The sequence below is a fragment of the Paenibacillus sp. FSL M7-0420 genome (genome assembly GCF_038002345.1).
In the GTDB taxonomy this organism is placed as follows: domain Bacteria; phylum Bacillota; class Bacilli; order Paenibacillales; family Paenibacillaceae; genus Paenibacillus_AQ.
Window position 1 is genome coordinate 2,479,488 of sequence record NZ_JBBOCJ010000001.1, and the last position, 115,343, is coordinate 2,594,830.

Annotated in this window: 74 protein-coding genes and 1 pseudogene (1 of these 75 only partly in view); 67 read left to right on the forward strand and 8 right to left on the reverse strand. The window is 50.8% G+C overall.

What is annotated here, in order from left to right; all coding sequences use genetic code 11:
• From MKX51_RS10450 to MKX51_RS10580, 27 genes are all read left to right on the forward strand, one after another.
• Nucleotides 1–42 carry the final stretch of a carboxylesterase/lipase family protein gene (locus tag MKX51_RS10450; protein ID WP_340992283.1) on the forward strand. It extends 1,491 nt beyond the left edge of the window, so 42 of the gene's 1,533 nt are visible here — the last part of the coding sequence; its start codon lies off the left edge, out of view; its stop codon occupies nucleotides 40–42.
• 278 nt (nucleotides 43–320) lie between these two features.
• Nucleotides 321–1,688, forward strand: coding sequence for a cytochrome ubiquinol oxidase subunit I (locus MKX51_RS10455; RefSeq protein ID WP_340992284.1), 1,368 nt, complete (start codon nucleotides 321–323; stop codon nucleotides 1,686–1,688).
• Nucleotides 1,685–2,698 carry a cytochrome d ubiquinol oxidase subunit II gene (locus MKX51_RS10460; protein WP_340941831.1) on the forward strand — a complete coding sequence of 338 codons (1,014 nt, stop codon included), beginning with the start codon at nucleotides 1,685–1,687 and terminating at the stop codon, nucleotides 2,696–2,698. Before MKX51_RS10455 ends, MKX51_RS10460 begins: the two co-directional genes overlap by 4 nt.
• Nucleotides 2,699–4,459, forward strand: coding sequence for a thiol reductant ABC exporter subunit CydD (cydD, locus tag MKX51_RS10465; protein ID WP_340992285.1), 1,761 nt, complete (start codon nucleotides 2,699–2,701; stop codon nucleotides 4,457–4,459).
• Nucleotides 4,456–6,177 carry a thiol reductant ABC exporter subunit CydC gene (gene cydC / locus MKX51_RS10470; RefSeq protein WP_340992286.1) on the forward strand — a complete coding sequence of 574 codons (1,722 nt, stop codon included), beginning with the start codon at nucleotides 4,456–4,458 and terminating at the stop codon, nucleotides 6,175–6,177. The genes cydD and cydC overlap by 4 nt, the downstream gene beginning before the upstream one ends.
• A gap of 355 nt (nucleotides 6,178–6,532) precedes the next feature.
• The gene (locus MKX51_RS10475; protein WP_340992287.1) at nucleotides 6,533–12,007 is read left to right on the forward strand and encodes a type I polyketide synthase; all 5,475 of its coding nucleotides are present in this window, start codon (nucleotides 6,533–6,535) and stop codon (nucleotides 12,005–12,007) included.
• Between the two features lie 24 nt (nucleotides 12,008–12,031).
• A complete protein-coding gene (locus MKX51_RS10480; RefSeq protein ID WP_340992288.1) occupies nucleotides 12,032–15,067 on the forward strand; it encodes a type I polyketide synthase in 3,036 nt (1,011 codons plus the stop codon).
• Nucleotides 15,068–15,093: 26 nt separating this feature from the next.
• Nucleotides 15,094–19,728 (forward strand): amino acid adenylation domain-containing protein, encoded by a 4,635-nt coding sequence (locus tag MKX51_RS10485; protein ID WP_340992289.1) that lies wholly within the window; start codon nucleotides 15,094–15,096, stop codon nucleotides 19,726–19,728.
• Between the two features lie 31 nt (nucleotides 19,729–19,759).
• Nucleotides 19,760–30,004: an amino acid adenylation domain-containing protein gene (locus MKX51_RS10490; RefSeq protein WP_340992290.1), complete on the forward strand. Its 10,245-nt coding sequence runs from the start codon at nucleotides 19,760–19,762 to the stop codon at nucleotides 30,002–30,004.
• A 15-nt stretch (nucleotides 30,005–30,019) separates the two neighbouring features.
• Nucleotides 30,020–32,050, forward strand: coding sequence for a condensation domain-containing protein (locus MKX51_RS10495; RefSeq protein ID WP_340992291.1), 2,031 nt, complete (start codon nucleotides 30,020–30,022; stop codon nucleotides 32,048–32,050).
• Between the two features lie 22 nt (nucleotides 32,051–32,072).
• Nucleotides 32,073–32,315 carry an acyl carrier protein gene (locus MKX51_RS10500; protein ID WP_076073529.1) on the forward strand — a complete coding sequence of 81 codons (243 nt, stop codon included), beginning with the start codon at nucleotides 32,073–32,075 and terminating at the stop codon, nucleotides 32,313–32,315.
• Nucleotides 32,299–33,252, forward strand: coding sequence for a thiamine pyrophosphate-dependent dehydrogenase E1 component subunit alpha (locus MKX51_RS10505; protein WP_340992292.1), 954 nt, complete (start codon nucleotides 32,299–32,301; stop codon nucleotides 33,250–33,252). The genes MKX51_RS10500 and MKX51_RS10505 overlap by 17 nt, the downstream gene beginning before the upstream one ends.
• Nucleotides 33,230–34,255, forward strand: coding sequence for an alpha-ketoacid dehydrogenase subunit beta (locus MKX51_RS10510; RefSeq protein WP_340941813.1), 1,026 nt, complete (start codon nucleotides 33,230–33,232; stop codon nucleotides 34,253–34,255). The genes MKX51_RS10505 and MKX51_RS10510 overlap by 23 nt, the downstream gene beginning before the upstream one ends.
• 11 nt (nucleotides 34,256–34,266) lie before the next feature.
• Nucleotides 34,267–35,373 carry a 2-oxo acid dehydrogenase subunit E2 gene (locus tag MKX51_RS10515; protein WP_340992293.1) on the forward strand — a complete coding sequence of 369 codons (1,107 nt, stop codon included), beginning with the start codon at nucleotides 34,267–34,269 and terminating at the stop codon, nucleotides 35,371–35,373.
• Between the two features lie 49 nt (nucleotides 35,374–35,422).
• Complete coding sequence (locus MKX51_RS10520) at nucleotides 35,423–38,764, forward strand: thioester reductase domain-containing protein (protein ID WP_340995586.1); 3,342 nt, start codon at nucleotides 35,423–35,425, stop codon at nucleotides 38,762–38,764.
• A 48-nt stretch (nucleotides 38,765–38,812) separates the two neighbouring features.
• On the forward strand, nucleotides 38,813–39,583 hold the full coding sequence (locus MKX51_RS10525; RefSeq protein WP_076073539.1) for a hypothetical protein: 771 nt from the start codon (nucleotides 38,813–38,815) through the stop codon (nucleotides 39,581–39,583).
• 3 nt (nucleotides 39,584–39,586) lie between these two features.
• Nucleotides 39,587–40,072 carry a hypothetical protein gene (locus tag MKX51_RS10530; RefSeq protein ID WP_340992294.1) on the forward strand — a complete coding sequence of 162 codons (486 nt, stop codon included), beginning with the start codon at nucleotides 39,587–39,589 and terminating at the stop codon, nucleotides 40,070–40,072.
• Between the two features lie 20 nt (nucleotides 40,073–40,092).
• A complete protein-coding gene (locus MKX51_RS10535; protein ID WP_340992295.1) occupies nucleotides 40,093–40,914 on the forward strand; it encodes a thioesterase II family protein in 822 nt (273 codons plus the stop codon).
• Nucleotides 40,915–40,951: 37 nt separating this feature from the next.
• Nucleotides 40,952–41,875, forward strand: coding sequence for an ABC transporter ATP-binding protein (locus MKX51_RS10540; protein WP_340992296.1), 924 nt, complete (start codon nucleotides 40,952–40,954; stop codon nucleotides 41,873–41,875).
• Nucleotides 41,876–41,904: 29 nt separating this feature from the next.
• The gene (locus MKX51_RS10545; RefSeq protein ID WP_340941805.1) at nucleotides 41,905–43,038 is read left to right on the forward strand and encodes an ABC transporter permease; all 1,134 of its coding nucleotides are present in this window, start codon (nucleotides 41,905–41,907) and stop codon (nucleotides 43,036–43,038) included.
• Nucleotides 42,948–44,183 carry an ABC transporter permease gene (locus tag MKX51_RS10550; protein ID WP_340992297.1) on the forward strand — a complete coding sequence of 412 codons (1,236 nt, stop codon included), beginning with the start codon at nucleotides 42,948–42,950 and terminating at the stop codon, nucleotides 44,181–44,183. The genes MKX51_RS10545 and MKX51_RS10550 overlap by 91 nt, the downstream gene beginning before the upstream one ends.
• 41 nt (nucleotides 44,184–44,224) lie before the next feature.
• A complete protein-coding gene (locus MKX51_RS10555) occupies nucleotides 44,225–44,914 on the forward strand; it encodes a 4'-phosphopantetheinyl transferase family protein (RefSeq protein WP_340992298.1) in 690 nt (229 codons plus the stop codon).
• 29 nt (nucleotides 44,915–44,943) lie between these two features.
• Complete coding sequence (locus tag MKX51_RS10560; RefSeq protein WP_340992299.1) at nucleotides 44,944–45,480, forward strand: hypothetical protein; 537 nt, start codon at nucleotides 44,944–44,946, stop codon at nucleotides 45,478–45,480.
• A gap of 52 nt (nucleotides 45,481–45,532) precedes the next feature.
• A complete protein-coding gene (locus MKX51_RS10565; RefSeq protein ID WP_340992300.1) occupies nucleotides 45,533–47,188 on the forward strand; it encodes an FAD-dependent oxidoreductase in 1,656 nt (551 codons plus the stop codon).
• A gap of 16 nt (nucleotides 47,189–47,204) precedes the next feature.
• Nucleotides 47,205–47,915, forward strand: a complete 711-nt coding sequence (locus MKX51_RS10570) for a 2Fe-2S iron-sulfur cluster-binding protein (protein WP_340992301.1) — start codon at nucleotides 47,205–47,207, stop codon at nucleotides 47,913–47,915.
• 50 nt (nucleotides 47,916–47,965) lie between these two features.
• Nucleotides 47,966–48,454, forward strand: coding sequence for an LURP-one-related/scramblase family protein (locus MKX51_RS10575; RefSeq protein WP_340992302.1), 489 nt, complete (start codon nucleotides 47,966–47,968; stop codon nucleotides 48,452–48,454).
• A 52-nt stretch (nucleotides 48,455–48,506) separates the two neighbouring features.
• Nucleotides 48,507–48,674, forward strand: coding sequence for a hypothetical protein (locus tag MKX51_RS10580; protein ID WP_340992303.1), 168 nt, complete (start codon nucleotides 48,507–48,509; stop codon nucleotides 48,672–48,674).
• Here the strand turns inward: MKX51_RS10580 and MKX51_RS10585 are convergent.
• Nucleotides 48,635–49,414 carry a helix-turn-helix domain-containing protein gene (locus MKX51_RS10585; protein WP_340992304.1) on the reverse strand — a complete coding sequence of 260 codons (780 nt, stop codon included), beginning with the start codon at nucleotides 49,412–49,414 and terminating at the stop codon, nucleotides 48,635–48,637. The genes MKX51_RS10580 and MKX51_RS10585 overlap by 40 nt on opposite strands.
• 169 nt (nucleotides 49,415–49,583) lie before the next feature.
• Between MKX51_RS10585 and MKX51_RS10590 the strand changes: the two genes are divergently transcribed.
• The 6 genes from MKX51_RS10590 (at nucleotide 49,584) to MKX51_RS10615 (ending at nucleotide 56,938) form a co-directional block, all read left to right on the forward strand.
• Nucleotides 49,584–51,311, forward strand: coding sequence for an extracellular solute-binding protein (locus MKX51_RS10590; protein WP_340992305.1), 1,728 nt, complete (start codon nucleotides 49,584–49,586; stop codon nucleotides 51,309–51,311).
• Between the two features lie 72 nt (nucleotides 51,312–51,383).
• The gene (locus MKX51_RS10595; protein ID WP_340941791.1) at nucleotides 51,384–52,283 is read left to right on the forward strand and encodes an ABC transporter permease; all 900 of its coding nucleotides are present in this window, start codon (nucleotides 51,384–51,386) and stop codon (nucleotides 52,281–52,283) included.
• 47 nt (nucleotides 52,284–52,330) lie between these two features.
• Nucleotides 52,331–53,218: a carbohydrate ABC transporter permease gene (locus MKX51_RS10600; RefSeq protein WP_051478002.1), complete on the forward strand. Its 888-nt coding sequence runs from the start codon at nucleotides 52,331–52,333 to the stop codon at nucleotides 53,216–53,218.
• An 81-nt stretch (nucleotides 53,219–53,299) separates the two neighbouring features.
• Complete coding sequence (locus MKX51_RS10605) at nucleotides 53,300–55,066, forward strand: sensor histidine kinase (RefSeq protein ID WP_340992306.1); 1,767 nt, start codon at nucleotides 53,300–53,302, stop codon at nucleotides 55,064–55,066.
• Entirely contained in the window at nucleotides 55,044–56,672 is a 1,629-nt protein-coding gene (locus tag MKX51_RS10610) for a response regulator transcription factor (protein ID WP_340992307.1), read from the forward strand. The genes MKX51_RS10605 and MKX51_RS10610 overlap by 23 nt, the downstream gene beginning before the upstream one ends.
• A gap of 89 nt (nucleotides 56,673–56,761) precedes the next feature.
• Nucleotides 56,762–56,938: a hypothetical protein gene (locus MKX51_RS10615; RefSeq protein WP_340992308.1), complete on the forward strand. Its 177-nt coding sequence runs from the start codon at nucleotides 56,762–56,764 to the stop codon at nucleotides 56,936–56,938.
• Nucleotides 56,939–57,251: 313 nt separating this feature from the next.
• Here the strand turns inward: MKX51_RS10615 and MKX51_RS10620 are convergent, their stop codons facing one another.
• Nucleotides 57,252–58,394, reverse strand: coding sequence for a glycosyl hydrolase family 8 (locus tag MKX51_RS10620; RefSeq protein ID WP_340992309.1), 1,143 nt, complete (start codon nucleotides 58,392–58,394; stop codon nucleotides 57,252–57,254).
• 225 nt (nucleotides 58,395–58,619) lie between these two features.
• Between MKX51_RS10620 and MKX51_RS10625 the strand changes: the two genes are divergently transcribed.
• On the forward strand, nucleotides 58,620–60,437 hold the full coding sequence (locus tag MKX51_RS10625) for a family 43 glycosylhydrolase (RefSeq protein ID WP_340992310.1): 1,818 nt from the start codon (nucleotides 58,620–58,622) through the stop codon (nucleotides 60,435–60,437).
• Nucleotides 60,438–60,487: 50 nt separating this feature from the next.
• Nucleotides 60,488–61,915 (forward strand): family 43 glycosylhydrolase, encoded by a 1,428-nt coding sequence (locus tag MKX51_RS10630; protein ID WP_340992311.1) that lies wholly within the window; start codon nucleotides 60,488–60,490, stop codon nucleotides 61,913–61,915.
• A gap of 109 nt (nucleotides 61,916–62,024) precedes the next feature.
• Here MKX51_RS10630 and MKX51_RS10635 read toward each other — a convergent pair whose 3' ends face one another.
• A complete protein-coding gene (locus MKX51_RS10635; RefSeq protein WP_340992312.1) occupies nucleotides 62,025–62,918 on the reverse strand; it encodes a helix-turn-helix transcriptional regulator in 894 nt (297 codons plus the stop codon).
• Nucleotides 62,919–63,037: 119 nt separating this feature from the next.
• Between MKX51_RS10635 and MKX51_RS10640 the strand changes: the two genes are divergently transcribed.
• A complete protein-coding gene (locus tag MKX51_RS10640) occupies nucleotides 63,038–65,464 on the forward strand; it encodes a glycoside hydrolase family 31 protein (RefSeq protein ID WP_340992313.1) in 2,427 nt (808 codons plus the stop codon).
• A 63-nt stretch (nucleotides 65,465–65,527) separates the two neighbouring features.
• Here the strand turns inward: MKX51_RS10640 and MKX51_RS10645 are convergent, their stop codons facing one another.
• The gene (locus MKX51_RS10645) at nucleotides 65,528–66,397 is read right to left on the reverse strand and encodes an AraC family transcriptional regulator (RefSeq protein ID WP_340992314.1); all 870 of its coding nucleotides are present in this window, start codon (nucleotides 66,395–66,397) and stop codon (nucleotides 65,528–65,530) included.
• Nucleotides 66,398–66,529: 132 nt separating this feature from the next.
• Between MKX51_RS10645 and MKX51_RS10650 the strand changes: the two genes are divergently transcribed.
• From MKX51_RS10650 to MKX51_RS10665, 4 genes are read left to right on the forward strand one after another with little or no spacing between them, the layout of a single operon-like run.
• Complete coding sequence (locus tag MKX51_RS10650; protein ID WP_340992315.1) at nucleotides 66,530–67,366, forward strand: amidohydrolase family protein; 837 nt, start codon at nucleotides 66,530–66,532, stop codon at nucleotides 67,364–67,366.
• A 20-nt stretch (nucleotides 67,367–67,386) separates the two neighbouring features.
• Entirely contained in the window at nucleotides 67,387–68,346 is a 960-nt protein-coding gene (locus MKX51_RS10655; RefSeq protein WP_340992316.1) for an aldo/keto reductase, read from the forward strand.
• The gene (locus tag MKX51_RS10660; protein WP_340992317.1) at nucleotides 68,346–69,365 is read left to right on the forward strand and encodes a zinc-binding alcohol dehydrogenase family protein; all 1,020 of its coding nucleotides are present in this window, start codon (nucleotides 68,346–68,348) and stop codon (nucleotides 69,363–69,365) included. The genes MKX51_RS10655 and MKX51_RS10660 overlap by 1 nt, the downstream gene beginning before the upstream one ends.
• Before the next feature lie 21 nt (nucleotides 69,366–69,386).
• The gene (locus MKX51_RS10665; RefSeq protein WP_340992318.1) at nucleotides 69,387–71,633 is read left to right on the forward strand and encodes a glycoside hydrolase family 95 protein; all 2,247 of its coding nucleotides are present in this window, start codon (nucleotides 69,387–69,389) and stop codon (nucleotides 71,631–71,633) included.
• Nucleotides 71,634–71,763: 130 nt separating this feature from the next.
• Here the strand turns inward: MKX51_RS10665 and MKX51_RS10670 are convergent, their stop codons facing one another.
• Complete coding sequence (locus MKX51_RS10670) at nucleotides 71,764–72,237, reverse strand: hypothetical protein (RefSeq protein WP_340992319.1); 474 nt, start codon at nucleotides 72,235–72,237, stop codon at nucleotides 71,764–71,766.
• A gap of 355 nt (nucleotides 72,238–72,592) precedes the next feature.
• On the opposite strand from MKX51_RS10670, the gene MKX51_RS10675 reads away from it, so the two are divergent.
• The 9 genes from MKX51_RS10675 to MKX51_RS10715 all read left to right on the forward strand — a co-directional run bounded on the left by MKX51_RS10675 (nucleotide 72,593) and on the right by MKX51_RS10715 (nucleotide 85,455).
• On the forward strand, nucleotides 72,593–74,275 hold the full coding sequence (locus MKX51_RS10675) for an extracellular solute-binding protein (protein WP_340992320.1): 1,683 nt from the start codon (nucleotides 72,593–72,595) through the stop codon (nucleotides 74,273–74,275).
• Nucleotides 74,276–74,386: 111 nt separating this feature from the next.
• The gene (locus MKX51_RS10680; protein ID WP_036693453.1) at nucleotides 74,387–75,373 is read left to right on the forward strand and encodes an ABC transporter permease; all 987 of its coding nucleotides are present in this window, start codon (nucleotides 74,387–74,389) and stop codon (nucleotides 75,371–75,373) included.
• Between the two features lie 14 nt (nucleotides 75,374–75,387).
• Entirely contained in the window at nucleotides 75,388–76,299 is a 912-nt protein-coding gene (locus MKX51_RS10685) for a carbohydrate ABC transporter permease (RefSeq protein ID WP_036724944.1), read from the forward strand.
• A 130-nt stretch (nucleotides 76,300–76,429) separates the two neighbouring features.
• Nucleotides 76,430–77,962, forward strand: a complete 1,533-nt coding sequence (locus MKX51_RS10690) for a response regulator transcription factor (protein ID WP_340992321.1) — start codon at nucleotides 76,430–76,432, stop codon at nucleotides 77,960–77,962.
• A gap of 24 nt (nucleotides 77,963–77,986) precedes the next feature.
• Complete coding sequence (locus tag MKX51_RS10695) at nucleotides 77,987–79,795, forward strand: sensor histidine kinase (RefSeq protein WP_340941766.1); 1,809 nt, start codon at nucleotides 77,987–77,989, stop codon at nucleotides 79,793–79,795.
• On the forward strand, nucleotides 79,788–81,308 hold the full coding sequence (locus tag MKX51_RS10700) for a response regulator (RefSeq protein WP_340992322.1): 1,521 nt from the start codon (nucleotides 79,788–79,790) through the stop codon (nucleotides 81,306–81,308). Before MKX51_RS10695 ends, MKX51_RS10700 begins: the two co-directional genes overlap by 8 nt.
• A 118-nt stretch (nucleotides 81,309–81,426) precedes the next feature.
• Entirely contained in the window at nucleotides 81,427–82,446 is a 1,020-nt protein-coding gene (locus tag MKX51_RS10705; protein WP_340992323.1) for an endo-1,4-beta-xylanase, read from the forward strand.
• 44 nt (nucleotides 82,447–82,490) lie between these two features.
• A complete protein-coding gene (locus MKX51_RS10710; RefSeq protein ID WP_340992324.1) occupies nucleotides 82,491–83,924 on the forward strand; it encodes a glycoside hydrolase family 43 protein in 1,434 nt (477 codons plus the stop codon).
• Between the two features lie 19 nt (nucleotides 83,925–83,943).
• On the forward strand, nucleotides 83,944–85,455 hold the full coding sequence (locus tag MKX51_RS10715) for a glycoside hydrolase family 43 protein (RefSeq protein WP_340992325.1): 1,512 nt from the start codon (nucleotides 83,944–83,946) through the stop codon (nucleotides 85,453–85,455).
• On the opposite strand, the gene MKX51_RS10720 is transcribed toward MKX51_RS10715, so the two are convergent.
• Entirely contained in the window at nucleotides 85,452–86,342 is an 891-nt protein-coding gene (locus MKX51_RS10720; RefSeq protein WP_340992326.1) for a helix-turn-helix transcriptional regulator, read from the reverse strand. The genes MKX51_RS10715 and MKX51_RS10720 overlap by 4 nt on opposite strands.
• A 125-nt stretch (nucleotides 86,343–86,467) precedes the next feature.
• Between MKX51_RS10720 and MKX51_RS10725 the strand changes: the two genes are divergently transcribed.
• A complete protein-coding gene (locus MKX51_RS10725) occupies nucleotides 86,468–88,450 on the forward strand; it encodes a glycoside hydrolase family 31 protein (protein ID WP_340992327.1) in 1,983 nt (660 codons plus the stop codon).
• A gap of 597 nt (nucleotides 88,451–89,047) precedes the next feature.
• On the opposite strand, the gene MKX51_RS10730 is transcribed toward MKX51_RS10725, so the two are convergent.
• Nucleotides 89,048–89,839 (reverse strand): helix-turn-helix transcriptional regulator, encoded by a 792-nt coding sequence (locus MKX51_RS10730; protein ID WP_340941755.1) that lies wholly within the window; start codon nucleotides 89,837–89,839, stop codon nucleotides 89,048–89,050.
• A gap of 240 nt (nucleotides 89,840–90,079) precedes the next feature.
• Here MKX51_RS10730 and MKX51_RS10735 point away from each other — a divergent pair, with 240 nt between their 5' ends.
• The 7 genes from MKX51_RS10735 to MKX51_RS10765 all read left to right on the forward strand — a co-directional run bounded on the left by MKX51_RS10735 (nucleotide 90,080) and on the right by MKX51_RS10765 (nucleotide 101,315).
• Entirely contained in the window at nucleotides 90,080–91,825 is a 1,746-nt protein-coding gene (locus MKX51_RS10735; protein ID WP_340992328.1) for a family 43 glycosylhydrolase, read from the forward strand.
• 79 nt (nucleotides 91,826–91,904) lie between these two features.
• Nucleotides 91,905–93,506 carry a response regulator transcription factor gene (locus tag MKX51_RS10740; protein ID WP_340992329.1) on the forward strand — a complete coding sequence of 534 codons (1,602 nt, stop codon included), beginning with the start codon at nucleotides 91,905–91,907 and terminating at the stop codon, nucleotides 93,504–93,506.
• Nucleotides 93,507–93,525: 19 nt separating this feature from the next.
• Nucleotides 93,526–95,268, forward strand: a complete 1,743-nt coding sequence (locus tag MKX51_RS10745; RefSeq protein WP_340992330.1) for a sensor histidine kinase — start codon at nucleotides 93,526–93,528, stop codon at nucleotides 95,266–95,268.
• A 102-nt stretch (nucleotides 95,269–95,370) separates the two neighbouring features.
• Nucleotides 95,371–97,083 (forward strand): ABC transporter substrate-binding protein, encoded by a 1,713-nt coding sequence (locus MKX51_RS10750; protein ID WP_340992331.1) that lies wholly within the window; start codon nucleotides 95,371–95,373, stop codon nucleotides 97,081–97,083.
• Nucleotides 97,084–97,181: 98 nt separating this feature from the next.
• Nucleotides 97,182–98,156, forward strand: a complete 975-nt coding sequence (locus tag MKX51_RS10755) for an ABC transporter permease (protein WP_036693425.1) — start codon at nucleotides 97,182–97,184, stop codon at nucleotides 98,154–98,156.
• Nucleotides 98,157–98,172: 16 nt separating this feature from the next.
• Nucleotides 98,173–99,114 (forward strand): carbohydrate ABC transporter permease, encoded by a 942-nt coding sequence (locus MKX51_RS10760; protein ID WP_340941747.1) that lies wholly within the window; start codon nucleotides 98,173–98,175, stop codon nucleotides 99,112–99,114.
• Nucleotides 99,115–99,290: 176 nt separating this feature from the next.
• Entirely contained in the window at nucleotides 99,291–101,315 is a 2,025-nt protein-coding gene (locus MKX51_RS10765) for a right-handed parallel beta-helix repeat-containing protein (protein WP_340992332.1), read from the forward strand.
• Nucleotides 101,316–101,391: 76 nt separating this feature from the next.
• Here the strand turns inward: MKX51_RS10765 and MKX51_RS10770 are convergent, their stop codons facing one another.
• Nucleotides 101,392–102,252, reverse strand: coding sequence for an AraC family transcriptional regulator (locus MKX51_RS10770; protein WP_340992333.1), 861 nt, complete (start codon nucleotides 102,250–102,252; stop codon nucleotides 101,392–101,394).
• 235 nt (nucleotides 102,253–102,487) lie between these two features.
• On the opposite strand from MKX51_RS10770, the gene MKX51_RS10775 reads away from it, so the two are divergent.
• The 10 genes and pseudogenes from MKX51_RS10775 to MKX51_RS10820 all read left to right on the forward strand — a co-directional run.
• Nucleotides 102,488–105,316, forward strand: coding sequence for a glycosyl hydrolase 115 family protein (locus tag MKX51_RS10775; protein WP_340992334.1), 2,829 nt, complete (start codon nucleotides 102,488–102,490; stop codon nucleotides 105,314–105,316).
• Nucleotides 105,317–105,434: 118 nt separating this feature from the next.
• Entirely contained in the window at nucleotides 105,435–106,991 is a 1,557-nt protein-coding gene (locus MKX51_RS10780) for a response regulator (protein WP_340992335.1), read from the forward strand.
• A gap of 12 nt (nucleotides 106,992–107,003) precedes the next feature.
• On the forward strand, nucleotides 107,004–108,728 hold the full coding sequence (locus tag MKX51_RS10785; RefSeq protein WP_340992336.1) for a sensor histidine kinase: 1,725 nt from the start codon (nucleotides 107,004–107,006) through the stop codon (nucleotides 108,726–108,728).
• Between the two features lie 135 nt (nucleotides 108,729–108,863).
• Nucleotides 108,864–110,552: an ABC transporter substrate-binding protein gene (locus tag MKX51_RS10790; protein ID WP_340992337.1), complete on the forward strand. Its 1,689-nt coding sequence runs from the start codon at nucleotides 108,864–108,866 to the stop codon at nucleotides 110,550–110,552.
• Nucleotides 110,553–110,694: 142 nt separating this feature from the next.
• Nucleotides 110,695–111,618, forward strand: a complete 924-nt coding sequence (locus tag MKX51_RS10795; RefSeq protein ID WP_340995587.1) for an ABC transporter permease — start codon at nucleotides 110,695–110,697, stop codon at nucleotides 111,616–111,618.
• Nucleotides 111,619–111,633: 15 nt separating this feature from the next.
• The gene (locus MKX51_RS10800; protein WP_340992338.1) at nucleotides 111,634–112,551 is read left to right on the forward strand and encodes a carbohydrate ABC transporter permease; all 918 of its coding nucleotides are present in this window, start codon (nucleotides 111,634–111,636) and stop codon (nucleotides 112,549–112,551) included.
• A 450-nt stretch (nucleotides 112,552–113,001) separates the two neighbouring features.
• Complete coding sequence (locus MKX51_RS10805) at nucleotides 113,002–113,226, forward strand: Ig-like domain-containing protein (RefSeq protein WP_340992339.1); 225 nt, start codon at nucleotides 113,002–113,004, stop codon at nucleotides 113,224–113,226.
• A 109-nt stretch (nucleotides 113,227–113,335) separates the two neighbouring features.
• Nucleotides 113,336–113,704: a hypothetical protein gene (locus tag MKX51_RS10810; protein WP_340992340.1), complete on the forward strand. Its 369-nt coding sequence runs from the start codon at nucleotides 113,336–113,338 to the stop codon at nucleotides 113,702–113,704.
• Nucleotides 113,676–114,137 carry a family 43 glycosylhydrolase gene (locus tag MKX51_RS10815; RefSeq protein ID WP_340992341.1) on the forward strand — a complete coding sequence of 154 codons (462 nt, stop codon included), beginning with the start codon at nucleotides 113,676–113,678 and terminating at the stop codon, nucleotides 114,135–114,137. Before MKX51_RS10810 ends, MKX51_RS10815 begins: the two co-directional genes overlap by 29 nt.
• 59 nt (nucleotides 114,138–114,196) lie before the next feature.
• Nucleotides 114,197–115,269, forward strand: a pseudogene (locus MKX51_RS10820) (family 43 glycosylhydrolase); the annotation flags it as partial.
• Nucleotides 115,270–115,343 lie beyond the last annotated feature (74 nt).

Below are 115,343 nucleotides of genomic sequence, written 5' to 3' on the forward strand. Positions count from 1 at the left end.
CTGGTGCAGCAGTACTTCAAGAAGAGTGGCAGTCCGGTCTGAGGGGATTCTGCTCTTGATAGGATCAGCGGCAGTTTAAGACTTTATGTATTGAGTCTTAGATTGCCGCTGTTTTTATTGCCGGACCATCCCTTACCATGTTATTCCCTATCTAACAATAGCCCGATAGAGTAGTTTCGGCGGTATTCACTAAGATGTAAGAAAGAGTTGATGCTTCCATGAACGTTTGAAGGCAAAAAGGTGACCGGAGCCGATTTACTTAAAATTAAAGATATAATAATTCAAAATATCTACGATTTTTATAAGGAGGCACTAACGTAATGGGCATCGATACCGTGCTGTGGAGCAGACTGGTGACAGGCTTGACACTGGGATTCCACGTTATATTCGCAACAATTGGCGTTGGGGTTCCGCTGATGATCGCTATTGCAGAATTCATGGGCATACGCAAAAAAGACCCTCACTACACGCTGATGGCGAAGAGATGGGCCCGTGGGTTTGTCATTTCTGTAGCGGTGGGTGTGGTGACAGGTACAGCGATTTCATTGCAGCTGGCCTTGGTCTGGCCGAATTTCATGAAGCTGGCCGGTAACGTGATTGCGCTCCCGTTATTTATGGAAGTGTTTGCTTTCTTTTTTGAGGCCATCTTCCTGGGCATTTACCTCTATACCTGGGACCGGTTCAAAAAACCGTATATCCACTGGCTCCTTACGATTCCGATTGTTGCCGGTGCCGGGATGTCCGCTGTTTTTATCACGACCGTAAACGGGTTCATGAATCAGCCCGAGGGCTTTGCTATGGCGGGAGGGCAATTCATCGCAGTGAATCCGGTGGAGGCGATGCTGAATACAGCGACGTTCTCCAAGGTGTTCCATGTCTTAAGCTCAGCCTATCTGACCGGAGCTGCACTGCTGGCAGGCATTGCCGCGTTCGCACTCCTGAAGAAGGGTGCCTCCGAATACCATAAAAAAGCGCTGAAGCTGATGATGGCCGTGGTGATGGTGTTTGGACTGCTGAATGCACTTGCTGGAGATACGTCTGCAAAATTTTTGGCGGAGCATCAGCCGGAGAAGCTGGCTGCGGCAGAGTGGCATTTTGAAACGGAAAGCGGGGCAGATCTGATTCTGTTAGGGTGGCTTAACGCAGAGCATGAGGTTCTGGGCGCACTTCACATTCCCAAATTTCTCAGCTTCCTCGCCTTTGGAGATTTTAATGCAGAAGTGACAGGTCTGAATGAATTCCCTGCGGATGAGCGGCCGCCGCTCCTGGTTCACTATTTGTTTGATCTGATGGTCGGTGTAGGGTTCGCACTACTAGGCATTTCGTTCCTGTATTTCCTGTTTGTCTTCTGGAAAAAACGCAATGAGCATAACAAATGGCTGCTTCGCGCGATCGCGTTAGGCGCGCCGCTTGCTTTTCTGGGAGTCGAGCTGGGCTGGTTCTACGCTGAAATCGGTCGGCAGCCCTGGATCTTAAGGGGCTACATGCGTGTAGAAGAGGGGGCTACGACCTCACCGAGCGTAAGAATCCTGTTTTTTGTATTCCTGTTGCTGTACATCCTGTTAGGTACTGTCTGTGTGCTTGTGCTGCGGCGTATGTTCAAGGACAATCCGGCGGAAACCGAGATGGAGAAGTGGAACCAGCCTCCCGGTGACAAATCAACAGGAAAGGGTGAGCACGCAAAATGAGTTATGAGCTGATTGGAATTTCAGTGCTCTGGCTGTTTTTATACGGCTATTTAATTGTGGCCTCCATTGATTTTGGAGCCGGGTTCTTTGCCTTTTATGCCCGGCTGACGAAGCAGGATCATCTGATTAACCGTTTGATCTCCCGCTACTTATCGCCTGTCTGGGAGATTACGAATGTATTTTTCGTCTTTTTTTACATTGGACTTGTCGGCTTCTTCCCGGATACCGCTTATTATTACGGCTCGGCGTTGCTTGTTCCTGGAAGCATTGCGCTTATCCTCATCGCGATCCGTGGTTCGTTCTATGCGTTCGAGAATTACGGCTCCAAAAATAACATCGTATATCTGTTCCTGTACGGCGCTTCGGGCCTGCTGATTCCCGCGTCCTTGTCGGTGGCACTTACCCTGTCGGAAGGCGGCTTTATCTTTAAGCAGGGAGAGACCGTGTCTCTGGATTACTGGGCATTGTTCACTAACCCGTTATCCTGGAGCATTGTGGGCTTGGCGATTGTATCTGTGCTGTTCATCAGCGCCTCCTTTTTGGCCTTTTATGCTTCCCGGGCAGAGGATCAGCCCGCACTGAAGCTTATGCGTACTTATGCGCTGTTCTGGAGCACGCCGACGATTGTTATCGCGCTGACGGCCTTTATTTATCTGGGCCAGCACAATGAGCGGCATTTTCAAAATATGATGGATCTATGGTGGCTGCTTGCGCTGTCCGTTGCTTTCTTCATGCTTGCCATGTGGCTGCTGTACAGCGGACGCCGTTACGGGTTGGCGTTCATAAGCATCATGCTGCAATTTCTCTGCGCCTTCTTCGCATACGGCATCGGGCAGTATCCTTATATTCTGGACCCGTTCATTACGCTGGAGAACAGCATTACTTCACCGGCCATGGGCCTGGCGCTGGTCATTGTGTTCATCGGCGGGATGTGCCTGCTCATTCCTTCCCTGATTCTGGTGTTCAAGCTGTTCCTCTTTGACGCAGATTATGTGAAAGGAAAGAAATAAATGGACAAGACAACAAGCCTGATCGCTGAGCAAATGTCACGGCAACGCAAACGATTGGTTATGCTTGCCATCCTGTCGCTCCTGCTCGGCATTGCGATTGTAAGTCAGGCCGGGCTGCTGGCGGAAGCGGTCCAGCGGGTGTTCGTGGAGAAGGCTTCGTTATCTTCGGTTGCTCTGCTGCTCGCGCTTCTGCTGTCAGTGATGGCGATCCGCACGTTGCTGTTATATGCAAATGGGAAAATAGGCCTAACTATGGCGGCCGCCGCTAAGGCCAATATGCGTTCAGCCGTGCTGCAAAAGCTTACCCGTGCCTCTATGCCTTCAACGCTGCGGGGACAGACGGGGGGAAAGGTCAGTGTGGCGCTGGATGCAGTGGACGAGGCGGACAGCTATTTCAGTCAATACATGCCGCGGATGGTCGAAGCAGCTATTATCCCGGTTCTAATATTGGTGGTTACGTTCATCTTACATGCGAATACGGGCTTCATTCTGCTGTTTACGGCACCATTCATCCCGCTGTTCATGATTCTGGTGGGGCTGCAGACGAAGAATAAATCCGAAGAAAAATATGCGCAGCTTGCCGAATTCTCCGGCACCTTCCTGGATTCGCTCCAGGGGCTTGTGACCTTGAAAATATTCGGACAATCCCGCCGCCAGCAGCAGCAGATTGAGCGCAGCAGCCTGGGGTACCGTGACGCGACCATGGATATTCTGAAGGTTGCCTTTACGAATACCTTTATGCTGGAATCCATCGTTATGCTGAGTATCGGGATTGTTGCCCTTGAATTGGCTATTCAACTGCTCGTATTTAAATCGATGCCGTTCCACACTGCCTTTCTTGTGCTGCTGCTCGTTCCCGAGTTCTTCAACCTGCTCAAGAATACAGGCACTGCTTTTCACAGCGGGCGGACCAGTATGGGGGCGGTCCGTAAGGTGGAGCAGATGCTTGCGGAAATAGGCGGCGGCTCCGGCACACAGCCGGAAGAGGGCCAGCACTCATCAGACAAGCTGCTCCGGATGCCGCCATCCATTGCGCTGGATCAGGTACAGTTCCATTATGCACCCGGTTCATTTGAGCTTAAGGCCGGACCCGTCTCCATAGGATCGGGAGAGCATGTTGCGATTGTCGGTAAAAGCGGCTCTGGCAAAACAACGTTGCTCCATCTCATTGCCGGGCTGCTGAAGCCGGTATCCGGGACCGTGCTGGTGAACGGAAGCCCGCTGACGGAGTGGGAGGAAGACTCATGGTTTGAGCAGGTCAGCTACATTACGCAGCACCCCTATATTTTTGCCGGTACCTTTGCTGAGAATATCGCCATCGGCGCCGGACGTAACGTCTCCAGGGAAGAAATCAGGCAGGCCGCAGAGGAAGCGGGACTTGCAACGCTGGTTGCCGGGCTGGAGCAGGGATTAGATACCTATGTCGGGGAAGGCGGCAGGGGACTGTCGGGAGGAGAAAAGCAGCGGCTTGCTTTAGCGAGGGCATTTCTGAAACGTCCGGCTCTGATCCTGTTCGATGAGCCTACGGTGGGCCTCGACTTGCAGACCGAACAAATCCTGCAAAGCTCCATAACCAAGCTGGCCCAAAAGGCAACGATGATCACAGTCGCGCACCGGTTATATACGATCCGGCAAGCGGATCACATTTTGTTTATGGACCATGGAGTATTGGCGGCGGCAGGACCTCACGAGGAACTCCTTGAACGTGTGCCTCAATATGCCCAGATGGTTGATATGCAGCGAAAAGGAGGATCAGCATGAACGAGCTGGCGATTTTGTCCAAGGCCATGATAGCAGAGCGTAAGGATATTCTCCTGTCGATCCTGGGAGGGTTTATTGCCGGCGCAGCCGGTGTGGCCCTCTTCTCCGCGAGCGGGTATCTGATTTCACAGACGGTTTTTATGCCTCCGCTCTATACCTTGATCGTTCTTACCGCGCTGGTCAAGCTGCTGGGTCTGCTCCGGGCGGCAAGCCGTTACGGAGAACGCCTGTATTCGCACAGAGCAACCTTTTCCATGCTTAGCCGTTTGCGCACAGGCTTTTTTGCCAGGCTGATTCCGTTAACGCCTGGTATCTTGAACAAGAACCGCAGCGGAGATCTGCTGGCGAGGATTGTTGGGGATGTAGAGAGCCTGCAGAATTATTTTTTGCGTGTCGCTTATCCGCCGGTGATCGTCATCACGGTGTTTCTGGCCACCATGGTGTTCAGTGCTTCTTATTCATTCTGGATCGCCTGCTTGTTTGTAACAGGAATGCTGCTAACCGCGTTGGTTGTACCGGGAATCGTATTACTGGGCCAGCGGGCGATTAATGGCCGTGTCCGCAAGCAGCGGGCGCTGCTGTCAACGGAAGTGACCGAGGTCTTGTATGGCTTCCGCGATCTGAAGGTGTACGGGCAATTGCCGCAGCGGGAGCAGCAGCTCCAGGCGGCTTCGGCAGCACTGGCAGCAGAGCAGCAGCGTGCGGCAGGACATTTGCTGCGCGGACAGGCGATGCACACCTTTGTCACCTTTTTTATTTCCTGGGGTGTACTGACGTTAGGAGCCTATCTAATTATGGAAGGTGCGCTGGCCGGCGTATTTCTGGCGATGCTTGTCATGGCCTCACAGACGGTGTTCGAAGAAGCCGCAGCCATGGCTACTATGCCAGCCTATAAGCAAGACAGCGAGCACGCGGCCAAAAGGCTGACTGAAACTGTAGGCACTGCCGGTGACTTACCTGTGCAGCCGGGCCTCATTCTGCCAGCAGACGATGCTGTTTCGGTGGAGCTGTCCTGCGTTACGTTCCAATATGAAGACGAGTGGCGGCCCGCACTGAAGGAAGTATCGCTGCACCTCCCGGCAGGCTCCCGAACGGCCGTGGTCGGACCAAGCGGGTCCGGCAAATCCACGCTGATTGATCTGCTGCTCAAGCTGCGCACACCTGCATCCGGAGAGATACGTTTGGGCGGCATTCCGGTACAAGAGCTGGATGAGTCAGGCATTTGGGAAGCCTCGAATGTCGTCTTACAGCAAGGTCATTTTTTCCGTGGAACAGTCCGTGACAACCTGCTGCTGAATGGAGAAGAACCATCTGACGAAGTATTGTTAGAAGCTCTCGCTAAGGCCCAATTGCCGGATGTGGCTTTAACCGATGTGGTATTCGAGAAAGGAGAGAACCTGTCTGACGGTGAGAAGCAGCGTCTGGCGCTGGCCCGGGTCATGCTCCGCAAAGGGCGGTTGTGGCTGCTGGATGAACCGACCTCTTCGCTGGATTATGTAACGGAAGAGCGCGTATTAACCCGTCTCTACGAGCAGTCTGCCGGAGATACATTACTGCTCATTTGCCACCGGCTTACCGGCCTGGATGGTATGGACAGGATTATCGTCATGGAGCAAGGCAGGGTCATCGAAACAGGTTCATATGCGGAGCTAATGGAGCAAGGGGGCTACTTGTACCGGATGAAGCAGATTGAGCTGCAAATGATTGGAGAGCTATAGACAGAAGGTCTCTATCGCGGGGCGATTATTCATAAATTGATTAACAATGCGACCATCGATAGGGGTTATGCTGCTCACCTTAAGGTGAGCTTTTTTTGGTGAAGAAAGTCACATTTTAATTATGGGATATATGCTATTTTTATCTTGTTAAATGTAAATATTGCCTCTTATACTAATTCTCCCTACTTTATACCTATTCAACCCCGTAAATGGTAATAGTTAATTTTCACCACTTTGAAGTCTACCAATCCCTTGTAAAATGCATGTTTATTCAAAAAAATACATATATAGTTTAATGGAATTTTTTTGTGATTGACAGTCGTAAATGATAAGCATAGTAAAAGGAGCGATAGGTATGAATAAGCAGACAGACAAGCTAGTGGCGATTGTGGGGATGGGCTGCAGGTTCCCGGGAAGCGCAAATAATGTTGAACAGTTCTGGGACATCTTGAAGTCAGGCAAGGATACGATTACGGATATTCCCGAGGATAGATGGAGTATTGAAGAATATTATCATCCCAACAAACAGGTAAAAGGAAAAAGCCACGCCAGGCGCGGAGGATTTATCGATAAGTTTGATCAATTTGATGCAAAGTTCTTTGGAATTAATGCCAGAGAGGCCGATCAGATCGATCCGCAGCAGAGACAAATGCTGGAAATTGTCTGGGAGGCGTTAGAAGACGCAGGAATTAAGCCCGGCAGTCTGAGCGGTTCCCATACCGGTGTGTTTATCGGCGGATTTACTCTCGATTATAAAATCCTGCAATTTGCTGACGCTGCACAAATTGGAACCCATGCTGCAGTAGGAAGCATGATGACGATGTTATCGAATAGAATCTCGTACATATACAATTTAATGGGTCCCTCTCTATCCATAGATACAGCCTGCTCGTCCTCTGTGGTTTCTGTTCATGAAGCCTGCAAAAGCCTGCACAACGGTGAATGCGATCTGGCCTTGGCAGGCGGCATGGAACTGATCTATGCCCCGGAATATTTCATAGCCGAATCCAAAGGCGGATTCTTATCGGTGGACGGAAGCTGCAAGACCTTCGACGCTGCTGCGAACGGTTATGTCAGGGGGGAAGGGGGCGGAATCCTTGTCCTTAAAAGTCTGGAAAAAGCGCTCGAAGACGGCGACTATGTGTATGCCGTGATCAGAGAGAGCCTTGTGAACCAGGATGGAAAAACGAATGGTATTACGGTTCCTAACGGCGAATCACAAAAGATGCTGCTGCAGGATGTATATGCGAGAGCAGGAATTGCCTCCGATGAAGTTCAGTATGTCGAATTGCACGGAACCGGAACAGCACTGGGTGATCCCATTGAAGTCAATGCGGTCGGTGAGTTCTTTGGTGAGCACAGGACTGAAGATAACAGATGTATCATGGCCTCGGTCAAACCGAACATCGGTCATCTGGAGGCAGCCTCCGGCGTAGCATCGGTAATCAAGGCGGCGTGCATTCTTGATCATCGACAGATTGTGCCGCATATCGGGATGAAAGAGCTTAACCCTGAGCTTGATCTGGACAAGCTGAGGCTAAGAATTCCCTTAACCAATGAAAGCTGGCCGCAGGATGGTAAAGATGCCATCGTCGGTGTCAATTCGTTCGGATTTGGCGGAACCAATGCGCACGTGATTTTACAGGGAATAACGGGTGACAGAAAGTACGATGGAACAGTCAACGAAGAACTGCCTCAAGTATTAACCATCTCCGCAAAAACAGAGCAATCCTTAAAGGCTCTTGCCGCAGAATACACTGAATTTCTGAATCATACAGAAGAAAGTTTACCGGATATTTGTTATTCCGCCCTTACCAAACGTGAGAAATTCCCGAAATCCCTTGTGTTATTCGGAGGGAATACACAGGAGATCATTCAGGGTCTGACAGATTATCAGCAGGATACTCTGCCGCAGAATGTGGTTGCGGGCAATGAGGGCAAAGACAAGAGACTGGTGTTTATTTTCACCGGCATGGGTCCTCAATGGTACGCGATGGGACGCGAGCTCTATCATGCGAATACGGTATTCCGCCATACGGTCGAGAAGTGTCACACTGAGTTCTCCCGATACTTGTCCTGGTCATTGCTGGATGAATTCCTGATTCCTGAGGAACAATCCAGCATGCAGTTCACCGAAGTCTCCCAGCCGTTGAATTTTACGGTGCAGGTGGCCTTGGTGGAGATGTGGAAGAGCATGGGGGTCGTCCCGGATCTGATTATCGGACATAGTGTGGGTGAAGTGGCAGGATTGTATGCTGCCGGTGTCTACAGTTTTGAAGATGCGGTCCGGATTTCGTATTACCGCAGTATGCTCCAGCAGCGGCTGACGGGTAAAGGCGGTATGCTTGCGGTTGGCTTGAATGAAGAACAGGCCGCAGAGCTGATTGCTGACAATAACGACAAAGTATCCATTGCGGCAATCAACAGCAACACAAGCGTAACCCTGTCCGGAGATATGGCTTGTCTTACAGAGATCAGCAGCAAGCTTGAAGCTGACGGTGTTTTTAACAAGTTCTTAAGAGTAACGGTACCTTATCATAGTGTGTTTATGAATGAGATTAAATCGGAGCTGCTGGAAGCCCTGCGCGATATTCATCCGCAACCAACCAAAATCAGAACGTATACCACCGGAAATGGCCAGCTGGCGGAAGGGCCGGAGCTGGATAATGAATACTGGTGGCTGAATGTATCCGGTTCCGTGTACTTTGCCAAGGCCATGGAACAGATTTTGGAGGAAGGCTATTCCTGTTTTGTTGAGGTTGGCCCTCATCCGGTACTGGCGAATTCAGTAAGTGAGCTTGCGGGTGAGATGGATCTGGAAGTTCTGATCTCGCCCTCCCTCCGCAGAAATGATCCGGAAATCCCAAGAATGCTTAGAACCTTGTCTGAGCTATTCTGTGCAGGCTATGAAATTGACTGGTCCCGGATCTACAGAGGAACCTTTAAGTATGTGAAGCTGCCACATTATCAGTGGGAGCATGAGAGGTTCTGGAAAGAATCCAAAGAGCATATGAAGAGACGCCTTGGCCAGAAAGAGCATCCTTTTATCGGATACCGCAAGAATAGCGTAGTTCCGGTATGGGAAGCGGAAATCAATGATTATATTATGCCGTTCGTCTCAGACCATTGTGTAAATGGCAGTGTACTGCTGGCCGGGGCCCATTTCATTGAAGCCGCGTTCCAAATGCTCCGTGATTATAGCAAATTAAGCATGGATGAGGTGTATGGTTTATATCATATCCACTTTAAAAGAGCGCTGTTCCTTGATGAGAATAATGCCGGCCACATGTCTATTAACTATGATCCGCAGTATGGTGTGGTGAAGATCGGAAGCCTGGCAGATGGTGATGTATCCAGAACTACCGAGAATTTCCGTGGGGAATTTGTCAGAAAACAGACCTTCCCGGTCAACCGGACAGCCGATCTGGAGGCTCTTAAGCACAGTGCCAAGGAAATTCTGAATCAGGAGGAATGCTACGAGCTGCTGGAGAAAATGAATTTCACCTACGGTCCTATGTTCCAGGGGCTTAAGAAGGTATGGATTAATCATAATGAAGTCCTGGCTGAGATCTGCATGCTGGAGGAGTTAGGCATCCAGGACATGGATAATATCCTGCATCCGGTTATTCTTGATGCTGCCTTTCAGTCGCTACTCGCTAATCAATTTGATGAGCTGAGAGATCACGGGCAAGTTGATATTAAGCTGCCGGATACGGTGGACTCGGTCGTTGTATACGGTAAGACATCCGGTCCATTGCGGGTCCGTTCTATAGTGAAGGAATCCAATAAGGAGTTCATTGCCGGGGATATTGAAATCTATGATGAGCAAGGAAATATTGTTGTCATTGTAGACAACTTTGTGGCCAGATCAGTAGATAAAAGTCCGGAAGATGCCGTGCTTAGCGAGAAGAATCTGAAAGAATGGTTCTATGCCATTGAATGGAAGGCTCAGGAGGCAGAGAACGATGAGCAGCTGATCGCGGCCCGTAATTCGTATACGAACTGGGTTGTGCTGTGTGATGCTTCCGGCATGGGTGACAGGATTGCCGACAACTTAAGCGGCAGAGGCTATAACTGCAAACGGTTCTACGCGGATTATCAGAATCCCGCCAATCACGATGCAGGCAGTGTTATCGTCAGCAATAATCAAGAGGATTATATCAAGCTGATTCAGCACATGGATCAACAGCAGGAATACGGCATTATCCACCTGTGGGGTCTGGACATTTCAAGTCATGACCAGATGGATACGGATGATATTGAGGCTTCCAAGCAGAAGGCGGTCAACAGTATCCGCCATGTTATGAATACTTTGAATGAGCACTCCGTGAAATATCGTACTTGGGCAGTTACCCAAGGGGCAGTCAGTGTTGACGGCAAAGAGCCAGTTGATGTCCTGCAGGGAGCGGCTATCGGTATGTGCAGAGTAATCAGCCACTCCGAGTGCATTGGAAGCTGGGGAGCAAGTATGGATATCGATCATCACCCCGCCTCAGTCGAACTTTTGATCAACGATCTGGAGAACTATACACGTGAAGATCAGCTGGCGTATAGAAACGGTGTCCGTTATGTTGCCAGACTGGAGCATATCTACGATCTGGACGGGAACATCCCGGTAACGATGGCGGACAATAAGATTTATCTGGTCACGGGTGCAATGGGCTCACTCGGGCAAATCACTGTGAATTGGATGTACGAGAAGGGAGCCAGACATTTTGTATTGGTGGGCCGTACTCCGTTCCCTGGTAAAAAAGAAAGAAAAGGGATGGCTTCATCCCATAAGCTGTACAGCCAGGTGCAATTTATCAATGAGCTTGAACGGAAAGGCTGTACCGTTGAAGTAGCCGCGCTGGACATCGCGGATGAAGCAGCAGTCGGGGAGCTTACGCATAGATTGATTCATGAAGAAACCATGCCGGTCGGCGGTGTGATCCATATTGCCGGTGTAGTCAAAGACAAATTAATGATGCAGATGGAGCAACATGAGTTTGATGAGGTCTATGACACCAAAGTTAAAGGCGCCTGGTTATTGAATAAATATCTTGAAGAGGTTGAACTGGACTTTTTCATCATGTATTCATCCACCGGATCGGTTGTCACGGCGGTTGGACAAGTGAATTATGCCGCAGCGAATTCCTTTATGGATTCACTGGCCTGCTACCGCCGCAGTAAAGGCAAAACTGCCTTGAGTCTGGGCTGGGGACCATGGGGTGTAGGGATGGTTAAAGAAAAGAATTTGATTGATCATTATAAATATCAAAGAGGCATGAACCCGATCTACGCAGTGAATGGCATGCAGGCCCTGGAAAGAGTGTTCGGACAACAGCTATGCCATGCGGTAATCGGTGAAGCGGACTGGCCGCTTGCGCTTAATAATTATCCGGGCAAGCCTGCATTGTACAATCACCTCGCCGTGCAAAACGAAGATACTGCCGGGGACATGCAGGAGACCGACTTGTTCAGCATTCTGGCCAAAGCCTCCGGCATGGAAGAAAAATGTGCGGTTATCATGGATTTCTTCGCTGAGATCATCGCTGAGACCATTCATGCCAAGAAGGAAGCACTTGTTCTTGATGAGCCGATCAGTTCAGTTGGAGTGGACTCCATTATAGCTGCGGAGATCAGAAATAAAATAAATAAGAAATGCAGTATAAACATTTCCATTGTTGACCTTCTGGGTGGAATCAGCATTGCTGACTTGGCCGGAAAACACTTCAGTGACATCAACGACCTGATTATTGAAGACGAATCCGAAGCGGACCTGGAGGCTTTATTAAACCAGTTAGAGAATCTGACAGAAGAAGAGGCTGCGCTTCTACTATCTAAATAAAAACGGAAAGGAGGATACAGAAGCATGGAAATATCCGCTCATAATGATGATCTTAGAGACCTCGATATTGCTATTATCGGGATGGACTGCCAGGTTCCGGGAGCAGATAACGTGATGCAGTATTGGGAGAATCTGTGCAACGGAACGGAGTCGCTTACCTTCTTCACCGATGAGGAGCTTCGGGCAGCAGGGATACCGGAAGAACTGCTCACCAATCCGGAGTACAGAAAGTGCGGCTTCAAAATAAATGATATTGAGCAATTTGATGCGGCGTTCTTTGGCTTCACGCCCAGGGAAGCGGCCCTGATGGACCCGCAGCAAAGAATTCTGCTTGAGAGCTCATGGCGGCTGATGGAAAGTGCCGGGTACCAATCGGACCAGTATGCAGGGAAGGTTGGCGTATTCGTCGGGACGGGAACCAGCAAGTATTTATTGAAGAATATTATGTCCAGTATGGATCTGGATTCCACTCCAGAGATCAGACAAATATGGATTGGGAACGATGTTCATTATGCTTCGACCATGATTTCCTACAAGCTGAATCTGAAGGGACCGAGCGTGAACGTGCAGACTGCATGTTCCACTTCCCTGACCGCCGTGGTTCTGGGCTGTCAGGCTCTGCTGAATTATCAATGCGATATGGCCATTGCCGGAGGGAGCTCCCTGTCGCTTCCTCAGGATAGCGGTTATCTCTACATCAAAGGAGAGGTTCTTGCGGAGGACGGACATTGCCGGCCGTTTGATAAAGATTGCAGCGGTTCATTAAGCGGCAGCGGAGTAGGAACCGTGCTGCTGAAAAGATTGGAAGATGCTGTAAACGACCGGGATCATATCATCACTGTCATTAAGGGAGCCGCCTTTAATAATGACGGTTCGGCAAAGGTTGGTTATTCGGCACCAAGCATTGAAGGCGAACGCAATGCGATTAAGAGCGCCCAGATCCTAAGCGAGATCGATGAAGAAACGATTACTTATATTGAGACTCATGGAACAGCGACTCCCATGGGGGACCCCATAGAGATACAAGCACTTACAGAAGCCTTCTCAGAAGCCACGGACAAGCTGAATTTCTGCGCCCTGGGTGCAGTGAAAGCCAATATTGGACATCTGGATTCTGCAGCAGGTACGGCCGGGTTAATCAAAACCAGTCTGATGCTCCAGAAGCAGAAGCTTGTACCCTGCATTAATTATAAAGAAACGAATCCCAACATTGATTTGAAGAACTCCCCTTTCTATGTCAATACCCGTCTGAGAGACTGGAACCCGGATTGCCGGGTAAGAAGAGCGGGCGTCAGCTCGTTTGGCATTGGCGGTACCAATGTTCATGTAGTCCTGGAAGAAGCGATCGACACCCGCAAAGTCGAGAGCCATGAGGAATTCCAATTGCTGCTGCTATCCGCAAAGACAAAGACCGCCTATGAAGAGGTGGCCGGACAATTGCTGGATTTTGTGCAAAATAATAAAGATATTGATTACCGGAATATCCTGTATACGATGAATATTGGAAGAAAGAGACTGCCCTATCGAGGCGGTCTGGTCTGTAACAGCAGAGAAGATCTGATTCATAAATTGGGCGCCAGCCTTCCTGCGGTGAAATCTCCAAATGGGAACGAAAAGGAAATTGTGTTCCTGTTCCCGGGACAAGGCGTGCAGTATGTGAATATGACAAAACAACTGTACGATACGAAGCCTATATTCCGGCATGAGCTGGATAAGTGTTTCGAGATTCTTCAGAAGCAGTTGAACTATGATTTAAGACAGCTTATCTTTGCAGATCAAGCGGATGCTAAGGGTGAGGAGACGCTCACCGAAACCCGGAATACACAGGTTGCTCTATTTGCCGTTGAGTACTGCTTGGCCAAGACTTTGATGCATTGGGGAATTACTCCCAAAGCTCTGCTGGGGCATAGTGTTGGGGAGTACGTAGCCGCTTGTCTGGCCGGGGTATTCTCACTCGAGGATGGTCTTAGATTAATGGTCATGCGGGGCCGGATCATCCAAAGTCTGCCGGCGGGCGAAATGCTGTATGTGAATATGAACGAGCAGGAAGCGCAGGCCTATATTAACGGGAAGGTCTCACTGGCCTTGATTAATTCCGAGAACCGGGTGGTATTGGCCGGGGATAGCGCAGCGCTGCAGGAAGTGGTCGAACAGATTACAGAGCAGCGGGAGTACAGAATTCTTCACACCTCCCATGCTTTTCATTCCTATATGATGCAGGGTGCAGTGGAGGACATGCTGAAGGTGCTTCAGACGGTGACGTTCAACAAGCCGATGATCCCGATCATGTCCAATGTCACGGGAGAGTGGCTGAAGCCGGAAGAGGCGATGAGTGCCGACTATTGGATACAGCATATGCTGGGCACCGTCAGATTTAAAGATGCTGCACTTCATTTGGCACAGAAAAATTATAAATACTTCATCGAAGTGGGTCCGGGAAAAACGCTCTCTGTCTTCATGCAGGATAATTTGAAAGACTACGCGGAGTGCCTATTGTTCCAAACGGTCCGCGGCATTAAGAATACGATGAATGATAATAAATTTCTGGCGGAGTTCGTAAAGAAGGCCTGGATCAGCGGACTAACCATTGATTTTGCAAAATATTACGGAGATGAAATCTTATTCAGAACCCCTTTGCCGACGTATCCTTTTGAAAGGAAGAGACATTGGATTGAAGCTGGCAAGCAGAAGGCTTATGAAGCGGCTGTAAGCAACGGCTGGGATAGGGAGCTTTCAGCAGACAGTGCTGTAGAAGCGGACACGATAGAGTATAACCGGCCGGATATATCGGTGGAATATGAACAGCCTGACAATGCGATTGAAGAGAGTATAGTGGAAATCCTCCAGGATATTATGGGGATCACGCCGATTGGAATCAACGATAACTTCTTTGAGCTTGGCGGACATTCTCTGATGATCACACAAGTCGTCCTGAGAATAAAGGAACTCTATGGGATTGAATTGCAGTTGAAACTGTTTATCGAAGCACCGACTGTCAAGAATGTAGCTGACCTTGTATTGGAAGAGTTGTCAGAAAGCCTCGATTTGGATGCAGTCTAAATATGGACAGATAGAGGTGTGGAGAGATGCAGAACAACGAAAGCGGAAGTGTGAAAAACAGAGTGAATGCCTTATCGGACGCCAAGAGACTGCTGCTGGAGAGTCTCTTGGAGGAACAAAGAAAAAAGAAAAGACAGATCATCCTGCAAGAGAAAGGGCTGCATAGGGTCATCAAGAGAGCACCGGAGTTGACCGTGTTGCCTTCCAACTATATGCAAAAGAAAATTTGGTATGTCGAACAACTCTTCAATGAATCGGTTACGTATAATGTTTCAGGTTATGTGACATTCCATGGCAAGCTTCAAGTGGAGCTTTTGCACAAGGCCTTCAGAACGGTGGTTAAGCAGCAGGAGGTGCTGCGTTCTAAATTCAAGGGAGGACAAGGACAGCTTGAGGTTGAGCTCAGCGAAGATACCGAAGAGCCGGTCTTCAAAAGTTATGATTGCTCCCAGGCAGGGATGGAACTGTCTCCTGATGATATCAGGCAAAGGATGTACACGGAAGGAATACAGCCGTTCCGGTTAGCTGAGGGCAAGCTTATTCGCCTGATCTGTTACAAGCTTAGTGAGACCGAATGGATTGGACAAATTGTTTGGCATCATATTGTATCGGACGGCTATTCAAGCGGCATTTTTATTAGAGAATTGCTTCAACTGTATGAAGCCTATACAGGCGCAAGCATGGCACCTGTAGAGGAACACGCTGTGCAATATTATGATTATGTCATCCACATGAATGACCGGATTGCCAAAGGCGAGTTCGATCATCAGCTTAAGTTCTGGAGGGAACAATTGTCGGGCAGCAGCATGACCTGTATGCTTCCAACGGATTACACGGCCGGTCATGGGCTTACCTATCATGGCGAACGGGTAGCTTTTTCAATCCGCAAGGAGCTGAAAATAAAACTGGAAGCTGCTGCAAAAAAACACGGGGTTACACTGTTTGTATTGTTAATGAGCGCACTCAAAATCATGCTGCATAAATACGTACACCAAAACGATATTATTGTCGGGGTCCCGGTTACCGGCAGAAATGAAGAGGAATGCCAGAGCATCATCGGGTGCTTCCTGAACATGCTGCCGATCCGCAGTACTATTGGTGAAGAGCAACAATTATTCGATTATATCCAGGCGGAGAACGCCCAGGTGATGCAGGCCTTGAAGCATCAGGATTTGCCGTTTGATTTCATAGTAGAGGACTTGAAGGTAGAAAGAGATTTGCTGTCTACCCCGATCTATCAGGTGGTGTTCAGTTATGAGACCCATGCGTTAAAGGATATTACAACAAAGGATTTCTACCTAGAGTTCGAAGAACTGGATTTAAAAACGGCCAAGGTTGATCTGGCGCTGGAAGTCAATGATGACAAGGATGGGTTAAGCGCCTGGTTTGAGTATAAATCGGATAAATTCTCCCGGGAGCGGATTGAAAAGATTAAGGATTATTATCTGAATATTCTGCAATTCATTGCTGAATATGACAATCGGGCCATTGCAAATATTGAAATGATCTCGGAAGAAGAAAAGGATGAGATCCTCTACTCTTTTAACGAAAAGGTTACCGACTATAAGCCACAGACCATCAAGCAGTTATTCGAGACCCAGGCGGCGCTCCGGAAAGAGGCAGTAGCCGTAGTATGCGGCAATGAGAAGATTACCTATAAGGAACTGAATAACCGCAGCAATCAACTGGCACATCATCTGCGGAAAACCGGTGTGGGCTGCGAGAGTCTGGTTGCCATTATGCTGGATAAATCCATTGAGGCCATCATTGCCATACTGGGGGTAACCAAGGCTGGCGGTGCTTATATGCCGGTGGATTTGACTTATCCCCGGGAACGGATGGAGTACATTCTGGAAGACAGCAAAGTCCGGTATATGATAACTTCCGGCATCCATCAGGATTATGCAGGCGTTGAGCAGATTTCAATGGGTGATAAGCGCATTGAGACCGAGTCCACGGACAATCTTGCGGACCACAGTAATCCGGATAATCTTGCTTATGTAATCTATACCTCGGGAACTACAGGTCAGCCCAAAGGCGTGATGGTGGAACACAGCGGCATTGTTAACCTGAGAGATTATTTTTGGAATAAATACAAAGTGACCACGGATGATACGATCCTGCAATTTGCCAATCTTGTTTTTGATGCCTCTGTCTGGGAAATAATTATGGGAATTCTCACAGGTGCAAGACTATGCATCATTACCAAAGAAGTTGCGCTGGATGTGAATCTGCTGGAACTGGAGCTGAAAAGGCATAACGTAACCGTTGCCACCTTGCCTCCGCCATACTGGAATGTAATAGCGGATAGACCCATCGGAATCCGTCTGTTGATCACAGCGGGATCAGCAACAAGCGTCAATCTGGTCGAAAAATTGGCAGAGCCGATTGAATATTTCAATGCGTATGGACCTACCGAGACTACGGTCTGTGCATCGGACTGGCAATACGAAAGGACTGTTCAAATTCCGAATCGAATTCCGATTGGCAAGCCAATCGCCAATATGCAAATCTATATTATGAATTATACTTCCTTATGTGGAAAAGGAATTATCGGAGAATTATGTATAGCAGGAGCAGGCATTGCCCGGGGGTATTTGAACAGGCCGGAACTGACAGCGGAGAAATTTATTGATAATCCCTATGGTCCCGGTAAATTGTACCGGACGGGGGATTATGCTAGCTGGCTGAACGACGGAAATATTGCTTTTACCGGAAGAATAGATAATCAGGTCAAGATCAGGGGACACCGGATCGAAATCGGAGAGATTGAGAGTAAGCTTTCTTCTCATAACAAGGTGATTGAAGCGGTCGTTATCCCGGAGAGTGACCACCAGAGCAATCTTTATCTGGCAGCTTATTTAGTTGTGGATGCAGCAGTGACTCTGACAGAAATCAGAAGCTTTTTGAACGATGGATTACCTTCGTATATGATTCCATCAGCATTTTATACACTTGAGGCCATTCCGCTTAATATGAACGGTAAGCCGGATAACAGCAGATTAGCGTCCTTAGGCCAGCCTATGGAAGCGGAGAACGATTTCGCTGAACCGTCCACAGAGATTGAAAGAACGCTGGAACGAATCTGGTGTGAGGTCTTAGGGGTCCGGCGGGTTAGTATCCGCGATCATTTCTTCGAAATTGGCGGAGACTCCATTATCAGCATGCAGGTTATCGCCAAGGCGGCAGAGGCAGGAATTAAGCTCGAATTAAAGTCTTTTTACGATGATAAATGTATTGAACAAATGGCATTAAAGGCTGAGGCAGTTGAACAAATCTGCTGTGATCAGGGAGAGGTTACAGGTACTTACCAGTTGACACCTATCCAGCAGTGGTTCTTCACCCATAATTTCCCGGAAAATAACCATTGGAATCAGTCTGTAAGCTTTGAATTGAAGGAGACTGTAGATGCCGGGCGATTGAATGAAGCGCTCAATGAAGTGTGCCGGCAGCATGATTTGTTAAGAACCCGCGTACTTCCCGGAACGGCTCCAAGGTATGCGGATATTCTGCCGTTTGCCTACAGTGAACGCTTGAAGACAGTAGAGATTCCAGCTCATGATGACTATGATCAGCGGATGCAGCAGGAATTGGAGGCTTTTCAGCAATCTCTTAATTTGCAAGCGGGAGAAGTATTTAAAGGGCTGCTTATTGTATCCCATACGTTGTCAAGCAGCAGGCTGGTATTGACAGCACATCATCTGGTATGCGACGCGGTGTCCTTCAGGTTCATCGTCGAGGATCTATTGAATGGCTATCAGGCCTTAGCAGATAAGCGGGAAGTCAGACTTCCGCAGAAAACCTCATCCTTCATAAGCTGGAGCAACGCGGCAGAAGCATACGCCGGCAGCCATGAAGCAGTGAGCAAAAAAAAGGAGTGGACAAAAGAAATTGCGGCTCATTCAAGAAAAACCAAAAGAGGCCGCTCCAGCATAGACAATCTTGAAGGAGAAGCAGAGCAATGCCTGTTCTCCTTATCGGAAGAAGATACCGCCAAGCTAATGATTGAAGTGCCTAAGCATTACAGCATTCAGCCTATTGAGGTCATGATTGCCGCCCTGGAAACGATGCTGCATGAATGGGATGGCGCAGACCATACCTTATATCTGGAAAGTCACGGAAGAGATATGCTTGCCGGTCAGGTGGATCTGTCAAGAACGGTAGGCTGGTTTACCAACCTGTATCCTTTGTACTTCTCTGCAGATGATATTTCAACTACTGGAGCTACGTTAAGAAAAGTGAAAGACAGATTAGCTGCCGTGCAGAAGCGTAAGTTCGAGTTCTTGCTTAGTGATGGCCCCCGTGAAGCTATTGATATTGTTTTTAATTACATGGGGCATTTGGATAACAAAACCTTGGAGCATGCACCTTTCCGGCTGATTACCGGCGAACCGCTGTACCCTAGGGGATTGAAGAATACAAGAGTTAGTCTGCTTGAAGTCAACGCGTATATCCGGCAGGACCGCTTAACCTTCGAGTGGGGATATAACCCGAATATCCATTCCGGGGAGCACATCGTGCAGCAGGCAAATGCTTTCACGGATACGCTTAAGGGGATGATCAGCTACTGTATTGAATCTGAGGATGATGGAGTTTCCGCTGCAGATTTTGACGATGTGGATATGGAAGATTTAGATTTCATCCTGGCAAAGTTCAATTAAGGTCACTCAGGGACAAGAAAGAGGAGAATAAATGAACAAGAGGAACGTTGCAGATATCTATGGATTATCCACCATGCAGGAAGGCATGCTGTTCCACAGCTTGAAAAGTGAAAGCAGCAGCATGTATTTGGAGCAATTCTCGTGCAAATTACACGGGCAGATTAATTTCGAATATTTTTGGGATGCCTGGCAAAAGGTCATTAACGATCATTCCGCTTTAAGAACCGCCTTTGTCTGGGAAGGTGTGAAAAAACCTGTTCAGGTAGTTCTGAAGCAATGCGAATGCAGCTACATTCAGTATGACTGGAGCAATCTGCCGAGGGAAGAAATCGAGCATGATTATAGCATGTTTCTTGAAAATGACCGAATGATGGGTTTTGAACTGGACAAGGCTCCGCTGATGAGATTTGCTCTAATTCAAATTACAGAAGACAGCTATTATTTTGTCTGGAGCTTTCACCACATTATAATGGATGGCTGGTCACTGCCTCTGGTACTGGAGGAAATGTTCGGGAATTATAAAGCGTTCAAGACAGGGGAGGCACCGGCGAAGCACAAATCCGCATCATTTAAGGACTATATCCATTGGCTGCATAAACAGGATGCCGGGGTCTCCAGACAGTACTGGAAAGAAAAGCTGAAGGGCTTTGAGGAAGCTTTGCCTCTGTATACTGAACCTGCAGTGGAAGAGCAGAAGGGTGAGACCCGTAAACTCTCCTTACGGCTTTCAGAGGATATACATAATTCTATCGAGCAGATCACTAAAAATAACGGTTTCAGCGCCTACCAATTGTATAATCTTGCCTTTGCCATCTTGTTGAGTAAATACAGTGGAAAAGAAGATGTCGTCTATGGGACGACTGTATCGGGAAGACCTGCGGAATTAAAAGGTATCGATCACACCGTAGGCATCTTTATCAATACCATTCCGGTCCGTGTTCAGTTAGACGGTAATCTTACCTTGCTGGAGTGCCTGGAGAACCTCACACAGGATCAAATCAGCCGCAGTCCCCATGAATATATGTCTTTGGCTGAGATCAGCAGCGCCCTTAATCTGCCTGAATTATTCCAGAGTATTTTTGTATATGAGAATTATGCCAATGCGCAGGCTTATAAGGATATCACAGAGTTCTCAATCGCAGAGCTGCAATTAAGAGAAGAAATCAATTATCCGCTGGCCTGGGTGGTTAAGCCGGATCACGGAATCCTTGTGGAGACGATTTATAATTCCGCTTATTTCAGCGACAGGATCATTGAAGAATTTCAAAGGAGCTTCATAACGATTTTGGATGAAATGGTCCTTAAAATAAATGAAGCTATCCGCACGATTCAACTGCTTCCATCGGAGCAGAATACAGATTTCAAAGCAGGGAAGGCAGTATCCGCCGTTGTGAACCTGCATAACCAGCCTATCCCTCAGAGTTCGGCTTCCGCTATACCGCGCGTTCTGATTGTTGATCCCTATGGGCACCCGCTTCCGGACGGATTCGAGGGCAGTGTATGTACGCCGGATCAGACCGCTTCCGGGTATAGGGGCCGTTATTATGCAGATGGAACGTTAATGATTAATGAGACCTTAAGCACCAGCATGGTGATTGGCGGAATCAAACGTGATTTGCCTGCGCTGGAGCGTGCCCTAAGAGCGGAATCATTAGTAGATGATGTGAAGCTGCTTCACCGTTATAACAGGGAGGGTGAATCCAAGCTTGTTGTCTATTATGTAGAACCGGTGACGGGTGCTGTAGTGGAACAAGCGGCATTCGATGAAGAACGAACTGGTGCCATAAGAGGTGCAATCGTCGACAGGTTGTGCACCTTGCTTGACTTCAATAAGAAGGATTGTCTGGCAGCAGCAGAGCTCGTTCCTGTGTCAAACATTCCTTATTACAGAGATGGCGTTGTCAAAATCAATGATTTGCTCGAACTGGAAATTATTAATGACAACCTCATTCAGCGCTGGAGTAATTTAGTTATCCCGGATGAGCAGAGCGCTATGAGTGAATCTCCTGTGAAGTTCGTGCGCAAGGCCGCAAGAATCAGCCGGGATAACGTGCATATCTCCGATTTGGCCGATGATTATTCTTTTATTAAGAAGAAGAGCTCCGGCAAAATGGACAAGGCTGAAGGGGCTGAGACCCGCAAGGAAGAGAGCAGCGCTGAAACACAGCTATCCCTCATTGTTGGAGAAGACGTGATCATTCCTGAGAATACCGTCTTTGATCTGGGTTATTACATCAAACGGGCTGCCGATCAAGCTCCTGATGATTATGGAATCCGGTTCGTTAATTATGATGGCAGCATTGACTTTGTTAACTATAAGCAGGTCTACAGTGAAGCCAAGGCTATCTGCTGCGGTCTTATCGAAAGAGGCTTGCAGCCTGGGGATAAGGTCATCTATCAGATGGATAACAACCGGAATTATGTAAATACGTTCTGGGCTTGTATGTTAGGCGGCTTTATCGGGATTCCGGCCACGGTAGCTGCTTCTTATAAAGAAGATAATGCAGTGATCCGCAAGCTGTTGAATGCTTGGAAAATGCTTGAACAGCCTGTGATTGTGACGGATGAAGCGCTGGCTGCAAGTATTCGCAGTGTTCCCGGAGTTCTTGGCGGCGAAGAAGAGTTCACCGTCTATTCCGCTGAACAATTGATGAACAGCCGGGATATAGAAATTACCTACGAGGTGAAGCCGGATGATGTAGCGCTGCTGCTGCTTACCTCGGGAAGCACAGGAATGCCGAAAGGAGTTATGCAGACCCACAGAAATATTCTGAGACGCACCATTGCCGCCTGCCAAAATAACGGGTTTGGTCCAGGAGAAGTAACCTTTAACTGGATGCCTATGGACCATGTGGGCGGAATTGTTATGTGTAATGTAAGAGACATCTATCTGCATTGCCAGGAGATTCTGGCACCTGTTAATTATATTCTGGAAGCTCCGCTCCGGTGGCTTACGCTGATGAGTGATTTCAGAGCTACGAATACCTGGGCACCCAACTTTGCCTTTAATTTGATTAACAGCCTTGAGAGTGGAATCAAAGCACTGAATATTGACCTGTCTGCCCTGCGGTTTATAACCAACGGCGGAGAGGTGGTAGTGGCGCGGACCGCCCTGAAGTTTAATGAGATCCTTAAGCCGTATCATCTGGATAAGTCGGCAATGATGCCGTGCTTCGGGATGTCCGAGACGTGTGCGGGTTCCATATATTCCACGGATTTCGGTCAAGATGTAGTGAAGCAGGAGGATAGCAGTGTAAGTGTAGGCAGACCTCTTCCAGGGAACAGAATCCGTATTGTCGATGCTCAGAATGAATTAGTGCCTCTCTATACAGAAGGACGCTTTCAGATGGCCGGGGTGTGCATTACACCGGGATATTACAATAACCCCAAAGCAAACGCCGAAGCATTTACGCCAGACGGCTGGTTCGATACGGGGGATCTGGGGATTATAACCGACCGGGGACTTACCATTACAGGCAGGGCCAAAGACATCATTATCATCAATGGTGTCAACTATAATAATTCGGAAATTGAGGCCATCCTTGAGGAGATTGACGGGGTTGAAGTATCTTATACAGCTGCGGTATCAGTCAAGGCAAGCGGTTCACAAGAGGAAGAATTAGCGATCTTCTTCCATCCGGTATCCATGGATGCCGGGAGGCTTAAAGGGATCATCAAAGAGATGCAAAAGGTAATCACTTCAAAAATCGGGCTTGTTATTGAATACATCATCCCTCTGGCTAAAAAAGAGATTCCAAAGACAGGAATTGGTAAAATTCAGCGGATTCTGTTAAGAGATTCCCTGCTTGCCGGCAAATACGATGCTGTCCTGAAAAAACTCGAAATCGTCAGAAATAAGAACACCGTAAAGCCATGGATATTCAAGAAAGTATGGAAGCCGCTGAGCTTTAAGGTTGAAGAGGGCTCCGTACCCTGCGTCAATATCCTGGTGTTTGAGGACCGCCACGGATTGGCGGCTGAATTCATAGAATGTATGGGCCTGGATGAAACCAGGGTCATATCGGTCAAGCAAGAGGACCGCTTCCAGGTATATGACCGGAATCATTATGGCTGTGATTATACCCGTTATGAGGGCTGCAAAGAGCTGTTTGACTATTTTAAGCAAATCGGGTGGACGGCCGATCATATGATCTATCTTCCCACTTATCAAATAAACGCTAGCGGACATGCAGATATCTCAAACAGTAACCAACTCGGTGTCTTTAGTCTAATCCACTTACTGCAGGTATTGGCGAACAATGACCTGTGCGCTTCTACAAGCCTGTATGTGGGTAGCAGCAATGTGTTCCCGGATGCAGGCGGCCTGGAAACCCGTTATGATAATGCCGCATTAATCGGCTTCATGGCTACTCTGGATACGGAGAATACGGGTGTACGATCGCTGCTGATCGATTTGGAAGGAAGGGATATCAAGCAGGATGCCCGCTTATTACGCGCTGAGATTATGCACGGAGAGACTGCTGTGAAGGAAATCAGTTACCGTGACGGCAGGAGATTAACATGGAAGCTCCGGAATGTGCCTTTACGGAAAGCAGAACCCAAGACAAAGATCAGACAAGGCGGACATTATGTGGTAACCGGGGGCCTAGGGGGCATCGGCACAAAAATCTGCAGTCAGCTCATTGAAAACTATCAGGCTAATCTTCTGATCCTGGGAAGAAGCGATCTGGGGACTCTTGAGGATAAGGATAGCAGAGTTCAGCATTACGACCAATTAGTTGCACTAGGAACTTCCATCAGTTACCGGCAGGCGGATGTGTGTGATCTGGATTCCATCATGCAGGCGGTTGAAGATTATGAGCAATCGAAGGGGATTCAGATTGATGGAATAATACATCTTGCCGGGAATTCAAGCTACCAGCGGCATTTTGACAACCGGGATTCATACCTGATTACGGAAATCGGACAGCAGACTTTTACCGAAGAATTCAATGCCAAGGTCTATGGCGTGTTAAATCTGTTTGAACTCTTGAAAAGCAGAAAAGATGCGATGCTGATCACTTTCTCTTCGGTGACCTCGCTGCTCGGAAGTGCGACCTTCAGTGCCTATGCGGCAGGGAACAGCTTCCTGGAAATGTTCTGTAAGTATGCAGCCGGCCAGTTAGGGTATGCAGTGAAATGTATCTCTTGGACGATGTGGGATAAGATCGGAATGACTGCGGGAAGCCTGCAATCCATTAACAGTCTCAGTGAATCCATCGGGCAGCATGTGATCAGTGAGCAGGATGGCCTGTTATTCTTTGAAGCCCTGTTGAATCTTGGCGACGACATGGTCTATGTAGGGATTGACGAGAATAATGTGCATATCAGCCACAGAATTGATGAGAAAGTGTATGCCAAAGAATATCTTGCTGTCTACAGGCAGGAAGATACAGAGGCGCTTCTCCAGCTTGAGAACGCCAGGGTCCTGGATGATTATGGCGCGGTAAGCACGCTGAAGATGCTCACGGTCAACAGGGATGGCGAAGTGATCGAAGAGGAACAAGCAGAGCAATATGTAGAAGCGTCTACAGATGCTGAGAGAATCATAAGCAACATTTGGTCCGAAGTATTAGCCACCGGGAAAATAGGGATGAATGATAATTTCTTTGAGCTTGGAGGACATTCCTTAAAGGCAACCCAGGTCGTCTCCAGAATCAAAAAAGAATACGGGATCGAATTTGCCATCAATGACTTATTCTATCATCCGACTGTTGGAGCGCTGGCTAAGCTTGTGGAAGAGAGAGTTCACCCGGCTACGGATTCCAAGGGAGAAGGTCACCTTCCCAAATTATCTGATGAAGAGAAGAAACAGGGCATACCGGTTTCTTATGCCCAGCAAAGACTTTGGTTCTTAAAGCAATATGATGAAGAAAGTGCGTTTTACAATATTCTGGAGAGCATCAGGCTTAAAGGCGAGTTGAATGTCTCCTGCCTGCAGCAGGCTGTTACAGAAATCGTCAAGCGCCATGAAGGACTCAGAACGACCTTCGACAACATTGAAGGGCAAATTATGCAGGTTCTGCATGATGTGGATGCCATAGAAATCCCTCTGCAGAATCTAATGCATGTGGAAGAAGAGGCAAGAGAGCAGGTAATTACCAAACTGGCAGATGAAGAAGTCCATCAGGAATTTGATTTCAAAAACGGACCGTTGATCAGATGTAAGCTGCTTAAATTTGCTGCGGATGAGCATGTTATTTTCCTCACCATGCATCATATTATTTCCGACGGCTGGTCTATGGGAGTCTTTGTACATGAATTCGTCGAGCTATATGATGCCTTAGTGAATCAAAGGCCGGCCGAATTACCCGAAATTGAATGGCAGTATGCGGATTATACCCAGTGGCAGAGAGACTGGTTCACCGGAAAGGTTAAAGAAGACCAGTTCCTGTATTGGAAGAACAAGCTCAAGGATGTTGCTACCCTGGATATCCCGTCGGATTACGACAGACCGAAAGTACAAACCTTTAACGGGAAAAAGGACTTCTTTGTATATAGCAAGAGCATGATGGACCGGGTGAATGAACTGGCAGAAGCTACGGGCGCTACACCCTTTATGATTTATCTGGCGGCGGTCGATGTCCTGTTCGCGAGATATACCGGACAGGAGGATATCGCCATTGGAACTCCGATTGCCAATCGGACGCGGATGGAAACAGAGAATACGATCGGATTCTTTGTGAACACCCTGGTGCTCCGCAATGATTTGTCAGGCGATATTTCCTTCATGGAATTGATTGAACGGGTAAAGACAAGTGCGCTGGAGTCCTATGATGCGCAGGATATGCCGTTCGAGATGCTGGTGGATGAATTGGAGCTGGAACGCGATTTAAGCAGAAACCCGTTGTTCCAAGTGATGTTCTCCCTTCAAAATGAAGCACTGCCAGATTTCAAGTTGCCGAATCTTGCGATTACCCGAGTGGAAACAGACAATAAATCAGCAATGTTCGATTTCTGGATTTCTATGAGAGAGCTGGAAGACGGAGTGCACACCTTATGTGAATACAATACGGATATCTATAAAACAGGTACCATACGCAAGATGATGCGGCATCTGGAGAACATCATCAACAGCCTATGCGCAGATCCTTATCAAAAAATCAAGCAGTTCAATTTCATGGATAAAGAAGAAATCAATGAAATCCTCTATGAGCACAATAAAACGGATGTTCCATTGGAGAAAGAATTATTTATCCATGAATTATTTGAAGAACAGGCGCTCTTAAGACCGGATGCACCGGCGCTGAAATTCCAGGGAGACACACTTACGTATCTGGAATTTAATATGCGGGTGAATCAAGTCGCCCATTATCTGATTGCGCAGGGAATAGGCTATGAAGATTTCGTTGGTGTGTACGCAGACCGGTCCATTGAAATGATGGTAGCCGTCTATGGGATTCTAAAAGCAGGCGCGGCCTATATTCCTATTGATCCAACCTATCCCCGGGACCGGGTAGATTATATGCTTCAGGATTCTGAGGTTAAGCTGGTGCTGACCTGCATGGACGAGACCGATGCGCTTGCGGGAATCCGTAAGGTGGATTTGCGGGACAAGGAACTGTTCCTGCCGATGAGTACCGGTAATCCCGGAGTGAAGGTTGAAGGTACCCACGCGGCGTACATGATTTATACCTCAGGTTCGACAGGAAAGCCTAAAGGAACGATTAATATTCACAGCGGCATCCGAAACCGTATTGTATGGGGCCAAAAAGAATTTGGGATGCAGCCGGGAGACCGGCAGGTGCAGAAGACACCCTTCAGCTTCGATGTATCCTGCAGCGAGATTTTTTGGGCGCTGACGGTAGGTGCCTGTCTGGTTATAGCCAAGCCTGAAGGGCATAAAGACGTGGAGTATCTCGCTCAGCTGATCAGGGATGAACAGATTACCATCTCTCATTTTGTGCCTTCGATCCTGAAGCTGTTTCTGGAGCATCCCGGAGCCAAGCAGGCAGGAAGCAGTCTGAGAAAAGTGTTCTGCAGCGGGGAGGCATTGCCGTACCGGTTAAAGGAACAGTTCTTCCAGACCTTCGATGCAGGTCTATACAACCTGTATGGCCCTACCGAAGCCTCCGTTGAAGTATCTTACTACGATTGCAGCGAGAAGCTGGATAAAGAGATTGTGCCGATCGGCAAGCCCATCTCTAATGTGCAGCTGTATGTACTGGACGAGTACATGAATCCCGTTCCCTATAATGTGAGCGGAGAGCTATTCATTGCCGGTGCGAACCTGGCCAGAGGATACTACAAACGTGACGATCTGACAGCCGAGAAATTCATTCCGAATCCGTTCAGTAAATATGTGGCTGCACGGATGTACCGGACCGGTGACATTGTCAAATTGCTGCCGGACGGCAACATCAACTTCATAGGACGCGCTGACAATCAGGTCAAAGTAAGAGGACTGCGCATTGAATTAGGGGAAATCGAAAAGGTGATTCAGTCGCATCCTTCCGTTAAGGATAACGTAGTCATCAACTTAGAGGATGGAAATGATGTAAGAATCGTGTCCTACATTGTCCGTGATGTGAATTATAGAGAACAGGACGTCATGGAGGAGAGCAAGGAGCAGGTCACCCAGTGGGAATCGATATTCGATAATGCCTACAACAAAGAGGAAACGATTCAAGATTTCAGTCTAAATACAATCAGCTGGAACAGCAGCTACACCGGGGAGAAGCTTGGTACCCCGGAAATGGAAGAGTGGCTTGCCGATTCCGTCGATCTGATTAAGAGCTTTAAGCCGCGTAGAGTACTGGAGGTCGGTTGCGGTACAGGGATGATTCTGTTCAAAATCGCCCCGTTATGCGAAGAGTACGTGGGTATTGATTTATCGAGGATAGGCCTCGATTATATCGAACAGAATTTGGACAGCTCCATGAATGTCAGACTATATCAGAAATCGGCTGATGAGCTTGGCGAGCTGCAGAATGAGACATTCGACACCATTATTATCAACTCTGTCATTCAGTACTTCCCGAGCGGAGAGTATCTGAATGAGGTGATTACTACTCTTTTAGGCATGCTGGACAAAGAGGGAACCCTCTTTATCGGTGATGTACGGTCCCTGCCGCTGCTAAGAAGCTATCACACTTCGGTGGAATGGTATAAGGCTCCTGCGGAAACCACCGTGCAAGAATTAAACGACCGGATTAAGAATTCCATTGTAGCGGAGAATGAGCTGCTGGTAGACTCCAAATATTTCTTGAGTCTTAAGGATTCCCTGGAGCAGGTTCACCATGTCTCCATTCTGCCTAAAGTAACAAAGTTCGAGAATGAGATGAGTAAATTCCGCTATCAGGTCGTGATCCGGACGAAAGAAGCGGAGCAACTGGAGAATATCGTTCAGCTCAGCTGGCGGAATATACAATCAGAGCAGGGGCTCCAGGATATACTCACCGGGCGGCAGGATGAGGTTATTGTAATCCAGGATGTCCTGATGGATAAGCTGGTTCATGAGAACAAGCTTGAGTCGCTGCTGAACGACCCTGCGGTGCAAGCTGCAACTGTCCGTGAGCTGAGTGAAGACGTCAGGGAGCTTCAACTGTATGCTCCAGGCTTATATGATTTGCTCGTGCAGGATGGCGGGAATTACCGGCTTCGCGCTTTGTGGAATGGTCATGGCGAGAGCGGAGATTATCAGCTGATCTTGTTCCATAAGAATAAATATGGAGCGGACACCTGTGCCTATGATTATGAAGTGCCGAATTTCATCCGCTACAATGAGGACCAAAGTGTATACTTCACCAATCCATTGGAGTGGAAAGATATCCACCAGTATATTCCTGTCATCAGAGAACATATCAGAAGTCAGTTGCAGGATTATATGATTCCATCGTTCTTTATGGTCTTGCCGGAGATGCCGTTATTGCCAAATGGCAAGCTGAATAAGAAAATGCTTCCTGAGCCTGGAAGTATAAGAAGAAGCGTAAGGAATGAATTTGTAGAAGCAGCCAATGACAACGAAGCCAAGGTCAAGCGAATATGGGAAGCCGTCCTGAATGCCCGGAACATTGGCGTCAATGATAATTTCTTTGATATTGGCGGCCATTCGCTGCTTGTGGTTCAGGTCTATTACAAGATCAAGGAGAGCTTTGATACGAATATTACGGTAGTGGATATGTTCAAATACCCAACCATACGCAGTCTTTGTGAATATCTGGAGGAGACAACGAACAGCTTTGCCGAAGTCGCTTCTGCAAGTGAAGTGATGGAGACAGAGAAGGAAGCCATGAAGGTAAAGAGGAAGCGCCTTAAGGAGCTTTTGAAAAGATAAGTAAGGAGTACTTATATGGAGACTAAGAAGGATAAACTCAAATCCTTATCAAGGGAACAGCTCGCAGGCCTGATTACGAAGTCCAAAGACAGCAAAAAAAGGGATATTGAGAGGGTCGCCAGAACCTCGAATGCGTTCAGCCAGTCCTTTTCACAGCAAAGACAATGGTTTATGGAGCAGTTCATGAACGGAGGCGTATATAATGTCCCGCAGTCCTATCGGCTTAAAGGCGATATAAGACTTGATATTCTGGAAGATGTGCTCAATGCAGTCGTTGAGAAGCATGAAAGTCTTAGAACAGTGTTCAACACCATAGACTATATACCGTCACAGATTATCAAACCTTATGAAAGATTCCGGCTGGATATTATTCATTTGGAAGAATACGACGGTGCGATGAGGGATGCAAAGATCCGGGAGGTTAACAGTGAAATTGCAAGACGGCCCTTTGATTTGACTGTAGGCCCTTTGTGGCGGTTCTATGTGTTGAGATTGTCTGCAGAAGAAATCGTCTTAACCCTCTCCCTTCATCATATTATCTGTGATGGCTGGTCCTTCGGTGTAATTATGAATGAAATTGCCGGGGGCTACCGGGACAGGCTTCATGGACAAGTTGCCCGTTCACCGCTCCAGGTACAATATGTCGATTATTCGGAATGGCAGCGTAAAAGAATTGAAGGCGGCCAGCTGGATAATCAGCTGGAGTATTGGATTGGCAAGCTTAAAGATGCACCAAAGGCCATTCATTTACCCTACGATTATAAAAGAGGCAGCACACAGACTTACCGGGGAAGGACGGAGTACTTTCTCATTGAAAAAGAAGCAGTGAAGGCAATGAGCGACAGATGTGTGCAAATGAATGGCTCGATGTACCATATGATGATGTCCGCGCTAAACCTTCTGATGCATGGCTACAGTCTGGATAATAAGCTCTGTATTGGAACACCGGTTGCCAACAGAAACCAGCTTGAATTGGAGAAATTAATCGGCCTGTTCATTAATACGGTAGTTATCCAAAGTGAAATAGCGAGCAGCATGACCTTTGCAGAGTTATTCACCCAGGTTAGAGACCATTGCATGGAAGCCTTTAATCATGCGGAGATTCCGTTTGAGCAAGTGGTCACGGGCCTTGATATTGAACGTCAGATGCAGCATTCACCAGTGTTCCAGGTGCTGTATGTTCAGACCGAGGAGTCGATGCTGAGTGTTAGTATTCCGGGAATTGAGGTTGAAGTACTCCCGGTATCGGTAGAAACGGCACAATTCGATTTGTCCTTGTACGCAACCATTCTGAAGCATGGAATATCTGCCGGGTTCGAGTACAATACGGATCTGTTCGCCCAGGATACCATTCTGCAGATGATTGAGGATTTCAAGCTATTAATCCAGTTGATTACTGAGAATCCTGACCGGACCATCGGGGAATTCGTCTCCTCTCTATCGCGTAAGAAAGTAGTGATGACGGTAGTCTCCTCCTTCGAATCCGGGCCTGTAGGAGAGCCGATGGAATTCTGGCTGGACAAGCTCCGGATCGACTATAAGCTGCAATTCGCACCGTATAGCCAGATGTTCCAGCAATTGATTGATGATACGGGACTGTTATGCAGAAGCAGTCAGGGCATAGGAATCCTGTTACTCCGTTTGGAAGACTGGATTCAAGGCATGGATGCTAAGGATGCCAGGCTTGCAGCCGTGCTGACGGACAATGCGAACCGGTTCATCCAATGTGCCTCCAGCTTTGTGAACAAGCATCAGTCCAAGGTCATCCTGTACCTGTGTCCGGCATCGGATAAAGTCAATCAGATGACTGAAGCCAAGCGGCTTATTCAACAGTCGGAGCAAAAAATAGCAGCGGAATGTGCGAAAAACGGGAATATTTCTGTACTTCATGGAGACGAAATCGCTGTGAAATATAAGCTTAGTGAGTATAACGACGGTCTTGGTGATGAAGAAGGGCATGTTCCTTATTTAAGAGAGTATTACACGGCGATGGGCACAGAACTGGTCGTGAGTATTTACAATACAGCAATGCAGTCAACGGGCTGAATGATGAGAGGATGCTGACGTTATGACATTAAAAGAGATTGTTGCGGATATTCTGGCCATCCCGGACCAAGAAACGATTCACGAAGACTTGTCACCGCAGAATGCTCCGGAATGGACAAGCCTGAAGCATATCAAGTTAATCACAACCATTGAAGATACCTATAAGGTCAAGTTCACCTTCAAGGAAGTGAAAAGCTTGAAAAATCTTGCCGCCTTTATAACGGTCTTAAAGAGCAAAGGAGTAAGCAATGAAATCTTTGAATAATGCCATTGCCGGGCAGGCGGTTCTGGCGGGAAGCACTAGTGATCATGATCTGGAAAGAATGCTGCTGATCCGTCAATATGAGCTATCGATCCTCGGGCTTTTTTCCAGCGGACATGTCACAGGGACCACTCATACCTGCATGGGACAAGAATATATCCCGGTAGCCTTGAATCCGTTCATTGAAGAAGAAGACTTTGTGATCAGCAATCACCGGGGGCATGGGCATTATATTGCCAGATATGGGGATGCTGAGGGCTTGCTGGCAGAGGTCATGGGCAAACAAGGTGCCGTATGTAATGGAATCGGAGGAAGCCAGCATATTCGCAGAGACCGCTTTATATCTACAGGGATTCAGGCCGAAGGCATAGCGGTAGGCACAGGCATCGCCTGGAGTTATAAATACAAGCAACAAGATAATCTGGTATTTGTCTATATTGGCGACGGAACCTTTGGCAGGGGCTGCGTGTACGAAAGCTTGAACTTTGCCGGCATCTGGAATCTCCCGATGGTCATCGTTGTAGAGAACAATGGAATAGCGATATCAACCCATCAAAGCTACAGCATGTCGGGAAGCATAGAAGGCCGGGTACGGGGGTTCGATCTTGATTATCTGTGCATCCAGAGCAAAGCTGTTAATGAAATAAGAGAACAAACTCGTGACGCTATACACCGTGTCCGCAAGGAATCCAAACCCCTGGTCATTGAATTCATAACAGATCGGGTCGCGTCCCACAGTAAAGGCGATGACACTAGAAGTGCTGATGAGCTTGAAAGAGTCAGGGAGAATTACTGGTACAACCAAATGAAAGCCAGCGATAAGGCAAGGGTAGATAAGCTTGAAGAAGCTGTCCGGAATCAAATGCAAACGCTGCAGGAACTTGTCATACACAGAGAGGGAGCAGAATGGGCGGACTATGAAAAAAGAAAAAATAAATGAGAATTTGCGACATGCCATTCATCAGCTGATGTGTGAGGATGAGGCAGTCGTTGTAATCGGGGAAGATGTACGTGAGCCTTATGGGGGTGCCTTCAAAATCAACAAGGGATTATCTGATGATTATCCGGACAGAGTGATTGGCACGCCGATAAGTGAAGAGGGATTTGTCAACATGGCAAGCGGAATGGCAATCATGGGCCACAAACCGATCGTGGATATGATGTTTTCCGATTTCACTACATTGTCATTTGATCCTCTGCTCAATTTTGCATCCAAGTCCGTAACCATGTACGGGGACAAGCTGGATCTCAGCATGATTGTCAGATGTGCGAATGGCGGTTACAGGGGGTACGGACCCACACACAGCCAAAGCATGCAAAAATACTTCATGGGCATCCCTAATCTAAGCGTGTATGAGCTGTCTCCTTTTCATGATAATTATGATGTGTTTAACCGGATGTTGAGTGAGAAAAATCCTTGTATTTTTTTTGAAGAAAAAATAATATATTCCCAGTACAGGTATGAAAATGGCGTGATCGATGAGCTTTTCAACTATTCCTTTAAAGGTGACCATGAGAACTGGGCAGTCGCCAGTATAGAAGAAAACAGTGTACCGGATGTTCTTATCCTTTGCCCCGGAGGCTTGGCTTCCATGTGCATGAAAGTGGCTGAAAAGCTGATTATGGCGGATGAAATTGAAGTTAAGGTAGCGGTACCTTCCAAGCTGTATCCCTGCGGAATCGAGGCCATTGTTGAAGATGCGGTTGCAGCCGGCAAGATTCTCATTGTGGAAGAGGGGACCAGCGGGCATACCTGGGGCGAAGGAATAGCGGTCAAATTATATCCATATCTCAATAAGCAGAAGGATGGAGCCATTGAGCTCTTAAGTTCTTCTGACAGCATTATTCCCGCATCCATGTATTATGAAAGCCAGGTGCTGGTAGGGGAACAGGACATTTATGAAAGTGTACTGAAGCTGATGAAAATCGCTAAAGAAGGGTGACGGAGGCGGGTATGAGACCAATTGTTGTTCCACAGTTAAATGCGAATGATAACAGCTGCTTGATCCAGAACTATTATTGCGCTGAGGGCGAATTCATTCATTCCGGTGATCTAATTACCACCTTGGAGACCTCCAAGGCAGCTATTGATGTCGAATGTGAAGCAGACGGCTATTTTTATCCTGCGGCTAAAGAACACACCGATGTGAGGACCGGCGAGGTTATTGCCTTTGTTTTTGAGTCCCTCCAAGAAATGAATACATACAAGGAATTATCCGTGGGCAGTGCCACCGCAGACAGCACGGCCAATTACAAACTTTCCAATCAGGCAGAAGCGTTTGCCGCATTGCACCAATTTTCGCAGCAGGAGCTGTCATCCTTAAATAAGAAATTGATTAAATTAAGTGACTTGGAAGAGCTGCTGAAGCAAAGAATCGATGGGGATGAGGCCCGGATTCTCTTGAGTAAGAATCAAAAACAGGTCTCTAAAACAGTAACCCAATCGCATACGAATATTCCAAACGCATTTTTATTAATGAAAGTATATTGTGACGAAGCTCTAACCGGAATGCGGGAAATCGGTGAGCAGCTTGAGATCATTGTGGGGTTTGGAGAAGTATTACCGGTGCTGCTGGTATCGATCAAGGATGAATTCCCGTTAATGTACGGAAAGCTGAAGGATGAAGATACATTTATTCCTGCTGCAGAAGTCAACGTCGGTGTGACCATCGATGTGGGGACAGGTCTCTACATTCCGGTAATTAAAGCTGAACACGCTGGAAGGATTGAGCATACTGCAGAAATAATGATGGAATATAAATATAAAGCATTAAGAAGCAGTTTTGCTGAAACGGATCTGATGGACGGAACGATAACGATTAGCCTGAATACAAGCGCCGATGTTGTCAGCGTCATTCCCATCATTCTGCCGGGACAGACCGGGATGATATCCGTGGGTGCGGTAATGAAGGAATTGGTCCTGAAGGAAGGGACAGTGGCAGAAAGAAGCTATATCAATCTTGGCCTGGCGTACGATCATCGTGTAGTGAACGGATTCTATGCGGTCGAATTTTTGGCGCGGCTGAAGAGCAAGCTTGAACATTTTGAGATCAATGTGTAAGGTGTGAGCCCGGAAGCGGAGAGTGAAGGAGGAGGATATAGTGAGTGACATGCCGCGCAATATTTATGTATTGTCCAGCTTCACTGCTGATTTATTGGAAGACTATCTTGAAGAAGATCTTAAGGAACCCGGGCTTCCGTTCAACGTTGAAACCGGACCCTATAATCAGATTATTTCCCAGTGCATGGACCCGGACAGCTTATTATTTCAGAAGAAACCAGATTATTTAGTCATCTGGACCCGGTTGGAAGATATGATAGGCCGGAAAGATTTCTATCGGAAAGAGAGCTTTAATTCATGCAAGGCTGATCTGTCGATGTTGATCGAGGCCGTTCTGCATGCCAAGGCGGCACTCCGCTGCAAGCTGATTTTTATGCTCCCCCCTGTCTATGAGAACAGGCCTCTGGGAGCCGGTGACCTGCAAATTATGTACGGTGCAATGGAAACTTCCATGATGCTGCGAAAGTTTATGATAGATAAGCTTAGAGTCGTTGAAGGCATATACCTGGCAGACGGGGAAGAGCTGATCCGCAGATACGGCGCAGATCAGAGCTATCACATGGGCATGTATGCTTTTGCCAAAGCTCCTTATGTGAATAGCATCTACAAAGAGGCTGCAAGACAGATTAGCCGGCTCATCAAGCTGGATCTGAGAAATAAGCGCAATATCCTTGTATTTGATGCGGATGTCCTATTGTGTGAGCAAGAGGAACAAGAAGGACACGCAGTTCTTCATGAATTGGATGAGCAAAGAGTGGTTACGGATGATTCCTACCTTTTATTTCAGAGCTATCTGCAGGAACTTGTAAGCTGGGGAAATGAAATCATGCTGTGTTCGAGATCCACTCCAGGACAATTGAATGCCATATTGGACAGGGAAGATCTCATCCTCACCAAGCAAGAATGTAAGTATATGAGCTGTGAGTGTGAATCGATAACAGAAGCAATCCTGCAAATACATAGAGAACATGGCGTTTCACTGGATCAATTCATTGTACTGGATACGAAAGAGCTGTACTTAAGCGGAATCCGCCAGCTGCTGCTGCCGGAGGATTCTACACTTTGGATGCAGAGCGTAGAGGCCTCGGGGATTCTGGATTATATATCCGCTGAAGCTTCCCGTTACAGCAATGGCGAAGATGTCTTGGCAGACAGCACAGAGGAATACAGTCTGGAGGAATTCCTTCAATCCATCCAGCTGGAAGTCACTCTGCGGGAAATCAATGAGCGGCAGGCCGAGAAGATCGAGCATATCCTCCATAATACCAAAGACTTCAACCTGACAGGGTTACTATGGACGCAGGAAGAAATCATCGGAGCGCTTAACGGGGATAATCAATTGATTTATTCCGTAAAGGTACAAGACAGATTTGGAGATTATGGTACGGCCGGTACCATCATTGGGACAGTTGATAAGAAGAGCTTCAAGGTTGACGCTCTGCTCTTAAATTGCCGGGTGCTCGGTAAAAATGTTGAATATCATTTAATGAAGGAATTAGCCCATAGAATTAGAGAACACCAGTGTGACTCTATAGTGTTCCACTATCAATCCAGCGGCAGGAATGAGAGTGCGGCTCAGTTTCTGGCCAGGATTACCCGCACGGACTTGAAGCGTGTTCACTCAGGTGAAGCCCTGACAATTTCTTGTGAAAAGCTCGCGGATTATGCGAATGAAGCACTCCATCCTAACAAAGCAGACAAAGTAGCAGATACTCCAGACGAACCGCACAAGGCAGACCGCAGCTTCGACCCCTACCAGTTCATTTTCAATAGATGGAATAAGCTGGATGAAGCCGAAAAAGATCAAATTAACGATCTGGTTAGTCATACAAAGTCTATTGAAGAAATAATGAGGGCGATTGCGGATTCGAAAATGAAAACAAGAACAGGCGTTAAGGTTGAATATATGCAGCCGAGAACGGAAACGGAGCAAAAAATCGCCGGCTTGTGGGCAGATATTCTTAACGTTGACAAAGTGGGAGTTTTGGATAACTTTTTCGAGCTTGGCGGAACCTCCATCATGGCGGCCCAGCTCATTGTAAAGTTCAAGAATGCCTTTGATATTATGCTGCCGGTGCGGATTTTCTTCGACAGCTCGTCCATTGAGCAAATGGCGATGTATATTGAAGCGGTCAAAAGCGAGCAAAATAAACAGGATATCAATGAATACGCCGTAAGTAATTTCCGCTATAAGACACGGGAATTCTTGAAAAATGAGGTGTGGCTGGACGAGGAAATTACCGGAGCAAAGGAACTTCAAGCGTGGGATCATACCCGGGTCCATAACGTCCTTTTGACAGGTGTGACGGGATTCCTTGGGGCATTTCTGCTGCAGGAGCTTATCGCTATGACAGATTATCATCTGGTGCTGCTGGTCCGTGCGGACAGTGTGCAGAGCGGCTACGACAGAGTTGTGGCTAATATGAAAATGTACCATTTATGGGACGAAGCTTACAGCAGCAGAATGGAAGTCTGCACGGGTGATCTTGCCAGACCTTTACTTGGCCTACAGCTGCAGGATTTCAACGAATTGGCAGCCCGAGTCGATGCTATCTATCATGCGGGCGCTATCACTAATTTCATGGAGCCTTATAACAAGATTAAAGATGTAAACGTACAGGGAGTTCAGGAGATTTTACGTCTGGCATCCACTCATAAGTTGAAGCAGGTACATTATGTGTCAACTCATTATGTATTCTCTACGCTCTCACACGAAAACGGCTATATCGCATACGAGGATACCATTCCGTCCGATCATGAGGTGCTTGTACTGGGATATCAGCAGAGCAAGTGGGTTGGCGAGAGAATTATAGCTCTGGCCAAAGAGAGAGGCATTCCGGTGAGTATCTACCGTGTCGGCAGAATCTCCGGCTCCAGCACCACAGGGGCATGTCAGACCAGAGATATCATGTGGCTTATGATCAAAAGCTGTGTAGAGGCAGGGGTATTGTTCGAGGAGAATGTGAATATAGAATTCATTCCTGTGGATTATGTCAGCAAGTCTATTGTAGCATTATCCACCCAAGCAGGATCAACCAACAAGAACTTCCATATTGTCGCCAGTAAAATGAATACACTGCATCAGGTGTATACCTGGATGAATTCGTACGGGTTCAAAGTTGAAAAAATGCCCTATGCGCAGTGGAAGGATGAGTTGGTGGACAGAGTTGCCGGGAATCCTTATCTGAATACGACCAAGGCTATGCTGCCGTTCATTCCGGAAGATATGGGGGAATGGGATGTGGAAATAACCTATGACATTACCAATGTTACCAAAGGCTTGAGTGAAACTGCGATCACTTGCCCGGAGGTAGGAGAGGAGGTGTTCAACCGGTATTTGGATTACTTTGTGAAGACAAAGTATTTTGAATTACCCGTTGAGGTCAAGTGAAGGATCAGAGAAGTTTACAATTATATGATTTTATAGGAGGAAAACATGATGAAGGAAAGATTGGATGTAATTACAGCAAAGAAAATGAGCCTGTACACTAGCGGGATGTGGGTCTCTCTGCTCATAGGCTTGCTCTATATGGGAATAGGCATTCTGATGCCTATTGATCCGGCGGAGAAATACAGAGGAACGGAATTCTATGAGCAAATTGCCGCCCATCCGTTTATTCCGCATTTATGGAGATATATCTTCGTAGCGATCGGCTTCTTGTCCATCTACTGGATATCGACGGCAGTGTCAACAGTGAGATCCAAAAGCTATGAATGGGAAGGCTTTTACAAATGGGTAACCATTGTTGGTTATGGCGGCGCGGGCTTGCTGTCCCTGGAGTGGATGAGAGAAATATTTATTATGAAGGTTATGACTTTGTATTCCACAGGCAATGAAATGTACCGGGTAGCCTTGGAAGTAGCAGCTTTCCCGCTCGACCCTGACTTTATCTGGATGTTTGGCGGCTTTGGATTATGGTATCTGGTGACTTCGCTGTTGGGCAAAAGAAATCAGGTTTTCTCCTCCAAGCTCAACATTTTGGGCATTATCGTCGGACTGGATTTGATCATCACCATGGTTTTTGCAATGACGGATACGATCATTTATTTCGATGGCGGTCAGATGACCGTTATGCAGATTACGGCTCTTCTCGGCGGAATTATGGGAGCTGTGTATCACATCTGGATGTTCTTTGATATGAGAAAGAATAAAGCGATGTTCGAAAAAAGCATTACCACCCTGCTGGAGCAAAAAAAGAGCGCGGCATAAACGATGAAACCAACCTTAACTAAAAACAGGCTCGGCTTTTCTCTCAAGGGCCTGATTATTCTTTTGCTGGTATTGCTTCCTAATCTGTTATTTTACGCATTTGCGGTAAACGGAACTGCCGGAACCGGGGCGGCCTTCGACAACAGGGTTGAAATCCTTAGTTATATTGAACGTTCGAGCCAAATATTATTAATGCTTGTATTAATATTTCGCGTAAACAAAAGCTCTCCGTCATTGCAAAGCAAATATGTGTTTGGAATGGCCGTATTTTTACTGCTCTATTACGCTTTATGGATTCGTTATTTTGCGGGCGGGATGGACTATACCTTGATCAGCGGGACTTTTTTCGTATTCATGGGGATGTCCATCTTCCCGTCCGTGTATTTCGCTTTAGCAGAGAAATGGCTGGGGGATCATTTGGGAGTAGGGGTCGCCATTACCTTTGGGGTATTTCACACCCTTAACACCTATCTGAATTTTGCAGCTTAATGAGAAGAGTGGAGGATAACATGAAACAAGAAGTTAAACCATGGTTTTTTTTCAAAAGAAACGCTGAAAAGTCCGAAATCAGATTACGTTTGTTTTTGTTCCCTCCTGCCGGTGGAGATGTTTCAACCTTTTTGCACTGGGAAGAGCAGATGCCGCGGGATGTGGAGACCTGCTTTGTCAGGCTGCCTGGCAGAGGGGCCAGAATAACGGAGCCGGCCATTGATAATATGGATATACTTACAGATCTATTACTCCAGGAAATGAAAGAGTACACAGATGTGCCGTACGTGTTGTTCGGGCATAGCATGGGAGGGCTGGTCTCCTATGAGCTGACGCAAAAAATATATAAACAGGGGCTTCCTTTACCGGAATATGTAATTATATCAAGCATGAAAGCACCCAGCTATATGAACAAGTTCACGGAGAGTCTGACAGAAGACGGCAATGACAAATTATATCTGAAAAGCAACGCTGAATTTATGGATAGAATCATCAGTCTTGGCGGAATCCCGGACGCTTTCAGTGAGAACAGAGAGTTTCTGGAATTAATCCTGCCTACCTTTAGAAAAGATATGAAAATGTGTGAAACGTATAATCCTGAGAGTGCGCAAGCCGTCCCGGTGTCATTTGATATCTATGGCGGGAACCGCGATAGCATTGCTACTAAGAAAGAACTAGAGGGATGGAAGAAATACACCACCCAAAAATACGCACTCACCCTCTTTCAGGGGAACCATTTTTATTTTATGGATAATCCCAATATGCTTCTGTTCCATCTGCGCAATAAATTAATGGATATAGGGAATAGGCTTACGGATCAAGCTCAAAGAGAAGCACTATAACACCGGCTTGCCATTTAAAAAGAGTGGAGGATGAAAGATGAATGTGATTCAAATCGATAACCTGGTCAAAAAATTTGGTGACTATACCGCAGTAAACGGACTCAATCTGTCCATTGAAAAAGGTGAGGTGTTTGGTCTGTTAGGCCCGAATGGAGCCGGCAAGAGTACTACGATTAATCTGGTATGCGGCCTGCTTCATGCGACATCGGGGAACATCAGGCTATTCGGAAATAAGGTGGAGGATGAGAAAAGAAAGCTTGGCTTTGTCCCGCAAAACATTGCCCTGTATGATAATTTCACTGCGTATGAGAACGTTAAGTTCTTTGGTGAGCTGTATGGACTGAAAGGGAAAGAATTGGAGAATGGAATCGATGAAGCCTTGGAATTCACCGGCCTGTCCGATGTCAAACGTAAAAAAGCGAAGACCTTCTCCGGCGGGATGCTAAGACGATTGAATATTGCCACTGCTTTGGTCCATCAACCACAGATTCTTATTATGGATGAGCCAACGGTCGGGATTGATCCGCAGTCCAGAAACCACATCCTGAAGTCAGTCCAGCGGTTAAATGAGAAAGGCGTGACGATTGTCTACACAACACATTATATGGAGGAAGTTGAAGCGATCTGTAATCGCATAGCCATTATTGACAAAGGCCAGGTCATTGCTTCGGGGACAAAGAAAGAATTAACAGATCTGATCAGTGATAAGAAATCTCTGCAGCTAACTGTGGATGATGCTCTTGAACTGGATAAGGAAGCAATCTCCCAAATTGATGGCGTGGTTAATGTGGAAATCAATGACAACCTGATCCAGGTGGAGTCGTTAAAAGAAAATGATAATTTGAATGCAATTATTGCATACGTAACCAGCAAAAATGTGAAAATCAGAAGTATCGGCACCACTGATGTTACTTTGGAAACCGTATTCCTGACATTGACAGGGCGCAAGTTACGCGACTGACCATAGAGTCTAGAGGAAAGGAAGATCATATGTTTCAGATCATAAAGAAAATCATTAAAAATCAAATCAGAAATCCAAAGTGGTTATTATTCTTGATGATATTCCCTATCTTTTTAATGATTCTGATCGGTTCGATTCTGACCGGAGCCTTCTCAGACAAATCAAACCTGACCATGGTTGATGTTGCATTGCTCAATCAATCGGAGGGAATGGCAGCCGAGGTTATTGATGCCTTAACCACAGCCTCTGTATCCATTGAAAAAGATTACGGGATAAAAATGGGCTACACCGGCTCAGAGAAAGAAGGCAAAAAAGAGGCACGGGTGAACAAAAAAGTATTCGTGCACCTGGATAAGGAGAAGATCCTGGTCTACGGAAATGAATCGGAGCCGTTAAATACGGCCAGAGTGGTAGCCTTATTCCGAAGCGTGGCCAGCAGCATCCAGACGGTTAAGGAAGCCTATAAAATTGACGGGGAAAAAGCGATTGAACTGATTGGTGCGGATAATGCCACGTATGAAGTGCCTGTAGAACTGATTCCATCCAAAAGTGCCATGAGCTCCTATGATTACTATGGGGTGGTGGAATTAACGCTTATGGTGATGTATATGATGCTGATTCCCATTGGGGATTTATTTACGGACAAAAGAACCAAAATCAAAGAGAGAATTTTACTTACAGGACTTAGCCGGGTGAAGTATTATCTAGCCTCCTTGGCCGCGTACTCTATTTTTGCCTTTGTGGTATTTATTCCAGCCTTTATTTTCTCAATAACCTACTTGGATGTGAACTGGGGCAATTATTCTTTATTCATGTACCTGTATATTGTTTTATTTGCCATCTTCAATGTAGCTCTAGGCATGTTAGTGGCCCAATTATTAAAAGCGCGCGGCAAAGTGGATGTGATTCTTTCTGTGATTATCCTGCCGATTTTCTCCTTTCTCGGGGGATCGTATACCCCATTTCCTTACGATATGGACGGTGTATTCGGCAAAGTCTTGCTGGTCTCCCCGTTACGATGGGTGAATATTGGTATTTTAAAAAGTACCTACGCGCATGACAACCAAATGATATGGGTAAGCTCTGCCATATTTCTCCTTTTAATATTCGTCAGTCTATTTATCGTTGTTGCCAAAGAAAAGAAGGAGGAATTAAGAGCATGAGAACATTTTATGCATTAATAAAAAATAACTTAAGAATTACGATAATGCATAAACCGATTTCTTTTCTGTTAATGACCATCACTCCGATTATCGTCTTAATCATTGCCAGTAAAATGGTCAGTTACTCGACAACCTTTGTTAACGTGGGTATTGTGGATGGAGATAAAACCCGGGCATCGGAAGCCATCACCCAAATTGTTGACGGCCTGGAGGGCATCAAGATCTTCAAGATGAATGAGAATGAAGTGGAGGCCAATTTTCAAAGTAATAAAATAAATACAGCTTTGGTTATCCGCAGCGGATTCCAGGATGGGTTGTTGAATAATTCCATTGAGAATCTTGTGGTGAAAGGAAACGAAGAGCAAAACGTATATACGTTGCTTCAGGCTATCCTCAAAAATCATTTGTTGAATTTACGCAACTTGGGCAAGATTTCAGGGGGGGATGCTGCTGTATTCGAGAATGCGGTAGGCAATTATATCGCCAGCTCTGAGTTTGTGGAGAAAACCTCTCTTAACGATTTGTATACGGAGTACAACAACTCCAATATCTTTGTCGGTTTTTTGATCTTGTTTATTTTCTTCAATTCCTCGGCCATAGCGAATGTAATTAATATTGACAGGGAGCGCAATATTTACTCCAGGATCTTCCTCTCTCCGGCCAAAGTATGGATGTATTATCTGTCCAATGTACTCTGCAATCTGGTCATCACCGCCTTTCAAATTCTGGCCGCAATCCTCAGCATGGAATACTTTACGAATACCTCCATTGGCGTGGAGCCCGGTGTGCTGTTCTTGATTCTCTTCCTGACGGCTATGGTGGCTGTCTCCTTGGGGACATTCTATGTTTCCATTACGGAAGAGGCAGATGCTGCTTCCATGATTTCCAATTTTGCGAACCTGCTGATTGTTATTTTGGGCGGCTGCTTTATTCAGGTGGAACTGTTTCCTAAATTAATCAATGCCATTTCCTATATTTCACCGGCAAGATGGGCTATGGGAAGTATTCTGGATTTACAGCAAGGCTTAACCTTGGGGGATATAGCTGGCAAGGCGTCTTTACTGGGCGGAATGGCAGCGGTGATTCTAGCCATATCGGTCATCATAACCAGCAAGCGGGAAAAGAAATTCAGAAGTCTCTCCTAAAGTGGCAACGAATTCAACTAGACAAGGATAGGAATATAACTATGGCAGAACTCTATTATATTAATATCGAAGACCCCATAAGTGCTGATGATTATCAGACGTTACTGGGCACATGTGCTTCAGACAAAAGGGAAGCCTTACACAAATTCAGGTTTGAGGCAGACCGGAAAAGAAGCTTGTACGGGGAAGTGCTGGCCAGATTCATGATCGCCAAGAAAACCGGAGTTACGATGAAAGACATTGAATTTGACAAAAATTCATACGGAAAACCTTATGTAAAGGATCAGAATGAGGTATTTTACAATATATCTCATTCTGGAAAGTATGTAGTCTGCGGATTGGATACTGAGGATATTGGCATAGATATTGAAGAAATCCGGGACATCGACTTGGATATTGCTAAACGCTTCTTCCATGTCAAAGAGTATGAGGATATCATTTCTCGGGAAATAAGAGAGCAGGTTCATTCGCTGTATGATTTCTGGACGTTAAAAGAAAGTTATATTAAGTTTTTGGGCGTCGGGCTGAGTAAGCCGCTGAACTCATTTTATTTCATGATTAACGGAGAATCCGTACAGCTCTGCTCCCAAGAAGACCATACAGTTTATTTTAACCGTTACTTGCTGCAGGATAATTACAGGCTTGCCGTTTGTGTAAGCACACCTGATCAGATCCATATGGAAAAAATATCACTTCATGACCTTGTAGCCTATATTAAGAGTGAAAGTTAATGGATAAAATCTGGTAAGGAGTCCCTGGCATGAAGAAAATAGTTGCGATTTCCGGAGCATTAAGCACTTTGTTTTTTTTGATACATCTTATAGTGGCCTGTATCTATTACGCAGGAATCATGCCGTATGGATATATTCATATGACCATCGGCGGAATTCTGTCCATTGTCATGTCCGTCCATATGCTTTCCGCGATCTTCCTGATGGTGAAAAATCGCCAAAGGGATAAACAAGCCAAGCAATATCCGCAGCTCAATATGGGCACTGTAATCCAGTCCGCAACGGGTATTTTCACAGGGATATTTTTATTGGTGCATATCCTGGTGATTGAATTAAGTAAACGGATAGACGGGACTATGTTTAATATTATTTATGTTTCAGCAGAGTTTTTGTTTCTCTTAACTGTAGGTCTGCATATGGCCATCAGTGTGCCCAAACTCTTTATATCCATGGGAGTCATTAAAAAACGGGAGCATTACCCGCTCTTCATCAGAGGGACCTATGTCTTCTTAGCCTTGGTGCTGGTGATGTATATGGGGTCCCAAATTATGTTTTGGGCAGCATAGACAGCCGGGTGAAGCTGTTGTCTGAGGGAGAGAGAGGAGTGTCAACATTCGGATGAAGAATATACTTGTAATGGGCAGCGGCCTGGCCGGAATGACGGCAGCGCTGAAGCTTGTGGAAGAAGGAGCAGCTGTTACCTTGGTGTCACCGGCGTATTCAGAGAGAGCGCAGTCTGTAATGGCCATGGGCGGAATTAATGCTGCCCTGAATACCAAACAAGAAGATGATTCGATAGATGAGCATTTTGCGGATACCATGCGGGGAGGCAGTGAGCTTAATGACCCTGAAGCCGTGGCTAATCTGGTACGGAGGGCTCCGGAGATCATCCGCTGGCTTGAAGAAATCGGTGTGAATTTCACCCGGGATGAGAAGGGCAGAGTGGATTTACGGAATTTCGGCGGTCAAAAAAAGAAACGTACTGCCTACGCGGGTGCGCGTACCGGTAAACAAATTGCCACAGCTATTATCGCAAAATGCCGGAAATATGAAGCTGCTGGCCAAATCAAGCGGCTGACGGGCTGGAGATTCCACTCCCTATTAATAGAGGGCCAGGAATGTGCGGGTGCTGTTCTGCTGCACGAAAACACGAACGAATTGAAAAGCCTGGTTGCCGATGCAGTGATTATGGCCGTCGGAGGGCCGAATGGCGTTTTCGGAAAAACTACCGGCTCCAGATTAAATGATGGCTATGCCGCGGGAATGCTGCTTGAACAAGGGGTCGAATTTTCCAATCTGGAGATGATTCAATATCATCCTACAACAGTACATACCCCTTCCAAACGTATGCTGATTACGGAGGCTGCACGTGGCGTCGGAGGAAGATTGTATGTCATCAGAGAGGGGCAGCCCTGGTACTTCATGGAGGAGTGGTTTCCGGGATATGGGGCATTAATGCCGCGTGATGTGGTGAGTCAGAGTATCTATAAAGTATGTAATGAGATGAAGCTGGGCATTAACGGGAGCCAGGAGGTTTATTTGGATGTCTCTCATCTGTCCCCGGAAATTATTGATGTACAGTTAGACGAAGTTGTCAGCATCTGTTCGAAATTCTTAAAGGTCAACCCGTATAAGGAACCCATTCCGGTTGCTCCAGGGATTCATTACTTTATGGGGGGAATCAAGACGGATAAGAATCACACAACGAATCTGGCGAGACTTTTTGCCGCAGGAGAATGCTCCGCTCAATATCATGGGGCAAACAGACTGGGCGGAAATTCGCTATTAGGCGCGATTTGTGGAGGATGGGTTGCAGCCGAAAGCTCTCTAAGGGTCGGCCCAATGGATACTGCTGCCGCAGACAAAATAGGTGAACAGCAGCTGGAGACAGCAAATCAGGAGCTGCAGCATTGGGAGAAGAGGGCGAACACTTCTATAAAAGGCTATGTTCAGATCAAACAAGAATTATCAGAGCTTATGTATGGCGCCATGGGTATATATAGAAAAGAGAGACAGCTGCTTGAAGCGAAAAAAAGGCTGGAGGAAATGAACAACGACAGCGCAGAGTCATGGTATCATCATCATTTTTATGAATACAAAACTTTATCAGCCAATATTGTATTGGCAAGGGGAATGGTCGAGTCGGCATTGGCCAGAAAAGAGAGCCGGGGGGCACATCAGAGAATCGATTATAGTGAAAAAAATGATAAACAATTCAAGAAATCTACGAATGCAGTATTTCTGAATAATAGTATCTGCATTGAGTTTAATTAAGAAAAGAGGCAGTACTATGAGTATCAGGATTAATATCAAGCGGCAGGAAGATGCAATGAAGGAAGCATACTGGCAGAATTTTGAATATTCGGGTGAATTACATGTATCCATAGGGACTCTAATTAATAATCTGAATAGTGAAATGCTGGAAAGGGACGAGGGAGAACGGCCGATACGCTGGGACTGCAGCTGTGAACAGGGACTGTGCGGAGCATGTGCAATGGTGGTTAATGAGAAGCCGGTACTGTCCTGCCAATTATTTTGCGATGATCTGGTACAAGAGAACAATGAAATTACGATTCATCCCCTAAGTAAATTCCCGGTCATAAGCGATTTGGCAGTGGATCGGAGTCAAATGTTTGAAGTGATGAAGGACATGAAGCTATGGCTGGAAGAGCCGGCAAAGGTTAGAACCGCCAATTTAACGCTGCAATATGAAGTGTCCCAATGCCTGATGTGCGGCAGTTGTCTGGAGGTCTGCCCCAATTATAGCCTGGGTGAATTATTTACTGGAATGTCCTCCGCGATGTCGATGACTAATCTGACATTATTAAGTGAGGACAAAGCCTATAAAAAACAATATACCCAAAGAGTATATGATGGCTGTTCCAAATCTCTTGCCTGCCAGGAGGTTTGCCCCATGGACATTCCGATTGTGGAGGCGATCTCCAAAATGAATAGAGTATCGGTCTGGGGAATGTGGAATATGTTTGGGAAGCATGGATAAGATGAAACTGATGAATGACATTACCAAACTACGATAGCGGAGGACACACCATGAAACAGCTCTACATCAAGCAAAAGGTATCCAGCATAGGCGAGAAGTTCACGGTGAAGGATGAGCGGGAACAGGATGTGTATTACGTGGAGGGCAGCTTCATGCGGATTCCAAAGACCTTCTCGATTATGAATGCAGGCGGAAGGGAAGTTGCACAGATTACGAAGAAGGTGTTCAGCTTCCTGCCCAAGTTCTTCGTGGAAGCGGATGGCCGTGAGGTGCTCACCATTAAGAAGGAGCTGTCGTTCTTCAAGGCGCGCTATTCGATAGATTCGGCGGATATTGAGGTGCACGGGAACTGGTGGGATATGGATTTCCAGGTCTTGCAGCGCGGGACGGTCGTAGGGGAAGTGAGCAAGAAGTGGTTCACCTGGGGCGACAGCTACAGTGTTGAGGTGTTGAATGAGGAGCTGGAGGCGATCATCATCGCGATTGTAGTCGCTATTGATTGTGTGAAAAGTGATGAAGCCTCGGCTTCTAATCAGTAGCGATTAACAATCCTTTCAATTAGACCCTCTCCGGGCGGAGAGGGTCTTTGACATGCACGGGCAAGGTGCGCTGCAGGATCACGAGTTCGCCCCGGTGCTGGCCAAGTGCTGGCGGCCGTGTGCCGGCAAGTATTATGATCTGGTCTGCGTAACGGCCGGAATTCCCGACAGGCTCTGGAGTTACGGCGGCGAAGCCCCGGCCTTGGCCTGCCGCTGGTAATTTCGCGGTGTATACCCGGTCACCTGCTTGAATTGCCGGCAGAAATGCTCCACATTCGGATAGCCGCACCGTGCTGCAATATCAGCGGTGCTCTCTGTGCTGTGGATGAGGTATTCCTTGGCCATGCGGATGCGGCTGTTAATGACATCCTCCATACAGGAGAATCCGAAGGTTTTTTTGTAGATATTCTGAAGATAGCCTGAACTGATCTCCAGCACACCGGCCATTCTGGCTACGGTCCAGTACTCCCCGGGATTGGTCTGAATGGACGTGCGCAGCTTCAGCAGCTTGTAATATTGCGGGGTAATATTGTCCTGGAAATAGGATTCCCACAGCTTGTTGAACAGCGCGCGCAGGAGCAGATCGATGGAAGAGGACTTACAGTCGCCGCCCATATGATGCTCGGTGGCCAGCAGCTCAAGCAGCTTTTGGCAATAGTCAGGGTCGCTAAGCGCAAAAGGAATGCCCAAGGGAAGCGGTGATTCCGTAATATAAGGCTCACTTGATTCAAAACGAATCCAGTCATTGATGAACTGGCCGGCGCAGGCCTGATAATAGACCTTCTGCTGCGGCTGGTAGAGAACTACGCTGTGCGCAGGGTATTGCTTGAGTCCGCCTTGCACCCAGAATAGCGCCGGAGTCTTGGTAATGACCAGGAGCCAATGCGCACCGGCGGGAACATCTACAACGAAATTCGAAGCGTGTGTCGTATTGCACTCGACATAGTGTATAAGGGCCATTTCGGTTCTCCTCCCGGCAAACATGCTTAATTATAGCATGGTTTTTTTGTGTTTTTGTCAATGCCGGATAAGTGAAGTAAAAATGTGAGCGTTGTCAATAAATAGGTGTCTCCCCCATAATGAAAGCGTAACCAAATAATGACCACAAACATTGAACTGGGGGTTGACTATGAACACAGGTACAAGAAAAGGTCCGGGCCTACTGAAGAGTACTTCCATCCTGTTGTTGTCTGCACTTCTACTGTCTGCATGCTCAGGCAAGCTGGAGTCTGGTAACAGCGGCAAGGAGGCGGCGGCCGGTAATGATCCGAAGCCAAGCGCAGCTGTAGATGAGAGTCCACTCGGCAAATACGATCCTCCGATTGAGGTGTCGTTCGTCAGAGATCTGGGCGATGTGGTAGAGAATAACGTGCTTGGCGTATTGAAGGATGAGACGATTGATAACAACCGCTGGACCAAGCTGTATGAGGATCAGCTCGGGATCAAGATTAAGTATAACTGGATTGTAAAGGGCAGCCAGACCTCCGACCAATATCTCCAGAAGATTAACGTTACGTTGGCCTCCGGGGATCTGCCGGATGTAACGCCGGTCAACGCCACCCAGCTGAAGCAATTGGCTGATTCGGACCAGATTGAGGATATGACGGCGTTATACGAAAAGTATGCTTCCCCATTCACCAAGAAGGTGCTGTCGGGAGAAGGCACGAGTGTGTTCGATGCGGCGACCTTTGACGGCAAGCTGATGGCTATCCCGAGCCTGGAATCCTCCATTGAACGCTCGATGTATATCTGGATCCGGACCGACTGGCTGGAGAAGCTCGGTATGCAGCCGCCGAAGACGATGGCGGATGTCCTGGCGATCTCTGAAGCGTTCGCCGATAAGGACCCTGACGGTAACGGCAAGAAGGACACCTATGGCCTTGGCATCACCAAGGATCTGTGGGGCGGGGCGATGGGACTGGAAGGCTTCATGGCCGGGTATAATGCCTATCCGAATATCTGGCTGGAGGATGAGAACGGCAAGCTGGTATACGGCAGTATTCAGCCGGAAGTGAAGAAAGCGCTCCAGGTGCTGCAGGATATGGCCAAGAAGGGCCAGCTGGACCAGGAATTCGGCGTCAAGGACGGAGGCAAGGTCTCCGAGCTGATCTCCGCCGGCAAGATCGGGATGGAATACGGCGAGCAGTGGAATTCCATCTGGCCGCTGCAGCTGAACCGAGACAATGATCCCAAGGCGCAGTGGCAGGCCTTCCCGATTGTCTCGGAATCGGGCGACACGCCGAAGGTGCCGCTGAAATTCAGCACGACCCGCTTTTTCGCGGTCAAGAAAGGCGCTGCCCATCCGGAAGCAGTGATCAAATTGTTCAACCTCCATCTGGAGAAGAATTGGGGCGAGACAGCCGAATTCGATAAATACTTTGCGCCGCCGGAAGCGGAGAGTGTCTGGCAGCTGTCTCCGGTAACGCCATATCCGGTAACGAAGAACGTAGACGCGTTCCGTGAGATTGATGCCGCCCGCAAGGCCGGTGACTTCTCGAAGCTGGTGGGGGAAGCTAAGACCATCCAGGAGAAGCTGGAATCGTATGCTTCAGGCACTTCGGAAGGCTTCGCCCTGTGGGGCTGGGAACGGATCTATGGCGAGCAGGGCTCCATGGGCATAGCCGACCAGTACATCAAGAATGAGCAGTTCATTCAGGAGAAGTTCGTCGGCGCTCCGACTCCGACCATGGTCGAGCGCAAGACAACGCTTGAGAAGCAGCAGAATGAAATGTTTGTCAAAATCATTCTGGGTGACCCTATCGATAAGTTCGACCAGTTCGTGAAGGACTGGCAGAAGCTGGGCGGCGATCAAATTACGCAAGAGGTCAACGAATGGTACGCAGCGACTAAGAAATAAGGCGCCCCTGGAGGAAGAAAACGACCTTTTCTTCCTCCATTCCATTCTTGCCTGCAGATGTGGAGGATAACGATGAGAACAAAACTGCGAAAAGAACTGCCGCTTCATTTGATGCTTTTGCCGGGACTGGTGATGATCATTCTGTTCTCCTACGTCCCCATGGCCGGTGTCATGATCGCGTTCCAGAAATTCATCCCTGCCAAGGGCTTGTTCGGGGATCAGAAGTGGGTGGGTCTGGATAACTTCGAATATGTGATGAACCTGCCAAGCTTCACACAGGTGCTGTGGAATACGCTGTTTATTTCAAGTCTCAAGCTGATTCTGGGCCTGATTATTCCGCTGGTGTTCGCGATTCTGCTGAACGAGCTGGCCAGTAATGTAATCAAGCGTTCCGTACAGACAGCGATCTATCTGCCGTATTTCTTGTCCTGGGTCGTGCTTGGCGGCATCTTGATTGATATTCTGTCTCCATCGGGCGGGATTGTGAATGAATTCCTCGGATGGTTCGGTGTCTCCAAGATATTCTTCCTCGGCGACAATGACTGGTTCCCCTTCACGCTGATTGCTTCGGATGTGTGGAAGAACTTCGGCTACGGCACGATTGTATATCTGGCGGCCATAACGGGTATCGATCCCGGGTTATATGAAGCAGCTACCATTGACGGTGCGAACCGCTGGCACAAGACCTGGCATATTACCATTCCGGGCATCCGCATGGTCATCGTCCTGCTGTCGGTACTCAGTCTGGGACAGCTGTTGAATGCGGGCTTCGATCAGGTCTTCAATCTGTACAGTCCGCAGGTCTATGAGAGCGGGGATATCCTGGATACCTTCGTTTACCGGATCGGTCTGCTGGACGCACAGTACGGCGTAGCGACTGCCGTCGGCTTCTTTAAATCGATCATATCGCTTACCTTAATTTCCAGCTCGTATTTCCTGGCTTACCGTTTCGCCAAATACCGGATTTTTTAGAGGAGGGAGCTCCCTTGCAGCAACCGCTTACGCCTAAGCAGACAGACATAACTACTGTTCACCGTTCAAAAAAGTTCGACGGGATATCGGTGCTGAACGCCACCTTTCTCATTCTGGTCTCACTGCTCTGTATCCTCCCGCTCATTCATATTATAGCGGTGTCCTTCAGCTCCAGCGCGGCCGCCTCCGCAGGGTATGTCAGGCTCTGGCCGGTAGATTTCACATTCGCCTCGTATATGTATACGATGAGCCGCACAGAATTCTGGCAGTCGATGCTTGTATCGCTGACCCGGATCGGGATTGGGACGCCGCTGAACCTGTTGCTGACGATCCTCGTGGCCTACCCGCTATCCAAGGAATCACACGCTCTGCGGTTCCGCAGCGTCTATGCCTGGGCCTTCTTCGTCACGATGCTGTTCAACGGCGGGCTGATCCCCTGGTATACCACGCTCAAGGAGTACGGCCTGCTGGATTCCATCTGGGCGCTGGTGCTGCCCGGCGCAGTTCCTGTGTTCAGTGTGGTGCTGCTGCTTAACTTCTTCAGGGAGATTCCGAAGGAGCTGGAAGAGGCGGCGCTGATTGACGGGGCCGGCCACTTCCGGACGGTCTGGTCTATCTTCGTGCCGATCTCCAAGCCGGCGCTGGCTACACTGGCCTTGTTCTCGATGGTGGAACACTGGAACAGCTGGTTCGACGGCCTGCTGCTCATGGGGAATCCGGCCAACTATCCGCTGCAGAGCTATATTCAGACGATTGTAATCCAGCAGAACCTGTCGAATATGTCGCGCGATGCCATGCTTGATCTGGCGCTGATCTCGGACCGGACGCTGAAGTCTTCCCAGATCTTCCTCGGCTCCCTGCCGATTATTCTGGCCTATCCGTTCCTGCAGAAATATTTCGTGAAGGGGATTGTACTCGGCAGTGTCAAAGGTTAACCTCCCGGAAGTTATGCATAAGCCTGCGGCTCTCCCCGGATTCAGGCTATAATGGTGAAAATGATTGCTGGGGGCCTGGGATTGTTGTTCAAAAAGGATTACTCACTGCGCAATACAATATTTCTGCGGCTGATTGTGACCTTTCTGCTCATTATGCTGCCTATTCTTGTCTTCGCCGCTTATTTGTACCAGTGGATTGTGCAAACGGCCAGCAGCGATATCCGAAGCTCGGCCAGCGCGCAGACCGTCTTCTATTTAAATGATATGGAGAATGAGATCGAGCGGATGAAGCTGCTGCAATACAGCCTGCTGGAGGATGAGGATCTGAACAAGCTGGCTCTGACCTGGGAGACGCTGCCGACCATTGACCGCACGGAGAATCTGAACTCGCTGATGAAGCGGCTGTTCATCGTGCAGAACAGCAGCACGTATATCAAGGACGTCAGGGTTCATATCATGACTATAGGCCGGACCATCTCATCAGTCGGCGGCGTGCGTGAGATTGAACTGAAGCGCTTCCGCGAGATCCGCTCGGTCTTCGGGGACCGCCGTTCCCAGGTGATTGAGTGGGATGGCGGCCTGTACCTTAGTGCGATGAAGCAGCGGGGCATCAAGGGGGCGGAGCCGCTGCTGACGGTCGAGATTGAGCTGGACACCCAGGAGCTGCGGGCGGCGCTGGGCCAATTCAATACGTATCCCGGCAGTGGAACGCTGCTGCTCTCCGATAGTGCGAGATTCGCGCTCTATAGCATGACCGGCGGGCTGGCGCAGGCAGAACCGTCCCAGTATGCCCGGGATATCCGCGCGGTGGCCTCCGGGGAGAGGCTGAGGATCGCAGGTGCGCCTTATTATATCGTCCAGACCGGCTCACAGGAGCTTGGCTTGTCCATCTACCGGATCATCCCGGAGGCTATTATCAAGAATCCGCTGAGCAAATTCTATACCTGGGCCTGGGTGTTTGCCGTGGCTGCGCTTGCTATCATCATTGCTTTTGCACTATCGACCTACAAGTTCATTCATAAGCCGATGCTGACGCTGGTGAAGAGCTTCCGGAGAATGGAGCAGGGCGATCTGGACATTCATATCCAGCATGAGTCGAAGGATGAATTCCGTTATCTGTACAGCCGCTTCAACCAGATGGTCAGCAATCTGCACTCCCTGATCGACCAGGTGTACAAGCAGAAGATTATGGCCCAGCGGGCAGAGCTGAAGCAGCTGCAATCACAGATTAACCCGCATTTTCTGTATAACAGCTTCTTCATTCTGAACACAATGGCGAAGACCGGCGATACCGAGCGGATCGAACAGCTTACTACGATGCTAGGGGAATACTTCCAGTTTGTCACCCGGAACGCTTCCGATCTGGTGTCATTGGAGCAGGAGATTCACCATGCAAGGATGTATACAGAGATTCAGGCCATGCGCTTCTCCCGCAGAATTGGGGTCCGGTTCGATGCCTTGTCGGAGGAGCTGAAGAAGGTGCCCGTTCCGCGGCTGATTGTGCAGCCGATTATTGAGAACGCGTTCAAGCACAGCCTGGAAAAGAAGGCCATGGAGGGCCTGATCATTGTGCGTTTTGAGCAGGAGGATGCATGTATCCGCATCATTGTGGAGGACAACGGGGACCGGCTGACCGATGACACACTGGCGCAATTGAAAGAGTCCCTTCATGTCTATCAGGAGCATGCGGAGACCACCGGCCTAGTGAATATTCACCGGCGCATCCGCATAACCTTCGGGGAAGAGAGCGGCTTGCTGGCGGACCGGAGTGAGCTGGGCGGACTAAGGGTAACCATCCTGCTTAGAGCTGGAGGTGAGAATGCTGATGTACAGGATGCTTATCGTTGATGATGAAGAGATTATCACAGATGGACTGGCGGTAATTTTCGGCAAAATGGCGCTTGAGCTGGACATCTACAAGGCCTACTCGGGCCGTGAAGCGCTAAATCTGCTGCACCGGACCCGGGTGGATATTGTCCTGTCTGATATCTGCATGCCCGAGATGGACGGGCTGGAGCTGATGGAGCATATCCGCCGGAGCTGGCCGCAATGCAAAATCGTCTTCCTGACCGGACACAGCGACTTCAATTATGTCTACCAGGCGATTCAGGCTCCGGGCGTCCAGTATGTGCTCAAGAATGAAGGTTATCCGAAGCTGATTGAAGCGGTGATGCGTGCGCTGCAGGAATTGAACGACACCATGCAGGTGAATGATCTGATCCGTGAATCCAAGGAGCAGCTGAATACGCTGGAGACCTTGGCACAGGGCGATTATTTCCGCCATCTCATTCACAGCGTCAAGGCGGATCAGGATATGGCCGGGGACTTCGTCCGTCTGAACATTCCGCTGGATGCTTCGCGGCCGGTGCTGATCGCACTTGGCAGCATCAGTGATCCTGAATCCTCGCGCACCTATATGGACCGCCGGGAGACGGCGCTTGCGGTCAAGTTCCTGTCGGAGAAGCTGCTGAAGGAGCGGACGGTCAGCCTTGGGGTGATCGACCGGTACGGTGACCTGATCTGGCTGATTCAGCCGGGCGGGACGGGAGAGGCTTCGCAGCCGGAAGATTTGGAGCAGATAATTAAATTTCTGGAAGGCACCTTCGAGCTGATTCAGCAGTCGTGCAGGGAATCGCTGGAGGTCGGGATGGCCATCACGCTCAGTGCGGAGGAGTGTACCTGGTCCAGGCTTCAGGTAGTATACGATAAAGCGAGGCAGGTTCAGCATTACCGGGCAGGAGACGGAGAGCGGATGGTGCAGAAGGTGCAGCTGAATGAAGCGGCGGCGCCGGATACCGTGCGTGACCGGTTCATGCAGGGCAAGGTGGAGACGCTGGCTGCGCATCTGGAGGCGGGCCGGAAGGAGGAATTCCTCCGGCTGTTTGGGGAGATGGCTGAACCGGCGGGGCAGGAATGCGCGCGGGGCAACCCTTATTTGACTGAGCTGTATTACACCATTGCTCTGATGCTCATGTCGTATACCAACAGATGGGAAGCGGACCAGGAGATCGGGGCAAGCGGGCTGATGCAGCTGGAGGTCCACCGGACATGGGGAGAAGCCTTCCGCTATCTGGAGGACACCGCCGGGAATCTGTTCTCTGTCCGCAGGAGCGGCGAGCAGAAGCGGGCGGCGGGTGTTATCGACCGGATCTGCCTATATATAGAAGAGAATCTCGACCAGGACCTGTCGCTGGTCCGTCTGGCCGATCTGATCCACTTCAATCCCTCCTATCTGTCCCGCCTGTTCAAGCAGGAACGGGGAATCAATCTGTCCGAGTATATCGAGGAGCTGCGCGTCCGCCAGGCCAAGGAGCTGCTGCGCAGAGGGGAGCTGAAGGTCGCCGAGGTCGGCTCGCGGATCGGCTACGTCACCCCGCAATCCTTCACGCGGGTCTTCAAAAAGTGGACCGGAACCACGCCGCAGGAATACCGTGCGGATGTGGTTAGCGGGTAAATGGATAGGATATAAGAAAATCGCTCCTTCGGGATGGATGGCGTTGCCTCCATTCGTCCGGGGGAGCGATTGTTCGTTGGGGGGAGTAAATGAAAGGGATAAATCCCATTAATGCAGCCAAAAGTGGGCTGGACGGGGAAATGAAAGGGATAAATCCCTTTGGTGCAGCCAAAAGTGGGCTGGACGGAGAAATGAGAGGGATAAATCCCTTTGGTGCAGCCAAAAGTGGGCTGAATGGGGAAATGAAAGGGATAGTATTAGAGTAACGAGGAGCAGAAGTGCACCTGATATCAGCAGAAGTTGGCTAAATGAGCGAATCAGGTGCAGAAGTGCACCAGATATCAGCAGAAGTTGGCTAAATGAGCGAATCAGGTGCACAAGTGCACCAGATATCAGCAGAAGTCGGCTAAATGAGTAAATCAGGTGCAGAAGTGCACCAGATATCAGCAGAAGTCGGCTAAATGAGTAAATCAGGTGCAGAAGTGCACCAGATATCAGCAGAAGCCGACTAAATGAGCGAATCAGGAGCACAAGTGCACCTGATATCAGCAGAAGTTGGCTAAATTTAGTTAGTTTCTTTTACAAGTAAATCCGGTAATTCCCGCTCAGCGCCAGCATGGTGAAGAAGTATAGACAGTTGTCGTAATACCGCCGTTCTCCGGTGCGCAGCGGGGTGTCCCAGAATAGCTTGACGAAATGACCGGCATCGGGGCCATCGGCGGCAAGCGAGGCCATGGCCAGCGTGGATAGCAGGCCGACCGGATGCAGGGACAGCTCGTCAAACGGCTGACCGTCAATGGTATACCGCCGGTAATCAGCCGGATCGATATCGCGGAAGAAAGCCTGAATGCGGTTAGACTGCTCTACCTGCCAAGGATCGCAGCGGAACCATTCATAATCCAGCCCGATGTTGGCGGCGACCCGGTAAGCATCACTGAAAAAGTGGCGGAAATCGCCATGCGGTTGAGGGTCCGCCGGAGTTCCGTCATAGTTGGCGTATTCCGGCGACAGCCCGGTAACCGGGTGGCAGGCCAGGTGTAGGTAATCCCGACTCTTGGCAGCCGCATCCTTCCAGAACGCCCGGTCTGCTTCATCCGCTTCCAGCGCAAACAAATCATAGAAATGCGGCAAATGATAGGAGGGATCGCTGAACGGAGTCTCCGGGATGAACTTGATCAGCCGGGTCGCCGGGTCCCACATCGGATCGCCTTCCCCGTCTTCTCCCTTGTGCACACAAGCGCGGAGAATAATTCTGGCCTGCTCGGAATAATTGAACGGCGCGGCCCCGTCACCCCAGCGGCGGGAAGCGAAGAACAGTGCCATCGCGAAGAACTCCTCTCCATCCGGCGCGGGGCCGGGAGACAGCCGTGTACCATCCAGTTTACAATGCCAGGCGAAATAATCCTTGTAACGGCCCTCCGTATGCTGCATGAATACCTTGGCGAAATTCCAGAGCCGGTCGAACTCCTCCTTTTTATCCATCTGAACCGCCATCATCATCCCGTAGGACATGCCCTCTGTGCGCACATCGGTATTACCTGTATCTACGATATAACCCTTATCATCATCCATAGTATGATAGAGCCGGACATCAGGGGCGCCGTAGAACATTTCGTTCCAGGTATCTTCCAGCCGCTGCTGAATGGCCTCCGGACGCAGTCCATTCTCAAGAAACAGATTTCTGTACTCTCCTGTGTAAAAAGACCCCTCTGTAGTATTCATCATAACATCCTCCAGGTGAATTTTATTTGGCCCAAGTATACCATAAGCGGCAGTATAGAGATTAAAGCGTTTTCCAGATATTTTATAGACGATTCCGGCTCCAGCCCATAATCTAAGGATAGATCAAGCTTAGGTGTCTATATGTCATGGACTTCACGCCAAAAGCTTCTCTATACTGATAGGGACATGCTGCAAGATGAATAACAAGGTAAGGGTGATAGAGCTATGAATGAGGTTGCAGAGCTAATGAAGCTTACAGTCTACACGCGCATACCGAACCAGGATTACACTGGGTCTCTCGCCAACAGTGTTCATATGGCCTGTACAGATGACCCTAACGAATTTCAGCCGCTGAACCGGAACTATGGCCTATTATTTGCCGTGGCCACCGTGGATGAGAAGAATGTGATTCATGAAAAAGGACTCAAAAACCCCTATCTGTTCCGCACACAGGATGGTGCTTTCGGGATGATTGCGGTAAGGATTGACGCCTCGGGGGAGGATGACGGGGAGAGCAGGGGGCAGATTCTGCTGTGGACCTCGCCGGATCTGGTGACCTTCGATGCTCAGCGGCTTGTCCGGCTAGACCATGAACGGTATGTAAAAGAAGCCGTCTGCGCACTGGACAGCACTGGCGGGTATGAGATCCGCTGGAAGGACAACGACGGCAACTATTATGTGAACCGGCTGGCTGACCTGCGGAAGCCGGAAGGGATCTCGCCGCCGGAGCCTGCGGAAGCCTTCACCGCAGAGCGGCCCGCCCAGCCGCTGCCCGGAACCCGTCCGGGGAATGTGCTGACCGTGGATGGCCCCACCGGCCGCAAGGTCCAGGCGGCCTGGATCCCGGTGCATAACACCGGTATTCGCGTGGCGGAGCAGGTCAGTGTCCACTCCGCCGCCGAATTGGCAAAGGTCAGAGCCACAGCGCTATATTCGGACGGCTCCACTGCCGATAAGCGGGTGGACTGGGATACCGCAGGGATTGATTTCACCTTGCCAGGAACTCATACCATACATGGCAAAGTGGTCACTTACGACTTGCCGTTCCCGTTAGCAAGCGGCTATGCAGACCCTGTAATTCTCCCCTGGAACGGCAGGTATTACTTCCTGGCTACCAATGACAATGTCAATAATATCGGCATCTATGTCCGCGTGGCAGATACTTTACAGGACTTATTCGCTCCGGGCTTCCAGGAAGCCGTTATACTGGACCTGAATGAGGAGCTGAACTTCATCCAGACCTTCTGGGCACCGGAATTCCATGTCATCGGCGGGGAGCTGTACATCCTGTTCGCTGTTGGCGGCAAGGTATGGGGACCGCAATGCCATCTGATGAAGCTGAACCCCGGCGGAGATATTATGAAGGCCGGAGATTGGAGCACGCCGGTCCGGGTGAAGCGGATGGACGGCACTCCTTTGGCCGCAGACGGCATTACGCTGGATATGACTTATTTCAAGGTAGACAACACCTCATGTGTTGTCTGGTCTTACCGCAAAGGAATCGGAACGCCGCTGGATACCGGCTCCATGCTGTATATCGCCACTGTAGATGAAGCGAACCCGGCGGTATTAACCAGTGAGCCGGTGCTGCTGTCGCGTCCGCTGCTCGGCTGGGAGAATGTTCAGGGCACCATCAACAACGAAGGCCCGTATCCGCTCCTGACGGAAGATACCGTGTATATTGCCTATTCCGGCGGGGCGGCAACAGGGTATACCTATGCGGTAGGCTGGTTAAGCATTCCACGGGGCGGCGATGTTCTGGATGCCGGTGCCTGGAGCAAGGCGGCTACGCCAGCACTTTCTTATTATTCGCTGGATGGGGTGTACGGCCCGGGGCATAATTCCTTTTTCCGGGATACAGACGGTACTATGCTAGTTCTCTACCACGGGGAAGAGCAGTTGGTGAAGCATGGAACGAGATGCTCGGCGATCCACAGAGTCCATTACAACAGTAACGGCGTACCCTTGCTCGATGTGGCCGGGGATAGAGATGTACACCCGGATTACGCCGAGTGCACGATACAGGTGACTGTGCTTGCTTAGCCGGGCACCTCTTACAACGACAATCTATATAACAAATGGAGGATGTTAGAATGACACAACAACAAGGATTTAACCCCTATCTGCCTTCCTGGGAGTATGTGCCGGATGCGGAGCCTTATGTTTTTGAAGGAAGAGTATATGTCTATGGCTCACATGACCGGTTCAACGGCCACGCTTTCTGTCTGAACGACTATGTCTGCTGGTCAGCGCCGGAGGACAATCTGGGCGATTGGCAGTATGAAGGGGTGATCTACCGGACGACAGATGATCCGCTCAACCCGGAAGGCAGCATGTGTCTCTATGCACCGGATGTGACGCAGGGACCGGACGGGCGCTACTATCTCTACTATGTACTGGACAAGGTTCCTGTCGTATCGGTAGCGGTCTGCGATAAGCCGGGCGGCAAATACGAATTCTACGGCTATGTCACCTATAAGGACGGCACGCGTCTGGGCGAACGGGAGGGTGATGAGCCGCAGTTTGACCCGGGGGTATTAACCGAAGGAGACACCACTTACCTGTATACCGGCTTCTGCGGATACGGCGACAAGTCCAGACACGGCGCGATGGCTACCGTACTGGGTCCTGATATGCTTACGATTATTGAAGAGCCTGTGTTCGTTGCACCGAGCCAGCCTTACAGCCAGGGGACCGGCTTCGAGGGCTATGAGTTCTTCGAGGCCCCTTCCATCCGCAAAAGAGGGGATATCTACTACCTGATCTACTCCTCCATCTCCATGCATGAGCTGTGTTATGCCACCAGCAGTCATCCCACCCGGGATTTCGTATATCAGGGAGTCATTGTGAGCAACTGTGATCTGCATATCGATACGTATAAGCCTGCGGACCAGACGATGTATTACGGCGGCAATAACCACGGCAGCATCGTGGAGGTTAATGGAGCGTGGTATATCTTCTATCACCGGCATACCAACGGGACCGCGTTCTCGCGCCAGGGCTGCATCGAGCCGATTACGTTCCGTGAAGACGGCACCATCCCGCAGGTGGAGATTACAACCTCAGGCCCGAACGGCGGCCCGCTGGAGGGACGCGGAGAATATCCGGCCTACCTGGCCTGTCATTTGTTCACCAAGGATCAGGAGATGTATACCGGAGGGTTTGGCAAGATGGGTGCCTGGATGGACAGCCGGTTCCCGAAGATTACCCAGGACGGCAGAGACGGCGAAGAAGAGGTTGGCTATATTGCCAATATGACGGAGTCGGCGACTGCGGGGTTCAAGTATTTTGACTGCAAGGGGGTTAGCCGGGTCTCCATCAAGGTGCGGGGATATTGCCATGGGGAGTTCCAGGTGAAGACTGCTTGGGACGGGCCTGCGCTTGCTTCTATTCCGGTAGGCTTCACTAATGTCTGGAAAGAATATGCTGCGGAAGTGGCGATTCCAGACGGCGTGCAGGCCTTGTATTTCACGTATACCGGAGGCGGCGGCGCGCAGTTTGCATCATTTACGCTGGAGTAGACCGGAGGCATTCAGACCGGGCATGACACAGACAGCAGGACCAGGGAGCGTGTTCCCGGTGCTGCTGTTTTGTCGTTCACATCGTGGAGCGTATACTCTGAGCCCGCAGCTACACGCCGGAAGAATACCGGGCCTTGTACTCTGATGGGGGCATGTTCATATAATGCTTGAACCATTTGGAGAAATAGCTGACATGCTGGTAGCCTGACTCCAGCGCAGCCTCCAGCACATTGTATGATCCGCTGCGGAGCAGACTGGCCGCCTGGCTGATGCGGATATAATTCAGATACTCCATCGGTCGCATCCCGGTCTGAGCCTTGAAAAACTTGCAGAAATGCGAGCGGCTAAGCGATACAACGGAGGCAAGCTGATCCAGCTCCAGCCGGTCGCGGGAATGTGCCTCCATATAGCTCAGCACCTCCCGGATCTGCCGGTTATATTCCCGGCCGTGCCGGGTCTCCGCCGCCGGGTTCAGCCCGGTCAGCCCGTATTGATAGCTGTCTGCGATGAACAGCAGTAAGAGCGCCTTCAGACTCATTTCGTATGCCCCGGACTTACGCTCATAGCGGCTTAGCAGCTCCCTGATCAGCTGAAGCAAGGGGGAGTGGGCGGCATCTGCAGCAGATAACAGAGCGGGAAGCCGGACCTTCCCTTGCAGGACGGGGTCCAGGAACAGCTCCTGCACCCTGTCGGGCTGAGGCGAAGACAGCCAGGAGCCTTTGAACACGATGGAATAATAACAGGTGCCGCCCATGGCGGTGTCCATGCCTGAATGAAGCTCGCCGGGATGAACAATCAGGGCATCTCCTGCTTGAATGGCGAACTCGCGGCTCTCAATATAGAAGGTAGCGCGGCCTTCCGCCAGATAGATTATCTCCATCTCGTTATGCCAGTGCACGGGAAGAATGGAATGCACGCGGGCCTGATGCTCCACCCGGTAGATATGCAGCGGGAATTCCGGCTGGCCGTGCAGCTTGTTCTCCCGGTAACGGTGTTCGTACATGATGCCCTCCTCTGAATCGCTATATTGTGATGATATCGCGCAAATATATGGTAGATGAACCGCTATCAATAATAATATCATTATCATCAGAGGAAGTCATAAGGAAGGGTGAAACCATAATGAAACTGATAGCTGTTCAATCCGGCGAGGCTGGCGTAAGGCTGGAGACTAGTGAGGGAATGATGCATATTGGCTGGTGTACGCCGGGGATTGCCAGAATCCGCTATACGCTGAATGCTGAACTGAGCGGTAAAGAAAGTCTGATGGTGGTACGCCGGACAGAAGCAGAGAATGTAGCTTGCACTATTACAGAACTGCCCGGCCATCTGGAGATCTCAACGGCGCAGCTAACGATTGAAGTGGATAAAGAGACCTGTGCGTTCAGCTATAGAGCTGCGGACGGCACACTGCTGACACGGGAGCCGGCCAGAGGCGGCAAAACCCTGGAGCGCACAGAGGTCTATCATACGGTATTCGATGCTTCGGCAGACACGGTAGAGACCGGACAGGGTGCGGATGGGCTGCGTGCCAGAGCGGAGGGCGTCAACCGGAGGCTGGACCGGGAGGCTTTTCACACGAAGCTGGAATTCGAATGGCAGGAAGGCGAAGCTCTGTACGGACTTGGCTCCCATGAAGAGGGGATGATGAACCTCCGGGGACGGCAGCAATACTTGTACCAGCAGAATATGAAGGCGGTTGTACCGGTACTGGTGTCTACACGCGGGTACGGGATTCTGGTAGATTCGGGGTCTTATATGACTTTTCATGACGATGCCTTTGGCTCGTACCTCTGGAGCGATGCGGATGAAGAGATGGATTACTGTTTCATTTATGGTCCGGAATTCGATCAGATTACGGCGGGAATCCGCTACCTGACCGGAGATGCGCCAATGCTGCCGAAGTGGTCCTTCGGGTATGTGCAGTCCAAGGAAAGATACGTCTCCCAGGCAGAACTTCTTGCCACTGTGCAAGAGTATCGTGAACGTTCGCTTCCCCTCGACTGTATCGTGCTCGACTGGCAGTCCTGGACGGGTAATCTGTGGGGGCAAAAGACTTTTGATCCTGAGCGCTTCCCCGATCCCTCGCAGATGATGGACAGCCTGCACGCTATGAACGCCAAGCTGATGGTATCCATCTGGCCGATTATGGGCGCGGGCGGGGAGAATCATGAAGAGATGAAGGCACGCGGCTTCCTGCTCGGCAATCAGGCGACGTATGACGCCTTCTCGGAGGAGGCTCGTGCGCTGTACTGGAAGCAGGCCAATGAAGGACTGTTCGCCCACGGCATTGATGCCTGGTGGTGCGATTGCACCGAGCCGTTCGAAGCGGACTGGAAGGGCGCGGTGAAGCCGGAGCCGGAGCAGCGGCTGCTGATTAATACGGCAGAATCGAAGCGGTATCTCGATCCGGGCTTGATCAATGCCTATTCTATGCAGCACTCCAAAGGGATCTATGAAGGCCAGCGTGCAGCGACCTCAGCGAAAAGGGTAATCAATCTGACACGCTCCGCGTTTGCAGGGCAGCACCGTTACGGCACGATTACATGGTCTGGTGATATAGCCGCTAACTGGGAGACGTTGAGGAAGCAGATTGCAGACGGCCTTAACTTTTGCCTGACCGGTTCGCCATACTGGACGCTGGATATCGGGGCGTTCTTCGTGAAGAATTCCAAGGAGCAGTGGTTCTGGAGCGGGGATTATAACGAAGGTGTTGCGGATCTGGGCTATCGGGAGCTGTATGTCCGCTGGTTCCAGCTCGGGGCCTTCCTGCCGATGTTCCGTTCGCATGGCACGGATACGCCGAGAGAGATATGGCAGTTCGGCCAGGAGGGGGAGCAGATGTATGACACGCTGGTGAATTATCTGAAGCTCCGTTACAGGCTGATGCCATACATCTACTCCCTGGCCGGAGCTGTGGCACACCGCAGCTATACTATGTTCCGTGCGCTGGCCTTCGATTACCGGGAGGATGTGCAGGTCCATGCCATCGGCGACCAGTTCATGTTCGGTCCGGCCTTCATGGTGGCTCCTGTCACAGAGGCCATGTATTACGGTCCCGGCTCCCGCGAGCTTGAGGGGGTTCTTAAGCAGCGCCGGGTCTACCTCCCTGAAGGCGAATGGTATGATTATTGGAGCGATGAACGGCTGGAGGGCAGCGTGACGATTGAAGCCAAGGCGGATCTGGAGACGCTTCCCCTGTATGTCCGCGCCGGGTCCATTGTTCCGCTCGGCCCCGACGTTCAATATACGGATGAACAGCCGGAGGCGGTGACGAGGCTCAAGGTATACGGCGGCAAGGATGCAGCCTTCACCCTGTATGAAGATGAAGGCGATAATTATAATTATGAGACCGGCGCCTATGCCATGATTGAGCTGAGCTGGTGTGAAGCGGACCGCAGCCTGACGATCGGGAAGCGGGCCGGAGACTATGCCGGAATGCAGGCGGTAAGGCAATTTGCCGTAGAGCTGGCCGGTTATGCGGGAAGCCGCATTGTCAGTTATGAAGGGGAAGCTGTAACCGTCCGCGAAGCGGATCTTCAGAGCTAAGGCTGAGGTTCATTGTAACTAATTTGAGCATTTTGTGCATTTCTTAAGCGAATTGGAGAAGCTCTAGTAAGCTCTGTTACTCTTGCGGTAGGCGGCGGGTGTCATGCTGGTGATTCTTTTGAATGTACGGTAGAAATGGGGCAGGCTCTCGAAGCCGCAGGCCATGGCGATCTGCTCAATGGTGCCGCTTGATTGCAGCAGGCTGTCTTTGGCGGCAAAAATCCGCTTGGTCGCAATATAATCCGTCACATTCATGCCCAGACGCTGCTTGAAGACCCGGCTGAAATGGGCCGGTGAGATATTCGCCCGCGCAGCCAGAGAGCTTAGCTCCAGCGGCTGATCCAGATGATCGTTGATATCCCTGAGCGCCTCACGGAACCACTCCGGCAGCAAGGGATTGGAAGCAACCGGCTCGGCGGCTTGCGGCAGGCAGTAGCGGTTCAGATGCAGCAGTGTAAGATGAAGCAGCAGCGTAAGCGCCTGCCCGCCGTCCGGCTGATTCTGCTCGCGTTCCCGGTGGATCGCATCGATATCATTTTGCAGAATTTCAGCATGCTCTGGAGACAGGGTATACTTGTACTGCTTGTTTGTCTTGGCAGCGTCGAACAGCTTCAGATAGGGATAAGACTCACTGTAGGTATGGTTATGAATCAGAGCCGGGCTGAAAAAAAGGGCGGAGGAGGTCACCGGCTCCTCATTGTCGGGAAATCCCCGGTGTACCGTGTTTCCGGGAACGACAATAATGTCACCCGGATGCATCTCATAAAAGGTCTGATCGATGAAAAAGCTTCCTTTGCCGCCGTATACGTAAATGAATTCGTACCAGTCATGCTGGTGGTCGGGCAGCTCGCGCTGCGGACTTTTCGTTTCCTTATAGTCCAGCAGCAGCGTAACCGGTAATTGATGGTCAAAATGCCTGCGGATCGGTTCCATGAAGTCGCCCCCCTGTGCTACATCTCTGCATTCTTACCCACATCATATCAAAATAAGGTATAGATTTGTTTGTTTTAGCTATTTTTATTCCTTTATCGGATGTTTACAATAAGGTGGAATGGAGGCGTTATCATGTATATTGATGCTCACCAGCATTATTGGAAGATGGACAGGGATGATTATGGCTGGATTACGCCGGAGATTCCGGTGCTGTTCCGGGATTATCTGCCCGCTGATCTGGAGCCGGAGTTAACGAAGCACGGGATCAGCCGCACGATTGTTGTACAGGCTGCGCCTACGGTGGAGGAGACGGAATATATTCTGGGACTCAGCGGGCAGGCGGAGTCTGTCGCGGGCGTGATTGGCTGGCTGGATCTGGCAAGCCCTTCCTTCCAGGCCGAATTCGAGCGTCTCAGCAGACATCCGAAGTTCACCGGGCTGCGGGTGATGATTCAGGAGATGGCGGACCCCGGGGTGCTTTTGACCCGGCCTTATATAGAAGCGCTCTCATATCTTGCGGAGCGGGATGTGCCGGTGGACCTCCTGGTGCTGGCCGATCAGCTTCCGCAGCTCATTGCGATGCTGGAACAGGTTCCGGGACTGCGGGGAGTCATTGATCACCTGGCCAAGCCGCCGATTGCATCGGGTAGCCTGGAGCCGTGGAGAAGCCAAATGGCAGAGGTTGCGGGGCATCCGGGAATTTACTGCAAGCTGTCCGGGATGGTCACTGAAGCAGATCCCCAAGGCTGGACGCAGGAGGATTTCACGGCTTACGTACATGCTGTGCTGGAGCTGTTCGGACCGGAGCGGGTGATGTTCGGCAGTGACTGGCCTGTGTGCCTGATGGCGGCAACCTATGAGGAGGTTGTGGGGATTCTGCGCACAGCACTGCAAGGCCGCTTGTCTGCGGAAGAGATGGAGCCGGTGTTTGGAGCGAATGCTGTTAGATTTTATAAGCTGGATTTATAAACCATAGGAGGTAGTGCAAGATGAAATACAGAAAGCTGGGCAATACGGGACTGGATGTCTCCGCATTAAGCTTCGGTGCCTCTTCGCTGGGCAGTGTATTCCGGGAGGTTCCGAAGGATGAGGCTATCCTCACGGTTCATACGGCGATTGATCTGGGGATTAACCTCATTGACGTCTCCCCTTACTACGGTCTGATGAAGGCGGAGACCGTGCTGGGTGAGGCACTCCGGACGGTACCGCGCGACAAGTATATCCTGAGCACGAAGGCCGGACGTTACGGCGAGGGGGAATTCGATTTTTCCAGAGAGCGGATCATCCGCAGCGCGGAAGAGAGTATGGGCAGACTGGGCACAGATTACCTGGATATTCTGCTGCTGCATGATGTTGAATTCGGCTCGCTTACACAGGTGATGGAGGAGGGGATTCCGGCGCTGGAAGAGCTGAAGCAGGCGGGCAAAATCCGTTACTTCGGCGTCAGCGGCCTGCCGCTGAGTGTGTTCGAGAAGGTGCTGCCGCAGACCAAGCTGGATGTCATTCTGTCCTATTGCCATTATTCGCTCAACGATACCACACTGCTCCGGCTCCTTCCGCTGCTGGAGGAGAGCGGCACGGGGCTGATGAATGCGTCGCCCATCTCGATGGGGCTGCTCAGCAACCGCAAGGTGCCGGACTGGCATCCGGCAGGTGCGGAGATTCAAGCCGCATGCCAGCGCGCCGCTGAGTATTGCAGGGACAAGGGAGAAGACATCGCCAAGCTGGCGGTCCAGTTCTCCACCGCGAACGAGCAGATTCCTACGACCTTGGTCAGCACGGCGACACCAGCCAATATCCGCAACAATATTAAGTGGACTGAAGAGCCGATCAATGAACAATTACTGGAAGATGTACGCGATATTCTGAAGCCGATCGACGGGGCGACCTGGCCGAGCGGCCGGGCAGAATGGAACGAAGCACCAAGCCGGAACGGGGAGCGCTTATAATGAAGGGAATTATTTGTGAGGAAATCGGAAAGTTCGTCTACAGGGAAGATCTGCCGGAGCCGGAGCTGCTGGATGGAGAGGCGGTTGTAAGCATCCGCCGGATCGGCATCTGCGGGACGGACCTCCACGCTTACCGGGGCAACCAGCCTTATTTCACTTATCCGCGTGTGTTGGGGCATGAGCTCGCAGGGATTATTGAGCATATTGGCGATAACCCGCAAGGGCTGCGGGCCGGTGATCAGGTCAGTGTCATTCCGTATCTGCATTGCGGAGAGTGCCGGGCCTGTCTGAGCGGTAAAACGAATTGCTGTAAGCAAATGAGAGTGTTCGGTGTTCACCTGGATGGCGGAATGCGGGAACGGGTAAGTCTGCCTGTAGGCAATCTGCTGAAGACAGACGGGCTGACGCTGGATCAGGCGGCCATGCTGGAGCCGCTGGCGATCGGTGCCCATGCGGTGCGGCGCTCCGGTGTCGGCACGGGGGAGCAGGTACTGGTAATCGGCGCAGGCCCGATCGGACTGGGCGTAATGGCCATGGCCCGGTACGCTGGGGCGAAGGTCATTGCGATGGATGTCAATGACGAACGTCTGGCCTTCTGCAAAGGCTGGGCGCAGGCGGAGCATACGGTAAGCGCCTTGCAGGAGCCGAAGGAGCAGCTATCGGCGCTGACGGACGGCAACTTCCTGCCGCATGTCATTGATTCCACCGGCAACATCTCATCTATGGAAGGTGCTTTCGGACTGGTCGGCCATGGGGGCACACTGACTTATGTCGGCCTAGTCAAAGGGAACATTACTTTTAGTGACCCTGATTTCCATGCCCGCGAGATGACGGTGCAGGGCAGCAGAAATGCGACCCGTGAGGATTTTGAACGGGTGATTAGCGCCATTAGGGACGGTTATATTGATGTGGACCGCTATATTTCCCACCGCTGCTCCTTCGGGGAGATGACCGGGCAGTTCGAGAGCTGGCTGAATCCGGAAACCAAGGTGATCAAGGCGCTGGTGGAACTGAATTAACTGCTAAGGAGCGAAGCAACGATGACAAGCAAGGAACATAGCCAGCGGTTATGGTATAGTGAACCGGCACAGGAATGGAATGAGGCGCTGCCGATCGGCAACGGCCGGCTCGGGGCGATGATCTTTGGCAGGGTGGCTGAGGAGAAGCTGCAGCTCAATGAGGATTCTGTATGGTACGGAGGTCCGCGTGACCGCAACAATGAAGATGCGCTGCCCCACTTGCCGAAGCTCCGCCAGCTGATTCTGGAAGGCAAGCTGAGTGAGGCGGAGGAGCTGGCGGCCATGACGATGGTGGGGCTGCCGGAAGCACAGCGCCATTATTTGCCGCTTGGCGACCTGCTGCTGTCGTTCGGCGGACATGAGCAGCCTGCTCAGGACTATCAGCGGGAGCTGAATCTCGAATCCGGTGTATCCCAGGTGAGTTATTCCACCGGCGGAGTGCGGTATACCCGTGAGCTGTTCGCCAGCTTCCCGGATCAAGCCATCGTGGTGCGGATTACCGCTGACCGGAAGAACGCAATCTCCCTGAAGGCCAGATTCAACCGCCAGAACTGGAGAATGCTGGAGAAGACCGAGAAATGGAATGACAGCGGGCTGGTGATGGGCGGAGAATGCGGCGGGCGCGGGGGCAGCTCCTTCGCTGCCGTACTCAAGGCCGTCACAGAAGACGGAACCTGCCGCAACATCGGCGAATATGTGCTGGTGGAGGGGGCGAGCTCGGTTACGCTGCTGCTTGCCGCAGGCACCACGTTCCGCCATCCTGATCCGGCGCTGCATGCCAAGCGGCAGCTGGAAGCGTTGAGTGTGGTTCCTTATGAGGAGCTGCTGGCCCGCCACATTGCAGATTACAGCAGCCTGTACGGGCGAGTTGCGCTGACGCTGCCGGAGAACGCGGAACTGAGCGGAATGCCGACAAGTGAACGGCTGGACCGGTTCCGGCAGGGGGAAGAGGATCACGGGCTGATCTCGACTTATTTCCAATATGGCCGTTATCTGCTGATCGCCTCCAGCCGCCCAGGCTCCTTGCCTGCGAATCTGCAGGGTATCTGGAACGACAGCTTCACCCCGGCCTGGGACAGCAAATTCACGATTAACATTAACGCGCAAATGAATTACTGGCCGGCTGAACCCTGCAATCTGGCGGAATGCCATGAGCCGCTGTTCGATCTGATCGAGCGGATGCGGGAACCGGGACGGGTGACCGCCAAGGTGATGTACGGCTGTGGCGGATTCACAGCACACCACAATACGGATATTTGGGCAGATACTGCTCCGCAGGATACGTACCTGCCAGCATCGTTCTGGCCGCTGGGAGCCGCTTGGCTGTGTCTGCATATGTGGGAGCATTACCGGTTCAGCCAGGACCGCCAGTATCTGGCGAATACCTACGATACAATGAAGGAATCTGCACAATTCCTGCTGGATTACCTGATAGAGGATGAATCGGGCCGGCTGATTACCTGCCCGTCCGTCTCGCCGGAGAACACGTATCAGCTGCCCGGCGGGGAATCGGGCGTGCTGTGTGCCGGAGCTTCTATGGACTTCCAGATCATTGAAGCTCTGTTCAAGGCCTGCATCCAGAGCGCGGAAATCATCGGACGGGACGAGGCATTCCGCGAAGAGCTCCGCTCAGCACTGGACCGTTTGCCGGGGCCGCAGATCGGTAAATACGGCCAGATTCAGGAATGGATGGAGGATTATGAAGAGGTAGAGCCGGGGCACCGTCATATCTCGCATCTGTTTGCACTATATCCGGGGGATGCCTTCACAGTGGAGCATACGCCGGAGCTGGCGGCAGCGGCCCGTACGACGCTGGAACGCAGACTTGCCAGCGGCGGCGGACATACCGGCTGGAGCCGGGCCTGGATCATTAATTTCTGGGCGCGGCTCCAGGATGAAGGCAAGGCTTATACGAATGTACGGGCGCTGCTGGAGCACTCCACCCTGCCTAACCTGTTCGACAACCATCCGCCGTTCCAGATCGACGGGAACTTCGGAGGAACAGCGGGCATTGCGGAGATGCTGCTGCAGAGTCATACAGATAGGATCAGACTGCTGCCCGCATTGCCTGCCGACTGGAGTGAGGGCAGTGTCAAGGGTCTGCGGGCAAGAGGCGGCTATACTGTCGATTTCACCTGGACCGGTGGACTCGTTACGGAAGCAGTGGTAACATGTACCGTATCCGGCCCTTGCCGGCTCGAAGGTCCAGGACTTGATTCCGTATCGTTCACAGGAGAAGCGGGCAGCTCGTATACATTCACCCGCTGAGGCTGAATAGCAGGCTGTGCGGGTGACGAATACTATACGATAGTACACTGGGATTGGCGCATTTGCGTCAATCCCTTTCTGCTGTGGTTGGCTAGAACGTCGAGCGGAGCAAATGTAATCGAAAAACCGACTACAATTGGACGGAGGAGGCGCGTAAGCCAAATGTAATCGAAAAACCGATCACATTACGCAGCGCGGAGGCGCGCGGGCCAAATGTAATCGAAAAACCGATCACAATGCGCAGCGCGGAGGCGAGCGGGCCAAATGTAATCGAAAAACCGATCACATCTGGCAGTGCGGAGGCGAGCGGGCCAAATGTAATCGAAAAACCAATTACATTGCGCAGCGCGATAGCGAGCGGGCCGAATGTAATCGAAAAACCGATCACAATGCGCAGCGCGGGGGCGAGCGGACCGAATGTAATCGAAAAACCGATCACATTACGCAGCGCGGAGGCGCGCGGGCCGAATGTAATCGAAAAACCGATCACATTTGGCAGCGCGGAGGCGAGCGGGCCGAATGTAATCGGAAAACCGATCACATTTGGCAGTGGCGTAGGTGCGGGCGGGTGCGCAAGGGGCGAGCCTAATGGTGAGGTGCACAAGTGCTCCCGAATCCGCCGAAAGCGAGCTCCAGCGTGAATGAGGCGCACAAGTGCATCAGAATCCGCCGAAAGCAGGCACTCAGCGCCAATAAGATGCACAAGTGCACCTGAATCCACTGAATAATACCGCGTCCGCAAAGCAGCCAGAAGCCGAACCCCCGCAGGCACCACGCCCCCACTCACAACGGCAATTCCGCTGCCGCTTTGCAAGCAAGCGTTTTCTTTTTATGAATTTTCAGGGGGGAAGACCTATATTCTATGAATTGTAAGCGCATTCTGAAAACGTATAATTAAAGTTGTCACCAGGAGAAATTAGAAGCATAAGCGATTAGCCAAAAAGGGGAGGCATAACAACATGCACAAAACGGCAAAACGTTCAGCAGCAGCCGCTGCGGCCGGTGTATTAGCACTCACACTGGCACTGACAGGCTGTGGATCAAGCAATAATACCAGCAGCACAGGTACCAAGGATACCGCCACTGGAGGAAACGCCAGCCCGGCAGCAGCCGGAGACGACACGGCTCCGGTAACGTTCTCGGTATTCATGAACGGTCCCGGACAACAGCCAACGCCTGACAATAAGATTCTGAAGCTGATTAAGGACGAGACTGGAATCAGCTTCAACCAGGAATTCCTGGTCGGCGATCTGCAGCAGAAGCTGGGTGTCATGATTGCCGGAGGCGACTACCCGGACATCCTGTCGGGTGACGACAAATTAATCAACGCCAAGGCGTACATTCCGCTTGAGGATCTGATTGAGAAATACGCTCCCAACCTGAAGAAGCATTATGGTGCGGTCTGGAACCAGATCAAGGATGAGAGTGACGGACATATCTATGTACTGCCAAGCTATGGCGTCTATCAAGGTAAAATTACCGAGCCTACTTATCAGGGACCAGGCTTCTGGCTGCAAAAAGGTGTGCTTGAGGAAATGGGCTACCCTACTCCCAAGACCCTGGATGAGTATTTCGATATCATTGCCAAATATAAAGAAAAACACCCGGACATGATCGGGTTCGAATCACTCAACTTTGACTGGCGCGTGTTCCCGCTGCAGAATCCCCCAGAGCATCTGTCGGGGCATCCGAATGACGGGGCCGTTATTGTAGATAACAATGTAGCACAGATTTTTGCCGACAAGGATATCTCCAAGACCTATTACAAAAAGCTTAATGAGATTAACGCTCAAGGCTTGATGGATAAAGAAGCCTTCGTCCAGAACTATGACCAGTATCTGGCCAAAGTAGCAAGCGGTAAGGTCATCGGGATGTTCGACCAGCACTGGAACTTCCAGGACGGCGAGAAATCTCTGATCTCCCAAGGCAAGCTGGAAAATACGTATATCGGCTTCCCTCTGCTCTATCCGGGCGCAGAAGAATGGTATCGTGACCGCGGAGCGGTCGGTACCAACCGCGGATTCGGAATTTCGATCAATGCCAAGGACCCTGTCCGCATTATCAAATTCTGGGATAAGATGATTACCGAGGATTGGCAGAAGACGCTTCAATGGGGCGTGAAAGGCGAAGATTATGAAGTGAACGCAGACGGCTCCTTCTACCGTACACCTGAGCAACGGGCCAATGCAGATCAGACCAGCTGGCAGGTTGCTAACAAAATCTCAGGGATGTTCGGTTACATGCCTAAGATTCAAGGTACGTACAGCGACGGTAACGCAGCAGATGCCGGTACACAGCCTCAGGAATTCTTCGACAGCCTGAAGCCTTACGACCAGAAGATTCTGAAGGCGTACAACAAGAAATCATGGTCCGAATTCTTCAAGGAACCAAAAGAAAACAATATCTACTTCCCTGCGTATTCCATCGTGCTTAAGGATGGTTCACCTGCACAGCTCGCACAGTCCAAACTGAATGACCTCATGATTAAGTATTTGCCGAAAGCCATTATGGCCAGCCCTGCTGAGTTCGACGGCGTGTGGCAGGATTATGTGGACAGAATCCACAAGCTGGACATCAAGGCCTATGAAGACCGGATGAATGAAGGCATTCAGCAGCGTATCGAAAAATGGAGCGTTAAATAAACCATTCAATACAGAAGTAGGAGCGGGAAATGCTGTTTCCCGCTCTTCCTAAATAGGACTGCGTGAATAGGACAACGTGGAGAGAATGATTTTTACAGGAGGGAATACAACATGTCTGATGCCGTACTGGACAAACAGGTCAAAAAACAGAAGACCCGAAAAAGCAAAATCGATCCGGAAATCGGTGTGGAACTCAGCTGGAAAACACTGAAAACACAGAAACAGCTTATTTTTATGTCCGTGCCCATTGCACTCTATCTGATAATCTTCAACTATGTTCCCATCTGGGGCTGGCTTATGGCCTTTCAGAATTACCGCCCGGCGGTGTCCTTCGGCCAGCAGGAATGGGTAGGCTTGCAGCAGTTCAAGTTTTTATTCTCTGATGATACCTTTATGCTGGTGCTTCGCAATACCATTGCGATGAGTTTTATCAACCTTGTACTGGGTACGGTTACGGCTATCGGTTTGGCTCTGCTGCTGAATGAGATCAAGCTCAAGTTCTTCAAGCGCGCGGTTCAGTCGATTTCTTATTTGCCGCACTTTCTGTCCATGGTTATCGCTGCGGGGATTGTGTCCACTTCACTCTCCATCGATGGCGGGATTGTCAATGTCGTTCTAATGAAGCTTCACCTGATTAAAGATCCGATTATGTGGCTGAGTGAAGGGAAATACTTCTGGGGCATTATCGGGGCATCGAACGTGTGGAAAGAGGTGGGCTGGGGGACGATTATCTATCTGGCTGCTATTACCTCCATCGATCCTTCCCTGTACGAGGCAGCTTCCATTGACGGCGCGAAACGTTTTCAAAAGATGCGTTATATCACGCTTCCGGGAATTAAGGCTACATTCGTTATTTTGCTGATTATGAACATTGGACATATTCTCGATGCCGGCTTCGAGCTTCAATATCTGCTGGGCAACGGACTTACGGTGGACTATTCGCAAACCATTGATATCTTTGTAGTGAAGTATGGTCTGGCTATGGGGAACTACTCGCTGGCTACGGCGGCAGGGATCTTCAAAACGATTGTCAGTGTCATTCTCGTATTCATCGCAAACAATGTCGCAAAACGCCTCGGCGAAGAGCGATTACTATAGAGGAGGAAGCCCATATGAAAGCCGGGACCAAAGGTTCAAGCCGGATTGAGCCGGTTGTATTTCATACATTCAACACGATATTTATGCTCTTTGTGGTTACTGTCACGCTCTATCCGTTCCTCCAGACGCTGGCGGTATCTTTCAATGACGGCAGTGACACGCTTACCGGGGGAATCTACCTCTGGCCCCGTGTATGGACGCTGGAGAATTACCGGGCGGTCTTTATATCAGGAACGATCTATCATGCCGCATTTATCTCGGTCTCCCGTACGATTATCTCAACGGTGCTCGGTGTATTCCTTACAACAATGCTCGCTTATGCACTGGCGCAGCCGCAATATATTTTCCGCAAAAAGATCGGCCTGCTGTTCATCCTGACCATGTACTTCAACGCCGGGCTGATTCCGAACTACTTCCTGATCAAGAATATGGGCCTGCTGCATAACTTCATGGTCTATATCCTGCCGAGTCTGGTGAGTGCGTTCAACCTGATTATCATGCGGACGTATATCCGCGGGCTTCCGTTCAGCCTTACCGAATCGGCGAAGATTGACGGGGCGGGAGAATTCAGGATTTTCTGGAAAATCATCTTCCCGCTCTGTACGCCTGTACTGGCAACTGTCGCACTGTTCATTGCGGTAGGCTCATGGAATTCCTGGTTTGACACATTCCTGTATGCCTCCTCGGATATCAAGCTCAGCACGCTGCAATACGAAATGATGAAGATGCTCGGCTCCATTATGAGTGCGAACAATGATCCGTCGATGCTGGCGGGAGGCCAGAACAATCAGGTCCAGTCGCTGGTTACGCCAGCCTCCATGCGTTCAGCCATTACGATCGTTACAGCAGTTCCGATTCTGTTCGTCTACCCTTTCTTGCAGAAGTATTTCGTGGTAGGATTGAACCTGGGTAGCGTAAAAGAGTAATTGTCACTACGTATTATATAAGGAAAATATGTATACTATAACCGTTTCGGGTACAGCCGAAGCGGTTTCTCCTGTTCCATCACGGGGAGTCCTGCCGGGCTCCAACTACTTATATAAAGATGGTGATTCCATGCTTAAGGTACTGTTTGCCGACGATGAGCCGATTATGCTGGAGGGGCTGCGCTTTCTGGTCGACTGGAAGGCACTCAACTATGAAGTATGCGGCGAGGCGCTGGACGGGGAGGATGCGCTGCAGCTGATTCACAACACCCGTCCTGATCTGGTCATCACCGATGTGCGCATGCCGGTCATTGACGGCCTTGAGCTCATTCGAAGAGCCTCTGAAGGCGATTGCCGTCCGAAGTTTATTATTTTTAGCGGCTATGCTGACTTTGAGTATGCCAAGCGGGCTCTGAAATACGGAGTCTCCAACTATTTGACCAAGCCTCTGGATGAAAAGGAGCTGACGGAGGCGCTCCATACAGTAACCGAACAGATTCTTAAAGAACACAAGGCCTCCTCGCGGCGTGACGCGCTCTCGGCTCTGATGCAGGAGGATACGGTATCCCGGCTCCTGATGCGGGAGAATTCGCAGGAGGAGCAGGAGAAGGGCCTGAATATGCTGGGGATCGGCCCTGCCTTCCGGCTATGCTGTGTCCTGGTCCATGGAGCCGCGCCGGACAGCCTGCAAATGCGTAAGCAGGTCGCCGCCATGAGCGGCAAGGAGCCGCTGCGCGGCATTTCAGTCTATCCGTTCACCGCAGGCAGCGGGAAGCACGGGTATCTGCTGGTGTCACCCCAGGAAGGGCCGGGGCTTGACCGGACACTGCTTACCCGGTGGATGGAGGAGATGCGGCCGCTGTACACCACGCCGGTCTTTTTCGCGGCAAGTCTCCAGCATCAGGGCAAGGAGGCTCTGAATACGGCATACCGTGAGGCGCTGGCTGCTGAGCTGTGCAGGCACGATACCACGGGCGGCGAGGCCGCCGGCTTCTTCGAGAAGCAGGATAAGACGCAGATGGCCATGCTTCCGGCAGAGCTGAGACGTTCGCTGCTGCAATCTGTCACCGAAGGGAAGGCTGAACATCTTACTGCGCAGCTTGGCGAGGTGTTCAAGATTTTCTCGGCGGAGGTGGCTTCGAGCTCCTGGATCGATGCTTTTCTGGCCAATATCAAAGCAGAGCTGCTACGTGAAATTACCGCCAGAGGGGGAGACTATGCACAGTGGGTGCAGAAATGGTTCCCGTCACGGCATACGGCCAATTGTCTGCCGCTGCTTGAGCGTCAGATCGAGGAGGAGCTGTGTGAGGCTGCCGAGTGGTTCGCAGCGGCTGCGGACGGCAGGGCGGAGGATCAGATCGTGGCCGCAGCGATCGAGTATGTCCGCGGGCATTATCAGGAGAAGCTGAAGCTGCAGGATATTGCGAAGCATCTGCATGTGAATTCCGCCTACCTGGGGCAACGGTTCAAGAAACACTACGGCAGCTCTTTTAACGACTATCTTCATGAATTCCGCATTGAAGAAGCCAAGAAGCTGCTGCGCCGGACCGATATGGGGATTTCCGATATCTCAAGCAGAGTGGGCTATTCAGACGCTGATGTGTTCGCCGCCAAGTTCAAGGCGCTTAACGGAGTTACACCTTCCGTGTACAAGAAGAGTTGATTCAGGAGGAAGGAGGGGGCGTGCATGAAGAATAACCGGAAGCCATCTGCCTTCATCAATGATATTCCGCTTAAATACAAGTTTTTGTTTATCTACTTACTGTGTGTGCTCGTCCCTATACTTAGCATCAATGCCCTCTTTTATGTGCAGATCAGCCGTAATGTGGAGGCACGGGAGAGGGAGAATCTGGAGATATCAGTAGACCGGGTGGCCTATGACCTGATGCAGATCGTGAACGAATGCGTGGCGATCAGCAACACGGTGGCTGCGGACCGGCCCTATATGGAAATGATGGATTACGCCTACCCGGATAATGAGGCATATTATGATGCCTATAATGATTCACTGAAGGATAAGCTGCGGCAGTACAGCACGCTCCACTCCTATATTTCCTGGATGGGGATATACACCTCTAATCCGACGATCCAGAATGGCAACAGCTACTTCATTCTATCGTACGCGGATAAGCAGAGTGAATGGTACCGCAAAATCTCAAGCAGTACAGGTAAGGTGCTGCTGACTTCTTATCAGGGAACCAACCCGCTGAATCCGCCGCAGCAGGAGGTGCTGGTCAGCCTGATCCGCAAGCTGGATAACTTCACGGGCCAGCCCTACACGAAATATCTGAGGATTGATCTGCGGCTGAGCAATGTACAGGAGCTGTTCCAGAAGGAGCGTGACTATCTGGATTTCAAGCTGCTGGACGAGAAGAACCGGGTTGTGCTGGACTCGAACCGTTCCTTCTCCTCGCTGGATGCGAGTGCCCTGCTGAATGTGGACACCAGCCTTGACCAGCCGCCCAAGCAGATTGTCCGGGCGCTGAGCAGTGCGGCCTACACCAAGGGCTGGCGGCTGGTCGGAACGCCGGAAGGGCGCAAGATCAACCATGAGATGGAACGCGCGCTCAGGAACTCGCTGATTCTGGTGCTGCTGACGATCATCATTCCCACTCTGCTCATGATCGTGATTATACGCTCCTACAATCTGCGGGTACGGCTGCTCTACAAGCATATGAAGCTGGTCAAATATGAACAATTCGAGAGCATTGATATGTATGAGGGGAAGGATGAGATCGGCGGTCTGATCCGCAGCTTCAATCTGATGACCGGCAAAATCCGCAATCTGATCAATGATGTCTACAAGCTGGAGATCCAGAAGAAGGATCTGGAGCTGGAGCGGGTACGGGCGGAGCTGAAATATCTGGAGAGTCAGGTAGACCCTCATTTCCTTTTTAATACGCTTAATGCGATCCTGGTCATCTGTAAGAAGTATAAATATGAACAGGTTACCGATGTCATCCGCAATCTGGCCCTGATTATGCGCAGGCTGCTGAGCTGGAAGGATGATCTGATTACGGTGGAGGAGGAGGTATCCTTCATCGAGATGTATCTGCAGATTGAGAAGTTCCGCTTCCAGAACCGGTTCTCTTATGTGCTGGATATTGCGCCTGAGGTGCTGAACTGCCGGATTCCCAAGATGAGTATACAGGCTCTGGTGGAGAATTCCTGCAAGCATGGCCTGCAATCGGTCAAATGGGCCAGGGAAATTCACGTGTCCGCTTCGCGCAATGAGACAGGTCTGCTGATTGTGGTGACTGATAACGGCAAAGGAATCGAGAAGGAGAAGCTGGAATGGATCAAGTCCCATCTGGAGACAGAGGAGGATACAGGACAGAATGTTGGCCTCCGCAATGTGTATAAACGCCTCATGCTGTACTATAACGGCAGAGCCGAGTTCAGTATTGAGAGCACCGAATACGAACGGACGGTCATCACCATCCAGATTCCGGGGGACCTGAGTCTGGTTCCGGGAGAGGAGGGTGCTCATGTATAAAGTAGTGCTTGCAGATGATGAGACGATTGCCTTAGAGGGGCTGCAGACACTGACCGACTGGGAGGAGCTGGGCTTCGAGGTATGCGGCGCCTGTGAGAACGGGGAGGAAGCGCTGGCTGCCATTATACGAAGCTCGCCCGATCTTGTGATTACGGATATCCGCATGCCCGAGATTGACGGGCTTGAGCTGATCCGGCGCGTACGCAGCCTTGATATGGAGCAGCCGGTCTTCATCGTGCTCAGCGGCTACGGCGAATTTGAATATGCCAGAACAGCCATCCGTTACGGGGTAAGGCATTACCTGCTGAAGCCGGTTATGGATGCGGAATGGGATAAGCTGCTTACAGACATTACGGATGAGCTGGAGCTGCGCCTTAAGCAGACCATGCAGCAGAGTATGCTGTCCAGCCGTCTGCTGCCGCTTGCCATTGCGCGCATGCTTGAGGGACACTGGGCAGAGCCGGATGAGGAAGCTGCTGAGCAGATGGACCGCCTGGATGAGGCGGCTTCGGGGTGGACGTATGTGCATGTGGAGGGCAACAGCAGCCGGATTACGGAGCTGTGCCGGGAGCTGGCCGGACCGGCCGGTGCGTTGCTCATTGATCTGCCCGGGGATCAGGCCGGGCTGGTCGTGGAGAGCTCGGGGGCGGCGGCAGGGCTGGCGGAGCAGCTATACGCCGGGCTGACCCATAGCGGAGTAAAGGGTTCGGTCAGCATCGGGCCAAGTGTGCGGTCTCTCCGCGAGCTGCCGGTCTCCTACCGCGAAGCGGCAGACGCTGCGGCCCGCCACTACTTCTATTCGGACGGGTGCGGTCCGGTGGATTCGGCCAGTGAAGCCGAGGGACACGTGAATTACACGCTTCCTTCCGCAGAGCTGATTGAAGAGATCATCAGCGCAGTGGAGCGGCTGCAGGAGCATAAGGCTGCGGAGAAGCTGGGCGAATTGTTCCGCAGGTTCAAGGAGAACCGGACAGATCCGGGAGTCGTCCAGATGACGGGCATGGATATCATGCTGCGGAGCATGGAGCTGCTGAAAGAATTCGGGGGCGCGGACGATCAGTGGATCGGCACGCTTGATTTTTTCAGAACCGAGCCGAGGTCCCTGGAAGCTCTGCAGGTCACCCTGGAGACGGCGCTCTCCACCAGTATGAACTATATCCGCCAGCACAAGGAGCGTAACTCCGAGCATCCGCTGACCCGCGTGGAATGCTTCCTGCGGGATCATTATTCGGAGCATCTGACGGTGAAAGAGATTGCAGAGCATTTCTATATCAATCCGGTGTATCTGGGCCAGGCCTTCATCAAAAAGCACGGCATCAGCATTCTGGAGTACATTCATAATTTGCGGATCGAAGCAGCCAAGAAGCGGCTGATTGACACTCACGATACGGTCAGAAGCATTGTGGAGAGCGTCGGTTACGTGCACTATCATCACTTCTTAAGAGAGTTCGAGAAACGGACCGCACTCAAGCCGGTGGCCTTCCGGGAACAGGCCCAGTCCGGACAAGGATAGGGTATCCATTTATTTATTAGGGTCCAAGTCTTTACTATGGTGATGGAAAACGCATACAAATGCGTTATGATAGAGAGAGTTGTCCAAAAATGTTATCAACTACAGGAGGTTAGCAAAGATGAAGCAAGCGAGCAGCGAAATTCCTGCATTACATGAGATGTTCCGGGAGGCCTTCAAGATAGGGGCTGCCGTCAGTACTGGCATTATAGCTGCCCAGGGTCCTTTCATTGCCAAGCATTACAACAGCATTACCGCCGAGAATGAGATGAAGCCGGCTCTGGTTCAGCCGCAGGAAGGGGAGTTCACCTTCGAGGCTGCGGACGGTATCTTCGAATTCGCAGAGACACACGGGATCGGTGTCCGGGGGCATACGCTTCTGTGGCATAACCAGACCGGAGACTGGATGTTCAAGGATGCGGAAGGCGGAGCCTGCAGCAGAGAGCAATTGCTTGCCCGCCTGCAAACCCACATTAACACGGTAGTGGGCCGTTACCGGGGACGGGCCTATGCCTGGGATGTAGTGAATGAAGCGATTGAGGATAAAACAGACCAGTACCTGCGGGATACGCGGTGGCTTGAGATCATCGGCGAGGATTATCTCCGTCAGGCCTTTGAAATGGCACATCAGGCAGATCCTGACGCGCTGCTGTTCTACAACGACTATAATGAGACCGATCCTGTCAAAAGCGGAAAAATCTACAAGCTCGTGCGCAGCCTGCTGGACCAGAATACGCCGATTCACGGGATCGGAATGCAGGGACATTGGAATATCTACGGCCCTTCCATTGAGGAAATTCGTAGTGCCCTTAAGCTCTACGCATCGCTGGGGCTTAAGATCCACATTACCGAGCTGGATCTCTCCGTGTTCCGTCATGACGACAAGCGCACGGATTTGAAAGCGCCAACAGCTGAAATGCTGAAGCTTCAGGAGGAGCGGTATGCCGAGATCTTTGCCCTGCTGCTGGAATTCAAGGACTCTATTGATTCGGTAACCTTCTGGGGCGTGGCTGACGATTATACCTGGCTGGACGGCTTCCCCGTCCGGGGACGCAAGAACTGGCCGTTCCTGTTCGATGAGCAGAAGCAGCCGAAGGCTTCATTCGCCCGGCTGGCTGAGCTGGCTGCGCCGCAATCCTAATACTATCTGAAGCTGGACATCTTACTAAATCTGGAGGGAATCATATGACTATTCAACTGAAGCAGGCTACCGGCAAGGTACCGCCAAGCGGCAATCCGCTGGTGGCACACAGGTACGGAGCCGATCCTTATGCCCTGGTATTCGGAGACAGAGTCTATCTGTACATGACCAATGACGCGCTGGAATATGATGAGAACGGTGTGGTGAAGGAGAACTCCTACAGCAGCATTAATACGATTACTGTAATCTCGTCCGCTGACCTGGTGAACTGGACCGATCATGGTCCGATAGCCGTAGCCGGACCGGAGGGTGCAGCGAAGTGGGCAACCCAGTCCTGGGCACCGGCAGCACTTCATACCGTAATTAACGGTAAGGACAAGTTCTTCCTCTACTTCGCCAATAATGCCAGCGGCATCGGCGTTCTGTCGGGTGACAGTCCGGTGGGTCCATGGGTGGACCCGATCGGGGAGGCACTGATTCTGCGCTCCACGCCTGGGGTAGAGGATGTGACCTGGCTATTCGACCCGGCAGTGCTGTTGGACGACGACGGCAAGGGGTATATCTACTTCGGAGGCGGCGTCCCGGAAGGACAGTTCGCCGAGCCGGGCACAGCACGGGTGATGCCGCTGGGTGAGGACATGACCAGTGTGGTCGGGACAGCCAAAGTGATTCCGGCCCCGTTCATGTTCGAGGATGCCGGAATCCATAAGTGGAACGGAGTCTACTATTATACCTACTGCTCGAACTTCTATGACGGGCAGCGGCCGGAAGGCAGCCCTCCTGCGGGAGAGATCGCTTATATGACGAGTGACAGTCCAATGGGCCCATGGAGTTATCAGGGGACGATTCTGAAGAATCCGGGACATTTCTTCGGCGTCTCCGGGAATAACCATCATGCGGTCTTCCAGTTCCATGACAGCTGGTATATTGCTTATCACGCCCAGACCTTGTCCAAGGCCCAAGGGATTGCGAACGGCTACCGCTCCACCCATCTTAACCGCCTGACTCATCATGAGGACAGGTCCATTCCCGAGATTCATGCGGATTACGAAGGCGTGCAGCAGCTTGCAACGTTGAACCCGTATGAACGGATTCCGGCGGCAACGATGGGCTGGAGCGCGGGAGTGAAGACGGAATTCCTTACTGCCGGAGGCGTGCAGGCGGTTACGGATATTGAGCAAGGCGGCTGGATCGGACTATCCGGGGTAGACTTCGGCAGCGGAGCTGAGTCGTTCCAAGTCTCGGTCCTGAGCCTGGAAGCGGGCGGCGTGCTGGAGCTGCATTTGGATGAGCCAGCGGGTCCGGTTATCGGCAGACTGACGGTTCCGGCGGCGGACGGCTCGCAGGAATGGGTGGAATTGAAGACAGAGGTCCAGGGAGCGGAGGGAGTTCACAACCTCTATCTGGTGTTCACAGGAGAGAGCGATAAGGGCTTGTTCAAGCTGGCTGCCTGGCAGTTCACACCACAGCATAACTAACATCAAGGGGGCGGGCAATTTGAATACAGCCAGAATTACCAATCCAGTGATATGGGCAGATGTCCCGGATGTGGATGTCATCCGGGTCGGCCCGGTGTTCTATATGGTCAGTACCAGCATGCACTCCATGCCGGGCTGCCCGATTATGAAATCGGTGAATCTGAAGGACTGGGAGATAGTGGCTTACGTCTATGACACCTTCGAGGACAACGAGGCCCACCGGCTGGAGGACGGCAAAGGCATCTATGCCAGCGGCTCGTGGGCGGCATCGTTGCGTCACAAGAACGGGACCTTCTATGTATGCTTCTCCTCCAATGACATGGATCAGTTCTATATCTACCAGACCCGGAATATTGAGCATGGGCCATGGGAGCGTTCGGTTATTCCGGGGCTGTACCATGACCCGGCGCTGCTGCTGGATGATGACGGCCGCAATTACGTGATCTACGGGAACGGGGATATCCGGGTCCGGGAGCTGACAGCGGATCTGACGGCTGTGAAGCCCGGCGGAACGGATCAGCTGCTGCTGGAAGGCGAGCGGAAGGACATCATGCTGCGGATGGAAGGCTGTCACGCCCATAAGCGGGACGGCTACTACTTCCTCTTTTTCATTGAATGGCCGTCGGCGGGGAATCAGCGCAGGCGCCAGCTATGCTACCGCTCCCGGGAGCTGCTGGGTCCATATGAGCACAGGGTTGTTCTGGATGATGATCTGGGCTACCGCAATAACGGGGTGGCGCAAGGCGGGCTGGTGGATACAGAGGAAGGAGACTGGTACGCTGTACTGTTCCAGGATCACGGGGCGGTTGGACGTATTCCCTGCGTGTTCCCTGTGACCTGGGAGAACGACTGGCCGGTGATCGGGGATGGCGGCAAGGCTCCGGTGTCCTTCGGGACGAAGCTTCCCGCCGGGGAGCCGAAGGCGCTTGTGATCAGCGATGAGTTCGAGTATGCGGAGAACCGGCTGGCGCTTCAGTGGCAATGGAACCATAATCCCGATAACGGGCTATGGTCGGTTAACGAGCGGCCGGGCTGTCTGCGTCTGCGTACAGGCCGGACGGCAGACAGTGTCCTGACGGCGCGCAATACGCTGACCCAGCGGACGGAGGGTCCGGCTTGCAGTGCCGAGACGCTGCTGTATCTGGGCGGCATGAACGAAGGGGACCGGGCCGGCATGGTTGCTCTCCAGTCCGGGTACGGCACGGTTGAGGTTGCCGCCGGAGAGCAGGGACAGTTCACCGTGGAGATGTGTATCCAGGGTGACGATGGCGTTGAAGTGGTGGAGAGTATCCCATTCGCAGGGGAGCGCATCTCCCTCAGGATTGATTTCAACTTCAAGGATGGTGTGGATGAAGCCAGGTTCTTCTATTCAGGGGATGGTGAGGTGTGGCATTCCATTGGTCAGACCCTGCATATGAAATACACACTGGATCATTTCATGGGCTACCGGATTGGCTTGTTCAATTATGCGACCCGGCAGACGGGCGGCTATGCCGATTTCGGTTATTTCCGTTATCACAGAGAGGATTAAGCCCGGGTCTGGAAATGGGAAGCATATTCGCTGGGTGTCATCGATGTATGCTGCTTGAATATTCTTCCAAAATACGTCAGGCCCGTGAACCCGACTCTGAAGGCAACCTCCTGAATTGAATACCGGCGAAGCTGGAGCAGGCGGCTGGCCTCATGCACCCGCAGCATGTTCACATATTCGATTAAGGTCTTGCCGGTATTCTTTTTGAACAGATGACAAAAGTAGTTGGGGGTCACACAGCAGATCCGTGCGGCCTCCTCCACAGTCAGCGGTTCATGGAAATGGTTGCTAAGGTGAATCAGCAGGGGCTGGATGCCCGTCTCCTGCCGGTCTTTTTTGGAAGGCGGTACTGTGAACTCTGCCAGGGGATAAGCTAGACCCAGGGAAGAGAACAGGCCGCCTTTGATACATAATTCGAACCCGGGGCTCTTGCTCTGGTAGCTGTAGATAATCTGTTCAACGCATCCTCTGATCTGGCGGGTAATCGGCTGATCCCTCCCATAGAAGGAGGGCAGCCGGATCTCACCGGAGAGCAGCGGCCGGATATGCTGAAGCTCAGTCAGGTCCCGCATGCCGTTCAGCAGCGCTTCGTTGTAGACAACCGCATATAGCTCACTGCCATCCTCTGTCGGGTAGGCCGCATGAATCTGCGGACGGCTGACGAAGGCAAGCTCGCCCTGCACCAGCTCTCTGGAGTGGGGGCCGACCTGGACGCGGAAGCGGCCCTTGGTCACGAGAATCCATTCGAGATGGTCATGCCAATGAGGCGGAATAATACTGCGGTCCGGAAAGCAGATATGAAATACATTGATGGGAAACAGGCCCTCGGGAATTTCCGTGTGCTCTTTTTTCCATGGATAAGGCTTGTCCTCGAACGCTTCACTCATCTTATTCCCTCCACACAATCGTAATATCGTATGATAGATGCGTACTTTTATGTATAGTATAGCGGCTTTGCACTATTTATAATGTGGTTGCAACCTTATTATAGAACTGTTGGAGGGATCGCGCTATGTTTCGTGAAGAGAATGGCAGACTGATCAGAGAATATGACCATGAGAGAGTCTGGATAGAGCCTTGGGGAGAGCATTCGCTGCGTATCCGGGCTTCGTATGCGGAGATTACCGATGAGCAGTGGGCGCTTCTGCCTGCTGTGCAGACGCTGAGTCATATATCGATTACCCCAGAGCGTGCGAGCATTATGAACGGGAATATCCGGGCGGAAATAACGGACAAGGGTCAGATCTTCTTCTATAACCAGCACGGCAAGCTGCTCCTTAACGAGACGGAGGATACGTATCAGTTAAAATATGGCGGGAGAGAACTGGCGGCGGTTCCGGGGAGCAGTGATTTCTCCGTGAAGCTCCGGCTGGAGGCGGACCCGCAAGAGAAGCTGTACGGCATGGGGCAATACCAGCATTCTTTTCTGAATCTGAAGGGCTGCTCGCTGGAGCTGACGCACCGCAACAGCCAGATCAGCATTCCGTTCGTGCTGTCCAGCGCTGGTTACGGGTTCCTGTGGCATAATCCGGCGATCGGACAGGCGCATTTCAGCCTGAATGTGACCGAATGGACAGCCCCGTCGACCAAGCAGCTGGATTATTGGATCACCGCCGGTGACTCGCCTGCCGAGATCGAGGAGGCTTATGCCAAGGCTACGGGAACTGTGCCGATGATGCCGGAGTATGGTATGGGGTTCTGGCAATGCAAGCTCCGCTACCGTACGCAGGAGGAATTGCTGGATGTGGCGAGGGAGCATAAACGGCGCGGGCTGCCAATCGACGTCATCGTCATTGATTTCTTCCACTGGACGAATCAGGGGGACTGGCGGTTTGACCCGGAATATTGGCCCGATCCTGAGGCGATGGTGCAGGAGCTGCAGGAGCTGGGCATTGAGCTGATGGTCTCGGTCTGGCCGACTGTCCAGACGGAGAGCGAGAATTATAAGGAGATGCTGGAAAAAGGATACCTGCTGCGCTCAGACCGCGGCGTGCGGACGCAATTCCAGTTCCTCGGCCAGAACGCCATCTTCGATGCGACGAATCCGGAGGCCCGCAAGTTCCTGTGGGGACTGATTAAGCAGAATTATTATGATAAAGGAATCAAGGTCTTCTGGCTCGATGAGGCGGAGCCGGAGCTGACGGTCTATGACCATGATATCTATCGTTATCATATCGGCTCCAGCAAGCAGATCGGCAATATCTACCCCATGAAATACAGCCAGACCTTCTATGACGGTATGGCGGCTGAAGGCCAGGAGAATATTATCAATCTGGTCCGTACCGCCTGGGCGGGCAGCCAGCGCTACGGGGCGCTCGTATGGTCCGGAGATATTCACTCCAGCTTCAAGGTGCTCAGCATCCAGGTGCGGGCCGGACTGAATATGGCCGTGGCCGGGATTCCATGGTGGACCACCGATATCGGCGGCTTCCACGGCGGTAATTCGGCAGACGCTTCCTTCCGGGAGCTGATGGTCCGCTGGTTCCAGTACGGCGCGTTCTCTCCGGTGTTCAGGCTGCACGGGGACCGTTCCCCTTTTGTTCAGCCCACCGGAACGCGGGGCGGGGGCGTATGCGGAAGCGGCTCGGATAATGAAGTGTGGAGCTACGGGGATGAGGCGTATGTCATCTTCAAGGAGTTCATGCAGATGCGGGAGCGGCTGAAGCCGTATATCCGCGGGCTGATGCAGGCGGCACATGAGAAGGGCACGCCGCCTATGCGTCCATTGTTCTATGATTTCCCACAGGACCCGGCGGCCTGGGATATCGAGGACCAGTATATGTTCGGTCCCGATCTGCTGGTTGCCCCGGTGCTGGGCGAGGGTGAACGGGCTCGCAACGTGTACCTGCCGTCCGGCTCAGAGTGGACCCATGTCTATACCGGCACTGCCTATGCCGGCGGACAGGCTATTACGGTCGATGCGCCGCTTACGCAGATTCCGCTGTTTGTGCGGGACGGTGCCGTGCTGCCGGTGCTTGGCGGGGCGGAGGAGTAAGTAACTCCTCACAGGCTCACAACGGAATAAATTAAACAGAGCAGCGATTCTCCTGATAGTGGAGGGTCGCTGCTCTGCTATGTGGACCAAATGTATGCTAAAAACCGAACACATTGGGCCGGCGTGGGGCGTGAGAGCGGAATGTAATCGGAAAACCGATTACATTTGGCTAGGCGGAGGCGCGAGGATGGAATGTAATCGAAAAACCGATTACATTTGGCTAGGCGGAGGCGCGAGGATGGAATGTAGTCGAAAAACCGATTACATTTGGTTTGGCGGAGGCGCGAGGATGGAATGTAGTCGAAAAACCGATTACATTTGGCGTGGCAGAGGCGCGAGGATGGAATGTAATCGAAAAACCGATTACATTTGGCGTGGCAGAGGCGCGAGGATGGAATGTAGTCGAAAAACCGATTACATTGGGCGTGGCAGAGGCGCGAGGATGGAATGTAATCGAAAAACCGATTACATTGGGCGGCGGCGAGAGAGTGTCCATAGTTGGAGCAACGATGTATTCACATTTCCACATACCCTTTGCCATACTCCTAACTAACTCCCACCTTAGCCTCATCTAACTCCGACCCTATTACACTCCCGCTATTCCCCCTTCCGAATCAGCGGTTGCTTGGAAGCCAGACGCTCCCGGTAGGCGCGGGGGGAGAAGCCGGTCAGCTGGCGGAACTGGCGGCAGAAATGCTCGACATTGGCGTAGCCGCAGAGAGCGGCGATCTCGGCGATTTTGTGCTGGCCGAAGCCCAGCTTCTCCTTGGCCAGCCGGATCCGGCATTGAATGACATCCTCCATGCAGGAGATGCCGAAGGCGGATTTGTAGATGGTCTGGAGGTAGCCGGTGCTGATGTGCAGATACCCGGCCATCGAGGATACAGTCCAAGGGTGGCCCGGATTGCTGTACAGCGTCTTGCGCAGCTCCAGCAGATTATAATACTGCGGTGTCAGCTTGTCCTGGGACGCTTCGGACAGCTTGTTGAACAAGAGACGGAACAGGTAGTCAATGGACAGCTCTCGGTAATCGTTCTGGAACGAGTTCTCCAGCGTCAGCAGCTGGAACAGCTGATGGCAATACCCGGGATCGGGCAGGGAGAACGGGCTGCCCAGCGGCAGGACGCTTTCGGTGATATACGATTCATCCGCATCGAAACGGACCCAGTCGTTGACATACCTCCGGGAGCAGGCGCGGTAATAGATATTGTGCCCTGGAGGATACAAAGCGACAGAGTGAGCGGGAAACTCCTTCAATTCACCGCCCACTTCAAACACCGCCGGAGTCTGGGTCAGGACAAGAAGCCAGGCGTCCAGTCCTTCGGGGATACTGTAGACGAAATTGGCCGGATGTGCGGCATCGTATTCCACGTAGTGAATTGTGGGCATGGGCTTCTCCTTTCTGCGGATAGATCAATTAATGGTCAGTAAATATCATTGTTAGTAGATTAGTGAATCTCTATAATTTGTAGTGGATATAAGAGTGAATTCGAAGATTAACCGAACAGTGCGTGATTATTGTTATTAGTAATTATCAATATGAAGGAAGGTTATGGAACAATGATACCACAACAAAACGAAGATCGGAAAGATATCCTTTGCTATACAAGACAGCCGCAGGAGGATATCGTGTATGCATCGAAGCTGGCTTATAGTATGCACCTGGCTTACAAGACGGAGAGGGGCCAGTATCAGGCATTGAATCATAACTCGGGTGTTCTGTTCGCCAAGGCGACGGAGAATGAGGATGGGACACTCCGGGCCAAAAGCCTGAAGCAGCCGTATCTCTTCTACCTGGCAGACGGTAATTTCGGCGTCCTTGCCGTGCGCACCGAGGCAGACGGTGAAGCGGATGACCAAAGCAAGGGGAAGGTACTGCTATTCTCTTCGGCCGATCTGCTGCAATACAGTGAGATTGGACTGCTGGAGCTTAAGGCAGACACTCATGTAAGCGATGTCTCCTGCACCTATGACCCGCAGCGCAGCGGTTACCTGATCCGCTGGATCGACGGGCAGGGTCAGGGCTACGAGAATTTCACTGCCGACATCATGAGTCTTACGAATGTCTCAGCACCGGTGGAGGCGGAGCCGTTCACGCTGGAAGCGGTGCAGGCGGAGATCGAGGGAATCCAGCCGCGTAATGTGATCGCTGTCTCCGCCGGGATCGCCCGCAGACTCTTCTGCAAGCTTACGGTGCCGGAGAACATTGCTGTCGTGGTACCGGACCGTGTGAATGCGGCATCGGTGGAGGATGTGAAGGCAGTCCGGGCAACGGCCCTTTACAGTGATGGGACGCAGGCTGCCAAAAGAGTCCATTGGAACACGGATGCCATTAACTGGGACGAGGCCGGAACCTACAGCATCTCCGGTGAGATCCATCAGGATCATTTTCCATTCCCGATTGCACTTAACCGTGCGGACCCTTGCATTACACGGTGGAAGGGAAAATATTATTTCATTGCGACTAATGATGCGGATAAGGAACATACGTTGTATATGAGGGAAGCCGATACGATTCCCGGGCTGGTAACAGCCGGGGAAGCCCTGATCCTCGATTCCTCCACATATGAAGAGATTGGCGGCCTGCTGTGGGCGCCGGAATTTCATATCATTGAAGACGAGCTGTATATTTTCCATGCCGCAACACCCGGCGAGTTCTTCCACGAGGAATCGCATGTGATGAAGCTGAGCCCGGGCGGGAATCCCATGAATGCTGCGGACTGGTCCAAGCCCTGCCGGGTAGTGAAGAAGGACGGCAGTTATCTGTGCGAGGCAGGCAAGACGATCTCTCTGGATATGACGGTCATCCGCTGGAACGGCCAGCTCTATGCCGCATGGTCGGAGCGCCAATTCCTGCCGGTGGATCTGGGAGCCTGGGTCTATATCGCTACCATAGACCCCCAGGAGCCGTGGAAGCTGACCAGTGATCCGGTGCTGCTGACCCGGCCGGATTACGGCTGGGCCAATAACCATACGTTCGTGGATGAAGGTCCGTTCGCGCTGTACACCGATGATAAGCTGTATGTGACTTTTGCCAGCGCAGCGGTGGATGCTACTTATGTTGTCGGTCTGCTGACCGCAGACAAGGGGGCTGATCTGCTGGATATCAAGAGCTGGACCAAGGGCAATTATCCGCTGCTGACCTCCAGAAGCGTGCCGGGGGAATACGGGCCGGGTCATAATTCCTACGTGACGGACGAGGACGGGCTGATCTGGAACGCCTACCACGCCAGACCGGGAATCGAGGGACCGCGATGCTCCGGCCTGCGCCGCGTGCATTTTGACATTGATGGTGCTCCCGTTCTGGATCTTACCGAGGAGAAGGACCTGAATCCGGGGCTGAAGCACGTATCCATGGAAGTCATCGTAGGCTAGACGCCTGGCCCGACTAACCCTATAATATTCCTTGTCATCCGGGAACCCTTGACCATTCACTTAGGCCGGGGGTTCCCCTTTGTTTCACGATCTTACCGGAGGAGTGGATGCCGATATGTACGGGATCATTATTGTCGATGATGAGCTGTTTGTCCGCAAGGGCCTGATCGGAATGATTGACTGGGCGGGCAGCGGGTTCCAGATTGTGGATGAGGCGGACAACGGGGAGGATGCGCTGGAGCTGATCCGGGCCAAGCGGCCGCAGCTGGTGATCACCGATATCCGCATGCCGGTTCTGGATGGCATCGGGCTGATTGAGGCTGTGACGGAGGAGCAGCTTGGAACGGAATTTATCATTATCAGCGGATATAACGACTTCCGGTATGCGCAGCAGGCTGTCCGGTATGGCGTGCTGGACTATGTCTTGAAGCCGATTAATGAGCACGAAATTGTGAAAGCGCTTCATAAGTTCCGCGACAAATTCGCTGCGCGCAAGCAGCTCCAGGACCGGCTCAGCATTCATGAGGGGGAGAAGCGGGTGGAGGCGCTGATCCGTGGGGAAGCGGCGGATGACACCCTTGACGCCTGGGAGCAGCAGTGGACAGAGGCGGGAGCCCGCCAGTTCACCTATGTGCTGCTGGAGGTGAACAATGTGTTTCCCTGGAGCGGGCAGGCCTTGCCCGGGAAGGCGGAGCTGAAGGAGGCAATCCGGCAGGCGGTACAGCAGTTCACAGCAGAGACTCCTATTATCTATGAGCACCGGAGATTCTTCGGCTTCATTGTGCCGGAGCATTATCTGGCGAGTCATGCAGGCGAGCTGCGCAGCTTCGTGGCGGATTGTCTAAGCAAGCTCTGCGAGCGTTATCCCTTGCAGGTTCAGGCGTATGCGGGCAGGCCGGTAAGCACGCTCCAGGAGCTGAAGCATTCGTATAACTCGGCCAAGGAGACGGTGGAGTACAAATATGTCCGGCCTGCCCAGCCGATTCTGCTGTCCTCTGATATTGCCGGTCTGTCCCTGAACTATATCCATGCCAGTGGTAGGGTGTTTCAGGCGCTGATTGAAGCGATTGAGGAGAATCAGCACGCGGAGATCATGGGCGGGATCGGTAAGCTGTTCGCAGAATTTCAGGAGAAGCTGGTCTCGCGGGAAGCGATGAAGGCCGTAGCCATTCAATGCGTCCATAGTGTGCTGCATACTATACGGAGCATGGAGGGGGATGAGAAGCAGCTGGCGACCCTTGTCCCGATGATGAATTGGCCGGATCATAACATCACCCTGGCGGAGCTGAGGTCCTTGTTCGAAGCCTTTGCGCTGGAAGCGGCGGAGCGGATTCAAGAGCTATACCAGAGCTACGGCAGCAGCGGGCTGTATAGAATCAAGTCTTATGTGGACCGGAACTTCCATGAGAACCTGAACCTCAAGCAGATCGCAGGCCAGTTCTATATGAACTCGGCCTATCTTGGCCAGGTGTTCAAGAAGAATTATGGCATGTACTTCAATGACTATCTGCTCCAGCTGCGTATCACCGAGGCCAAGAAGCTGCTGCGGCAGACCGATCTGCGGATCTATGAAATTGCCGAGCAGGTCGGATTCAAGAATGCCGATTATTTCGTCACCCAGTTCGAGAAGCTGGAGCAGAGAACGCCTACAGAATATAGAAACCGGACGGGCAACCGTTAATGCCAGGAGGGGGCGCTGCATGAAGCTGCTGAATAATATCCGGCTCAGGAATAAAATGTTCCTCGTCTATTTCCTCGGGGTCATCGCTCCGATCATTCTTACGAATGTGATCTTCTACAACACGATTACCGGAAATGTGAAGGCGCAGCGGATCAAGGACATCGATCTGGCAGTGGAACAGATTAAGAATGAGTTCCGGCTGATGGTGGATCAGGCCGTGGGCTTATCCTCTTTTTTCTATGCGGATTACAAGACCAATGAGGTGCTGGACCGTAACTTCACACAGACTGAAGACTATGTTGAGGCGTACGACCTCTATCTCAGGTCCACCCTGAACAACTATTCCCCGTTCTCTTCCTCGCTGCAAAATAAGACCATCTATGTGGATAACCCCACGTTGCTGAATTCAGGGAATATCGGGATTCTGTCCGGGGAGGTCCGGGAGAGTGTCTGGTATAAGGAGTGGATGCAGGAGGCCTCCTCCCAGCCGATATTTGTGCGGATTAATGAAGCAGACGGCCGCTTCCAGTCCTTCTCCGTGCTAAGGCGGATGGATTACTTCGCGGACCGGATGGACAAGGAGAAGCTGGTGAAGATTGATTTTAAGACGATTGATCTGATGGAGGTCTTCGCCAATCTGAACGTGCAGGGGGATGTGTATCTGCTGGGGCCGGAGGGCCGGATTGAGTATACGACTAACCGGGCCATAGACTGGCAGGGGAAGGACCGGCAGCTGTATGCCTCCCTGAAGCAGGAGCAACTTATTGATTTCGAGAAGGAATACGGCAGTATCAGCTATCTGTCCGGCTGGCGGATTGTCGGCACAGTGAATGAGAAGGAGATTATCAAGGAGGTGCTGAAATCCCGCTATTTCATCCTCTGGTCGGCGTGCCTGATGATGATTGTCCCCACCGTTATTATTCTGATCATTACCCGTTCGATCAACCTCCGGATTATTGAGATTCTGAAGCATATGAAAAAGGTGAAGACGCAGCAGTTCCAGACGATCATGCACGGGGAATCGCGCGATGAGATTGGCCAGCTGACCCTGGAGTTCAACAGTATGATTATGCAGATTAAGGCTCTGATTAACGATGTGTATCTTACAGAGATTCAGAAGAAGTCGCTGGAGCTGGAGCGGCGGAAGGCGCAGCTTAATGCTCTGCAAAGCCAGATTAACCCGCACTTCCTGTTCAATGCGCTGGAGACGATTCGGATGCGGAGCCTGCTGAAGCAGGAGCACGAGACGGCCAAAATCATCCAGAGCATGGCGATGATCCTGCGCAGCTCGCTGACCTGGAATAAGGAGTGGGTGAGCGTGGAGGAGGAGCTGGGCTTCATTCTCTGTTTTCTGGATATCCAGAAATACCGGTTCGAGGATAAGCTGAGCTATCATATCGAGGTGCAGCCTGAGGCCTACGCCTGCGTAGTCCCCAAAATGGTGTTCCTGCCCTTCGTGGAGAACGCCAGTATTCATGGCATCGAGCCGCTCAAAAAAGGCGGAAGCATTGAGATCCGCATCAGCGTGGAGGGGGATGAGGTGGTCTTCCAAGTGGCGGACAACGGGATTGGCATGAGCAGTGAGCAGGTTGACACTCTGTACGGTTACCTCGACATGGAAGGGATTATCGGCGAGCGGATCGGAATACAGAATGTAATCTACAGAGTAACCATGCTGTATGGCAGACGCGCAATCTTCCAGGTGGACAGCAGACCGGGTGAAGGGACACGGATTGAGCTGAGAATTCCAGTTCATCCATAGTTTTCAAAGGAGAAGCCATAATTTCACGGGTAACGGAGAAATGTAAACGCTTTTATACTAAAGGAGCACTAAACCATGAATATACAAGGGGGAGTACAGGCAATGGGGAAAAGCAAGAGAATGTGGCTTCTCGCTCTGACGGCAGTCGTCTCGTTATCCGTGGTGACGGCTTGCTCGGGGCCGAATAACACCAAGAAGAATACGGGAACGACGGAGCCGACAAACGCCGCCGCTACTGCTGAGACTGAGCCTAAGCAGGACAAGGTAACGTTCAAAATCTTCAACGGGGTAGCCGGATCGAAGGACGGAAATACCAATGAGACGACCATCGGCAAGCTGCTGGAGGATCAGACCGGTGTCAATTTCAAGCTGGAATTCGTCGTGGGTGACCTCAATACCAAGATCGGAACCATGATTGCGGCCAACGATTACCCGGATGTGCTGATTCCCGATGCCGCTATAGAGGAAGTGCTGAATGCCGGCGCATTCATCCCGCTTGACGAGCTGATTGAGAAGTACGGGCCGAACATCCAGCGTGTGTATGGCAAGTCGCTGAATCAGATGCGCTCCAAGGATGGTAAAATCTATTTCCTGCCGATTGCCGCCCAGGTGAACGATTTCATTCCTGAGCCGGAAGCGGGTGCGGGGTTCTGGGTTCAGCGCCGCGTGCTGGAGGAAGCGGGTTATCCGAAGATCAAGACGCTGGATCAATATATAGAGCTGATTAAGAATTACCGTGACAAGCACAAGGATGAGAATCTGACGGGCATGGTCTCCCTTACGCATGACTGGAGATTCTTCGCCACCTCCAACCCGCCGATGCATCTGATGGGCTATCCGAATGACGGCAACGTTACGGTGGATACCAATACCTGGGAAGCCAAGACCTATGCCGGTGCAGAGTCCACCAAAAAGTGGCTGAAGGCGCTGAATGACCTCAATGCCGCCGGGCTGTTCGATAAAGCCTCCTTCGTCGATAACTATGACCAGTATATCGCCAAATTAACCTCCCACAAGGTGCTCGGCTTCTTCGACTACCGCTGGCAGGTGGATAATGCGCTGAATGTGCTGAAGGATGCCGCCCGTAAAGACCCTTCCCTGGACGGCTTCAAGTATTTCCCGCTGCCGGTAACCTTTGAGGAGGGCACGCCGGATGCCTATCTTGATCCGCCTGGGGGTCTGGTAACGAACCGCGGAATCGGGATTACAGTCAGTGCCAAAGACCCGGTCCGCATCATCCAGTTCTTCGACAACATGCTGACCGAAGAGAACCAGACCCTGATGTCCTGGGGCATCAAGGGCGAGACGTATGAAGTGAATGAACAGGGCCGCTACTTCCGTACGCAGGAGCAGATCGACAAGATTGACGAGCCGTTCAGAGAGAGCTTCGGCTTCAAGTACTTCAGCTGGAACTGGCCGATGTATAATGCCACCTCTACACTGGCTGACGGAAATGCCAAGAATGTTGCCAGCCAGCCGGAGGTGTTCCAGATGACGCTGACCGACAAGGATAAGGCGATCTTAGAGAAATACGGCGTACAGACCTACAGCCAGCTGTTTGCTGAACCGGTTCCGCGTCCATACTTCCCGGCATGGGGCTTCGCGAAGGAGCAGAATTCCCCGGAACAGCTCTGGGAAGCCAGCAAGGATGAAATGACGAAGAAGTATTTCCCTAAGCTGGTGCTGACGACTCCGGATAAGTTCGATGCGGTCTGGGAGGAGTATATGAAGGAATTCGGCAAGCTCGATACTGCGGGTTACGAGAAATGGACCACCGAGCAAGTCAAAGCGAAGGTCGAACTGGCGAACCAATAGCCGCCGGAATCGGCGGGAAAGACCAGGGCTGTACCGAGATGCTGGTCTTTCCTGCTTGCCGCTTAGACACCCCGGTGCGCTGAAGGAGAGAGATACGGATGGATAAAAATACGGTACCCGCGTTATCCCGGCCAGCGGCGGATAAGGAGCCGGGCCGGATGAGGCTGTTCTTCAAAAAGCTGGGCCAGCAGCGGGCCTTGGCAGTGATGTCAGTCCCTTTTCTAATCTGGCTATTTGTATTCAAATACTTGCCGCTGTGGGGCTGGAGCATTGCCTTCCAGGATTATAAGCCGGCCAGGAAGTTCATGGAGCAGACCTGGATTGGCTTCGAGCATTTCAAATTTCTGTTCGGGGATGACCGCTTCCTCCGGGTGCTCCGCAATACGCTGGCGATGAGCTCGATTAACCTGTTCTTCGGCTTCGTCACCGCGATCACCCTTGCGTTGCTGCTTAATGAAATACGCAATATTGCCTTCAAGCGTGTAGTGCAGACTGTCAGTTATTTGCCGCATTTTATCTCCTGGGTCGTGGCAGCGAGCATCATTCAGACGACGCTATCCCCGGATGGTACGATTAACCAGCTGCTGGTGGGTCTGGGCTTCCTGGACCGCGGCAATGAAATCCTGTTCCTGGGTATCCCGGAATACTTCTGGACCATCTTCGGAGCCAGCTCCGTCTGGAAGGATATCGGCTGGAACACCATCGTCTACCTGGCCGCTATGACGACGATTGATCCCACACAGTATGAAGCAGCGGAGATCGACGGTGCGAACCGGTTCAAGAAAATGATCTATGTCACGCTTCCGGGCATCAAGTCTGTTGTGATTGTCCTGCTCATTATGAATATCGGCTATCTGCTGGAATCGGGATTCGAGCCGCAGTACCTGCTGGGCAACGGCATGAATGTGGACTATTCCGAGAACATTGATATATTCGTACTGAAATACGGAATTGCCCAGAGTAATTTCTCCCTGTCCATCGCAGCGGGAATGTTCAAGACGGTCGTCAGCTTCATCCTGCTGTTCATGGCGAATAATGCCGCGAAGCGCATGGGCGAAGCCAGGCTGTATTAATAAAGGAGGCGCAGGCATGGAAACCGCAGCTGTCCCTAAGAAAAAACGCAAGCCCCCGATAAGCTCTTCCACCGGCGACCGCTTGTTTGTCATTTGCAACTACTGCTTCATGATCGCACTAATGATTGTTACCCTGTATCCGTTCGTGAATGTCCTTGCCGTATCGCTTAACAATGCGCAAGATTCCATTAAAGGCGGGATCTACCTGCTGCCCAGAGAATGGACGCTGGCGAATTACAATTATATTCTGAGAGAGGCCACGATTTTTCATGCGACCTTCATCTCGGTGCTGCGCACCGTGATCGGAACGGTAGTCACGGTCTTCTGCTCGGCTATGCTGGCCTACACGCTTAGCAGACAGGATTATGTGCTGCGCAAATTCATCACCGTAGCTTTTATTATGACGATGTACTTCAACGGCGGTCTGATTCCCAATTACCTGCTGATCCGGGATATGGGGCTGGTCGGCAGCTTCTGGGTCTACATTCTCCCGGGAATCATCGGGGTGTTCAACCTGATTATTATCCGTTCCTTCATTGAAAATCTGCCGGAGAGCATTATTGAATCGGCGAAGATTGACGGGGCGGGGGATTACCGGACCTTCTTCAGCCTCATCCTGCCGCTTACGGTGCCCGTGCTGGCTACGGTGGCGCTGTTCTCGGGAGTGTTCCAGTGGAATTCGTGGTTCGATGTGTTCCTCTACAACTCTTCGGATGAGAAGCTGAGTACCCTGCAATATGAGCTGCAGAAGATTCTGCAGAACTCTAATACCACTACCGGCACCTCATCGCTGGACGGGATGATCCAGGGGGCAACAGGAGGCCAGCAGAATGCGGTCACTCCGATGTCCGTGCGGGCAACGATGACGATAGTAGCTTCCGTGCCGATTATTATGGTCTATCCGTTCCTGCAGAAGTATTTTGTCAAAGGCATGATGGTCGGCGGGGTAAAAGGTTAGGTTGTCTAATTGTATACAAGAGTTCATCCTTACGGGGAATTATCTTAGAAGGATCGTATGCCGGATGTACAAGGCCTGCGGTCTTTTCTATTAGGATTGTATACATGGTTATAGCAATATACAGGATATTCATTTAAAATGTCCATATGACATACAAGAAAGAGGAGGATTCTCATATGGAATATCATGTTGCATTGCAAGGGAGTGATCAGGCTCCAGGCACGGTGGAACAGCCTTTCCGCTCCATCTCCCGCGCTGCGGCGCTGGCGGAGCCCGGGGATACAGTTACTGTTCATGCGGGTACATACAGGGAATGGGTGAGCCCGGCTAACGGAGGAACAGAGGAACAGCGGATTGTCTATCAGGCTGCCGGGGACGGGGAAGTCATCATCACAGGGGCTGAACCTGTTGCGGATTGGCAGGACGAAGGAGATGGTGTCTGGAGTACAGTGGTGCCGAACAGCCTGTTTGCTGTGCGCAATCCTTTTGCGGAGAAATTGTATGGCGACTGGCTGTTCGAAGGGGCGTTCGAGCCGCATCTGGGGGAGGTCTATCTGGACGGCAAATCGCTGTATGAATGTGATAGCGTTACCAAGCTGCGCGATCCTCAGGTATGGCCGCAGGCCAAGTACGCAGCGGACTCTCTGCTGCAGTGGTATGCGGAAGCAGGCTCGGCCGCCACTAAGATCTGGGCGAGCTTCGGGGGCAAGGACCCGCGCCGGGAGAATGTGGAGATCAGCGTTCGACCTTATTGCTTCTGGCCGGAGCAGACCGGACGGGGCTACATTACGGTCAGAGGCTTCACGCTCCGCCAGGCGGCTCCGCAGTGGGCTCCGCCCACCGCGCTACAGGAAGGGCTGATCGGCCCCCACTGGAGCAAAGGCTGGATCATTGAAGACAACCATATCTGCGAGTCCAAATGCACAGGGGTGAGCCTGGGCAAAGAAATCTCAACCGGGCATAACGAGTGGTCGAAAGGCCGGATGAAGGGCGGGACGCAGCGGGAGCAGGAGGTTATTTTCCGCGCACTCCGCCAGGATTGGCATAAGGACAACATTGGAAGCCATATCGTCCGCAATAATGTGATTCATGACTGTGAACAGGCTGGAGTCGTGGGGCATTTAGGGGCTGCTTTTAGCCGGATTGAACAGAACCGCATTTATAATATTCATCATAAACGGATTTTCCACGGGGCAGAGGTAGGCGGAATCAAGCTCCATGCTTCACTGGATACCCAGATTTGCGAAAATGTCATTTACAGCTCCTACCGGGCGTTATGGCTGGACTGGCAGGCACAGGGCACCCGGATCAGCCGGAATGTGTTCCGCGACAACCTGTCCGAGGATTTCTTCATGGAGGTGTGCCACGGTCCTTATATGGTGGATCACAACCTGTTCCTGTCGCCGATGAACTTCCGCAATATGGCCCAGGGCGGCGCGTTCGTCCATAACCTGTTCGCCGGAAGATTCGTTGTGCGTCCCGAGCTTACCCGATATACACCGTACCATATGCCGCATGAGACAGCGGTTGCGGGCTACAGCAATATCGCGGGCGGGGATGACCGCTATTATAACAATATCTTCCTGCGTGATGAGGATACAGATAATGAGGTAGTGCCGATGACCTTCTTCGAGCATCTGCCGCTGGCCCCGAGAGAGCAGCTTAACGATAACGGTGAGCGGGTGATGGACGGTATCCCGGATAATTCCCGCTGTTATCTGCATCCTGTCGGATTAGGCGGCTACGATGAGCACCCGAATGCGCTGGACAAGCAGTGGTGGGAATACACCAGGGAAGAGATCAAGGCGCTGATCGATTCCGGGAAGCCGTTCCATCCTGAACAGATGGCCCTCCCTGTAGCCATTCAAGGCAATCTGTATCTAAAAGATGCGGTGCCGGGTACACATGAGCCGAACGCGAAGGTCTATGCCGATAAGGGTCTTGAGATCGAGATTGATCCGGCTTCCGGCAAGGTGCAGGTGCATATCGTGAACCCTGAGCTGCTGCGTGCAGCGGCGCCGACTGTGGTCACCACCAATCTGCTGGGCCGAAGCTATCACGCCGAGATGCGTTACGAGGAGCCGGACGGCTCGCCGTACCGGTTCGACCGCGACTTCTTCGGTAAGCAGCGCCCGGACTCGAATGTGACGCCTGGACCGTTTGAGCTAACGGATGATAGTCCGGTAAAGATTGTGCTGTAACGCAGAATGCTGGAAAGCTGGAAAGCCTGTCCCTTGGGGACAGGCTTTTTGCTCGCCATAGATTGGTGATGCAGTGTTAACCAGCTCCCGGCTGCTGTTTACTTTTGGCGAATTTGCCCGGTGATATTCCTGTGATCTTGGTGAAGCTGCGGATGAAATTCGCATAATCGTTGAACCCGGATTGGTAGCAGGCCTCTGTAATGCTCAATCCCTCAGAAAGAAGCGATTTAGCGAATAAGATCCGGCGGTCTACGATATACGCCCGGAGCGTTAACCCGGTGTGTTTCTTGAATTGGCGGCTGATATAAGTACTGTTCAAATGAAAAATGCCTGCCAACTGTTCAAGGGTGATCTCTTGGCCAAGGTTCATTTCAATATAATCCATAGTTGCACGGACCAGTTCAGGCATAATATCGGCGGGGGTAAAGCTCGTATTCTGAAAAATCGTATTGGTCAGGACTAATAATTGGGCGATACAGCAGTGTGCCTTAATATCTGCTCCATAAGCATCAGAAGCGAGCGCTTCCTCAAGCTCCCCTGTCCATAACAGAAATTGCTCCAGCTCCGCTTCTTTTAAATGTACGATATTCCCTTTTCCCTTGGGACGGTAATCGAAGCATTCAGATAAGTGGGTAGCCGGAGAGGAGAGCCGCTGCAGCAAAGACTTCTGGAGATTAATCGTAATTCGTTCATATTCCATTTCATCCAGGCTAAAGGAACGGTGCATCTCCTCCGGATGGATTACAAGTAAATCTCCCGGTGCCAAACGGTAACAGCTATTCTCAATATAAAAGTTAACGTTGCCGCGCAGGAATAAGTATAGCTCATAGGCTTCATGCCGGTGATAGAAGCTGCCAAGATTGTAGGTTGTCGTTCTGTGCAGGTACAGGAAATCTTGCTGGATGGGATCATACACAAGCTCAAAGGGCTCGTTCATCTGTAACCTCCCGGTCTGTTCGCGCAATGAATTAGGCGGAATTTGCAATGATTATTATCTGAAGCTACTTTAAAATGTCACTATCCTAGCATGTAAAATTGAGCATTGCAAGCATAATTTGTTAACATCAGATGGGAGTAAAACCACACACAACCATGGATGCAGAGAAGGAGTGAGAACGCTGCAAAATCGAGATAAAGAAATAATATGCAAATGGACAGCCGGAGCTGGACTCATGTTTTACAAAGAAGAGGAAGCGTTTACAGGTACAGTTAAGGTTGCGGACAAAGTCCGGGAAGATATTGCTCTTGTTACGGGTGAATTGCCTGAGGTTACTACGGATATCACCCGCCTGGGAGAGTACTCTGTCATTTACGGTACGGTTGGGCGAAGTCCCGTCCTGGAGAAGCTTGAGGCCAGCGGGCATATCGACCTTTCTTTGATTGAAGGGAAGAGGGAGGTATACCTGTTTCAGGTGGTGGCAGCCCCTTTTCCGGGAGTGTCCAGCGCACTTGTGATCGCCGGCAGTGATAAACGCGGGACGGTCTATGGCCTGTTCCATCTCTCCGAATGTCTTGGGGTCTCGCCATTAGTGAACTGGTCCGGGGTGAGGCCTGTAAGACAATCCCGCGTTGTATTAACGGAGAAGAGCAATAGGATATCCAAAGAGCCGTCGGTGAAATACCGCGGAATCTTCATCAATGATGAGTGGCCGGCCTTTGGGACATGGGCAGAGCATCATTTTGGCGGCCTCAACGCGGAGATGTATGAGCATGTATTTGAATTGCTTCTGCGGCTGAAGGGCAATTATCTGTGGCCGGCGATGTGGAAATCCAATTTCAACTGTGACGGCCCGGGCCTGCTGAATGCGGAGCTGGCCGATGAATACGGAATTGTGATGGGAACCTCGCATCATGAGCCCTGCATGCGGAACGGCGAAGAATACAGCCAGGTACGCGGCACAGATTCTATATACGGGGATGCGTGGGATTTCCGTGCCAACCGGGAGGGGATCTCGCGTTTTTGGGAGGATGGCCTGAAGCGCAATGGAGGATTTGAGAATATTATTACACTCGGTATGCGCGGTGAGCAGGATACAACGATCCTTGGCGAATCCGCGACACTTGCTGACAACATCAACCTGCTGCGGGAGGTCATTCGTGAACAGAACAGGCTGATCCGGGAACAGGTGAATGAAGACTTGACGGCGGTTCCGCGTGACCTGGTGCTGTTCACGGAAGTGGAGGCATTTTTCTATGGGGATGAAGAAACGCCGGGTCTGATGGGTGATCCGGAATTAGAAGGCGTAACGCTGATGCTCAGTGATGATAATTTCGGTAATCTCCGCAGTGTACCTACGGAGGAGATGCGGGGGCACAGCGGCGGCTTTGGACTGTATTATCATTTCGATTTCCACGGGGGCGCCCATGCTTATGATTGGATGAATACCAATTATCTGCCGAAGGTGTGGGAGCAGCTTACAATGGCCTATGATTATGGCATCCGTGAGATCTGGGTGGTCAATATTGGAGATATTTGTCTGCTGGAATATCCGCTGTCTTATTTCCTGGAGCTGGCCTACGATATGGAGGCCTGGGGCTCCTCACAACCCAATACAACCGGTACATTCACGCAAGGCTGGATCAGGCAGCAGTTCGGCGGTGCGTTCAGTGACGATGACAGACTGGCTATACAGGATATCCTCGAAGGATATACCCGGATCAACCATAACCGCAAACCGGAAGTGATGAACTCGGAAATCTATCATCCTGTGCATTATTCGGAAGCGGAGAACTTGCTCAAGCAGGCGGATTATATCACAGGCCTCGCCGAAGAGCTGAGGGCGAAGTGCCCGGACTGGATGTTGCCAGCCTATTATGAACTGGTCTATTTCCCGGCTGTCGCATCGATGAATCTTCAGCTGATGCAGATTACTGCGGGCAGGAATGAGTGGTATGCACGGCAGAACCGCATAGAGGCCAACCGACTTGCGGACGATATTGCTGGATATATCCGCAAGGACAGGGAGTTAACGGAAGAGCTCCATTGGATAAGCAACGGCAAATGGTACGGCATGGGACTGTCCGAGCATGTCGGCTTTGTCCACTGGAATGAGGAGGGCAACCGCTATCCGCTGATGATCCAGATCGAACCCGCCAACAAGCCGCGGATCATTGTGGCGAAATCAGATTCCTCCACATTCACCGAAGGCTATCACTGGACAGGCAAGCCCCTCCACATCTATGATTTCCTACGCCCGGATGTGGAGGAAGTATCCATTGATATTGCCTGCGGCAGCCGGATGCCGGTGCCCTATAAGGTTACAACCGATTGCCCGTGGCTGTCTTGTTCAAGGTCGGAAGGACTGGTTATCAGCCAAGATATTCTTGTGATCACCGTTAACCGGAGCCTGCTTCAGGAGCGGGAGCAGGGAGTAGTCTGTATCGAAGCTCCGGGTAGCAGAGTCCGGCTTCATGTATGGGGGGAGCCTGCCGATATTACAGACGTTGAGCCGATGACCTTCCTGGAGCGTGACGGCTATATTGCGATAGAAGCGGAGCATTATGCAGACAAGCAGGATGTGGGTGGATTCGCGTTCACGAAGCTTGAGAAGTACGGGCGGACTCTGTCGGGAATGAAGGTGCTGCCTCCTCTTCATGATTTCAGCGGGACGGAGGACCGGCCTTATCTGGAATACCGTTTCATGGCTGAGCAGGAAGCGCCTTATCAGGTGGAGTACTATCTTGCACCTTCCAATACAGCCTATATGGATCATAAGCTGTACTACGGCGTGCAGATGAATGGCGGGGAAGTACACCTGGAGAACGCTGTCAGTGAGGGGTTCCGTTCTCTGGACACCAGCTGTCCGGAATGGGTCAGTGCGGTGAAGGACAATATCCGTATCCGCCGCAGTGAGCTTTGTTGCAGGCGCGGCTTGAATATCCTAAGGATCTACGCTGTAAGTCCTTCACTGGTGCTTGAGCGGATTGTCCTGTATCCACAGGGCAGTGAGCTGCCCCAGTCCTATCTTGGACCGGCAGAGAGCTATTACGTGAAGGGTTAGCAATGATAGAAAACCTTAGAGGAACGAATCAGGTTCCGCCGGCGGGAAACCGACGGCGGAATATTTTTTTGAAAGCCGTTAGTTATGTAGCCATGTTCACTTGTGGGAGGTCTAAATGATGTTCAAAATATTGCTGGTAGACGATGAGGTATTTGTCCGCAAGGGATTGCTGGAGATCATTCCGTGGGAATCGCTCAATTTCAGCATCGCCGGAGAAGCGAACAATGGGGCAGAGGCGCTGGATATGATCCGGCAGCTCAAGCCTGATCTGGTCATTACGGACATACGGATGCCTATTCTGGACGGACTGGAGCTTATCAGCACCGTGGCCGAGAATAATGCTCAGGATGTGGTTTTCATCGTAATCAGCGGCTTCAATGATTTCAAGTATGCACAGCAGGCACTCCGCTACGGGGTGCATGACTATATTCTGAAGCCGATTGATGATGAGGAGATGACCGCCACACTGCGCAAGCTGTCCTATACGATGGGCAGGAAGAGAATCACCACACTGACTAATGTTGATCACACCGCCAGTGTAATTCTGGAGACGCTGGTGCAAGGGAAGCTGCCGGATACAGAAGCGGAGCCCCTCGCCGCAGCGCTGGGCATGGAACAGAAGCATGGCTTCCTGTATTGTCTGGCTGAAGTGTATTCGGGCCAGGGCGACCAGCAGCTCACGCTGAAGCAATTTCAGAGCGGGCTGCAATTCATTGAAGAGGACGGTAACCGCATACCTGTGTTTGAGCAGCAGCAGGGAAGCTTTGGAATGCTGCTCTGTACAGAAGCAGTAACGGGCGGAGCCGGCGGTCTTGCGAACCGTCTGGAATGCCTACGGTCAGCATTGGAGGACAGGCTTGGTTGCAGGCTCAATCTCTACGCAGGTGATCCGGCCCAGGCACTTATGGATGTTCACCGTTCGTATGCGGAGGCGAATGAAGCGGCAAGACATAAATATGCCGAGCCCGCCGGACTCATTATGTACTCGCTGATTAAGGACAGGCCTCTGTACGTTTTTGATATGAGTCCGGCGGTCATAAGCAAGCTTATCGTCCAACTGGAGGAGGGGGACAGGTGCGGCTACCTGGACACTGTGGAGAGTATCTTTCAACTGTTCCATAAGCAGCGGTTCACACCACATGCGGTATCAGGCTCTCTCGCCCGGTGTATGACGGGGATCATTGCTGTCATTAAGGAAATGGACGGCAGTGAAGAGCAGATTCTGAGGCTGAAGGGGCTGACCGAACGGGAGCATGTGAATTGGAGTCTGCAGATGCTGAAGGAGAATTTCACACTGGCAGTGCAGGAAGCAACTGACTATATTGCCCTTCTCCGCAAAGAACATTCTGCAGGGGGCATTGTGTTCATTAAACGGTATATCGATACCCACTACAGTGAGAATATCAACCTGAAAAGTATAGCGGCCCAATTCTATATGAATGCAGTATATCTGGGACGCCTGTTCCGCAAGACATACGGTGTTTATTTTAACGATTATTTGCTGGAGCTCAGGATACAGGAGGCCAAAAAGCTGCTTCGGAAAAGTGATTTCAGAATATATGAGATCGCCGGGAAGGTCGGTTTTCAGAGTGTAGATTATTTTGTGACCCAATTCGAGAAGCTGGAGCAAGTGTCGCCGACAGAATACCGGAACATATTGATAGAAAAAGAATAACGGGGCGATCCAATGAAGAAGCTGTTAAATTACATGAAGCTGCGGGAGAAGCTGCTGCTCATGTACGTGCTGTCCGTATTTATTCCCATTGTCCTCACCAATATCGTGTTCTATCACGTCACAACCACCAATATCCGCAATCAAAAAATCCGTGATGCCGACATGGCACTGAACAATTTGAGAGCCGAACTGCAGGTGGCAATCGACCAGGGAGTAGGCTTATCGTATTCGCTGTATGCGGATCCCATCTTCAATAAAACCATTTCCCGCAAATTCACCAGTGAGATGGATTATGTACAGACATTCAACAGCTACCTGGAAGGAGCCTTGTCCAATCAAGGCGTACAGGGTGTCCGTTGGTATCAGGTGTACACCGATAATCCTACAGTGCTGACCTCCGGCTACCTTGACCGTCTAACCGATAAAATTCGCCAATCGGACTGGTATACCCAGTCCAAAGCTTTGTCGGCGCCCTATCCGACCTTTGTCTATTCTGAGCAGAAGTTCAGTCTGATTCAAAAATTAAATAATTATTACACCAGCGGAATGGAGCAGCTTGTCAAAATTGATTTGAACATGGAGCGGATTCAGCAGATTTTTAACGGCAGCACCTTCAATGGCGCTGTGTATCTGTTAGATCCCCAAGGCCGGGTCAAGTATGCGAATGATGAGGCGGCGAGTCCGGGGCTGATCCCTTTCAGGAACTTTCTCCAGCCTAAGAATTCCCTTGAATTCAGGGCTGCATATACCGGGATTAATTATCTGGAAGGGTGGACACTTGCGGGCGTGATGAATGAGGAGCTTGTGCTGAACGAAGTCAGGAAATCGCGTTCTTTTGTCATTTGGTTTGCCTGCATCAACTTTATATTGCCCACAATTATCATTGCGGTTATGTCCAGATCGATTCATGTACGGCTGGTCCGGATTCTCAAATATATGAAGAAGGTTAAGGCGCAGAACTTCCAGACCATTCCCTATGAAGAGGCCAGAGATGAGATCGGCCAGTTAACCATGGAGTTCAACCGCATGACCGAAACGATCAACAGCCTGATTAACGAGGTCTACGTTGCCGATATCCAGAAGAAGAACCTGGAGCTTAGGGAGCAGCAAGCGCAGCTGCATGCCCTGCTTAGCCAGATTAACCCCCATTTCCTATTCAACTCGCTCGAATCCGTACGCATGCGCAGCATCATCAAGGGTGAGAAGGAGACGGCAAAGATCATTCAACATATGGCAAAAATGTTCCGGAAATCCATATCCTGGAGTCAGAACTATGTTACCGTCAGCGAAGAGCTGGAACTGATTGAGAGCTTCCTGGAGATTCAGCAGTACCGCTTCGGCGACAAGCTGGAGTATAGCATTGTGGCAGACCTTGAAGCCCTGAGGCAGCGGATTCCCAAAATGGTACTGTTGCCGTTCGTAGAGAATGCCAGTATTCATGGGGTCGAGTCTATCGCAGACAGCGGGATCATCTCCATCTCAGTGACTGTGCAAGCTGAACGGCTGATTCTCAGGCTGGAGGATAACGGAATGGGGCTGTCACCGGAGAAGCTGGAGGAGCTGCTGCTCTATCTGCAGGAGGATGGCGGCATTGGTGAGCGGGTTGGGATGAAGAATGCATACTACCGCCTGAAGCTGATCTTCCAGGACCAGTTTGAATTTGCAGTTGAGACCCGGGAAGGGGAAGGGATGGTTATCCTCATCTCCCTGCCGCTGATGGATAACAACACCGCATGACATCGCAATATGGGTATACATTTTGAAGCACAAGGTATGGTTTGTCGGGTAAAAAAGTAAGCGGTTTCTTGTTATATTGAAAGAGCTTACATGATTTATGGAATTACAAGAACAGTTAAGGGGGATTTAGTCAAAATGTTAAAAAACAAGCTTTTGACCACCAGTCTGGTACTCATTCTGGCGGCGGCATTGGGAGGCTGCGGCGGAGGTAGCAGCAACAATGCGCCGGACACCTCAGCACAGAGCACGAATGCGGGAGGCAATGAGGAGGCTCCGGCAGTAACCTACAAGTATTTCAGCTTCGGGGCACCCAAGAAACAAATCCTGGGAAGCGAAACAACAATCGGCAAAGAGCTGCAGGCTCAGACCGGAGTGGACTGGAATATTGAATATCTGGTCGGCGATGGAGATACCAAGGCGGGCGTGATGATTGCCAGCGGAGACTATCCGGACATCATTGACTCCAGTGGTCAGATGGCTAAGCTTATGGACGCAGGGGCATTTATTCCGCTTGATGATCTTATTGAACAATACGGCCCCAATATTAAACGGGTATACGGACCCTATTTTGATAAATTCAGGCAGGAAGACGGCAAGCTCTACTTCTTCCCTTACGGTGCCAACATCGGCTACATCTCTGAGCCTAACTTTCAGACCGGCTTCTACATTCAGCGGTCTGTGCTGAAGGAATTCAATTATCCGAAGATTAAGACGCTTGATGAATATTTTGACTTGCTGAAGCAATACAAAGAGAAGCATCCTCAGGTGGGCGGACAGGAGACGATTGGCTTCGCTACCCTTGCCGGTGAACAGGGAAGCTTCTTCACCCTTCAGAATCCGGCCAATCACTTGGCAGGCTATCCGAATGACGGCAGCACCATTGTCGATATGAAGACCCATGAGGCCAAGCTGGTCGGGGGCTCCGATTATCAGAAGAGATGGATTAAGAAGCTGAATGAAGCTAACGCCGAGGGATTGGTTGACCCTGAATCCTTCACGATGAACAGAGACCAGTATCTGGCTAAGCTGACCTCGGGACGCGTACTCGGTTACTTCAGCTATTCCTGGCAGGTTGGGGATGCGACGAATAACCTCAAGAAAGCCGGTAATGACGACATGCGTTATGTTGCGCTTCCGATTGTATTTGATAAAGAGATCAAAGATCAATATATTGATCCTCCCGGCTTCGTAAACAATTATGGAGTAGGCATTACAGTGAAAGCCAAAGACCCCGTCCGTATTATCCAATACTTCGACAACCTGCTTAAGGAAGAGAATCAAATCCTGGTTCAATGGGGCATCAAGGATCAGAGCTATGCAGTTGACGCGAACGGAAGGTTCACTTATGCCAACGACGCGCAGCGCCAGCTGCACGAAGACCCTGAGCAGAGCCTGAAATTCGGGTTTGACTATTTCAACTACAGCTGGCCGCGTTATGGCAATAACTCTGTTCTGCAGGATGGCAATGCCTATGGTCCGGGTAACCAGCCTGAGGTAGCCTCTTACGGTTATACGGATGGCGACAAGAAGCTGCTCGAAGCTTACGGAGTGAAGACCTTCAGCGAGCTGTTCAGCGATCCGGATGAGCGCCCTTGGTCCCCTGCCTGGTCCATTGCTCTGGAACAAGGTTCTCCTGAACAGATGTTCATTACCAAGGCTGACGATTTGCAGCGCAAACATCTGCCTGCTATGGTTCTGGACACACCGGCCAACTTCGACAAGAATTGGGGAGATTACATGGCCCAGTTCAACAAGCTGGATAAGAAAACCTATGAAGATTTCATCACCAAGAAGGTTCAGGAACGTGTAGCAGGCAAATGGTAATCTAGAGACAGAATCAGCTATAAGCTGCGGGCTGGAAGGGGGAAGCTGCTCCGTCCCGCAGCTGTAATCAGCAAGGTGTTAGAAGGGAGAAGAACCAGTGGAGAAACCAGTACATGCTGTACCCCCTCTCAACAACAAGGGAATTCAATTAAATAGAAACCATTCATTCTTCAAGCGTCTTATTCAGCAGAGGACGCTGGCCTTCATGTGTATTCCTTTTGTTCTTTGGGCGTTTGTATTCAAGTACCTCCCGCTCTGGGGCTGGACTATGGCTTTTCAGAATTACAAGCCGGCCAAGAGCTTCTCAGAGCAGCAGTGGGCAGGGTTAAAGCACTTTAGGATACTGTTTGAGGACAGCACCTTTTATCGTGTGCTGCGGAATACACTTGTCATGAGTGGTATTCAATTAGCATTAGGGTTTGTTACGGCAATTACGCTTGCGCTTCTGTTAAATGAGCTGAAGAATATTATCTTTAAACGTGTAGTGCAAACCGTCAGCTACTTGCCGCATTTCATCTCCTGGGTAGTGGCGTCGAGTATTGTGCTGACGGTATTATCGCCTGACGGGATTGTCAATGTTCTGCTTACCAAGCTTCAGCTCCTGGACAAACCTGTACTCTGGATGGGCAAAGGGAGTTATTTCTGGGGAATTCTCGGGGCAACGCAGGTATGGAAGGATGTGGGCTGGAACACCATCATCTACTTGGCAGCCATCACTTCCATCGACCCCTCTCAATATGAGGCGGCTGAAATCGACGGAGCCAGCCGTTTTCAGCGGATGCTTAATATCACGCTTCCCGGACTCAAGCCGGTTATCATCATTCTCCTAATTATGAATATGGGTAATATTCTTGAGTCCGGATTTGAGGCGCAATATTTGCTAGGTAACGGGATGAACATTGATTTCTCGGAGAACCTGGATATATTCGTGCTGAAATATGGACTTGGAATGGGGAATTTCTCGTTGGGTACCGCTGCAGGGATATTCAAAACATTGGTCAGCTTCATCTTCCTGTTCTCAGCCAATAGCATCGCCAAAAAAATGGGAGAAAGCAGATTATTCTAAAAGGAGGTATATGTCATGCAAGCAGCAAGAAAATCGCGTTTGCGTAATTCCAGTCTGGGAGACCGTGTATTTGATATATGCAACATCATTTTTATGCTATGTCTGATGGTTGTTACGATGTATCCCTTCGTTAATATGATCGCCATATCCCTTAACGATGCTAATGATGCTGTCAGAGGCGGGATTTATTTGTGGCCGCGGATGTGGACCTTTAGCAATTACAAGTATATCTTCGGGGAATCGGACATCTATCATGCCACGCTGATCTCCCTTCTGCGTACAGTGATCGGAACGGCAGTCTCAGTCTTCTGTACCGCAATGCTGGCCTTTACCTTGAGCCGCCAGGAATTCGTACTCCGCAAGTTCGTCACAATGTTCTTCGTATTCACCATGTATTTCAGCGGCGGCCTGATTCCCGGCTACCTGCTGATCCGGAATGTGGGTCTGACGGATTCTTTCTGGGTCTATATTGTTCCGGGGATTATCGGTGTGTTCAATATGATTGTCATCCGATCTTTCATTGAAGGCCTGCCCGAAGGGATTCTGGAGTCGGCCCGGATCGACGGGGCCGGGGAATTCACAACCTTTGTCCGTGTAGTACTGCCGTTGACGATTCCTGCGATGGCTACTGTATCTCTGTTTGTAGCTGTGGGACAGTGGAACTCCTGGTTTGATGTATTTCTGTACAACTCCTCCAATATCAAGCTGAGCACACTTCAGTACGAGCTGATGAAAATTCTGCAGACAACCAATACGTCTGCGACTGCCGGAGCAGTGGATGCATATCAATCTGCAGATAATGCAGTAAGGGTAACGCCAACCTCGTTGCGTGCTACGATGACAATCGTTGCAAGTGTGCCCATTCTGATGGTCTATCCTTTCCTGCAGAAGTATTTTGTTCAGGGGATGACGGTTGGAGGCGTTAAGGGTTGATGACAAGGGAGGGGCAGGGAGGCAACCCGCCTTGCGCTCCGCTTGAGGTTATATCTCTCTAATCAGGCCGGCTGGAACCTTTTAGCCGGCCTGTCTTTACGCCCACAAGCTTCGCAGATTGATAATTCCTCATCAATGGATGATGTTCCCAGGATAGAATGATGCAAATTCAAGTTAGTATTAGCATAGAACGGAACTCGCGTATACAGAGCCTGGAGCCTGCGGCATTCTGCAGGATGACCTGTGGAGGCTCTCAAGCAATCATACTGTTTAGTGGGGGGATACTCATTAATTATTCAGACCCAAAATACCGGATTCTGTCCTACACCCGTGAGCCGGCAGGGATCTATGGATCGAAGCTTGGCTGCAGTATGCATGGTGCGATGAGTCCAACTGCTCGCCGTAAAATTACTGGAGCGGCTGACTGTATCCTTCGATACCTGCGTACAATTGCCGGAAGCCCGGACGGTCTCTTCGGAGAAGGAGCTGCAGGAGCTTGGGGCAGAGTATCTTTACAGCGACGGGACAACGGTACGCAAGCCTGTGAACTGGAATTCAGGCGGGATATCCTGGGATAAGCCAGGCGTGTACACGGTAACCGGCGAAGTGAACCAGTCCGTTTATTACTTTCCGTTCTCGGTGAACCGGGCCGATCCTTCCTTCTTCCAATGGTAGAATCAATATTATTTCATCGCCAATAACGATGCTGACCGCAAACAACAGCCTCTCTGTGCGCTCAGCGGGTACTATTGGACAACTGGCGACAGCGGCGGAATATGTAATATTGAATACTAAAATGTACTCCCATATGATCCAATTCCTGTGGGCATCTGAATTTCAAGTAATAGGCGGAGAGGTATACATCTTCCTGGCCAGCAGTTCTGAGGGCTTCGGGCCGATCCGGGCCTATGTGATGAAGCTGAGAAGCGGGGTAGATCTCTGCAACAAGGCGGATTGGGAGCGGCCGGAGCCGGTTGTGGGCCGTGACGGGAAGGTATTAAGCGAAGTAGGCCTGACACTGGATATGACTGTTGTACAGGCTTCCGGTACAACTTATGCGATATGGGCGCAGCGTGACCTGATTTCGGTGGATCTTGGCTCCTGGATTTACATTGCTGAAATAGATGAGCAGGAGCTGTGGAGAGTTCAGTGAGCCTGTCCTGCTGTCGAAGCTGGAGTATAGCTGGGAGAATAATTATTTGTTTGTTGACGAGGGACCGTATCCTTTGTTCAGTGGAGATAAGCTGTACATTACGTTCTCCAGAGCGCTGGTGGACTACACCTATAATGTAGGCTATCTCTCGATTGACCGGAATGCCGACTTGCTGAACATCACCAACTGGACCAAGGGCAATTATCCGCTGCTGACCAGTTCCTCCGTTCCCGGCCATAATGCTCATGTAACCCAGGAGGGTATGGTGTGGAGCATCTATCATGCACGGATCGGCAAGGAAGGTCCAAGATACAGCGGCGTCCGCAGGGTACACTTCCACCAGGACGGCTTCCCTATTCTGGATATGACAGAGAACAAGGATATTCAGTGCAGCAGCCGGAAATTGAGTTTTACCTTGAAGGTGCATGCCTAAAGCACAAGTTGCCGTGCACCATGTTACTTATATCCAACGGAATTCACCTGGGGAGGAAAATGATGAACACCGCCATAACTAATCCGATGATGTGGTCAGACGTTCCGGATGTTGACGTAATACGGGTATACTCTGCCTTCTATATGGTTAGCACCAGTATGCACTCCATGCCGGGTTGCCCGATCATGAAGTCGGTTAATTTGAAGGACTGGGAAATCGTAAGTTATGTATACGATACCTTTGAGGATAATGATGCCCACAGGCTGCTGGACGGCACTGGTATTTACGGCAAGGGCTCGTGGGCGGCATCGCTTCGCTACAAGGATGGGATCTACTATGTTTGTATGAACCAGTTCTATATCTATCGCACAAACGATATTGAACACGGAGTTTGGGAACGCTCGGTGATACCGGGGCTTCACCATGACCCAGCCCTTTTGCTGGATGAGGATGACCGCAATTATATCATCTATGGCAATGGGGACATTTATATCAAAGAGTTGACCGGCGATGTTACCGCTGTGAAGCCTGGCGGAATTAATCAGCTGCTGCTTGAAGGAGAGCGCACTGGTATGGGGCTGCGGATTAAAGGATGTCATGCTTATAAACTTCATGGCAATTACTACCTGTTCTTTATCGAATGGCCGAAAACCGGGAACAAGCGGAGACGGCAGGTGTGTTACCGTTCAAGCGGACTTCGGGGCTTTATGAGCGGAGAATGATCCTTGATGATGATATGGGCTATTTTAACAATGGTGTAGCTTAAGGGGGAATTGTCGATACACCGGATCAGGAGTGGTATACGGTATTGTTCCAGGACCGTGGTGCCGTGGGACGTGCGCCTCAATCCGTTACTGCTAAGCTTCCTGCTGCAGATCCGAAGCCGCTTGTGATCAGCGATGAATTCGACTATGAGAAAGACCGTTTGGCTCTTAACTGGCAGTGTAATCATAATCCTGACAACAGACTGTGGTCTGTTACAGAACGTCCCGGTTATCTGCGGCTTAGATCAGACACATTAGCATAGGGGATACTTCAGGCCCGCAACACGCTGACACAACAGACGGAAGGACTGGCTTGCAGTGCAGAGGCAATGCTGGAGCTCTTGGGCATGCAGCCTGGCGGATATGCTGATTTTGATTATTTCCATTATCACCGGTATATAACACAGTAAGCGCAAGCTAACAGATTGTTATGATTGTTCTC

What these genes read in the sequence shown, in the direction of transcription:
- MKX51_RS10525 (WP_076073539.1), top strand. Translation starts at nt 38,813, where the DNA reads ATGAAGGAAAGATTGGATGTAATTACAGCAAAGAAAATGAGCCTGTAC.
- MKX51_RS10620 (WP_340992309.1), bottom strand. Translation starts at nt 58,394, where the DNA reads ATGAATACTACAGAGGGGTCTTTTTACACAGGAGAGTACAGAAATCTG.
- MKX51_RS10625 (WP_340992310.1), top strand. Translation starts at nt 58,620, where the DNA reads ATGAATGAGGTTGCAGAGCTAATGAAGCTTACAGTCTACACGCGCATA.
- MKX51_RS10500 (WP_076073529.1), top strand. Translation starts at nt 32,073, where the DNA reads ATGACATTAAAAGAGATTGTTGCGGATATTCTGGCCATCCCGGACCAA.
- MKX51_RS10520 (WP_340995586.1), top strand. Translation starts at nt 35,423, where the DNA reads ATGCCGCGCAATATTTATGTATTGTCCAGCTTCACTGCTGATTTATTG.
- MKX51_RS10630 (WP_340992311.1), top strand. Translation starts at nt 60,488, where the DNA reads ATGACACAACAACAAGGATTTAACCCCTATCTGCCTTCCTGGGAGTAT.
- cydC (WP_340992286.1), top strand. Translation starts at nt 4,456, where the DNA reads ATGAACGAGCTGGCGATTTTGTCCAAGGCCATGATAGCAGAGCGTAAG.
- MKX51_RS10755 (WP_036693425.1), top strand. Translation starts at nt 97,182, where the DNA reads ATGGATAAAAATACGGTACCCGCGTTATCCCGGCCAGCGGCGGATAAG.
- MKX51_RS10545 (WP_340941805.1), top strand. Translation starts at nt 41,905, where the DNA reads ATGTTTCAGATCATAAAGAAAATCATTAAAAATCAAATCAGAAATCCA.
- MKX51_RS10475 (WP_340992287.1), top strand. Translation starts at nt 6,533, where the DNA reads ATGAATAAGCAGACAGACAAGCTAGTGGCGATTGTGGGGATGGGCTGC.
- MKX51_RS10790 (WP_340992337.1), top strand. Translation starts at nt 108,864, where the DNA reads ATGTTAAAAAACAAGCTTTTGACCACCAGTCTGGTACTCATTCTGGCG.
- MKX51_RS10485 (WP_340992289.1), top strand. Translation starts at nt 15,094, where the DNA reads ATGCAGAACAACGAAAGCGGAAGTGTGAAAAACAGAGTGAATGCCTTA.
- MKX51_RS10570 (WP_340992301.1), top strand. Translation starts at nt 47,205, where the DNA reads ATGAGTATCAGGATTAATATCAAGCGGCAGGAAGATGCAATGAAGGAA.
- MKX51_RS10490 (WP_340992290.1), top strand. Translation starts at nt 19,760, where the DNA reads ATGAACAAGAGGAACGTTGCAGATATCTATGGATTATCCACCATGCAG.
- MKX51_RS10705 (WP_340992323.1), top strand. Translation starts at nt 81,427, where the DNA reads ATGAAGCAAGCGAGCAGCGAAATTCCTGCATTACATGAGATGTTCCGG.
- MKX51_RS10550 (WP_340992297.1), top strand. Translation starts at nt 42,948, where the DNA reads ATGGGTAAGCTCTGCCATATTTCTCCTTTTAATATTCGTCAGTCTATT.
- MKX51_RS10785 (WP_340992336.1), top strand. Translation starts at nt 107,004, where the DNA reads ATGAAGAAGCTGTTAAATTACATGAAGCTGCGGGAGAAGCTGCTGCTC.
- MKX51_RS10695 (WP_340941766.1), top strand. Translation starts at nt 77,987, where the DNA reads ATGAAGAATAACCGGAAGCCATCTGCCTTCATCAATGATATTCCGCTT.
- MKX51_RS10700 (WP_340992322.1), top strand. Translation starts at nt 79,788, where the DNA reads ATGTATAAAGTAGTGCTTGCAGATGATGAGACGATTGCCTTAGAGGGG.
- MKX51_RS10505 (WP_340992292.1), top strand. Translation starts at nt 32,299, where the DNA reads ATGAAATCTTTGAATAATGCCATTGCCGGGCAGGCGGTTCTGGCGGGA.
- MKX51_RS10720 (WP_340992326.1), bottom strand. Translation starts at nt 86,342, where the DNA reads ATGAGTGAAGCGTTCGAGGACAAGCCTTATCCATGGAAAAAAGAGCAC.
- MKX51_RS10725 (WP_340992327.1), top strand. Translation starts at nt 86,468, where the DNA reads ATGTTTCGTGAAGAGAATGGCAGACTGATCAGAGAATATGACCATGAG.
- MKX51_RS10610 (WP_340992307.1), top strand. Translation starts at nt 55,044, where the DNA reads ATGTACAGGATGCTTATCGTTGATGATGAAGAGATTATCACAGATGGA.
- MKX51_RS10655 (WP_340992316.1), top strand. Translation starts at nt 67,387, where the DNA reads ATGAAATACAGAAAGCTGGGCAATACGGGACTGGATGTCTCCGCATTA.
- MKX51_RS10815 (WP_340992341.1), top strand. Translation starts at nt 113,676, where the DNA reads ATGAGCAGGAGCTGTGGAGAGTTCAGTGAGCCTGTCCTGCTGTCGAAG.
- MKX51_RS10595 (WP_340941791.1), top strand. Translation starts at nt 51,384, where the DNA reads ATGAGAACAAAACTGCGAAAAGAACTGCCGCTTCATTTGATGCTTTTG.
- MKX51_RS10685 (WP_036724944.1), top strand. Translation starts at nt 75,388, where the DNA reads ATGAAAGCCGGGACCAAAGGTTCAAGCCGGATTGAGCCGGTTGTATTT.
- MKX51_RS10660 (WP_340992317.1), top strand. Translation starts at nt 68,346, where the DNA reads ATGAAGGGAATTATTTGTGAGGAAATCGGAAAGTTCGTCTACAGGGAA.
- MKX51_RS10690 (WP_340992321.1), top strand. Translation starts at nt 76,430, where the DNA reads ATGCTTAAGGTACTGTTTGCCGACGATGAGCCGATTATGCTGGAGGGG.
- MKX51_RS10540 (WP_340992296.1), top strand. Translation starts at nt 40,952, where the DNA reads ATGAATGTGATTCAAATCGATAACCTGGTCAAAAAATTTGGTGACTAT.
- MKX51_RS10635 (WP_340992312.1), bottom strand. Translation starts at nt 62,918, where the DNA reads ATGTACGAACACCGTTACCGGGAGAACAAGCTGCACGGCCAGCCGGAA.
- MKX51_RS10495 (WP_340992291.1), top strand. Translation starts at nt 30,020, where the DNA reads ATGGAGACTAAGAAGGATAAACTCAAATCCTTATCAAGGGAACAGCTC.
- MKX51_RS10615 (WP_340992308.1), top strand. Translation starts at nt 56,762, where the DNA reads ATGAAAGGGATAAATCCCATTAATGCAGCCAAAAGTGGGCTGGACGGG.
- MKX51_RS10650 (WP_340992315.1), top strand. Translation starts at nt 66,530, where the DNA reads ATGTATATTGATGCTCACCAGCATTATTGGAAGATGGACAGGGATGAT.
- MKX51_RS10800 (WP_340992338.1), top strand. Translation starts at nt 111,634, where the DNA reads ATGCAAGCAGCAAGAAAATCGCGTTTGCGTAATTCCAGTCTGGGAGAC.
- MKX51_RS10530 (WP_340992294.1), top strand. Translation starts at nt 39,587, where the DNA reads ATGAAACCAACCTTAACTAAAAACAGGCTCGGCTTTTCTCTCAAGGGC.
- MKX51_RS10710 (WP_340992324.1), top strand. Translation starts at nt 82,491, where the DNA reads ATGACTATTCAACTGAAGCAGGCTACCGGCAAGGTACCGCCAAGCGGC.
- MKX51_RS10575 (WP_340992302.1), top strand. Translation starts at nt 47,966, where the DNA reads ATGAAACAGCTCTACATCAAGCAAAAGGTATCCAGCATAGGCGAGAAG.
- MKX51_RS10645 (WP_340992314.1), bottom strand. Translation starts at nt 66,397, where the DNA reads ATGGAACCGATCCGCAGGCATTTTGACCATCAATTACCGGTTACGCTG.
- MKX51_RS10760 (WP_340941747.1), top strand. Translation starts at nt 98,173, where the DNA reads ATGGAAACCGCAGCTGTCCCTAAGAAAAAACGCAAGCCCCCGATAAGC.
- MKX51_RS10675 (WP_340992320.1), top strand. Translation starts at nt 72,593, where the DNA reads ATGCACAAAACGGCAAAACGTTCAGCAGCAGCCGCTGCGGCCGGTGTA.
- MKX51_RS10730 (WP_340941755.1), bottom strand. Translation starts at nt 89,839, where the DNA reads ATGCCCACAATTCACTACGTGGAATACGATGCCGCACATCCGGCCAAT.
- MKX51_RS10480 (WP_340992288.1), top strand. Translation starts at nt 12,032, where the DNA reads ATGGAAATATCCGCTCATAATGATGATCTTAGAGACCTCGATATTGCT.
- MKX51_RS10750 (WP_340992331.1), top strand. Translation starts at nt 95,371, where the DNA reads ATGGGGAAAAGCAAGAGAATGTGGCTTCTCGCTCTGACGGCAGTCGTC.
- MKX51_RS10565 (WP_340992300.1), top strand. Translation starts at nt 45,533, where the DNA reads ATGAAGAATATACTTGTAATGGGCAGCGGCCTGGCCGGAATGACGGCA.
- MKX51_RS10455 (WP_340992284.1), top strand. Translation starts at nt 321, where the DNA reads ATGGGCATCGATACCGTGCTGTGGAGCAGACTGGTGACAGGCTTGACA.
- MKX51_RS10560 (WP_340992299.1), top strand. Translation starts at nt 44,944, where the DNA reads ATGAAGAAAATAGTTGCGATTTCCGGAGCATTAAGCACTTTGTTTTTT.
- MKX51_RS10775 (WP_340992334.1), top strand. Translation starts at nt 102,488, where the DNA reads ATGTTTTACAAAGAAGAGGAAGCGTTTACAGGTACAGTTAAGGTTGCG.
- MKX51_RS10585 (WP_340992304.1), bottom strand. Translation starts at nt 49,414, where the DNA reads ATGGCCCTTATACACTATGTCGAGTGCAATACGACACACGCTTCGAAT.
- MKX51_RS10640 (WP_340992313.1), top strand. Translation starts at nt 63,038, where the DNA reads ATGAAACTGATAGCTGTTCAATCCGGCGAGGCTGGCGTAAGGCTGGAG.
- MKX51_RS10765 (WP_340992332.1), top strand. Translation starts at nt 99,291, where the DNA reads ATGGAATATCATGTTGCATTGCAAGGGAGTGATCAGGCTCCAGGCACG.
- MKX51_RS10780 (WP_340992335.1), top strand. Translation starts at nt 105,435, where the DNA reads ATGTTCAAAATATTGCTGGTAGACGATGAGGTATTTGTCCGCAAGGGA.
- MKX51_RS10580 (WP_340992303.1), top strand. Translation starts at nt 48,507, where the DNA reads ATGCACGGGCAAGGTGCGCTGCAGGATCACGAGTTCGCCCCGGTGCTG.
- MKX51_RS10510 (WP_340941813.1), top strand. Translation starts at nt 33,230, where the DNA reads ATGAAAAAAGAAAAAATAAATGAGAATTTGCGACATGCCATTCATCAG.
- MKX51_RS10680 (WP_036693453.1), top strand. Translation starts at nt 74,387, where the DNA reads ATGTCTGATGCCGTACTGGACAAACAGGTCAAAAAACAGAAGACCCGA.
- MKX51_RS10745 (WP_340992330.1), top strand. Translation starts at nt 93,526, where the DNA reads ATGAAGCTGCTGAATAATATCCGGCTCAGGAATAAAATGTTCCTCGTC.
- MKX51_RS10555 (WP_340992298.1), top strand. Translation starts at nt 44,225, where the DNA reads ATGGCAGAACTCTATTATATTAATATCGAAGACCCCATAAGTGCTGAT.
- MKX51_RS10665 (WP_340992318.1), top strand. Translation starts at nt 69,387, where the DNA reads ATGACAAGCAAGGAACATAGCCAGCGGTTATGGTATAGTGAACCGGCA.
- MKX51_RS10590 (WP_340992305.1), top strand. Translation starts at nt 49,584, where the DNA reads ATGAACACAGGTACAAGAAAAGGTCCGGGCCTACTGAAGAGTACTTCC.
- MKX51_RS10535 (WP_340992295.1), top strand. Translation starts at nt 40,093, where the DNA reads ATGAAACAAGAAGTTAAACCATGGTTTTTTTTCAAAAGAAACGCTGAA.
- MKX51_RS10515 (WP_340992293.1), top strand. Translation starts at nt 34,267, where the DNA reads ATGAGACCAATTGTTGTTCCACAGTTAAATGCGAATGATAACAGCTGC.
- cydD (WP_340992285.1), top strand. Translation starts at nt 2,699, where the DNA reads ATGGACAAGACAACAAGCCTGATCGCTGAGCAAATGTCACGGCAACGC.
- MKX51_RS10770 (WP_340992333.1), bottom strand. Translation starts at nt 102,252, where the DNA reads ATGAACGAGCCCTTTGAGCTTGTGTATGATCCCATCCAGCAAGATTTC.
- MKX51_RS10460 (WP_340941831.1), top strand. Translation starts at nt 1,685, where the DNA reads ATGAGTTATGAGCTGATTGGAATTTCAGTGCTCTGGCTGTTTTTATAC.